We start from the raw sequence: 115,343 nt of genomic DNA on the forward strand, positions 1-115,343 counted from the left end.
AGAGGCATTAGAATTAACGAGTAACTCTCAAGGTGATCCTCAAACTGTTTATCCTCTAATTGCCGAAAATCTTGATTTATTAGAACCCCATTTTATATACATTTTACGCAAGTGGGCAAGGCAAACTTTTCCCAATATCTCTCAAAATAGAGCAACTATCATTGCCAATACATTAGTAAATTTTGCTGGGATTATTTGGGCACTACCTGAGGGAGATTCTGATGTTAACTTAGAAATTGCTTTAGCTTGCTGCGAGCTAGCTTTGGAAGTCTATTATTTAGATAAATTTCCTAAACAATGGGCAATAGTTCATAATAATCTAACTATAATTTATCAAAGTCGTTGCTATGGAGTTCCGGCTCATAATTTGATAAAATCTCTTGAACATTATCAAAAAGCTAATCTTGTATTTTCCCGCCAAAGATTTCCTAAAAAATGGACTGATTTAAGTTGATATTATGTAATACGAAATAACTTAGAGCTAGCTGATAAATATATATATAATCCTTTGATTATACAACAGTTTCAGTATCAGAAATTAAACTTGCAAGACAGACTATCCATTCTTGCGACTGCTATACATAATCTTTTTTATTTGAGTGCCAGACTCCAAAAAAGAGAAAGGGAGATTTGATGAAACCTCTCTAAAAAAGCAATTTGATTAATACATCCCTATAGCAATTCTATTCTATTTTATTTGTGTCCAAAACCTTGTCGCTTTTGGGGATGAGGGTTATAGGGTAATGTTCAATGGGCAAGAGTTTGGGAGTTTATTTCTAGTTTTTCAATTATCACAACCTATGAAGGAATTACTATAGTTAAAATTAGCTATAGATTAACTCTATTAATAATTCCCGGGGCACCAATCTCTAAATACTTTGACACATTAAAATATAACATAATTAGTAGAAACTATAAACCCTTAAAGTCCATTTCCTATCAAAATAAATGAGGCCCAGTAGTAAGGATTACTATCTTCTTGATCATTTCCAGTAATCATACTTATTTGAGCTTTGCGTAATGCTTCTGCTTTGCTTTTTCCTTCTTGTAAAACTGTGTAAAAAGTATTCATTAAATTATCCGAATCATCGTTAACTCGCCACAAAGAAGCTATTATTGTTTCTACTCCTGCATTTTGCATTTGATAACCAAAACCAATTATTTCTTCCCCATTACCCATACGCCCACTAATATTAGTTTCAGCAGCACTTAATACTACTAAATCCACATTTGGTAATGACCAATTTTCCATATTTGATAGAGTAATACGATCACCATCTCCAAACAAGATAAAAGAGTCTTCCGGTTTGCCACTTCCTTCTTTTTTTGTTAACAATGCCACAGGAGTATCTAAATGCAAAACATTGTAATCTTTAATATTATTAACTATTGCTTGTGAACTAAACTCACTATTAATAAACTGACGACTACCAGGAATTATTTCAACTAAATTTTCGACTAATTTTCCTGTTGTTGGTCTCAAAGAAACTTCGCGAGATCCGAGCCGAACCTTATATTCACCTTCTGTTAAAGCAGCTGCTAATACACGAAGTTGATTTTGAGGTTGAGTCTCAAAACTTGTCAGACTAGCTGCAATAATATTATTAATAATAAATCTTTCTACTAACCATTGTTCTCCATCATAAAGTGCAGCTAAAGGTAGATAACGTAGTTGCTTATCCGGCACATAAATAATTGTATTAATTTTAGCTTTAGTCAACTCATTTTCTATTGGTTTTATCAACCAATTATAGAGTTTTTCAGAAGATTTTTTAACATTGACAATAGGATTAGAAATTGTGCGGCGAAAATCAGCGATCGCTCGTTCAACTTCTTTCCCTTTTACCTCTACAGTTTCATGTACCGTTTTTCCATCTGCCGTAATTAATACCAATTCTAACTTATCTGGCAAAATCAAAGGATAAAATAATGCTGCTCCAGGTAACTTTTCCAATTTAAACTGCAGACTTTGAAACTGTGAAAAATTTGCCTTAAGATCATTTTGATCAATTTCCAGTTCTAAAACACTTTTGCTTTTCTGAGCCAGAATTTTTTCTTCTACACTTAGCAACTTTATTTTTTTCGCCCTTACTTCATTACCCTTCACATTTCCGAAATAATTATCTAATTCTTGCAGCCTCAGCAAATCTAAAACTTGTTGAGCTTCAAAAATACGTTCTTGTTGTAATAGTAAACCTACTAAATTACTGTAAATTTCTTTTGAATTTTCCCAGAAACCTTTCTGATATTCCTGACTCCCTATAGTCCGATAAATATTAATAGCTTGTTTATAGAAAACTACTGCCAATTCAGGTTTTTCTTGAGCCACTAATATTGTACCTAAATGTTCATAAATGCGACCAACTTTAGCAGTATTTCCAACTTCTTGATATCTAGCTAATGCTTTCTCTAAATTTTCTAAAGCTTGAGGATATTGTTTAAGCTTCAAGAAAGAATCTCCTATTCCGTGATAAGCTATAGAAACAGCATTTTTATCATTTTTATCAGGTAAATTCTTTAAAGCAAGCATATAATAATTTAGAGAAATAGAATAATCCCCAGAACTATAATAAACCTCTCCCAAACCATTCATATTATCAGCAACAACCGACTTTTCTCCTGCTGTCTGATTAATAGATAAAGATTTTAGTAAAATTTCTTTGGCTTTCTGATTTTCTCCTAAACGGTTATAAACCTTTCCCAAACCAATCATACTTTTACCTTGACCAGGGGAGTCTTCTGCTTCTTGGTAAAGTACTAAAGCCGCTTCATAAGTTGACTTTGCTTTAGTATTTTCTCCCATTTCATAATAAGTATCACCCAAATAATTTAAAGCTTTTAATTGTCCAACACCATCCCCAGCAATTTTAGTAGCTTCTAAACTTTTTTCATAAGCTTCTAAAGCCTTAGTTTCCTCTCCTTCTTTTTGATAAAGCATGCCCATGAAACCATAAATTCGTCCTACACTTATTTGGTCACCAACAGTTTTTAACATAGCAACTGCTTGCCGGAAATATTTGAGAGCTTCAGAATTTTCACCCTTTTCCCTATAGACAAAACCGATATTATTTAATAACCTGCCAATTCCAGCACTATCATTAATTTCTCGCCGTGCACTTAAAGCTTTTTGATATTTTTCCAAAGCTTTGTCATAATTACCTTGGTTGAAGTAAACTACTCCTATATTATTAAGGGTTCGGCCAAGATTTCGAGGATCGCCCACTTCTTCTCGGATAGCAAGTGCTTCTAAGTAAAATTGCAGTGCTTGGTCAAACTGTCTCTGACTTGCTTTAACTACAGCAATATTATGTAATGACTCTCCTTCCATAGAGCGATCGCTAGCCCCTTGAGAAATCTCCAAAGCTTCTTGATGTAAACTTATTGCTTGAGAAAGCTCACCTTGTTTCTGATAAACAAAACCAATAAGGTTTAGACTTTCTGCCACACTAGGACGATCATTTATCTTTCGGTGAATAGCTAAAGCTTCTTGCAAAACACCCATTGCTTCTGAATATTTTCTTTGGTTAATATATACATCCCCAATATTGTTAAGAACTTGGCCTATTCCCCCAAGGTCTCCTAATTCTTTACGAATATTTAAAACTTGTTCGTAGTTTTCCAGAGCTTCATCAAATATTCCTTTCCGAAATTGTTCTACACCTGTTTTGAACAACTTATCTCCCTTGGCCTTAGAGGCAGATGATTCCTGGGAATTTTCCGTCTCTAGGGCAGGAGTTTGGGCCAAGACATGGGGAATAATTACAATGCTAGGTATGGCCGAAATTGTCATCACCATAACAGTCAAATAGCTATAGTAAAGATATAAATTTTTCACCGTGAAAGACCTCCTTATTCAAAACAAGTGATGGGTTTGAGATAAAACAATTATTTCAAATACTATGCCCTTAAGAAAGGAGTTAAAATAAAGTAAATGCAAAAATCACCACAAATATACACTATAAATATATTTGTATATTTTTTAATTTTTTTTCTCTCCAATTTCTAACAATATATACAATCATTATCAAGAAAATGACCAGTTATGAAAATAGCAACAATAAACTTTTTGATGTGTTTCTCAATGACATACCCGATAAATTTACAGGAAAGTTAGAAGTAAAAAGTTCTCGCCAAAGTTGGACAATATTTTTGTGTATCGGTCATCTAGCTTGGGCAATAGGTGGCAAACATTATAATCGGAGATTTTACAAAATATGGCATCAATTTTGTTCAAATGTTCCTCTAGAAAAGATTAAATTAGGAAAACAAGATACTCTTTTCTGTGATTACTATCATATCATGTCTGTTTTATCGAGGCGAAAAATATTAACTATCCCTCAAATAAAAGCAGTAGTATTGGGAAACTTAGAAGAAGTTTTATTTGATATTTTACAGGAGGAATCACAAGAAAAATTAACATACGATGTATCCAATTCTGGATTCGACAAAACTTCGACCATAATTTCTTCAATTGTTAGATTAGAAACTGTTATTTCTCGAGTTAATAAGTTGTGGAAAAATTGGCAAAATTCTAATTTAGCTGCATATTCTCCTAACTTAATTCCTACAATTATCAACTATGAAAAGTTACAAAAAATAGCCAAAAATAACACTTATAAGACAATTACTAAGTTAGTTGATGGCAAAAAATCACTGCGAGAAACTGCTGTCTTGTTCAAAAAAGATGTGCGGGAGCTAACTTTGTTTTTAATTCCTTATGTTAAGAATAAATTAATTCACTTCAAAGAAGGAGCAGACAAAAAAAATCTAGAGAGAAGTACTCAAGATGTGCATAAAAAAACAATACCCAAGCAATCTCAAGCATTAATTATTTGTGTAGATGATAGTAAAGAAACTTGTTATATCTTAGAGAAAATAATTAAAAAAACGGGTTATAAATTTATGGGAATTCAAGATTCTATTAAAGCATTATTTATGATTATTGAATCTAAACCGGATCTAATTTTCTTAGATTTAATGATGCCAATTGCCAATGGTTATGAAATTTGTACTCAACTGCGAAGAGTGCCTATGTTTGAGAATACACCAATAATTATATTAACTGGGAGTGATGGAGTTGTAGACCGAGTTCGAGCGAAAATGGTAGGGGCTACAGGGTATTTGACTAAACCTATTGAACCGAAAAAAGTTTTAGCTTTAGTCAAGAATTATTTACAAAATCCTCGCTCTCCTGATACTCAAATTAAATCTGATGAATCAGATTTATAATTTAATACAATTCAACTAATAATTTTTTTAGTAATTGCTGAAAAATTAAAAAGCTTATCTAATATTTCCAAATTATAATAAAGTAATTCTGCAGAAATAGTGAAATAACAACCTTATACCAGAGTAAAAATGAACTATGTTATCTTCTCATAATTCATTTATTATTTCTGTAGTTTTGGTCTAATATGAAGCACCTTAATCGATAAAAAACAAATAAAAAAACAATGTATTTGATAAGTACATCAGACAATAAAAACACTTTCAAGAAATATATATTATAGTAATCAGATAAATTATTAAGTATATAAATTGCATCAAATTTATTTCTATTTTACTACTAACTTCTAATTCATAAAAAGAATCTGTAGCTACTTTTTATCCAATATTTATTATACTTATTATTAGACAGCAAAACATCCCAAAATAACTCAAAAAAATCATCAATTATCAGGCAGAATTATCTTATAAATTACGATTTTTATAAACCCTTCTCAATCACTATTAAAAATATAATCAATTGGAAAATTTTGAATATGAAGTGAGGATTAAACATACTTAAAAAGGTTTTTGACAAAAGAGAAATAATAGGTTAAATAAAGTAAATAATAAAAGAAAGTAGGCTATTAAATAAAAACAGGATAAATTAAAACTAATGAGCCAAATAACCACAAGGATATTTCTGAACGGCTGGCAAAAATTTCAGTTTCTTGGTCAAGTACTAAAGTTGCATAAATTTACTTATTACCTGATTATTAGTAACAATTATATCTAGTACATCCAACTTCAATACAAAAAAATTATGGTTATGGTTGGCTTTTGTTCTCCTGTGAACTTCTAACTCCTGAAAATAAAAATTTATTTATAATTATTGAAGAGGACATTATATTAATACTTCCTATAAGGCTTTAAGCAAAATAAATTCTGCTATTTTTAAATCTAGAGGAGTTGTCACCTTTAAATTAGTTTCCTCTCCCTCCAAAATTTTTACAGGTAAACCACATTTTTCAAATAAAGCAGCATCATCAGTAACTTCCCAACCTAAAATTTGCCCCTTTTTATGGCATTCTTTCAACAGCTTAACATCAAATCCTTGGGGTGTTTGAGCAGCCCATAAATTGCGACGATTTGGTGTATCCTGAATTATACCTGAAGGGTCAACAACCTTAATTGTGTCTTTAACTGGCACAGAAGCAATTATACCAGGGCATTTGAGAATCTCCACCGCACATCTGTCCAACAGTTCAGGAGTAGCTAAACACCTAGCCCCATCGTGAATTAAAACTCGTTCTGCTGCGGATGGTAAAGCCTGTAAACCATTATAAACCGACTCCTGACGAGTAGCTCCACCCTCAATTAGCTCTATGTGCTTGTCAGTAGATAAATCTGAAATATTTTTTTGAAAATCAGGAAAATCAATAGGTTGTCCAATAATACCAATCCAAGTGATATGATCAGATTTTACCGCAGCTTCAAGAGTCCAACTCAATAAAGACTTGCCCAATAGAGTTAACAAAAGCTTATTTCGGGAACCTCCCATGCGTCGCCCTATACCAGCAGCAGGAATTAATAGATTCATTTTTTCCTCAAGCAATCATATTAAACCAGATATTTAATTAGAGTTTAACAAAACTCTGACACTGAAAAATTTGCAAATTTTGGTAAATTTCCTTATTCCTCTATCTCCTTATCTCCTATTCTTACCCCCATCATTGAATTTAAATTGTATGATCATTTGAAGGAGATGGATAGTGTGAGTATAAAAGCTAACCTTAGAATAAATCATCAAATCTAGCTATGTAGTTTATCAAAACTTATGTACCTCTAAAGTCATCAAGGTTTGTTGAGAGACTGATTTGTCGAAAATATGAAAAGCATACAGTGTTTATGATTAAGGAATTTTTACTAGGGAATGCAGATATATTTTAGGTTCTGCTTGGGGAATAACAGATAAAAAAATCAACATTTTGCTCAAAAATGAAAGAGAAATACCTACTTATTCTGGTGCTTTAAAATCTCAAAGCCAAGAATTTGCTGCTCTTAAAAAGAAGTGAAAAATAATGAAAATACGATAAAAAAATATTTAATTATTGACAGAAATCAAAGCAGGTAAAAAGACGAGAAATATTTGTAGATGGATCCACTGATCATAATTTGAGAGAATTTCGATAATATTTAATGACAAAAAATAGCTGAAAAACCCGAAGTAGAATAGTGGATAAATTGTACAAAATTTTATCCCAATGCCTCAGAGTAAAACTTTATTGAAGATGTTTGGTGACCAGCCAAAAATTGCATCAGATAATTTGTTAATCTTTGCAGTTATTTGAAAATAGTTAAGTTATTTGAAGTTTTTCGCACTCTGGTCAAATATTCGACTTTCTTAAACTTTTCCAGTACAGAACTGGGCCATTGCAAATAAGCAGACTTCTATACTTGAGTTGCAAATGCTTATATTTAACTGTATTTACATATAATATTCATCATACTTTACTTAAAATTGAACTGATAATTAACTTTAACTCTTAAAAATTATGAGAATACTAGCCCTTGTCCCAGGTGGAATAGGCGACCAAATTTTATTCTTTCCTACTCTTGATGACCTTAAACAATCCTATCGTGAATCTCAAATTGACGTAATTGTAGAACCTCGTTCGAAGGGTGCATATCAAGTCTGTAAGTCAGTGCGAGATGTTCTAACCTACGACTTTAAAGATGCCAATAGTCTCGCCGACTGGGGCAACCTCTTAGGTATAATGCGCGATCGCGAATACGAAGCTGTAATTTCCCTGGGACAACGCTGGACAGTTGGCTTATTGTTATGGTTAACAGGAATTCCTAAACGGGTAGGTTATGCAGGTAATGGAGGAATATTCCTCTCAGACCCTATACCCCTGAAAACTGAACAATATGCAGCCCACATGTACCATGATTTGTTGCAAGGGATGAATATTAATACTACTTTTAAAGGAATCTCAATTAATGTGCTCAAGAAAGATATTGCTTGGGCCGAAGCTGAACAGCAAAGATTAGGAGTTGCAGAAAGTGGGTATATTTTGATTCATGGTGGTTCGAGTAAACTAGCTCAGATTAAAGGTATTGATAAAATTTACCCTACTAATTACTGGCTCGAGATTATTTCTCAACTGCAACAGAAACAACCTAACTTACCAGTAGTATTGGTTAAAGGTCCTGAAGACGGAGCTTGGAGCAGTGAAATTAGCCAATCTTCTCGAGATGTAAAAATAGTCATACCTGGGGATGTGGGTAAATTAGCTGCTTTTATTGCGGCAGCCAATTTAATGTTATGCACTGATAGTGCGCCAATGCACTTAGCAGTGGCAGTTGGGACATATACTATTGCTCTTTTTGGTCCAACAGATCCAAAAAAATTATTACCCAAGAGCGATCGGGTAATTGCAGTTAAATCTTCTACTGGGAAAATGGCAGATATCTTACCCCAGCAAGTCTTACAGAAAATTTGGGGCACAGAGGGTTAAACAAGGAAAGAGGAAATATTCTCGGCTCTGCATAGATAGGCAATGATTTTAATAATTTTGTAGAAAAGGTTTAATGCCATTATGGTGTTTCTTAAGTATGTTCTGGTCAAAAAAATGTTTCAAAACTAGTATATACCAGGGAATTATGTCGATGCCCTAAAAAATCTTGAACCTTTACTTATATCCTAATTTATACCTTTTTAACGTCAAAGCCCAAGGCCTGTCTATATTTCAATTTGTTTTCTGCCTCCCTGGTGATTTTTGTCCCATTATTCCTTATATTTTTGGGTGGGCATCCTGTCCCACTTATATTTATCTCCCTCCTCAGATATATCATATTATTGATTGCCTTTAGTCTGGAATTGATACAAAAAATTCCTCTGTCAAATCATACCCCAACATTTGAGACATGGACATTAATCTGGATTTACTAGAAATATGATGTTTATTTAACCAGTTTCTCAAAATAAAAATTTTGTGCATCAAAAATATTTCTAATGCTTCTGGGTTATATTGGATACCTTCAGTTCGATGAAATTGGTGAGGTACAAGCATTGCAGTATAGCGAGACAGCTCTCCCATTTTCCAGTTGAGCAGAAATGGCAACCAAGGATAACAACTGTCTAAACGGATAAACCATAAACGCACTTCTGGAATTTCTGAAAGTTCCCTTGGATCTTGGGGTTCTTGGTAATAGTTAATGGCAAAATTCAGCTGCTGTTCAGAAGAGGCGATCGTTCCTTCATTAAGTATTGGATAAATTACACCTTCAAATGGGGATAAATCTAAGTTATGGATCTGTTCAGTATTAACAGTGATCGTAATTGTCATTCTGGTTGTAGATAATTATAAAGTTCCTTTTGTTGTCAAAAAAATGTGGGATTCTTAAGTAAGCCACACTCTTACATAAACTGCCTAGATACAAGACAAATTATTGATGTTTATGTACAATTGCCCTGACTATTGAAAATTAAAAATTGAAACATCAACATTGAGTCAAAATTACTAACTGTTGTATAGAATTTTGAGGTTAGTTCTGTCTATATTCTGCACAACAACGGTAAAAAATTAAAGATAAATAATTTTTCAACCCAAGAGTATAATAGGATGATATCTAAAATTTTGCTGAGTGATACAATCAAGAATAATTTATAATAAATGTCTACCTTATGGTAGAACAAAAAAACAAATAGTTTTAACTGAAAAACATTTAAGCGAATTATTTTAAGATTATCTAATAATCAAAAAAATGACTTTCATTCAATAAGTGGTAAATTTGCTATAGTAAATATTTTTAACTTAGAGCTGATTGAAAAACTTAGCTGGGATTTTTATCCTGCCTAGATTTTAGTAATTTGGGGTGTACAGGACAAAAAATTGCACAAAATTTAAGGGTAGCAATAAATTTAGCTTTTTAATATCTACTTAATAAATCAGCTCTTAAAACTACCAAACCCTTAGCTTTGATCAACTCCTTGGAAATTCTTGAACCTAAACCTAAGTTAAAGTATTCCTTTAGAGGTGTTAAAAATACTCTGGGTGATGGAAAAGGCTAAAAAATTTATTTCAGCAAATTATCCTCACCTGCTTAAAAATTATTACCATTTGCAGAATAAATTTCCTTATGTCATTAGAAAATTCACAAACAAAAAACCTGGAGGCAAGTTCTGATAGCTCCTCTGAAAATGGAGTAAACAGCTATAATAGTAATTCTCTAGTAGAAACAGAAGCGGTAAATACTACTTCAAAACCTTTAGAGGAAGAACAAAACGATAACTTAGAAGTTGAACCCCAAAAAAATTCCCAAAAATTAATAGAATTTCAAGGAAGAAAAGACAAAAAAAAATATTGGGGATGGCAACTAAAGTGGTGGAGTATTGCAGCTAGCTTTGGAATTACAGCTGGTGTAGCACTTCTGTGGTTACTGGTTATCCCTGCCGAACCAAACTGCGAAAAAATTTCACCATTATCATCAGATGGCAAACGACTTTACTGCGCTAACAAAGCGGCCGAGTCACGAGATCTAGAAGAGTTAGAAAAAGCTTTCAATTTAGTAGAAAGTTGGCCAGAAGAACACCCCCTCTATCAAATGGGTCAACAAATGACAGGAGAATGGACAAAGTTAATCATCTCCATTGCTTATCAAAAGATTAGAAAAGGGAACTTACAGGGAGCTCTAAATGCAGTAGAGAAAATTCCGGAAGATAGTCCGGCTTACCCTAGGGTAGAAGAAGCAGTAACAGATTGGAAAAAACAATGGATAGAAGGTCAATCTTTCTATGACAAAGCTACAGAAGCTATAAAGGCTATGAATTGGAATAAAGCTTCAGATTATTCCTTGACCATGTCAAAGCTAGATAATGTTTACTGGCAAACTAATAAGTATAGAGAATTATTAGAGCGCATTGTATTGGAAAAAAAGGCTTGGCAAATCCTTAAAGATGCTCGTTATTTGATATACAGAGAAACAGTAGACGAATATGGAGAAGCGATCGCTTTAGCCAACAAAATAGACCCTAGTCTTTATATTCGAGCAGAAGCTGAGAAAAATATTCAACAGTGGGTTCGTACCTTAATCGAAATTGCTACTGAATATATAGAAGAAAAAGATATAGAAGGGGCCATTACAGCTATCGAATATATTCCTTCAGGGCATAAACTGAAAAAAGAAGCTAAAGACTTAATATTACTAGGCCATGCTCAAGCAGCAACTTGGAACAAATCTGAGGGAGAGTCTCAAATTGCCAATATGGTAGATCTCATAGAAGGAAAAGCTGTAGCAGCTCAGATTACTTTAGATAGCCCATATTATACACAAGCTCAGACTCAAGCTAAACAACTCCAACAATATTTAGACAACTTAACTCGTATTCAGCTAGCTAAGGCGATCGCCAGCATTGGTCAACCACCAGCATTACAATTGGCCATAGACCAAGCTCAAATGGTTGGTCTGAAACAACCAGGACGAATCCAAGCTCAAACCTTAATTGCTAAATGGCGCAAAGATATTCTCAAGATAAAAGACCGACCTTATGTAATTTTAGCTAAACAACTAGCTAAACAAGAGACTATTGATAGTTATACAAAAGCTATTAAACAAGCTAGTTATGTTGCCTTGGATCGTCCACTGAGAATAGAGGCTCAAACTCTAATAGCTGAGTGGAATAAACGAGTACAAATTATAGAAGATTCACCATTATTAGCAGAAGCTAGAGCTTTAGCAAAAGAAGGAAACCTAGGTCAAGCTATTGATGTTGCATATCAGATAGAACAGGGTCGTGCTCTATATAGGGAAGCTCAGGATGAAATTTATAAATGGACAACAGAGCTACAAATTGCCCAAGATCAACCAATTCTTGATCAAGCTTATAGCTTGGCCAAGCAAGGTAGTCTGACTGCTGCCATTAACACAGCTTATAAAATTGGCTATGGACGTACTTTGTATTATGAAGCTCAAGATGCTATATCTCGTTGGGAGTCTGAACTAGATGCGATACGGGAATCACAAAGAGCTGAGCAAGCTCGCAGAGAGCAACAATACCAACTAAGGCAGGAGCAACAATATTATTCCCCTGCTCCAAGTACCCAATATTATTCACCAGCTCCACAGAGGTCTTATTCCCCTGCCTCTAGTCCTCAATATTATTCTCCTGCCCCGAGTCCCCAATATTATTCCCCTGCTCCACAGAGGTCTTATTATTCTACCCCAGACCCATCTCCAGCTCCAGCCTCCAATAGGTCAGATGCCTATCTACTTCAAGAATAATTAACTATTAAGATTGAAGATTTAATCAAGATATTAAAGAAACTTTCAGTTTAATTTTTACTGGTTATTATAATCTTAAATATCTCAAGCAAAAACAAATTTATGAATAGTGAATCAGCATTAAAATTGCTGCTCATCGATAATGACCCTATCTTTCGGATGGGGTTAAAATTTTCCTGTGAGCAGTTTTCGGATATAGAAATAGTAGTTGAGACAGAAGTAGGCTCAAAAGCATTAAAAATTATTCACTCTTTGAACACACAAGAGAATAATTTTTTGGTAATTCTAGACATAGAAACCAATAATTTGCTTCCTCAAACTACAGAGAAAATTACAATTTCTGGAATTGACTTTTGTCAACAACTTAAAATTTCGTACCCAGAATTACCAATATTATTATTAACATATCTACAAGATAACCTATTATTGACATTAGTAAAAAATTTAGGTGTTAATGGTTATTGTCCAAAAGGAATCAGTATTTCTGAGTTAATAATTATTATTAGAAAAATAGGGTCCGGCCAATATCATTGGCAAAATATTATTGGGGTTGAAGCTATAGAAGAAAACTCTAATAAACTAGCAAATTTAAATTCAAGAGTGCAAATAAAAAAAATTTTTAATAATATTTTTGGTAACATCTGCAACTCGGGGATAAAACAAATAGATTCTGCTCTCTCAGAAGTAACATCTCAACTGAATGAAAGAGAAAAAAAATTAGATATCAACAATTTAACTTCTCTACTCAATATGGCAATAACTTCTGGGCAACGCCGAGAATTGCTAACAGCTAGATGGATACTAATTCAATTTTCAAGTCAGTCTTTTAATACTTATAATAAACAGGAGCAAATAGATTTAAATGAAGATAATTTTGACTACTCAAAAACACAAAATATTACCGATTTACAAACTAATAAGCTCATTGGTTTAGTTAACAATAATCGGGAAACTTTTCTGAATACAAATGCAGAAGTTATTTCCCAAACTTCCACTGATAAAAGCAATGTACAAACAGCAGTATTTGAAGCAACAGTAGCTAAATTAAATTCTAATTTAATCAACTTCAGTGGGTTACCTATGGAAATTGATATATTGCGAGGTTCTAAGAAAAAAGAACTAATTTATATAGCTTTATGTAAGTTTGAAGATCTTCTTGATGAACTACGTAGTGCTTCTACTCTGAAGGAAGAAATCATAAAAAAGAGATATGATATTGTACATAATTTGTGGGAATTAACGAGCCAGTTTTTTTGGGATGAATACCATAAATTAGAAATCAGTAATAGCATAGAATTAGTCAATTGTTTTTCAGAAAAAATTAGAGTAGAAGTGATGCCAGTCTTATTAAACGAGGCGGATAATGTACATAAGTTTATTCTTGATAAAATTCCTTTAGTTGAAGAATTAATAGCTTACTTATTATTTGAAGTTCCTTTGTTAGTTGATAATGTATCTTTTGCCGTAGGTACTCCTGAAGCTATGGAACGTTCTGAAGCTTTACTGCAAAATTTATTAATTTCAGTTGCTAACAGTGTTATCCAACCTTTATTAAATAATTTTGCCCATGTAGAGGAAATTAAAAAATATTTTTATGATCAACAATTATTATCCACACGAGATATTGAAAAGTTCAGAAATCGCTTATCTTGGAAATATCGCATAGAACAATATATAGAGGAACCAAAAGCAATTTTTGAGAGTAACTTTTTCTTATTTGTGTTAAATGAACGTGGCATTAAAAGAATATCTATTTATTCACCCCGTAGACATGAATTAGGAAAACTATCAGGGATTCCATTAACAGTAACATTACTTTTAGAAACTCGTGATGCAATAGCTCCTGGTATTAGAGGAACTATTTCTTTTATTGGCAGTGGAGTTGTGTATTTATTAACTCAAGTAATTGGGCGTGGTATAGGTTTAATTGGAAGAGGTATTATTCAGGGCGTGGGTAGTTCTTTTCAAGATGCTAGATTTGGTAAAAATAATAATATGGGACAAACAAGAAGAAATCATGAACAAAGCAGAAGGCAGAAAGGGAGTATCTAGGGTTATAAAGTCATGCATTTATATATTCATGTATTAATCTATGACTAAGTTTAAGCTTGAAAATTTGTTAGCCTATCAATGTTTCTTACTTGTCGACTTTTGTATGAATTTATATAACTCAGTTATGTAATATTTTTACTTAAATTGGTATGACTAATAGCTATAATATCTGCAAATTAAAATGATAATTTTTAGTAGTTAGGAAATACAGCATATCCCGTGATTCATCTGGTACAACTAACAGGGTAAATATTTGTTGCTTGTTTCAATTCCTATTGCTGATCTTCCCTATTTTCTATTCCCTAAAAATGACAAAATATAGACTCTCTCAACAACACCTAAATTTACTGACAACTTGTCCTCGCAAATTCCAATACCTCTACCTAGATAATTTAAGTGTACCGACAACACTCATAGAGCAAGAAAGAATCAATTGGGGAAGCCAGTTTCACTTATTAATGCAACAAAGAGAATTAGGATTACCAATAGAATCTTTGATAGTAGAAAATCAAGAAATGCAGCATTGTTTTGAAAATTTTTTCCAAGCTGCACCAGAAATATTAAATTTTGACACTCAAGATGGTTTAATCTTACGTCAAGCTGAGTATAATCGTAGCATTAATTTTAATGGCTATATTCTGACAGTTATTTATGATTTATTAATTACTAATTTTCAACAAGCACAAATTTTTGATTGGAAAACTTATAGCTACCCTCAAAACAAAGAAAAAATAGCTGAAAACTGGCAAACACGTCTCTATCTTTATACACTAGTGAAAACAAGTAACTATTTGCCAGAAGAAGTTTCGATGAACTATTGGTTTATCCCACCAAAAAATAAACAACTACCCTATAAATGGAAGTTTTCTTATAATCAAAAACTACATCAGAAAACTGAGCAGGATTTACAACATATATTAGATAATTTAAATGAATGGTTAAAGCATTATCAGCAAGAAGGGGTTGAATTTCCTCAGGTAGAGATTCTTGATACTTGTGATAATTGTCAATTTGCTAGAAACTGTGAACGTTTTTCAGAAGTTCAATACCAAGAGAAATCTGTTCAATCTGGAGATATTCAACCTAGTTTTATATTAAATCTAGAGAGCATTCCAGAAATATCAATTTAGTCTAAAATTATCAAAATAACTAGTTCAAATTAAGGTTACGATTAATATTATTTTGGATTATAAGTCATATTTATCTAATGCCACGGTTAAAAAGGGCTTTGGTTTACCTAGTTTCCTTTCTAGTGATTTAGCTTTATTAATTCCTGACATTACGTTTAACAGTAGGTATATCTGCTAAAGTTTGTTAACTCCTCAGTACTTACGCAAAGACAATAGGGTTGTTGGGTGTGGAAAAATTTAAAATGTTTAAAAGCTTACTCTATAAAGTTTTTAGATTTTTTTGATCTTGTAAAACACCCTTAAAGATAAACTTGTTTTGGGTTTTAGCTATTTTTTAGGCTTAATTCCCAACACATCTAATATATATACATAATAATATGACAAAAAAGCGCGACGTTCATTATAGCTTTATGTGTGCCCAGCCCTCCGTCATAAGCAAGAGGGTATATAGGACAAATACTTATCTAAGATAACAAATTAAGCAATTGAGCTGTTTATACCGATTTCTATAGAAATCAAAAATACAGAGATATTAGCTTAAAAGTAGAAGCTAGAAGCCAGAAAACTGAGGGTAGAAGTCAAGTTGAAATGACAGTGAAAACCGCTATAATTTGGACTTTTACTCTGAAACCCAATAAGTAATTTTATGGTTAATTTAGGCAAAATTATTAGTATTAAGACTATATGATAGCATATAATTATTAGTTACAAGTAACCTGAAGTAGATTTAGAAATTAATGTGGTATGACTGACGTGGTATAGCTAAAGTTATAAGTTAGGTATAGGAGCAGTCGGATAGGCAGTTTACAGAAGTTAAATTAGCACCATAGACTCAATGTAAGAGGTGTGATAATGTCCCCACTGCAAGTTAAAACTACTGTTTTTTCCCTATCTTCCAACCCATATTTCTTGTTCTATAAGAATGTTGCATCGAAAGTCCCCACTTATCCCTTGCTTCTTAAACCATCAACGTAGCTGTCTAATAACTTCGTAAACGGTTGTATAAATTAAAAACAGTTGGCTTATTAATCAGAATATCATGTCATCAAAAATACTTGTTGTAGATGATGAACCAGATTTTGAATCACTGATCATCCGTAGCTTTAGAAAGAAAATAAAACAAAAAGAGCTGGATTTTATTTTTGCCACAAATGGTATAGAAGCACTAGAAATTTTGTCAGAGGGAGTTAATATAGATATAGTATTAACTGATATTAATATGCCCTTAATGGATGGGTTAACTTTATTAGATAATCTTCGAGTTTTCTATCCTGATATTAAGGCAGTAATTGTTTCTGCTTATGATGATCTCGATAAAATTAGGTCTGCGATGAATAGAGGTGCTTTTGATTTTTTGACTAAGCCTATAGATTTTCAAGATTTAGAAATTACAATCCAAAAAACATTAGAAAATGTTCAACAGCTCAAAGAAAATAAGCGTTTAAAGCAAGAAAAACATGAGGCAGAAGCAGCTAATCGAGCAAAAAGTGTATTTCTCGCAAATATGAGCCATGAATTACGAACACCATTAAATGCTATTATTGGGTACAGTGAAATTTTACTAGAAGATGCTCATAGTTTAGGTTCTAAAGACTTTATTCACGATATTAACAATATTCATACTTCAGGAAAACATTTATTAACGATAATTAATGATATTCTCGATCTTTCAAAAATTGAGGCTGGTAAGATGGATGTTCACTGGGAAAGTGTTAATATTATGGTATTAATTGAAAATGTTTTAGCAACTATTCAACCTTTGATTGAACAAAATAATAATATATTAGAAATAATTTGTGAAGATAACCAAGAACCGATAATGGCAGATCCTAATAAAATGCGTCAGGTAATTTTAAATCTTTTGAGTAATGCAGCTAAATTTACAGAAAATGGCAAAATAATTTTGAAAGTTAAAGTTGCTAATAATGATGAAGATTTTATTTCTCAAAATAGAGACTGTAATTTTACAGATAAGGTGTTAATTCTAAGTGTTGCTGATACTGGTATAGGTATATCAGAAGAAAAAATAGATAGTTTATTTCAACCATTTACTCAAGCTGATAATTCAACAACACGAAAATATGGAGGAACAGGTTTAGGTTTAGCTATTAGTCGTCACTTCTGTAAAATGATGGGTGGGGATATTACTGTAGTTAGTGAAGTCAATAAGGGTTCAATATTTACTGTGAAATTTCCTGTTCCTCAAATAATATCTATTGATTCATAAAAAATATTAAATAAAAAATTAATATATACCTTACGATTAAGAAAAAAAATTATCTTTTTAGCTTTTACTATACATTAATGCTTTCATTTTGAAACGACTTTGTACTTTAGGATTTTTCTAAAAGTTGTTAAGTCTACTACTACCTGATACAGCTTCAAATAAGTTAAAGTTTAATTCTCCAGATGAGGTAAATTATACATATATCTATTTAATATTTTATAGGTTTAATTAGGGTTTTCTAAAAAAGTATGAAAACAGTTGATTTATTCTTATACTAATTTCATAAACTTAAGCTACACTTTTAGAAGTAACCTATTATAGAAAATGTCCCCATGTCAGGAGTAGTAAAAATTGAGATAAATGAATCGGTAGAAACTCTCAAAAAACTTTTAAAAAGTGCGAGTACAGCTCAAGAAAAGGAAAGACTTCAAACTATTTACTGGTTGAAAACTCAAACAGTAGAAACAGTAAAAGAAATTGCGATAATGTTAGGACGCAATCGAGTCACAGTACAAAAATGGTTAGGGAAATATCGTACAGGTGGACTGAATCTTTTACTAGAACCAAAGAAAAATCTAGGAGGGAGGCCAAGTTCAATTCCACCAAATGTAATCGAGAAATTAGAAGCAGAATTGCAAAACCCGGAAGGTTTCCAAAGCTATGGTGAAATTCAACAGTGGTTAACGACTTGTTTTGACATCGAGCTGTCTTATCGAACAGTTCATCAATTAGTCAGATATAAATTAAAAAGTAAATTAAAAGTTCCACGTCCAAATCACATAAAACAAAATAAAGAAGCTCAAGAAAACTTTAAAAAAAACTCTCATCTCAACTAGAAGAGAAAATTAAGTTAATTAATAAATATTCGGAAAATCAACTGCCAATTCGCTATTGGTGTCAAGACGAGACTAGAATTGGATTAAAAACTATAACAGGTAAAGTCATTACTGCTTGCGGTGTTAAGCCCATTGGTTTATATCAATGGCTATTTAAATATCTATGGCTTTATGGTTTAGTAGAACCAAAAACAGGAGATTCCTTTTTTTATGAATTTAGTCATCTAGATACTCCTTGCTTTGAAAGATTTTTAGAGCTTTTTTCTCAAACATATCCTGAAGAGATTCATATTATTCAACTAGATAACGGGCGAGGGCATCTAGGGAATGATTTATCTATCCCTGATCACATCATTTTATTATTTCAACCTCCTTATTGTCCCGAAGTTAATCCCATTGAAAGACTGTGGAAAGAGGTGAAAAAATTCTTGAAAAATCGAGTTTTCGATTCCTTAGATTTCTGACGCAGAATCCTGAGAAATATATTAACTGGATTTAGTCAAAAAGATATTGCTTCTTGTACAGGATATGATTTTATTCTTGAAGCATTATGTGTAGTCGGACTTTAGGAAATTGGTATTAATAAAAATTGATATTATCAAAAATTATTATCATTTATTCAACTAGAAGTTGAAATTATTAAAAACAACTAGACAAAAAACTATAAAAAAAGAGAAAAAGCCTTTTTTAAGAGGGTAGAAAGGTTGATTACTAAAAAAGTAAAAAAAAGTAATTGCGATTTCAGTTGTGGAAGTTTTAGAAAGGTTAGCCATTACTTTTTTTATGACTAAATCCTTTTTTGCCGCCGGTCAAATTTACCTTCAATATGGTGACGTAATCTTTCATCGCTCCTGAGCTTGTTTTTCTGTTCTTTATCAATATTTTTGGGTGCTATTCCCTAATGAACCACTGATTCTAATACCTTTGTCTTTATATAATTTTCGGTTTTCTCATGTTAGCTAAATTTGGTCTGCATTAACTAACTCTGGGTCATAACCTATGTAGTTTTTCCACTCTTCAACATCAGCCTTTAAATCTCAAGATTCGTTATAGTTATTCCAACTTATTCTATGTAAAAATATATATCCATCCATAGAACTTGCAGATACTTTGGCTCCAAATTATGTATCTTTTCCACTTTTTACTGTTACTATTTAATGTACATTAGTTTGATTTAAACTTACTATTATCTCATCTATTTGTTGTTCTTTGTTCTCTTACATCAATTTTTGTTGACGCTAAATTTCACAGAAATCCAACAATGTTTTATATTGTCTAATACTCAAACTTTTATGACAGACACCATTCTCAATTAATAGCCTTTTGGGTACTTAAGTTTTTACTTAAATATTTCAGTTTTTTTTGATGGTTTTCCCGATAGTCCTAGAAGTTCGTGGTCTTTTTTTGCCTACCTTTAGATATTTTTTTCTTGCTGTTTAACGGTGAGTAATGGGTTTTTGGTAAAACTGGCTTTTAATAGCCTTTTAAGAGAATATCTTAGATGATTTCGGTTTCAATTATGCCATGATTTAATAGATTTAAGTCCGTCGGATAGCTGGGAGTGCAGGTGGCATATTAAATTAATTTACCTTAATTTTTACACTCCTTTATCTCTTCTAATAAGGTTCTTTTTTTTTCTTCATATTACTTATTTTTCACCATATATGAATTAATTTTATTGATTAAATCTGCGCCTATTATTTTTCTAAAATAAACCAAAATTAAAGCATAAAAAGTCTCTTATTTTCTATATAATTTAAGATAAATAAACTATTGTAAACAGGGGTTTTCCTTAATTTATTATACTTTTTTACTATCCCTTATATCTAGTTTTTATTTAATAATTAACGCCCCTAACTCTATTCTAAAATTTAATCTAGGTGCTCCTAGGCATGGTATAGAAAAAGATTGCATATACATTTTCATATTTTTCCCAAGGAATTAAACTAGCCATTACTACCCAAGGATTTTCTGGGGATAATTAGGCATTGAACGGCAGTTAAAAATATTCTGCTGGAGTGTCATGTTAGCCTACTTTTCTGTACATTTTTTGTACATTATATATACCTGGTTATTAGTCTATTTTAGCTGAAAATTGGATACTATTTCTGATTAAAAATATCTAAAATTATTATTGTGTAATTTTTTGAGATTTATTCAGCAAACCCTAATTACTTTAACTAGACAGTAATATACAATTTGGTAGCATTGGTATAATTAGATAGTTAGTTAAACTCATCACTCAAAACTAAAAACTCACAAGTCAGGAGGAAAAAAAACTTAGTAATATTTGAAGGCTGGGCTGAATATGAAATATTTTTTCACACCAAATTAAGCGGATTTGATAGGATTTTATAAAATCATTTTACATATTACATATATAGTTTATTTGAAAAATATTTGTAATATTATTCTTACAATTAGTAAAACATAGTTGTTTTCATAAATTCATAAATAGTTAACAGGATATTTGATATGAATATTAATTTTTAATTGGGAAAAAAATTACTACTTGTCAAATAAATAAGAAGAAAGAGATAGTAATTAGCTCGTAGGCTGTCACAATTAAAAAAACTATAAATTTAAATTAACTCCGAAACTGGTATTATTTTGTTCCGCAATTCTCTAAAAAGCCAAACCAAAAATTAGCAATATAGGTGGAAAGTATAAAAATAAGATTGTTATAGTCGTGATAATGACTGTTGTGATCTACTTAAATTATTTGATGGTAGGTTTCGTTACTTAATTGCGTAAATAACTAAATGTTATTCCTTCTGTAATTGTGTTATTCACAGCAATAATTTTACTTTCAACTTACTTTCGGACTAATTCTATATTTATATGGTTAACTATAATGTTTATATTCTATTCATTAGTACAATAAATTGCTAAATAAAGATGTCTCAAGAAAAAAAATATTGGCAAATCCTGAGTTCCAATCATCCACCTTATTCATTTATTGAATCTTTCAAAAGCTATGTACCAGAATTATCGGGAAAATATCTAGCACAATTATTATGGCAACGTGGAATTAAAAATCCTGAAGATATAGCATCATTTTTAGATCCGAAACAATATAAACCAGCTAGTTTTTCAGCATTTGGCTCAGAAATTAATAATGCCGTAGCAAGAATTATTTCTGCTAGAAATAATCAAGAAAAAGTTGCTATCTGGGGAGATTTTGATGCAGATGGGATTACGTCAACATCTGTACTATGGGATGGATTAGGAGAATTTTTAGATAAAATAGACCAACTAACTTATTATATTCCTAATAGGTTTACAGAATCTCATGGTTTGAATTTTTCTGGAATAGAAAGGTTAGCTAAAAAAAATTATAGTTTGATAATTACCTGCGATACAGGTAGTACAAATATTGCCGAAATAGAATATGCAAATAGTTTAGGTATAGATATAATTGTTACTGATCATCATACTATTCCCACAAAACGCCCACCGTTATTTGCTATTATTAATCCTCGCTATTTTTCTCAAGATCATCCCCTATATAATTTATCTGGAGTTGGAGTAGCTTATAAGCTTATAGAGGCACTTTATTTAACTCATCCGGAAATACCTCAACTTCCCCTAACAGAATTATTAGATTTAGTAGCTATTGGTTTAATTGCAGATCTAGTTGAACTAAGAGATGACTGTCGTTATTTAGCACAAATAGGTATTGAAAAATTAAGGACACAATTACACAAAACTACCAGGCCAGGAGTTGCTAAACTTTTAGAATTGTGCCAAAAAACAGGCGATCGCCCTACAGATATTTCTTTTGGTATTGGCCCTCGAATTAATGCTGTAAGTAGAATTATGGGAGAGGCCAGTTTTTGTGTGGAACTATTGACAAGTCGTAACCCTCAACATTGTCAAAAACTAGCGTTACAAACAGAGTTGGCTAACTCTAGGCGCAAGTCTCTAGAAAAAGAAGTAGCTAAAGATATTGCCCAAAAATTGACAAAACTAGACCTTTCTACGACTCATGTCATAGTTCTGAGTGATCCTCAATGGCCTGTTGGTGTGCTAGGATTAGTGGCAGGCCAAATAGCTCAAAAGTATGGTCGTCCTACTATTTTATTTAGTGAGGAAACTGAAGTTACTAAAACTTCTGAAAAAAAATTATTAGCTCGCGGTTCTGCCCGTTCTGTTGGTAATATAAATCTTTATGAGTTGGTGAAAAATCAAGCACATTTGTTACATAATTTTGGCGGTCATCCTTTTGCTGCTGGTCTGAGTTTACCAGTAGAAAATATTTCAATATTTACAGATGCTATTAATCAGTTATTGGGAGAAATATTAGGGGTCACTTTTAACCAAACCTCAGTAATAGAAGTAGATTTAATTATCACTGTATCTGAGTTAGGTAGAGATTTATTTCAAGAACTAAAGCTTTTGGAACCCTGTGGTATGGGAAACCCGGTGCCTAAACTTTTAATTCAAAATTGTTGGTTTACTGATATTTGGCATCAGAACCAAACAGACATGGAGGGAAATAAAGTCAGATATATTAAAACAAATTTTGAAATTTGCGATAAGTCTATAGATAAAGGGTTTCCTGGTATTTGGTGGGGTCATTATAAGGAAGAAATTCCTGAAGAAATATGTGATGCTGTTCTAGAATTAGATTTCAATGCTAAAAAAAAATGTTATGAAGCTCGACTTATTGCTGTACAACCCAATTCCCAAGATAGTCAAGTCGTAGCATCGAACACCGTAAATTGGATATTAGACTGGCGCAATAATAGTCAACCTCTTTTTGAAAATAAAAACTCAAAGTTCCTAAATAAAAATTATAGTGACACGAATGAATCTAAGTTATCCCTTCGCGAAAATGAAAAAGACTTAATTGTTCTTACCCAATGTCCCACAAACTGGAATGATTTACGCATCTGGTTCCGACGAGCAATAAATCAACAAAAAAAACTAGCGATCGCTTACTCCCAACCTTTTATTACCCACCCTCTACAAATCTGGCAACAACTTCTGGGAATTGCCAAATATCTTAGCCGTACAGGTCAACCTGTAACTCCTGATCAATTGGTAAAAAAGTTAAGTATTAGTGATACTACTCTTAAATTAGGTTTAATAGCATTACAATATTTTGGATTTAATGTCAAGTATAAAGATAAATATTTTTACATTATTCAGAGTCAAAGCCAAAATCAAAAATTAGAAACTTTATCCCAAACAGTCCAAAAGTTCCTCGCAGCAGTATCAGAAGAACAATTTAGGGAAAAATACTTTTGTGAAGTGCCCCTAAAAATAATAGAAGCGATCGCAATTCAAACAATTTTAGAAGATGCTAATAGTTCTATTCCCTTCTAGTTGCTCTACAATAATTAAAGTTGTGACACAAAATCGCTACTAATTATGCTCATTTGTCCCCAATGTGAGTTGGAAAATCCTGATAATCATAGATATTGTCAAAAATGTGGTGTATCCTTAACCCACAAAAATTGTCATCAATGTGGATCGCAAGTCTCCTTGAAAGCTCTACAATGTCACAACTGTGGAGTCTATACAGGTCAAGTATGGAAGGCCATTATTTACTATCAAAAAGAAGTAGCCACTCCTAGTATACCAGAGATTAGTGTTAATAATCTCAGCCAACAAGAATTCATGACAGGAGAAAAGCCCCTAGATAATGATTCTTTAGAATCAGCAACTAAAATTATTGGAGAAGAATCTGAAAAAATTTTAGAATCCTCTCATAATTTGGACGAAAAAATTAAAATAGAAGATGATTATCAATCTAATAATACTTTTGGTACATCAGCTTCAGATATAGAAGTAGAAGAAACTCAACCGAAAGCAATAGGAAACTCAGATAATTCAGAATTAACAACTACAGATATACTTAATCTAGTGTGTGAAACAGTAAACACAGAGAATCAATTATCCTTAAACGATACAAAAATTCTCTCTACTCCTTCAATTGAAAAATACTTAGACCCTAAACAACGCTACCAAGTATTGGAAACTATACCAGTGAATAACCAAGGTCAAAGAGTAGTTGTGGAAGTATTAGACCGTTACCCACTAGAAGAAACCCCAATTCGAGCTTGGTTGAAAAATAACTCTGATAGCTTTAAACAAATAACTCCTAAAGCTATGGAAGCTTTAATTATCCCCATAATTGCCCAACCTTATATAGCTTTACAGACCCAAATACCTCAAAATTTGCCAACTATTCACGATAGCTGGCGATCGCACTCCATAGAACGTTTGCGATGTCACTCCAAAGAAATACTACTTTTGGCAGACTATAGCAGTTGGCCACGATTAGTTGATCTCTGGGGAAACCAGCAGTTGCCCCAACTACAAATTTTATCGTGGTTGGAACAAATGACCGAACTGTGGATAGCCTTAATGCCCTGGGATTGTTGTCAAAGTATACTCGAAGATGAAAATCTCCGAGTAAATCAAGTAGATAATAATTATATCAAGTTGCAAAGCTTGTACTCAAAACCTGGAGAACCTAAAACTCTAGAAGATTTAATGTTATTCTGGCAGCGGTTATTTGAGCAATCCCAACGTACAAAATTTGGTTGGATAACAGCTTTATTTCAAGATTGGCGAAATGGTGAAATACAAACTATTGAACAATTGCGATCATATATAATGAATACTCAAGATAATTTACAGTCTCAGGCACCTGCTAAATCTGCACCGACATTTTTGCAAGCAGATAATTCTGCCTCAAAAATACCAGATGATGTTGAAACTCAAGAAACTGAGCTATTGCCAACACAATTGATTAGTTTGGAAAGTTCGAGTAAAAGTGATGTAGGCAGTCAACGTGATCATAATGAAGATGCTTTTGGGATTCAAACTCAGATAGAAAGTCAGGAAACATCAATTGAAAAAATTATTCAAGCTAAAGGAATTTATATACTTTGTGATGGTATGGGAGGACACGCTGGTGGAGAAATAGCTAGTCATTTAGCAGTAGACAGTATTAAACAATATTTTCAAACAGAAAGTAGTTGGTCAGTAGGTTTGCCTTCAGAGGAAACAATTCGTGAAGCAGTTTTACAGGCGAATGAGGTAATTTACGATCTTAACCAACAAGAAGCCCGTTCTGGTAGTGGTCGAATGGGTACTACTTTAGTTATGGCAATGATTTATGATACAGAAGTAGCTGTAGCTCATGTAGGGGATAGTCGTTTGTATCGTTTTTCTCGTGAGGGAGGATTAGAGCAGATTACTCTAGACCATGAAGTAGGTCAAAGAGAAGTTAATCGCGGAGTTGAACTACAGATAGCTTATGGTCGCCCTGATGCTTATCAATTGACTCAAGCTTTAGGACCACGAAATGAAAATTTTGTGAGGCCAGATATACAGTTTTTGAATCTCAAAAATGATACTTTATTAATCTTGGCGTCTGATGGTTTAACAGATAATCAGCTTCTGGAAAACAATTGGCAAACTCACCTGAAACCACTTTTAGACAAACAAGCTAATTTGGAATTGGGTGTAAGTAAATTAATTGATTTGGCAAATCAATATAATGGTCACGATAATATTACAGCAATTGTTATTCGTGCTTTAATAAAGCCAGAAAAAGATTAAAGAAATTATGACTTAAGTAGATCGAGTAGATCGGAAGTATTCGGTAACTCCCCAAAACTTGATTAAGGGCGTTGCGCAATTACGAATGATTAGGATAATTGAGGAATTTGCGTATCTTTCAAATAGAGCAAAGTGCGCTGGTGTATTTACAATTTTTGTTAATGAGGGCCTATTTTAAAGGGTTTGGACTGTAAATATGCCTAAGCTCACTTCTATAGTAGATCAGGAAAGAAACTGCCAATTCTCAACATATCAATTGACTTGGAGTAGCATAAAGTTTTGCGATATAATATCAAATCCGTTGGTTTCGGGGTAATATAATTCCTATTGTCATTAAGGACAAACGGTTGCTCATTCCTAGAATTTCAACTTATTACTCCTCAATATGGAATTATACCAATGCTACCGGGTTTGATATAAAAAACCCACACCATCTGTCTTAAACGGTAGTATTCTTCTACTCAAGGACTTACCCAAAGGCACTATATATAGTGCATGACAATTTTGACGATATACACTGTTTTAAATGGTATTTTCTTATAGTTTATAGCCATTTTATATCATTTATTAAACACTTTTTTATTTTTATTTTTTTGTCAGTATCTGGTATAAACTGCATAATATATAATCCATAATTGTTCATTCCTTGATTAAAATATATACAATTAACTATTCCAAGACCCACTAACTTCACAGCTAATATAAAGCAAATAACTTGATGTTCATTACCACTATATTGTCATGGTATACGCTGAATATTATACCCATATTTTTTATTAATTACTGTGTCATAAAATATTAAATAAGCTGCTGTATCTGTACAAATTCTTATTGAACATTTCCCCAGTTTTTCTTGTGAATTTAAAGACTAATATCTTAAATAACGGTTTATTGTATCTATGGCTAATATTTTCCCTCTGGGTTTGCTAAGGAGCATTATTGTATAATTCTTGTGATATTTAAGTAAATATTGACGAGTTACAACAAACATTAAAATCCATGTTTTCTTGCAACTAATATAATCATGTCATTATTGTTTAATAATTAAGGATTTTTAGCAAATCCATTTAACAAATGTAACCTGATTTTAATATATATTAAAAGTAATATCTATGCGAAAAAAACTAATTATAGTATTGACAATTTCATTTTGGCAGTATACCAGATATAGCTTACCTGCGTAAGTCCTGTACTCTTGTCATCGCTGTTTTGCTGGCCTGGTGGTTACAATCATCTTATAAGCAAGGATAAAAGAATACGCGTCAGAGTTGGTGGAATCATCTGCCTATGCCTTATAAGTGTGAAGTTAACAGCGGAGCGATCGCCTATCACCAACTTCAAAATTCCTGGCATTTGGCTATTTACAACTGTCCAGACCCAAATTGATATTTTTTTTTAGCTCACGCGCATTTTAAAGTTCATTAAGAGTAAGCAGTTTCAGGATCTCAAACTTCTTTAGTTTTAATATGTACTTAGTACAAGCTCTACCCAGTTAAGCACCGTCCAAGAAGGAAATATCAGTCACTCTCTCAATGGCTCGAAATTCCATGGCGTTAAAGGAGATTTATAAACAAAGCTCTTTAAAATCATAACTATAACCGATAGGACAAAAGTTTTCTCACCCATTGACGGCCACACTCACGACACAAATAACTCTGTTTTTCCTGATAAAGGCCATTGTGCCTACTTTATGGCTTTAACAATAAGGACTATCTATTTCTCAATAAAATTATAGAATATCATTTTTTCCACGATCCAATACCCTTTTCTTTTTAAGGAAAGGTAATTAGGGCTTCCTAATTAAATCCCAAAGCATTAACTAATATTTACGAAACGCTTTTTTTTTGCATTTAAAAAGTACTTGGTATCATCTTCAAAACTTTTACATAAGTTAGAATTTTGGGCAGAATGATTGTGGAGGGCCGTAAGGGACAAATATCTCCGACTATCTCCACCTCCTATATGATTCGACCTTCCTCTGTACAGATTTTGTATGCAAAGTCTTTACCTACTCCCCTACTTTTTAATAAGAGCAAACCCTCATTAATTCTTGCTGACTATGGCAGTTTTCATTACTCAAAAATGCAGAGATATTAGCTTAAAGCCAGAAGGCAGATAGCAGAAGTTTTGTAGTACAAAAGTGAAAACTATCCTTCGTTTAACTCTCAAAGCATTGACATATTGTATCTTTAGACTTTTGAAATTAAAAATTTGCAAGCTGTCTACGAATACCCACTGTAGAAAAACTTTAGGGAATTGGGAATTAGGAATTGGAAATTGGGAGGAATTGATGTGAGAAAAGTATTTTTACTAGAGCTAATTAATGAAACTTGATATTAATCAGGTGTGAATGAGACTCACACACTAAAAAAATCGGCAAATTTTGGTCAATTTCCCTCATCTTCCCCACTCGGATACATCATTAACTTATAATACTTTGAAACAGCCATGCTAATTATTAAGTATTAATTGTTATATCAATTCATAAAAATAATGCTATACTTTCCTAAGGTTTTATTTATTAAGTAATAAGTAACCAAGAACAATGTTTTTTAGGATTTGTAGGCATAAAGTGTAAAGATATCTTATGCGGTCGAACCCTACTCCCTACTCCCTACTAATTAGATCGTGATTAGGTTAACCCTCCTAGACCCTAAAAAAAATACTCCTTTAAAAGATTGGGACTTTCAGAACGAATCAATAATTAAGGTTGGTCGCTCTACAGATAATCATATTGTTTTATCTGATAGTTTAGTTTCCCGATACCATCTAGAGCTACATAAAATATCAAAGTCCCCATCTGGAAATATTTGGCGCTTAGTAAGCCTTGGGACAAATGGAACTTTTGTCAACGGAGTTTTGATGTCTCAAGGAATTGTTTCTGATGGTTCCCTGATACAGTTAGCAAGAGGTGGCCCGACCTTCAAGTTTCATGTTCAGGCTTTACCTGCTGCAAAGATTTCCCAGGAATGTTGTCCTCGCGCTAGTGAGAACTCACCAGGGAATCTATTCTGCATCTATTGTGGTAAACCAATTCAGGTTGAAAAAATTATTCGTCAGTATCAAGTTTTACGGATATTGGGTCAAGGAGGCATGGGTACTACTTATTTAGCTTGGGATCAGGAGCCACATAATTTTCAAGGTATGGCCGTTTCCCCTGCTGCTGCTTTGGTGGTACTTAAGGAGATGAATGCTGATATGGCTCAAATTCGTAAGGCTCAAGAATTATTTGAAAGAGAAGCTAAGGCTTTGAAATTATTAAGCCATCCAGGTATTCCCAAGTTTTTCGATTTTTTTGTCGAAGAAGACAAGAAATATTTAGTAATGGAAATAATTCATGGGCAGGATTTGGAGAAACGCATTATTACTCAAGGACCGATTTTGCCGCAACAGGCTATAGGGTGGATGGTTCAGACTTGTGAAGTTCTAGAATATATTCACTCACAAGAGCCACCCCTGATTCACCGGGATATTAAACCTGCTAATCTTTTAGTGCGCCGTCGTGATAATCAGATAGTGGTTTTGGATTTTGGAGCAGTGAAAGAAATTGGAACACCTTTAGGTACCAGAATTGGAGCAGAAGGCTATAGCGCCCCCGAACAAGACCGCGGACAACCTTTGACTCAATCTGATTTGTATGCAGTGGGTGCAACTCTAATTTTTTTGCTGACAGCTAAAAGCCCAATGCATTTCTATGATAATCATGGGAATGGTTATCGTTTTTATATTGAAAACGTTCCCAATATTACACCACAACTAAGAGAGGTTATTGAAAAAGTCACACAACCATTACCTAGAGATCGCTATAAAACTGCTCCTGCGTTAGCAGAAGCATTAAATAGTTGTCTATGATACTCCCAAAGTTAACTCAAAAAGGTAAAATAAGGGTATATCAATGTCATAATTTAGTATTTTACATACCTTTTTGCAGAAAACGCTACAGGATCTGTAAGTGCCTTAAGAGGAAAAAATATGTATGTTCTCATAAATCAAGAAAAATTAATAAAACTTATAATTATATCAAGTTTTAATTAGCTAGTACTAAATCTAGTCTGGATGTGTAATTTCTCAAAAAAAATAATATCAAATCCGCTTGTTTTGGAGCTTGAGAATAAACCGGGTTCATGGGAAGTAGGCTTAGTATGGTAGAGCATTTAATATTTTCCCGGGGTTTTCTCTACTTTCTTGTACAGATACTACCGGATTTGATACAAAGTGGGAAAAATGATCAATCTTTTTGGTCAATCGAACTTGGCATCAGGAACTTCAAGGCATCTTTGAGTTCTTCACAAGGAATCTTTAGTAGTGCTTGAAACTATCTCATCATCCATTTGAAAGGAGCAATTATTATAATTCGTGCGCCGTTTAGAGTTCTTGTAATTACAATGTTACACTTGGGGCACTTAAACAATCTTGAGCAACCAAGTTTTTTTTACATGACCACGGTTGCCACAAGGGACGACAACCATAAGGAATATTTTACCTGAAAGCTATAATCTCTTTAGCTGCTTACCTTAAGCCTAATTGGGAAGGTGAGTAAATTAATCCTCTTCCCAAGCTTCTACAGCTAATAGTTCACTAATTGGATCTTTCATAGAAAAACCAAACTCTTCTAGTTCTTTTTTCCAATAAACCCATTTATCTCCAAAAAGTAGAGCTATCTTCCAGATACTATCTGTTGGCTTAATTATGTTAGATTCCCGAAGAGAATTTACCTGACGTTGGAGTTTATCCATCGGGTGTATGACCTGTTGGCTCATAATACCTCTTAATTTTTAAAATTCTGCTAAATACAGCATCTCCATTCTCACTTTTACCGATCCGTAGATTTTTTGTGGCCTTGGAGAAGGTACTTTAAATTAGTACGTTTTATAGTTTTATAATTTAACACACTTGCTTTTGGCAAGCAAGTATATGGAAAAATCAATTATAAAAAGTATATTATAAGTTTAGTTTATATAATTGAAATTTTATAAGTTTTCCTACTTGAAAAAAATGAATTAATATGATAATCTATAAGGCTATCCTGAGTTATTAAACTATCTCTGTTTATTATTATATAGATATGATAACACAAAGTAAATATTTATCAAGATTCACAGCAATTTTGATATAGTAGACCAAAAATCTTGGTCAAGCGGAAGTTGCCAAATCGAATAGGTGAATAAATCTAAAAAAAAGTAAAAATTTATGTTAAACTAGGGAAGCTTCTTTCTAAAATAATTGCTATGTAAAACCTGCTTGTCTTGAGAAAGGGACGTGAGGCTTTATCTTCATCTCGTCTCGTCTCCTAAACTTCTCTTTTCTTATGTATATCCTTAAAATTCCACTTTGGACCTAATGAGTCTTGAGAAAGCTTACTACTTTCAAATCCTCGGCAGTTTTAATGTTGTAGCAGTAGCGGTGTAGAAGTTGTATGTTTTTGTATGCATCTTCTCTATCTATAAACCTAGCAACAATATAGTCAACTTCGATTTGTACCTTTGGTCTAAAATTTCATCCGGAAGATGTGCATTAGTTTTTCTGACTTTTTAATAGATTCGCTACTATGGTTTTTATGCCGGGATATTTACCGACTTTATTACTCCAAGAAATCTAGTCACCATGATAGATTTGATTTATTACCTTCAATTTTATTGAACTGTATAATGGGTATATCCGAATGAAGGTTTAGTATATATTTACCTTTGTTTAGAATCTAGTTTCTGGTTTCTGTTGATGATTTGCCAGCTTTTGTTACATCCCCTGGAATTTTTCAGATCCAAGATCTGGGGACACTCCATAAGTCTTTATTCCATACTACTTAAGAATATGTTGGTAAGTACTGGGCTTATATACCCCTGCCTGTGCTGTTCCTTCCAAAGTGTCTGAAAATTATTTGTTATCAAAAACCCAGGATCTTAACCATTGTTTGATTAAACGTTTATATGGTGTTTTCCCAATTTTTCTTAATTGCTATATATATTTGGTATAATCACTAAAAATCAGTTAACAATCTAAGTTTTCTGAGAACAAAAGTTAGCACGGTCTCTTGGGAAGAAATAATATCAGCTCGACCTTCCATTCCTGGTTGAATCAGATATTGACTACCGCCTTTGACTAAGTAAGGTTTTTCAGGTTCTATAGTGACCTCATAATAAGCTTCTTTAAGTACTTGATGAGCGATAGCATCTGGAGAAATTGAACGTACAGTTCCTTTGAGAATACCATAATCAGGAAAAGGATAAGCTGAAACTCGAATTTGTACGGGTTGACCTATTTTTACTTTGGCAATATCTGCTGCTGTCACCCTAGCCTTAAATACTATATGCGCGTTGTTAGGGACTATCTGAGCGATCGCTGCTCCTGATTCGACAGTTTGCCCAGGATTACGCAAAGATAACTTAAATATAGTACCATTTGCAGGAGCAATGATTACACTATTATTAAGTTTAGCATTTACCTGTTCTAGTTCTCTGTTACCAGCAGTCAATTCTTTAATTAATTCGGTTCGCTTAACTATCAGGTCCCGTCTATCTTTAGCAAACTGTTGAGCAACTTTAGGCAAAGATAAGGATAGCTCTAAAATAGCTGACTCAATAGATGATTTATCTATCTTATTATTTTCTGCTATGGTAAATTGTGACTGATACTGAAAAGTTTGAGGTCTAGCAGTAGCTAAGATTTGAACCTCTAAAGCAGATATTTGTTGATTAATTTGCTCTAATTCTATGTCGCACTGTTGGATTTTTTCTTGTAGTTGAGTTTTTTGACGACTCAGAGCAGATTCATCTATGCGTGCGATCGCATCTCCTTCATGAACTACTTGGTTTTCATTTACTTCTATACTGTCAATTTTACCCTCTGTAGGTGCTTGAACAATTCTTACGTCTCCTATTGGTCGAGCAATAGCTTCTGTTCTCACAGTAGGGTTATACTTTACTAGGCTAATTAGGGCAATAGCTGCACCAAATGTACCCAATAAGAACATTCCACCTATCTTATTCCAACGACTCATAGGAGGGAGAAATTCATCACTTTCTAAGGGTTGTACTTCTGTAGAATCAAAATTATTAAACATAATTTATTTTTACTTACTAAAATAATTTTTTTGAGGCTAAATTGAGAGATGAATATTAAGTTTAGATAGTTACTTACTAGACTGACACATATTTAATATTGCGTTACGACAAATTTTTAAATACCTTTGGTAATCTAAATTTTAGGTTTAAATATACACTCTACAAGCTTGGCACTAAATTAGCTGTATTACTCCACCAGAATGTGTCATGGTCAATGAGCTTATATAAAATACAAAAAATTGTGCTAAGCTCCGAATGTCATCCGGAACCCTATAAATTTTTGGTAGCACATATTAAGACCAATTTCCATGTATTAATACTATACTTAGATAGCACTTCAGTTACTACATGATTAACACCAAGGGAATAATCTTTTTGCATGATAAACATTCTCTGATTATGTTAATTTGATAAATTTTGTACGAAAATTGCATACAACATTTTTACCCATAATACTCTTAATTCACTATTAAATTTTGATATTTACTATCGGCAATTTGGCAAAAAATAAGTAAAAAATGCTATCAAAGCCTTATATAGTAATTGTTTTATACTTAATTAATTTGTTTGCTAATTGATATTATTTATCTACGTTTCAGCCATTTTTAGCAACAGCTACTTATTTCCCTTGCCTCTATTAGCAATGACAGGAATTTTCACTATAAAAAATGTCAAAGTACTGCTATAAGTTATCTTACTTACCTATTTTTTACTTTCTAGCATAGGGAATTATTGAGCTTAGGAGTTATTTTGTAAGTGATCCGGATAAATTTAAAAATTGCAGAAATTAGGATTAAAGTTAATATTCAAAAGAAGGTGATTAATTATAGAAGTTAGAAAAATCCGGATACTGTAGGTTATTTGGGAAGTATAAACTCAACTTCCTTCAGAAGTTAAAGAAATCAGCAAAGATTACTATTATTTTATGAGAACTATTAACCATGAGGAAGCTGATCATGCAACAATCTCAAAAACAGCAACTTTTTACAGAATTAAACTTAGAAGAATCTATTATAATCAATGGTGGTTATAATGAAAATTATAAATATCATCGTAGTTTTTTAGGCTTTCAACTTTGCCCTCGCAGTAATTACAATTATAACCGTTATTCTCCTAACAATAAACGTTATAATTATAACTACTATAAGGGGAATACAAGAGGCTATTACTAATTAAAATTATTCTTATTTTACTACTGAAAACCTATTAGTTAAGGTTAATTGCTGACTACTCAATGATTACTTTTGACTCCCAGGGACATTAACAAAAATCCTGTGATAGCCTAAGTTAATTTTTAACATTCTTTTTTCACTCTTGGTATATACTAAACATAATATTGCTTAAAGTTGCTCAATCCCCAAACCTTCCTGATAGATTACTATTGCCTTTTGGCTTTTGACTTTATCATAGGGTTATATTATACCATTAAAAAAAAGAATAAAAAAAAGAATATTACGAAAAATTCTAAGTAGTTATACAAAATTAATTACACATACTTTCAAGCTAAAAAGCATATATTTCCTGTAATTTGGGAATAAATAATGGAAATTAATTTTGTATAGACAATTTTTACCTCTATGACTTTTATAGTTTATTTCTAGTATTTTTACATAATAATTATGAAAGTTTTAGCTATATAAAATCAGGAATATCTTCGTAGATATAGCAATCCTAAATAGGTTGTAAAAATATAATTGCAAAAATAATATCTCTACTTCACTAGACAAAAAAATGAAGATTATAGATAAAATAGATAATTTTATACTTTAGAAAAAAAATCCTAAAGAAACAACAATAGCTTTAGTATTAAAAATGATTTGGTGAGTAAATACTCTTATAAAAACACCAATAATTATTAAAGGTTTCTCACAGTTTATAGATCTGAAATAAAAAAAATTAGCACTTTTTATAGCCCTATAAATTTTAATAATTTAGCTATATTTTTTTAAAAAACCACATTAATTTAAGTAAAAAAAGAGGAACCAATTTCTGGGTATTGAGCAAAAAAATATTTTAGAATATCAGGCTTAAAAAACTATTTACAACAAACAATTTAATGTAGTTTTTAATTCGCATAAAAGTTATTATAATGACTATGAAAAAGATGTTTATTCATTGAAATAATTCCCCAACCAAGAATTATACTAAAAATGATTAATTTGTGAAAGCAAAAAAAGTTAGAGAGGATAAATTGGCAAAATAGCAACGAGAAATAGAAACTATAAAGCTGGCTATGTTTATGATTAAGGAATGTTATATCTTATGAAAAGACTTTTGAGTTTATGGTTGGGTACCAATAGATAAAAGAATAAAAAATCCACTCACAAATGAAAAAAAATCTACTTATTCTGGCGTCTTAAACTACCAAGCCCCATAATTTATTGATGTTAAAAAGAAGTGGAAATACTGAAAATACTATGAAAAATATTTAACTATTTACAGCAGCCAAGGCAGGGAAAAAATGAGCAATATTTGGGGATAGAAGCACTGATAATAATTTGAGATAATTTTGATAATATTTAATGACAAAAAATAGCTAAAAAAACCGAAGGATAATGGTGAATAAATTGTATAAAATTTTCTCCGAATACCCCGGAGTAAAACCCCGTTAAAAATATTTAGTCACAAGGTAAAAATTTCATCGGACAATTTAATCATCTTTGCAGTTATTTGAAAATAGTTAATTTATTTGAAGTTTTTTGCACTCTGGTCAAATATTCGACTTTCCCCAACTTTTTAAGTATTAAATTGTACCACAACCAATACACGAAATGTTATGAGTAGTTAAGATGAATCTAAATATAGAACACTCTCTAGTTTAAATTAAAATAAAAATATATTTTTAGTAAAAATTAATGGGATAAAAATGACAATAAAAAGACAAGTTATTGTTCAAAAAACATAAACAGAAGTTTTTGTACTAAAAAAATAGAGAAGGTTACTTAATAATTAAAATTACACCCAAGTATAGCATTCTTTATTCACAGTTATTATAAAACTGTATCTCATAGATTAAATGAATACTATTATCTTAATTTATAAATATTTAAAAGAAACATAAAAATAGAAAAGAAAAGCAGATAAATTTTGTAAATAAAACTCTTTATTTTAATATCAATAAATATTTAAATCTAGTCATGATATGGTCTAATTTTTGGAAATCATTATGACTGAAAATACTATAAATAAATATTGATTTTTTTTATTTATATGTTTTATTACAATAATAATTACTTAATTAAAAAATATTTGGCTAAGTATTTATCCGGATATTACTAAACACTTAGGAATAATGAATTGTAATTCCCAGTAGTCAACATAAATTATTAAAGGTTACTAATGTAGTTAATTAAGGTTAAGGATAATTTTTATGCAAGAAAGACAAGAAACAAAAAATAATCAACTTTTTACTGATTTTTCTACTGAAGAATCTGCTACTATTAATGGCGGCCATAGATATTATGGTAGTAACAGTCATCGCGGTTATTACAGTTATGGCTATCGTAATTATTATCCTCGTTATTATCGTCGATCTGTACGTTACTATTCCCATTCTTCCTACTCCTATAATCCCTACCATCACGGCTGTTACTAATTAAAAATTTTTCATAGTAGTTTTCTCCTGATTAATTGAAAAAAAGTAATTTTTTTAGTATTTTTTTATCTGCCATTTATGAGAATATAATCAGGAAAAAAATATCCGGATGCTAGAAATAAATAAAGAATAATAGATAGGAATTTATAATATATTTATAATTTTTTAACTATCTTATAAACCCAAATAAAACAGAGGATAGTCTTATGCAAAAAACTCAAAAAAGCGAACTATTTTCTAACCTTTCTTCTGAAGAATCTGGCACTATTAATGGTGGTCATTATTATAATAATAATTACGATTATAGTCGCTCTGTACGTTACTATCATCGTCCTATTAGCTACCACTATCGTAGCTATAGCTACTATTATAGTCGCCCTGTCAGTTATAGCTACGGAGGCTATTATTATTGCGACTAAAAGTTAATGTAAAAATCAAAAAAATCTCCTGAAGCTTCACCTGATAAAAAGAATAATCTATTACAAATCATCAGATAGTTTCGTAAACAAATATAACTTAAACGACCTTATTGATTAAATTATATTTAAGGAAAAAAATGATGCAAAACACTCAAAATAAAGAGCTATTTTCTGATATTTCGACTGAAAACTCTGCCACTATTAATGGTGGTCATGGTTGTGTTTGTCATAACTATAGATCCAGTCGCATTGTAAATTATGGCTATGGTCGTGGCGACTATTATTATGTTCATTATAATCGTCCTATACGTTATGGCTATCGTCCTAGTGGTTATCGCTACAGTTATGTTAACTATTCTGATAGAGGATGTTACTAAAAGCGATATTATGGTGAGATTATAACTTTAATTAGTATTTCATTAAACTCGGCACCTGTAGATTTATAGGTGTCTTTTTCTGATTTTATTGTTTGTTAATAGAAAGAATTATTTGGTATATCAAAATTAATCAGTATAGTTATTTTTAAATTAAAAATTAAGTTATTATGTTAGACATTGTACCAATACCAATATTACCAAAAGCATCTACTGAACGTAAAATAAATAACTTTAATAAATATCCAATAATTCTTCAACAAAGTGAGGAAGATTGTGGAGCTGCTTGTTTAGCTTCTATTGCTAAATATCATGGTCGTATTTTAACAATTAATCGGATTAGAGAAATAATAGGTACTAATCAACAAGGAACTACATTATTAGGTTTAAAACAAGGTGCAGATACTATCGGTTTTAATGCTAGGTCTGTGAAAGCTAATCCAGAAATTTTAAATCAAATTGACCGTGCTCCTTTACCAGCAATTATTCATTGGCAAGGTAATCATTGGGTAGTTTTATATGGCAAACAAAGTGATAAATATGTAATTGCTGATCCTGCTATTGGGATTCGTTTTTTGTCAGAAAAAGAATTAGCTGAAGCTTGGGAAGATTGGATTTGTTTATTAACAGAACCTGACCCAAAACGTTTTTTTTCTGAGGCTGATGAAAAAGTTAGCAATATTAGCAGATTACTCAGACGAGTTTGGTATTATCGCCAAATTATTGTTCAGGTATTTTTGTTGAATATTGTCTTAGGTTTACTTTCTATTGCTTCTCCTTTCTTGGTGCAAATTTTAACTGATGATGTTCTAGTTCGGGGTGATTTTCAGTTACTTACTAGTGTAGTAATTGCTGTAATTATCATGAATATTTTTAGTAGTTGTCTGGAGTTAGTTCAATCCAATATGATTTCCCATTTTGCCCAACGTTTAGAGTTAGGAATAGTAATGGAATTTTGCAGACAAATTTTACGTTTGCCATTAAATTATTATGAGACACGACGTAGTGGTGAAATTATTAGTAGACTGACAGATATTAAAGAGATTAATCAATTATTTTCTCAAGTAATTGTGAGTTTACCTAGCCAATTTTTTATTGCTTTAGTCTCTTTAATTTTTATGTGTATCTATAGTTTTTCTCTGACTATAGTTGCTATTTTTATGGCAGTAGTTATGACATTATCAACTATTGCTTTGTTACCGATATTACAGCAAAAAACTAAAAATTTATTGGCTTTAGAAGCAGAAACTCAGGGTGTCTTAGTAGAAACTTTTAAGGGGGCAATGACTCTTAAAACTACCTCTAGTTCTCCTCAGTTTTGGGAAGAATATCAAGGTAGGTTTGGCAAGTTAGCTAATTTGAGTCTTAGAACTACTCAGATTGGGATTGTAAATGATGTATTTTCAGGTTTAATTAGTAATATTGGTAATATTTTTATGTTGTGGTTTGGCAGTAATTTAGTTATCGCTGAACAATTAAGTATTGGTCAGTTATTAGCTTTTATTGCTATGAATCAATATGTATCAAGCTTGGTGAGTACATTGGTAGGATTGATGGATGAATTAACAAAAGTTCAGACTGCTACTAGGCGACTTTCAGAAGTCATTAATTATCTTCCAGAAACGGATGGAAAGCATCAAAAACCGGAGGCTAAAATTAAGGATAATGATGATATTATTTGCTCTAATATTAGCTTTCACTATGCTGGTAGAATAGATCTATTAGAAAACTTTTCTGTGAGGTTTCCTGGTAGCAAGTCTATTGCTTTAATTGGTGAATCTGGCTGCGGTAAAAGTACAATTGCTAAATTAATTGCTGGTTTATATCCAGTCAAATCTGGTAATGTTCAAATTGGCATTTATAATTTGCAGGATTTAGATATAAATTCTCTGAGAAAGCAAGTTGTATTAGTACCTCAAGATGCTCATTTTTGGAGTCGTTCAATTATTGAAAATTTTTATTTAGCAGCTCCGGGAGTAACATTTGAAAAAATTGTTAAAGCTTGTCAAATTTCTGGTGCTGATGAATTTATTAGTTGTTTGCCTAATAAATATCAAACAGTTTTAGGAGAATTTGGAGCCAATATTTCTGGGGGTCAAAGGCAGCGTTTGGCAATAGCTAGAGGTATTGTTAATGAGCCACCTGTATTAATTTTGGATGAGTCAACTTCTGGTTTAGATCCGATAGCTGAGTCTGAAGTTTTGGAGAGATTATTGTCTTATCGTCGGGGTAAAACTACTATTTTTATTAGTCATAGACCTAGGGTAATTAGTAGGGCTGATTGGATTATTTTATTAAATCGTGGCCAGCTAGAATTGCAAGGTTCTCCGGCATCTTTACGGGCAAAACATGGTAATCATTTAGATTTTTTGAATCCTTAAAACAGATAAGTAGGAGATTAAATAGGAAGGTTTTATATGACGTTCATAGGTTATAGCAAACATAAGAAGAATTCAAACTAATTATCTAATAATTATCAAAAACTTAAAAAAAGACTGTGTTAATTGCTTAAAAATTTAAGTATCACCTCAATATAGTATTACTTTTGGTTATTGCTATAAAATTGTTACAGATTTAGTCTTTTGTTGCCACCTCAAGAGTGAAGTGTTAAAATTTAGTCTGTTGTCAATAAATTCAATAATAATGACTATAGCTAATCCTATTAAAAAGGTTAACCAACTACTTCGGGAAAGAAAATTTGATGATGCTTTTAAAGAGTGCCAAAAATCTATAGAAGTAAACCCTAATTTTTCCTGGAATTATTACTATTTAGGAAAAATATTAGCTGCACAAAATAAATGGCAAGAAGCACTTATCCAATATGAAGAGGCAGTTAAAATCAATCCTAACTCTGCAACTTTTTACTATAGCTTGGCTAAAACTTTAAGACATCAAGGTCAATTAGATGAAGCAATTAAATATCTAAAAATAGCTATTTCTCTAAAAAATAATGTGATTATTTATCAACAAACTCTAGCTGAAGTTTATGAAGTTAAGTTTGATTTTGTGGGCGCATTTAAAATTTGGCAAGAAATTATTGCTATTAATTATAATCATCCTGTAGCAACAAAAAAAATTCATTGGTTACGAACAGATATTGTTAGAGATTTTGTCGAGAATGGGGATAAGTTAAATAAGGAAGGAAAAATCAAGGAGGCTGTTAATTTTTACCAGCAAGCATTAACTATAAATTCCCAACAGCCTATGCCTATTTATCGTAATTTTGGGAATAATTTAATTACTTTAGGTAAATTTGAGGAAGCAGAAACGGTATTTAAGCAATTAAAAGAAATGTATCCAGAGCTAACAGATGGTTATGAGGGTTATGCAAGGTTAACTCATAGTTTAGGGAATTGGGAGTTGGCATTAAAGCGTTGGGAAAATGCTATAGAAAAGTTTCCAGAAAATATCGGTTTTCAAACTCAGAAAGGCAATATGTTGATAAATTTGTCTCGGTTTGATGAGGCAGAATCAGTTTTTCAAAGTTTAAAAGAAAAGTTTCCTCATCAACCTCAAGGTTACGATGGTTATGCCAGATTAACTCATAGTTTTGCTGATTGGAACTTGGCTTTGAAGCGTTGGGAAAATGCTATAGAAAAGTTTCCAGAACATATCGGTTTTCAAACTCAGAAAGGCAATATATTAATAAATTTATCTCGGTTTGATGAAGCAGAATCAGTTTTTCAAAGGTTAATAGAAAAGTTTCCTCATCAACCTCAAGGTTACGATGGTTATGCCAAATTAACTTATCGTTTTGCTGATTGGAACTTGGCTTTGAAGCGTTGGGAAAATGCCATAGAAAAGTTTCCAGAAAATATCGGTTTTCAAACTCAGAAAGGCAATATGTTGATAAATTTGTCTCGGTTTGATGAAGCAGAATCAGTTTTTCAAAGGTTAATAGAAAAGTTTCCTCATCAACCTCAAGGTTACGATGGTTATGCCAGATTAACTCATAGTTTTGCTGATTGGAACTTGGCTTTGAAGCGTTGGGAAAATGCTATAGAAAAGTTTCCAGAAAATATCGGTTTTCAAACTCAGAAAGGCAATATGTTGATAAATTTGTCTCGGTTTGATGAAGCAGAATCAGTTTTTCAAAGGTTAATAGAAAAGTTTCCTCATCAACCTCAAGGTTACGATGGTTATGCCAGATTAACTCATAGTTTTGCTGATTGGAACTTGGCTTTGAAGCGTTGGGAAAATGCTATAGAAAAGTTTCCAGAAAATATCGGTTTTCAAACTCAGAAAGGCAATATGTTGATAAATTTGTCTCGGTTTGATGAAGCAGAATCAGTTTTTCAAAGGTTAATAGAAAAGTTTCCTCATCAACCTCAAGGTTACGATGGTTATGCCAGATTAACTCATAGTTTTGCTGATTGGAACTTGGCTTTGAAGCGTTGGGAAAATGCTATAGAAAAGTTTCCAGAACATATCGGTTTTCAAACTCAGAAAGGCAATATATTAATAAATTTATCTCGGTTTGATGAAGCAGAATCAGTTTTTCAAAGGTTAATAGAAAAGTTTCCTCATCAACCTCAAGGTTACGATGGTTATGCCAGATTAACTCATCGTTTTGCTGATTGGAACTTGGCTTTGAAGCGTTGGGAAAATGCCATAGAAAAGTTTCCAGAAAATATCGGTTTTCAAACTCAGAAAGGCAATATGTTGATAAATTTGTCTCGGTTTGATGAAGCAGAATCAGTTTTTCAAAGGTTAATAGAAAAGTTTCCTCATCAACCTCAAGGTTACGATGGTTATGCCAGATTAACTCATAGTTTTGCTGATTGGAACTTGGCTTTGAAGCGTTGGGAAAATGCTATAGAAAAGTTTCCAGAAAATATCGGTTTTCAAACTCAGAAAGGCAATATGTTGATAAATTTGTCTCGGTTTGATGAAGCAGAATCAGTTTTTCAAAGGTTAATAGAAAAGTTTCCTCATCAACCTCAAGGTTACGATGGTTATGCCAGATTAACTCATAGTTTTGCTGATTGGAACTTGGCTTTGAAGCGTTGGGAAAATGCTATAGAAAAGTTTCCAGAAAATATCGGTTTTCAAACTCAGAAAGGCAATATGTTGATAAATTTGTCTCGGTTTGATGAAGCAGAATCAGTTTTTCAAAGGTTAATAGAAAAGTTTCCTCATCAACCTCAAGGTTACGATGGTTATGCCAGATTAACTCATAGTTTTGCTGATTGGAACTTGGCTTTGAAGCGTTGGGAAAATGCTATAGAAAAGTTTCCAGAACATATCGGTTTTCAAACTCAGAAAGGCAATATGTTGATAAATTTGTCTCGGTTTGATGAAGCAGAATCAGTTTTTCAAAGGTTAATAGAAAAGTTTCCTCATCAACCTCAAGGTTACGATGGTTATGCCAGATTAACTCATAGTTTTGCTGATTGGAACTTGGCTTTGAAGCGTTGGGAAAATGCTATAGAAAAGTTTCCAGAAAATATCGGTTTTCAAACTCAGAAAGGCAATATGTTGATAAATTTGTCTCGGTTTGATGAAGCAGAATCAGTTTTTCAAAGGTTAATAGAAAAGTTTCCTCATCAACCTCAAGGTTACGATGGTTATGCCAGATTAACTCATAGTTTTGCTGATTGGAACTTGGCTTTGAAGCGTTGGGAAAATGCTATAGAAAAGTTTCCAGAACATATCGGTTTTCAAACTCAGAAAGGCAATATATTAATAAATTTATCTCGGTTTGATGAAGCAGAATCAGTTTTTCAAAGGTTAATAGAAAAGTTTCCTCATCAACCTCAAGGTTACGATGGTTATGCCAAATTAACTTATCGTTTTGCTGATTGGAACTTGGCTTTGAAGCGTTGGGAAAATGCCATAGAAAAGTTTCCAGAAAATATCGGTTTTCAAACTCAGAAAGGCAATATGTTGATAAATTTGTCTCGGTTTGATGAAGCAGAATCAGTTTTTCAAAGGTTAATAGAAAAGTTTCCTCATCAACCTCAAGGTTACGATGGTTATGCCAGATTAACTCATAGTTTTGCTGATTGGAACTTGGCTTTGAAGCGTTGGGAAAATGCTATAGAAAAGTTTCCAGAAAATATCGGTTTTCAAACTCAGAAAGGCAATATGTTGATAAATTTGTCTCGGTTTGATGAAGCAGAATCAGTTTTTCAAAGGTTAATAGAAAAGTTTCCTCATCAACCTCAAGGTTACGATGGTTATGCCAGATTAACTCATAGTTTTGCTGATTGGAACTTGGCTTTGAAGCGTTGGGAAAATGCTATAGAAAAGTTTCCAGAAAATATCGGTTTTCAAACTCAGAAAGGCAATATGTTGATAAATTTGTCTCGGTTTGATGAAGCAGAATCAGTTTTTCAAAGGTTAATAGAAAAGTTTCCTCATCAACCTCAAGGTTACGATGGTTATGCCAGATTAACTCATAGTTTTGCAGATTGGAACTTGGCTTTGAAGCGTTGGGAAAATGCTATAGAAAAGTTTCCAGAACATATCGGTTTTCAAACTCAGAAAGGCAATATGTTGATAAATTTGTCTCGGTTTGATGAGGCAGAATCAGTTTTTCAAAGGTTAATAGAAAAGTTTCCTCATCAACCTCAAGGTTACGAGGGTTATGCCAGATTAGCTAATCATTTGGGGAATTGGGAATTAGCTTTGAAGCGATGGGAAAATGCGATTAATCATTTGCCCCACCATTTTCATTTTTATGTACAGAAAGGGAATGTTTTAATTACTTTATTTAGGTATCAAGAAGCAGAAACTTTGTTTGAGGAACTTATCTCAAAATATCCTCATCAACATCATGGTTATGATGGTTTAGCCAGAGTATTAATGCACGCCCAAAAATGGGAATTAGCCTTAACTTGTTGGCAAACTGCTATGGATAAATTTCCAAATAATCTTGTGTTTTTAGTTGGTAAAGCTAATGCTTATATAGAACTACATAAGTTTGATTCAGCTCAGGATTTAGCAGATAGAATATTTCGCCAATATCCTAACTATTATCAACAAAAATATGGTCTCCAAAAAAATATCATATTGCGTCGTTATGCGCTTGAAAAAAGTATCGCTTCTCTAAGCAAAGTCGAAGATTATTTCAGATATTTGTTGTCTGAATCAGAGGTTTTTCCTATTGCTTATTCTTGTGATCAAATACTTTTAGAATCAATAAATAATCTTACTCAAACTATGCACCATTTTATTACCCTTGGCATTATTGGCATAGCCGTGAAAAGATTATTAGATGATTACTTTTTAGAGGTATCACCTGGAGAGATATTAGCTTGTACATTTAAAAAGTTAATTACTCAAAAATTAGGGAATGAAAATTTTGACTTACAGCAAGCAGAAATATTATGTACTGAAGGAAATTTTCGGGCTGCTATTGATATTTACCTTAATCTAGGAGATGAGATAATAGAAGAATTTATTCCTGACTATCCAGAACATATTGATAGACTATTTTATGGAATAATAGAGCATAATATAACAGCAGATTTACCAGAAAAATATGGCAGTTTATCATTAGCAAAGGAAACCCTAGAAGCAGACTTAATAAATGCTGATTTTGATGGCGATAGTATTAGTATTTACTCTCAACTGGGTTATTTATTAGTACATCTAGGTGAAACTGAGAAGGGTTTAGCGTATTTAAACAAGGGTGTAGAAATTTCTATTTATAGTCAGGATGCCTATATCAAATTGGGCTACGCTTTATTAAAAATAGGAAAAAAAGATTCGGCATTTGCTAATTATAAACAGGCGATTAAATTAAATTTTGCTTTGGCTTTATTAAGTGCGACTTTAATAGAATGGGGAATATCTAAGTCTCACCAATTAATCAATAGTGGTTGTCAAAAGTTTGAAGTCTATCAACAACTTTCAAATTTGTTGATTCAAAAAGGTTTGTCAAAAGAAGCTTTGGAAGTTGTTCATAAAGTTCAGAATAAATTTGGTGATGGACACTATGGCAAGAAAAATTTAATCCCTATTTTAGTTGCTCAAGGAAATAAGCAGGAAGCACTAAAATACTATCAACAAGTATTAATAGAAAATCCTAAATCTGCTGATAAAAATTTGAGTGTTTTGAGAAGTTGTTCCTCTTTGGAAAAGTTTGAAAATCAAACTCTGCTACAAGCAGTAATGTGCGATAGATTTAAAATTGCTTATGCTTATATTCCTAAATGTGCTTGCACTACAATAAAAACTGTCATCAAGTTCCTATCATCTGAGCTTAAGAAGGATAACTATAGAATAAATAAAAAAATTAGTACTCTTAAGTATCAAGATCCAATGGAGATACATCGATTCCAAAAAATTTACTTGATAAATATGGGAAATATAACAACTAATTATTTTAAATTTGTAGTAGTGAGAGAGCCAATTAAGCGTTTTTTATCTGCTTTTTCTAATAAAATATTATACTCTAAAGAATCATTAGAAAGAACTAAATTAACCGCCATTCAATATCTATCAATGGCTCAGTTAGGAGTTAATCCCGAAATAAATTCGATGATTGAAAACTTAGAATTATATTCAGAAATGTCTGATAATTGGCAACTTCATATCAAACCGCAGCACACTTTTATGGGCAATCAAATAAAGGGATTCGATCGTATATTTCAAGTAGAGCGTTTAGGAGAATTAGGGAAAAAATTATCAGAAATAACTGGGTTTGAAATTAACTTACCCAGACTTAATACTGGAGGTAGAAAAATATCATTAGCAGAGTTGTCAGAGAAGTCTATAAAAAAATTAATTGACTTTTATTCCAGAGATTATGAGTTACTAAAAGATTATTATTCTCCAGAGAAAATTTGGGATGAATATCAAGCATTAAAAAGATAATACTAATCAAGATAGTTGCTTATGCAAATCAAACATTTAATATGACTCAAAAGCAAATATGTTGAGAAATTTGTCTCCGTTCTATGAGGGGTAAGCTAGTTTTTTTATAGTTCCCAGAAAAATATTTCAATTAACCCAAAGTGCTCAAACTCATAGCTAGTTAACTCCTCATTTTTTCCTGATAAATTTAACTTTAGAATTCTCGAAAAATTTCCGATAAAAGTTTCCCAAATATACATATAGTTTTGACGAATCAAAAGCCAATATGTTGATAAAATTCTCTCACTTCGATAAGGAGTAATCCAGTTTTTTTATAATTCCCAAGTTACCATAAAAATATTTAAATCAACCTAAGGTGCTCAAACTTATGGCTAGTTAACTCCTGATTTTTCAGGTGTAAATTTAGCTAAATAGTTAGCATTTGCTAATTATAAATAGGTAGTTAAATTTAATTTATTTTTAGGTTTATTAAATGCGACTTTAATCAAAGAGAGAATATCTAAGTATCGCCAATTGATCAATAGTTGCATTTAAAAATTGCGAGTATATTAACAACTTTAAAACTTATTAGTTAAAAAACAAAAAAACTGTATCAAAAAAAGCTCTGCAAATTGTTCATAAAGTTAAGACTAAACTTGATTATCTATACCAAGGTAAAAATATATCCAGAATTTATCCCCCAACTACCTTATTTAATTCTTGTTCAATTCTCACTTGTTTTAATACCCTCACTAAAATCTGAGAAAAGTTGCTTTTGCTTTTCAAGAGATATATTTTCATCACTTCCTAATCTATCTAAAATATCTAATATTTCCCGTTCAAATGTCACATTAGCACGATTAGTTTTACCCCCTATATAAAGTCGCTCACTCTCTTGAAAAGCCCAAATTTGAGAGTGAGAAACATAACTCATTAATACACTCAACATTAATAAACCAAAACCTAAATAAACAATTGGAATACCAGGGTCAGCTTTAATTTGTAAGCCTGTACTACCTATAATTTTGTCAATAAATAGAGTGACACCACTCACCTCTATAAACATTCCTTCCCGCACACTAGCAACTAACTTACCAGAAGTATCATAAACTAATACATTTCCTTGTAAATCTTTGGCAAGTAAAGATACACCTTCACTTAAATCTGGTTTTATAGGAACCCAAGTACCCCAAATTTTACCCCCTCCTTCTGTATTTAATTGTGCCATTGGTAACCGAAAAACAGGACTTTTATTAACCCTAACTTTAACTGCAGCGATCGCCCAATCTGCTTGATACATTGTCACCCCATGATAACGCATAGGTTGATTAACAAATATGGTTTTCCTATCTACTTCTTCTCCACTTTTATCTAATATTGATAAGTCAGAATAAAACTGGTCAATTCCTCCAGAAGGAGTATAATCAATCCAGAAACGATTGACTCGAACTGACCAATTTTTAGGAATTTGTGACTTAGCAAAAATTCCCGCATCAATAATATTTTTTACTTGAAATGTTTCCCCACTCGGCACTATTTCTTGACCAAGAAATCCAGTCATTGAGCCGATTATTGAACCTGCTAAAATTATTAGCATACTAGCGTGAACTATTATGGGACCAACTTTGCCAATAATTCCTTTTCTTCCATAAAGTTTATCTCCTTCTTTAGAAGTTTTATAGCCCCTTTTCTGTAATATTTCTTCTAAAGAATCTAGAGAAGCTGTTTCTATTTCTGCACTTAATGCTAAGTTTTTAAATTGTTGTTTTTTATTATAAAATTTCCAGCGGTTCGCAGATTTTAGGGCTGGTAATTGTCTAGTAAATGTGCAGGCAGTTAAACTAGCTCCGAATAATATTAATATTGATAAAAACCACCAAGTCCGGTAAACATGATCTAATTCTAATAATAAAATTACTTTCCAGGTTAAAAAACCAAATAATGCTGGTTTTTCTGGATAGTTTTCTTGATAAAAAGCTATTGACTCACCTTGTTCTATAACTGTGCCTGAAATACTACAGATAGCTATTATTAAAAGTAGAGCGATCGCCAAGCGTAAATCAGCTAATAATGGCAATATTTCTCGTTTAAATATTCTTAAAGGATTTATCAGAGAATTTTTATCTGAATCTTCAACATCCATTGATTTAATTACTATTAGTTTCAATAATTTTTATTGTAGTCAATAAGTTAGGTATAACTCAACATTAAAAAAAATCGCCCGGTGGTTTAACTAAAATTTTTTATAAATTAGCACTTTATTCCTAACAACTATATCTATACTCCTTAGGCTTATTTCTACTTGCTTACTTTATGAGAGAAGTATTAATATTCCTAATATAACTTATATTAAATCCATTAATTAGGTATAAAAAAACTGATAACTAAATGCTAATAGCTGCAAACTTACACTGGTATAATCCTAGATAAAAGTGAAAATACACCAAAACCAACTAATAAAATTCCACTAGCAGGTGTAATCCAACTAGACCATTTTCTAATTTCCAAAAATTTTTTAATATTAGCTGTAAAAGCTCCTGCTAATATCAAAGGTGTGACATAACCCATAGCATAAAATAGCAAGAAAAATCCACCTAAAATTAAATCTCCAGTAGTCGAAACCCAAGCTAATAATGTCGCTAATACAGGAGTGCTACAAGGAGATGCTATTAAACCAAATGTTAAACCTAATAAATATGAACGTACTCCTTTAGGTAAATCTTGAGATATCCATCCCATACTGTCAAAAGATGGCATTGGTAATGGTAATGCTTCTAGTAAGTTAAGACCCATAAAAATAGCTATTATACTAACAACAATTGGTAATCCTACACCTACTTGACCATAGACTTTTCCCAGCAATGATGCTATAATACCTAACCCAGCTAAAGTTGTAGCTAATCCTAGAGAAAACCAAGCAGATTGAACAGTAGCTTGAATACGACTTTTAGCTTCGTATCCGCCAATATAACCAATAGTTATTGGTAGCATGGAAAGCATGCAAGGAGTAAGACTGGTCAGTAAACCAGCTACAAAGATAGTTACTAAACTTACCCAACTTAGGTGTGTTAGTTGAGTTTTTACTAAACTATTTGCATATTGGGCGGTTTCGTAAAAGAAAGTTAGGATAGTTTCCATTGTTTGGTTACCTTAATAAGAGTTGTATGGCTTTTATACTTATAGAATTTTTGATAGCTTCATTAAATAATGGTATTTTATAGCAAATTTCAACAATCAATGCTACAGCTACAAAGTTTGCTACCCTATCTCCAGGGTATTAATTTATTAGCTTGGTCATCATAGCTGAACTTTAAGTCAACTAAAAGCAAATTAGTATTATGATAATTTGCTTGAGGCGAATCCAATTGTATTATCTTGATTATGAGTGTAGGTCTGTCTTAAATGATTTATACCTTTCAAGTTTTATATATGTGGAGCCAACTTTTTTAGATTTTAGATTTTAACAGGATTTAAGGTTTACTCTGGAATTCTCTGAAATAAATTTAAATCTAGTATGTAGAATAACTTTTAAATATTAGTAAGGGGGAATTAAATTATTTTTAACAAATTAAGATCTTGAGACTTTTCCAAAAGTGTATTGACAGTAATATGACCAGTGATTATACTAACAAGAAAGTCAAAGTATAGTTATATGGCCACTGTAAAAACTGCAATATCACTACAAGAGTATCTGTTTGAACAAGCTGAAGCAATAGCAGCAGAAATGAAAATTTCTAGAAGTCGTTTAATTGCCATTGCTCTAGAAGAGTTTATCCGTAGGCATCAAAATCGAATATTGCTAGAAAAAATAAATGCTGCTTATGGAGATATTTCAGATACTGAAACATTAGCATCAAGAAGTACTATTCTTGAAAATCATAAAAGTATAATAGAGGACGAGTGTTAATTAATCAGGGCGATATATTCTGGATAGAGTTAGGAGAACCATCCGGTTCTAAGACTAGCTATAGACATCCTCATGTTGTCATCCAAAACAATGTTTTTAATTTTAGTCTAATTAATACTGTTGTTGTTTGTAGTTTAGGTTCTAATTTGAAACTTGCTGCAGTTCCTGGTAACATTGTGTTGTCACTAGGTGAGGCTAATTTACCAGATCAAAGAGTTGTAAATATATCCCAAATATTTACAGTTGAAAAAGCTAAACTAATAGATAAAATAGGTACTCTTTCACCAGAGAGAATAGAACAGATATTAAATGGAGTAGAACTTTTACTCAAACCAACAGATATGGAATCATAAATTATTTTTTTTAGCTTTTGCTAATAACTTTATTTCCTTGATTTAATTATCAGTAATATTCAGTTCATTATTTAGGTATAGTTATTGTCAATAAATTAGGGATATTTGCCAAGGTATAAAAAATTAGTTATTTATATCCCTACTACATTTATTTTTTTACCTATTTTAAAGAATGTATAGTATTTTTAACGAATATATCAGGCAAAGCAAAGATTAGGACATTTATAAATGCTTATGACAATCGCCAGGGATTGCTTCTAACTTATAAACTTACCTTAATGCCATATTCTATATCAGTATAAAATGACTGAAGTAACTTTGTATTTTCCTGCCAGTTAAGATGAGTTTTGGCAAAATTAACTGCTCCCTCACTTAACTTTTTATAATTAGAATCAACATTCAACAATTTTTTCACAGAATCAACAATATTAACTGCATCAACCACAGGTAAAACTAAAGCATCTTTGTGATTTTCCATGACCAAACCAATATTAGTAGCAGGCAAAATTACAGGTTTACCCATTGCTAAAAATTCCGGCAATTTACAAGGGAAACGATAATCATTAAATTTATCAGGTCTACCTGGTTGAATTAACACACTTGCTAAAGCTAAAATTTCTGGCATTAAACTCCGGTCTACATATCCTAATTCAATAGCATGTTGTCTTGCCCAACTATCATCATCTCCCAAAAAATTACAGAAATCTCTACCAGTTCTAATTAAAACTGCAGGTTGACCTTCTCGGTTTAATATTGCCACTGCTAAATATAAACTTCTCACCTCATAGGTATTAGCAGCATGAACATTTCCAGTGTAAGAAAAAACCAGACTATTGTCAGGGACACCAAATTTTTTAGCTATTTCTGGATTAGAATTTCTCGGATAAAAATGCTCAGTTTCTACACCAGGCCATAAAATTAAACTCGGCACATTATTGGGCACAAATTTTTTTAATTTTTCAATAATAACTGTCACTCCATCCGCACTTGCGAGAAATTCCTGATATTTTTGAGGATGAGAAAGATTATCAGGAATTTCCAGACTTCCATTAGCAGTAATAATTTCTTCAAAAGGTTTATTTAAGTATTTTTCTAAGACATGTTCCTCATTATCTTCCAAGTGAATAACTAACTTAAAGTCATAAATTTTCCGGAGTTTATAGCAGTAATTTCTAGTAACTTCCCTAGGAGTCCAAACATGAATAATATCCGGTCCTTGTTGATTTTTAAAGCATTCATTTAAGCGATAAAATTCTCCATATTCTGTCACTTGATACAAATTTGCTAAATGTTTTCCGACCATTGAAACAGTCTGTTTATTTTTAGGTACAGCTACCACACAATCAAAACCCAATTTAACCAAATTATTAGCAAAATGATGCACATGCAGCGCACTATTAGAATGGAAATCTTCGTACAGAACAAATAAAATATTTTTCATTAAAACTATATCTGGGAAAGTTAGATTTTTATTAACAGTATTTTTAAGTGATTTTATTGATAGTAATTCCTACACTTTATGAGCTACAATAATAACAATGTATAAACTTGTCATGAATGTTTTTTTGGTAATTTGTAACAGATCTTAGGTAATAGATGGATTAAATATTTATCCTTTCTATTCATAATATTTTTTTTTAAGAATAGCTAGAACCATTAATAGTAAATATTAATAAAGGGAAAATTTCGGGATCGGCAAGAGGTCAATATAAGGAATAATAAACTCTTCAATAACTGCTCTGGCTATCTCTTAATAATGAATTTTGGCATTATCCATTATCACACAAGGTTTTATCCATAGTAATAGGAATACCTCTTAAACTATAAAAGCTTTCCTAAAGAATGAAATCTACTTCAAAATTACTTCATACACTGCTACATAATTATTAACTTTATGCCAAAACTTTTTTTCTTAGATTTAAGCCACTCAATGCCGAAATATTTTGCCCTTGCCCGTTGAGTTTTTCTCCTCTAGCCCTTGTTCTTTTTTATCCCCTAGATCATGGAAAAAAGTGCCTTACTAGATTCATTCCTAATTGATCTAGAACAGAAAAACTAAATTATCTAATTCTTATCCTCTGACTATTCCCTAAAAATCTGCCCTTTTATATGGCATTTAATACTTTCTTTTAACGTATAGTTCAATTTTTTACCTCTTATTACCATTATACTTTTTCTCTCTTTAACTTCTGTGGCAGCCTCCATTAAATTACATAATTATTCATTAGTTAAATGATTATTTTTATCCATTATTTCTATTAAGATTAATAATTCTTAACTATTTAATTTAGAAGGAATACTTCCTCCTCGAGTTAAAGGTCTAATATCTCCAGTTTCTTGATATTTTTTGATTAATTTTTGAATAAAACTTTTACTAACTCCAAACCTTTGAGCTAGTTTTCTTATGGAAATTTTTTCTTTTTCCCAAATTTCGATAATTTTTTTTCTTAAGTCTATAGAATAAGGTTTCATCAATTTTATTTTAAATTTATGGCCATAAATACTATACCTCTTAGTCTACCATTAGACTCTGGGAATTACTATATCTAGTTAAATCCAGTTTGGCATTTACCACAAACAAGTAAACTGCAATCCATATATATTAAGCTTTTCTCAACTAAAATATATGATCTATAGTAATTGGATTTGGTATGATAGAGAGCGTTTATTATAGAACTGATATGGCATATTTTTCAAGTCTTATTAGCTTCTTTATTACAAGAAAATCAACTAAAACGTTGCCTTAAAAGCTTAAAGCTTTGAGGCTTTAGATAAAATTTTTCGGTCAAATAAAATACATAATTATGGAGAAAAATTAATGGATCTAGTCAAACTCCAAAAGTCATTGGACAACATCTCGTTTGGTATCTTGTTTGCCACAATGCTTATTTATTGGTTGGGTGCTGCTTTTCCTCGTATCCCCTATCTCTCAATTTTAGGTTCTACAGGAATGGCGATCGCTAATCTCTGTATTGCCACATTACTCGGAGCTCGCTGGTTAGAAGCTAGTTATTTCCCTATTAGCAATTTGTACGAATCTTTATTTTTCTTGACATGGGGAATTACCACTATTCATCTTATAGCTGAAAATATGAGTGGCGCTCGCCTGGTTGGAGTATTTACCTCTCCAATTGCTATGGGTATTTCTGCTTTTGCTGCCCTAACTTTACCCTCCAATATGCAGATATCTGAGCCCTTGGTGCCTGCTCTAAAATCTAATTGGTTGATGATGCACGTTAGTGTCATGATGTTGAGTTATGCAACCCTTATAGTAGGGGCATTATTGGCTATCGCTTTTCTTATAATAACCAGTGGCCAAAAAGTTGAACTTAGTGGTAGTTCTTTTGGCACTCGTTCTTCTAGAAATAATCATTTTGTGAAGTATCAAAAAAATTGGCAACTACAAAAAGAAAGACCATTACTGAAGGAAATCAAAAACAACTATAAACCTTTTCCCCAATCTACAAAAAATGACCATAGTCAAACTTCAGTCTTGGAAATAACCGAGGTTACTCAAAAAGTTGATCCAGAAATAATACTTTCACCAGAACGTTTAAATATTGCTCAAATCCTAGATAACATTAGCTATCGTATCATTGGTTTAGGATTCCCACTACTAACTATTGGAATTATTGCTGGAGCAGTTTGGGCAAATGAAGCTTGGGGTTCTTATTGGAGTTGGGACCCAAAAGAAACTTGGGCTTTAATTACTTGGTTAGTGTTTGCAGCTTATCTTCATGCCCGTATTACTAAAGGATGGCAAGGGCGAAAACCTGCTATTTTGGCCGCTACTGGATTTGCTGTAGTCTGGGTATGTTATTTAGGAGTAAATCTTTTAGGTAAAGGTTTACATTCTTATGGTTGGTTTTTGTGACATTCTCCCGACCCCGACTTCTGAAGGATAAAGCGCGGGCTTCCAATATCACTCTTAGACATTCCTATCCTACGCCACTGATCTAGGTAAAAATGCTCTCGACAGCCCGAAGCTTAGGTAAAAATTTAGGAAATCATAAGGACTTTATTTGTCCATACTTTTTGATCTAAGGAAATCCATAATCTAACTTTTGAAAAAAAGTCCCAAGCATTGTGCAATCTTCGAATAGTTATCTGCAACATCTCAGAGAGAAACAACCCTAGTAGTGGAAACTGCTTGTTGCCCTTGGGGAGGTTATTTTGCTGTTTGTGATATCCATAGAACAGATAATTAACCCTCATAATATACCCACACTCCAAACGACACCTGCTTATTGGGCACTTTCATGAAGCAATTTAATCCTTGAGTTCCCGAAAAGTATACTTATAAAAACTATGACAGGTTTCGAGTCATTCATTCAATAACTCGACCTATTTTTCTTAGGGATAAATTAGATAAGTGTAGTTGAGGGCTATCAGAGCTCAAGTGATACCAAAAAAACAATTACAGTAAATGCTGATTTTAGCCTCTCAACTCAGGTCAAATATGCTTAGGGGAGTCCATGTATACTGACGCCAAATGGTAGATTATGAGATGTACTCCTTATTCCCTTTTTTTTTAATTCTTACCTTATTTCACTCAAAATAAATTCTAGATAATTATTATGGAAACTGAGGTTAATCTACTAAGTAATGATGATGTTTTGTCTACAGGTGCGAGTATTTTGATGTTTCAATGTACATTTAAAGTTAGTGAATATATAACTATGATTTTAGCAAAACTAGAGTCGGAAAACCTATTTGAAGATGGGTTAGAATGTCAATTATTAAAACCTGGTTATTACTGGAGAAAAGGAAAGGTAAAACTTCGTTTAGAATTTCTGACAGAAACTTCTGATACTGTTTCAAAAAAATGGTTGTCTCGAAGTGTTGTTAGTTCTATTAGTTATCCTGAAGAAGTTGTAGAAGATGTAGGAATGTGGAGTTAAATTTCAATAGATTATCAATGTTGAGTTAGTAGTTTTTATAGTGTTGCTCAAGTTACTGGAATACAGTTTTTTTCTTCTTTTCTATTCCCTGCTTCTCAAATTACTATTCCCTATTCCTTACTCCCTAAAATAGCAATGGAAAATGAACTTAATTTTCAAAAAAAAAGTAGCTATGAACTCCTACTCTATTTGGCTTTAAATATAAAAAACTTTCAAATATCGCCTAAAATAAAATTAGAAACTGACTTACCCCAGAAAGTTAGAGACGATATCAAAACTTATTTTTGTACTTATAAGTCTGCTTGTCAATTTGCTAATCAAATATTTTTAGAAGTTTATCAACCAGGAGCGATTAAAAAGTACTGTCAACAAAGTAAAATAGGGAAAAAATTACCAACTGCTCTTTATATTCATATTTCTGCAGTTGAACAACTTCATCCCTTACTGCGACTCTACGAAAATTTAGCTCATCATTTATATTATAAAGCAGTTTCTAGAGAAAAAACTGATGCTAAAATTACCACATTAATAAAGTTTAATTTTGACAAACCAACAATTTCTTATTTACATTATCCAGATTTTGATATTGACCCTCATCCTGCCTTAAAAACTAGCATTTCCATTAATATGAATAATGGAAAAGTTGAGCATAGAAACTACAGTAATCATAAAAACCCTCCCGTTTTGCATCGGAAAGAAACTTTTGTTACTCCTAAATATCCCCAATACGAAAAATTCGCTAAGTTAACTTCTGATGAGGTTCAACTAGGACTATTAGATAATACTTGTTTAATTGGTACTCGTCAAGGATGGTTAACGCACCTCAAAAATCATGGAATAGAAATTCAAGATCATCATGTTATTCAGCATACTATTGAGATGCCAATTCCTCAAATAAAACGTCATAAAGCTGCTATAGTTCGTAAACAAATTTCTAAACCAGTACGTTTAGCTATAGAAGCAAATCTATTTACAGAAGGTAGAACTTTTTTTGACTATGGTTGTGGCTATGGTGAGGATATCAAATATATTGCTAAAAAAGGTTATTTAAGTGCGGGTTGGGACCCCTATTATTTGCCAGAAACTCCTTGTATTGCTGCTGATATTGTTAATCTTGGTTATGTAATTAATGTAATAGAATCTTTGACAGAACGTAGGGAAGCTTTGATTAAATCTTGGGGGTTAACTAAACAAATTTTAATTGTTTCTGCTATGGTGCTAATTGATGATAGTAAAACTGAGGGAAAACTTGCTTATGGAGATGGCATAATTACAGCTCGTAAGACTTTTCAAAAATATTATGAACAGGAAGAATTAAAATCTTATATTGACCAAGTGTTGAATGTAGATTCGATTCCTATTGATTTAGGAATTTTCTTTGTTTTTAAAGATGAAGCAGAAGCTCAAAATTTTCGGGCTTCTCGCTTAAAAAGTCGTTTATTAACCCCAAGAATAAGTTGCAAAAATAAGCGGTTTGAAGATTATGAAGAACAGCTTATTCCTTTAATGAATTTTATGAGCGATCGCGGTCGTCTACCATTCAGGGGAGAACTTGTGGAAGAGACAGATTTAATTGCAGAGTTTGGTACTTTTCGTCGTGCATTTCAAGTGATTATGCAAGTAACAAACTATCAAGAATGGGATGAAATAACAGATAAACGTCGTCAAGATTTGTTGGTATATATAGCCTTGACTAAGTTTGGTAATAGACCTAAGTTTTCCCAATTATCAGTAGTAGTCAGAAATGATATTAAAGCTTTATTTGGTAGTTACACTAAAGCCTGTACTTTAGGTGATTTAATGTTATTTAGTTTGGGTAATTCTGACTTGATAAGTAAATGTTGTAAAAATAGTTTTATTGGTTATAAATATACTAATTCTCTATTGGTTCATATTTCTGCTGTTCCAAAACTTGATCCCTTGCTGCGACTTTATGAAGGTTGTGCTAATCGAACAATTGGTAGGTTAAATGAGGCAACTATCGTTAAATTTTATTATAAATTACCAATAATATCTTATTTATTTTACCCCGATTTTGATACGGAAGCTCATCCAGTTTTACGTACAAGAATGAATATTGATTTGCGAGACTTGAGTGTTAGCTATGAGGATTATAAAAATGAATATAATCCACCAATTTTGCACAGAAAAGATGCTTTAGTAACTTCAGATTATCCCCACTATGAAAAGTTTACTAAACTTACATTACAAGAAGAAGATAGAGGGCTTTTAAATAATTTAAAACAAATTCAAAATAGACTGGGATGGCTAAAATGTTTAGAGGAAAATTTTGCAGAAATTAAAGGTCATCGTGTTTATTGGCGTACTAATGTTGACCCTTATCAGTTAAAAATATTAAAGTCTGCTGATGCTGCTCGGAAGCGCAGAAGAAAACAACAACTAAATCAGAAATGAAAATTTAGCAGTTGAAGATGTTTTATACCAAGCGTCAAAAAGAATGTTATAAGTAGTTTCAAACTATATATATCGAATAACTTCCTCAAATGACTGAGAGGGTTAAAGTTTGGAATTTTCAAATCTTAATATATGAATATATAACTTCTATGAAGTGTAATTAGATATAGCAATTTTTATTTCTGAGTGAGCTACAAAATTCATTTATTTTACAAGCCAAAGAGTAGCTGGGGAGATTATATGCAATGTACATTATTAATAAGCACCTAAACAAAATTGTTGACCTATTTGATGTGAGACTTGTATTATAATAGATGAAGGCTAAAAATAATTTGTAATTAATCTTGTGTACCTGCTATTTTCTGGGGGTTTTAGGGGAATTCAAAAAATAAAAACACTATACCTCACTAATTTGATAAACCTTATAAAAATTAATACTCAGCTATCACTCTATTGCTCATACAAAATCTGAAAAAATTTGTATATATTCTGAAAAAAATGCTTAGTAGTAAGTATGATAACAATAGTGAAAAAAATGCAACATTTTCTAGAGATTAGGGAGTAGGGTTTTAGAATAAACATTAATCACGCTCTTTACTAATAAATCTCTACAGAAATTACTCTTACTGACTTATTACTTAATGATTAAAATCTTGAGAGAATATTGGAGGAAATCGTTATTATATCAGGTCTCATTAATTAGCTATAATAAATTGTCTAACTTGAGTAATATTTGGGTGATTTGTATTATTCAGACCAGAAGTTTATTTCTTGATAAATTAACAATATGATAGTTTAAAATATAGAGTTTTTTTTAAATGATATATAAATTTATATTCAAGTTTTTTTTGATCAAAGAATGTTGTATTAAATACTCAAAATTTATATTGTTAACCACTATTTAATGCTTTTTCCCTTGTTTTCTATTGCCAGAGTGCCTCAAACCTATTCTCTTTTTAATAGTACTCGGTTTTTATACTCCATATAAAAACTTTACATATTAACAAGATATAAACTATAACTAAAACAAATGAACAAATTATTTGAAAGATTGAATGCCCAGGTTACAATTTTGGGAAGCATTATTGCTATTCTTTGGATTGTACAAATTATTAATGCAGAACTTTTAGGAGGAAAACTGAATTATTATGGAGGAATTCATCCTCAAAGTTCTATTGGGATTACTAATATTTTTTCTGCTCCATTTTTGCATGGTAGTTATACTCACTTAATAGCTAATATTGTACCACTAATTACTCTGGGATGGTTAATCATGTTACGGGGATTTAGTGATTTTTTCTTCGTGAGTATTGTTACTATAATTATTAGTGGTCTAGGTATTTGGTGCTTTGGTTCTCCAGATTCTATTCATATCGGTGCTAGTGGATTAATTTTTGGTTATTTTGGTTTTTTATTACTCCGAAGTATATTTGACTTTAGCATTTTATCAGTTATATTTGCCTTGACTGCTGGTTTTCTTTACAGTGGTTTAATTTGGGGTATTTTACCTTCTGATCCTAATATATCCTGGGAGGCACACTTATTTGGTTTTCTCGGTGGGATATTTGCAGCTCAAATATTAGGGAAACGCAAAAGGAATAAGTAAGCATTTAGCTATTGGTAATTAACATTTTATTCTGAACAGAACCATAAATAAAATAAGTAAACACTGATTTACTTTGAGATAACTTACCCAAAAACTGAATTGATAGACAAAATTTCCTAATAGTAAAAAAACAATATCATAGCAATAAATTAGGTTTCCTGTTTGGCTTTATAAGCACTCTTACATTATTTGGAAGTACAAGGTTATGTGATAGGTATATCAAGTTATATTTCAGTTAAAAATTTTGGGAAAAAACCTAAAAAAAATAGTAATATCTATAGTTTTGAATGGGATAGATATTCAAGATTTTACAGTTGTTACTCCAATAAATTTGCTATACCAAAACTGAAAAAATAACGAGGTTTTGTGTTTGTAATTAGTAGCATTAGAAAACAAGGAACGTAGATATTTTGGATAAGGTGGTGTCTAGTCCATAAGAATAACTTCATAATTACATCATAGAAGTTCTAAATGACCTAGAATAATTATGCAAAAGTATACAAAATTCTCACATAATTAGAATTATTCTGTTTTGAATCCCTAGAAAATTATTCTGCTGTTATAAGAAGGAGATTATGGTCAAGTTTATTTATTTCAAAATTGATAAAGGGTCAATAAGTACCTCAGAAAAATTATTTAGCTCTTTTAATTATCTGTGCTTTTTAGAAGGTAAATAATTAAGCTTATATAAATGTGTAATTAACTTTCAACGACTACTTAATTGTTGATATTTATGTGTAATTAAACATATTTTTCCCAGTTCAAAAAAAATTATCCTTTTATGTGAAGGGGAAAAAAATCTTTGATGAAGTTCTGTTCTATCAAACTCTCTAATTAAAAGTAATTATATATGAATTTACCTTCTTTTCTGTGGCTTTGGAAAATAGCAGCTTGGTCTATGGGTTTTTCCCTGTTTACCTATTCATTATTAGCTGTAAGTGGCGGCTGGATGTTTTTTGCTCGCAACAACAAACAAAAACGCCCTAAATGGTTACGACCCTTTCATTATATTATCGGAGGAGTAATGGTATTTTTAGTAGTTTTATTACTGATAATTGGCTTAGTAGGGACTCTTGGCTATTATGGTAACTTAGGTCATTCTGCTCATTTACCTGCTGGTTTAATTGTTGTGACATTGGCGTTAGTTTCTGCCTGGAGTGGAACTCAAATTAATCCCAAAAAACCTTGGGTGCGATCGCTACATATCACAACTAATATTATCCTATTATTTAGTTTCACGACAGTATCTTTGACAGGTTGGAGCGTTGTGCAGAAATATTTACCTTGAAGTAAGTTTTATACAATAGCCTTTAGAGTCTTTGGATAGCTTTGTTAAGTATGATGAGAGAAAGATATTTAATTTTTCCATATACTAAATTTCTCTGTTTAATTAATATCATGTCTGCTTAATTAGTGATTAAAAAAAGTTTTTGCTCCTAATACCTTCTTTCTAACTCCTGAGTCTTGACTCCTCTCTAATTATCTATAACTATTTATCTAGATATGATATTTCTTATCCCCTAAAAAATTGAAAATAACTATATTTAAAAAAACTACAGACTATTATCAAATTCTCTTGAATAATTATTATGTAGTTGGGGGTGGGGAGTAGGGGAAATTGAAGATTTAAGTAATTATAGAATTATAAATAGATCATTATATAATTAGGTCTTATTTCTAAATTGTGATATTTTTTTTAAATCATACTATATTAAGCGTGAATTTATTCTCTGTATAATATTCTTTTAGTATAGATGGCAGACTGTAGAGATTTTCTTGTTTTTCGATCAGGGAACGACGACACAAAGATTGTAATATGTTGAGTAAAGCTGATGGCGACGTTTCTGTAGTTTCTAAAAGTTTCGCCAAACTAATAGGTTGATTTTTTGTGGCTAAAAGTGACAGAGTGTATTTTTCTGCTTGGGAAAGGCGATCGCATTGCTGTTGTAAGTTATCTTTCAAATATTCTGGCAATAAGATGATATCACTGGGCAATAACTCAATCAAACTTTCTTCCAATTCTTGAATTTGAGTCGCTACAATTTTTAACCATAGAGGGTTGCCTTGATAGAGATGAATGAGTTTTTCTGAATGTTCAATTTTTGCCAAACCATAATTTATGAGTATTTCTTTGGCGCTTTTGATATCTAAACCAGTCAGTTGCAAAATAGGAATGATAGTTTTCTTGCTTTTGAGTTGGAGCAGTTTAATGGGTTCCCAACCTATTAATAACAGGCAACTTTGATGAGATAGTTTTTCTATCTGTTGGAAAAAGTAGTCATATTCTTCGTATCCTGGTTTGTACTTTCCAGCTAACTCCCCACTGCTGAATAGGTTATGAATGTTATCCAAGACAACTAAACAGTGATGCTTCTGTAAATATTTGATTAAGTCTAAAGGTTTATGTCTGTTTTTGAGAAAATTTTGTGGTTGAGACTGGGAGAAAAACTCAATTAAGTCAGCTTGAAATTCGGCAAAATTGGAGGTTTTTTTGAGGCTGCGCCAAATTACATAGTCAAAATTATCTTTTATTTGTTGAATGAGTTTTACCGCTAATGTAGTTTTACCGATACCACTGATACCCGTGAGTGCAATGACGGGAAAGCATTTTTCTAAAATCCAGGTTTTCAGGGTGTAGATGAAACTCACACAAAATATCGACAAAACTGGAAGTTTTTGAGTAGGCAAAACATTAATTTATAGGCAATTATAGAAAGATGTCTAACATAGATCTAGAGTTAACTAATGTTAACAACTAATTTTATTCATTTAGCGATCGAGCCAGTCACAACTACAATGGCAATAATGTTTTTGGGAAAAGCCCTAGGGGTGTGTGGCGCTGGAGTAGGTGGAGGAACCCTTGGAAATGCTCTAAGTCAAAAATTTAAAAATAAGAATAAAAAAATTGATTGGGGTAAAGCAGCTTCAAAAGGTACAACAGTGGCCACGAGCGGTATATCACTTGTTAGCAGATTAGATGGTGTTATTTCACCTCAAAACCCGCAAGACGAAAACAAGCCTAGTAAATGATTGAAAACTATTTCTCATGAAGTCTGCTGTTACTTGTATTAGTAGACTTCTTCTCTTTAGTTTTTTACTCTTTTGACTACTTGAACTATGAGACTTCCCAAAAACGTACTTCCTTTTATTGTACTTGTCCTGATCGTCTTTATTGTTTGCCTGCTTTTGGCTCTCTTGCAAGGACTAGGCTAGAGGCTCTAGAAGTTATAGGTTTGATTAAGGGATAGGGTAACCAAACAAAGACCATTACTATATCTACAATTAGATTATGTTCGGTTTGGTTTCTCTACCCAACTATGCAGCAGAGCGCGATCGCGACCCTACAATAAAGTAGTATCAGAAGCTGTAGTTTGGGTTAAGCGAATGCGCAACCCAACAAAGACAATTACTATATCTATAATTAGATTATGTTAGGTTAGGTTTCTCCATATTAACTACATCAGTAGCGATCGCAACTCTACAATAAAGTTATATCACTATCACAAATAGATTAGGGTGTGTTCATCAGATCATCCTGATTTTTCCTTTGTGATGCTGAAGCTTTTCATATTTAGCTAAAACAAACCCTACTACTATATTTATAATTAGATTATGTTAGTTTTGCTTTCTCCACCCCACCTATATCAAAAAAAGCATCACTATCACAAATATAGTAGGGTGCGTTCATCAAATTTAACGCACCATAAATTGACATTTTCCCCGGCGACTCTGGAAAACAACTGAGCCGTAGTCTGATACAGGCTGATGTTTCATCGACTGCTCTTACCTTGACCCTAGCCTTATACAGATTTTCACATCCGTCTTTTGTCGCGGACTACCCATCCCCTACTAACTATTTCCACATCCGTCTTTTGTCGCGGACTACTCATCCCCTAAACTAAATTTATATAATAAAAACATAATATATTCAAAAAAAAACACCAAAAACTCGCCCTAGAAGGACGAGATTTTAACCCCAATTTTTTGGTAATTTCAAGTTTTTTAGGAGCTTCAGAAAATGAAAAGACTAAGATCTAGCTTTTGCTAGCAACTGTGAAACTTCATTCCATCTAGGAATCTCATAACTTAGAAAATCATAAGCCATATCAGTATTAGGAAAAATAGCCCGCGCCTCCTGCAGCAAATCATCCAACAAAACCGAATTTCCAGGAGCATACCTAGGACTAAAATGAGTCATCATCAAATGCTTAACACCTGCAGCTAAAGCCACCTGTGCCGCCATAGTTGAAGTAGAATGCAATCTTTGAAAGGCCATTTCAGCATCCTGATGAGAAAAAGTAGCCTCGTGAACAAGTAAATCTGCCCCCTGTGACAATTCCACAGCCCCATCACAAAACACAGTATCAGTACAATAAACAAACTTCCGGCCGACATGGGGTGCGCCACACAAATCAGCCCCATTAATTTTCCGCCCATCAGGCAAAGTAACAAACTCACCCTGTTTCAGCTTCCTATAGATAGGGCCAGGAGGAATCCCTAAAGCCTTTGCCTTTTCCACATTAAAATGTCCTGGTCGATCCTTTTCTGTTACCCGATAACCAAAAGCAGTAACCCGATGCTTCAAATAAGCACAACTAACAACATACTCATCATCCTCATAAATCACACCAGGCTTACTCTTATGAACTTTAATTGGATAAGCTAAATGAGTTTGAGAGTATCGAAGACCAGCTTGGAGATAATCCTCTAAAGCAGGTGGACCATATAAAGTAACACTTTTAACATTTCCCCCTAAACCACAACTAGCTAACAACCCCATCAAACCAAAAACATGGTCTCCATGCATGTGGGTAATAAAAATACGACTAAGTTGACTGACTTTAAGATCACTACGGAGAAACTGATGTTGAGTTCCTTCACCACAATCAAACAACCATAACTCAGCCCTTTGAGGTAAACGTAAAGCAATACTTGAAACATTACGTGATCGCGTTGGAACACCAGAACTAGTTCCTAGAAAAGTTATCTGCAAAATCTAAAACTTCCTCAATAAAGTAATGTACTCCTACGCCAACTTTACAATATGGGGTTACCTTCTCGTTTTCTAGTCCCGGTATGCCGTCGAACTCCACGAGGTTTTAAGAATAGTGTAATTATTTTCTTCATGTTAATAAAAAATAGGGGGAATGGCCCCATACTTCCAGAATAGCTTTTCTAAAATATTTTTCATATTTAAAGTTGGATCCGCTAAATTCTTAAAATTATAATCTCCATAGCTTGAGGCCGAAGAGTATTTCAAATTATTGTATCGTACTTATTCCGGCTTTGTCTTATTGATTTGTCAAAAGGATTTTGTCAATAACTTTTTGCGTTTTTTCCCCTCCTTGGGACAGCTATCTGGAATCATTGATCTCTGAAAACTTTGTGGGGAGAAAGCCCAGACCGTAGAGTGGGGGAACCAAAAATATGGGAGCTCAACAAAACTACTTAAGTCTTCAAAAAAATATATTTTATCAATGTATTTTATCAATGCACTTTTTTCTGGAAAAAGTATATTTAATACTTATGCATAAACTATCTATTTTGTCAAGTATAATCTTAAGAAAGATACTTATAAAAGAGAACTTTTTCTGCAGGTTAGTGGAGAGATCAAAGCCTTTAATAATAGAGTTGTTGGGAATTAAGCAAAAAAAATGGCTCAAATCCAAAAAAAGTTCAGGCGTAAGGGTGCTTTGCAGTATTTTAATCATGAAAAGCTTACTATATAAGGTTTTCATGATTTTAAAATTTCCCACACCTAAAAACTCTAATATTTTGAGTGACAACTACATTAATTCTCTCAAATTTGACACCCTCCCGACACTACTTTAGGGGCATACCTGGAGGGGTGACAGGTAAGACTAAAAAACTCACATAACATAGTTTACAGCTTTTATACATCTCTGATAATTGAGCCCTTTTTAAGACCAATTGGCCATCAATTCCTCTGCTTCTCCTGCAAACATGAACAAGAAATTTAACCAAGATTGACCTCTATTTCCTGTATAAAAATGGCTATGTCGTCGATATTTTCTTCCTTTTTCAGTTGGACAGTTTATATAATTTGCTACTCCTTTGTATAGAACGACAACAGCTCTCAAGTTTTATATATTTTGGCATTTGATTAGCCAGAGTTTCTCAACGTATCCATCGGTGTTCTTGAATTATAGTAATCAAAACTTTCAACATTAACCAAACATTGAATTTTAATTGACTTTTTAAATGTTTATGGTACAAGAAAGGTAATTTATTCATTTTTATTAAATTAGCCTTATTGACAATATCTAAGTTCATCTTTTTTGTTCATGTTTTGGTTAATCCCTAATACTGAAGGCTTTTTGACTTTTTTTTCACCCCCCAGAGGGCATAGTAAATATTCCCTATAATGACTAATACTGACTTTAGTCCTCGTACACCCCCCTCCTTTGATCTACTCTCTTGTGGTATTACAGTCGCTCCACATATTCATACCAATCGTATTTTAGAACAATATCTATACTTATGTTAATACCACAAGTCCAAGACAGTGGAAACTACTTTAGGGTAGTTCCATTGGCTTATAATTTATAGGTGATTTTTCTAGTATGTATACATAATTAGAACAACATTTAGAGCGGGGCAAATATCGGTCAATTTTGATTAACCTAAAACCATACCAATTTACTTTAGTACTACTCTTAAAAACTGATAAAACGTCTTGTTTTTTACATAAGGTAAACATAGCTGAAACTTGAGCAGATCCTACTTGTTTTTATTTCTCATACTAAGCTTAAGTTTTAGCAGCTCAAGCTTTATTGGAGATAACTCATTAGCAAAGCTTTGTCTGAGCAAAAATAAGCTAAAGTTCTTTACAATAACTTGTCCTGTTCTAGATTGACATTTTCCCTGGGAGTTAGGTGCAGGGGGAGTTATAACGAACCGAAGCCCGATGTAGGTTAACATTCCTTATACTGCTGCAATGAAAGTCGCAAGTAGGAAATTTTACCCCAGTCTTCTGCTAGCTTCCACTTCCAGTTTTTTTTTCAGACTGCCTGCCCGTAATTAATTAATCAATATAATCATGACATTGTTGTATTTAAAAAAAACAACTAAAAATTCTCCTGATGGACGATGTTCGATTAAAATACAAATTTTGTAACATGTTTTTCGAGCATTTATGGCTTACTATTTACTGCTTACTGATTAAATATATATATTCTGAGGATTATCTATTTATATTAAAACCAGCATTTTGATTGGTTTTCCCTTATGACGTGCCCTTACAGGAGATTAAGAGTCTTCAACCAACATTGAGATCAAATCAAAACATTAAACAAACATGAGTTCTGGATTACTATTTACTTTTTTTGTTACTCGTACTACTAAACTTTTAAAAGCCTATTGGTGGACATCTATTTTAGCATGGGTACTAATGATTACCCCTGCCCAAGGCTCCCTAATATTGCGAATTGCCATAATGGAAGGAGTTAAAGAAGTTAAAATAGGGAGTTCCACAAACGCAATAGTTAGAGATGGTTCCGGTAGGGAAATTGGGGAACTACAACCAACTAAAGGTTTTCTAGCAGAACTTCAATCAGGAAAAGTAGCTTTAGCCAACTGGATATCCGGTCAAATGTGGATCGAACCCAAAGCAGAAGGTTATGTATGGATAGGCGATCGCTGGTATCGAGGTCGCACCCATATTATTCCCCACAAAGGAGGTATCACTGCTATTAATTATGTCAACTTTGAAGAATATCTCTATAGTGTCATTGGAGCGGAAATGAATAGTAACTGGCCACAAGAAGCCCTCAAAGCTCAAGCTGTTGCTGCCAGGTCTTACGCTCTGAAGAAACGTCAAGAAAATAGTAACAATTTTTATGACCTAGGCGATAACCAATTCTGGCAAGTCTATCAAGGAATTAAAACAGAATCTCCAGGAACTTATGCTGCTGTTGATGCCACCCAAGGCCAAGTGCTTACTTACAATGGTGAAATTATTTTAGCTTTATTTCATTCATCCTCTGGAGGGCACACAGAAAATGTAGAAGATATTTGGTCAAACCCACTGCCCTACCTCCGAGCTGTTCCTGACTTTGATCAAGATGCCCCAGTTTATGAATGGACTAAATCATTCTCTCAAGCAGAACTAAGGCAACGAATCTCAGGAGTTGGAAATATTATTTCCATGACACCCCAGACTACTACTCCTCACGGTAGTGTTATTTCTATTAAAGTTTTAGGTGATGCAGGGGTTAAAACTCTTAAAGGCACAGATATTACAGCAGCTCTAGGTTTAAAAAGTACCAGATTTACTGTTAGTGGCAAAAAAACTGTTGCTCAACAAATTCCTACCAGTTTTCAAATTACTGGAAAAGGCTTTGGTCACGCTGTAGGAATGAGTCAATGGGGAGCCTACAGTTTAGCCAGGAATGGATATAACTACTACCAAATTTTATTGTACTATTACCAAGGGGTAACTTTAGCAAAAATTGACGTTCGATAAGATACTCCTCGCCAACTTTACGATATTTGGTGTAGGGTTGTTTCATCGTCCCGGCATATTATCAGACTTAACAAAACTCTAATAACGGAAGGCTCTAGTACCCTGTTTTTTGATATTTATTGCTCCATTTACATCTCAGTTTATTAATATGCTGTAATAGAGGCAAGAATTAATTTTATTTTTAAGTTGTTTCTTTACTTTTTCAGCAGATAAACTCTGGCCATTTCCGGCAAAAGCTTTTGTAGCAGTTTAACAGGAGAACTATTGAGACAGATCGTACTTAAAGCGTGCTTTTCACCAATTCCCCAAAGCGCTGTTCCAATCTCTCGGCATTGAATGACCATAGTGTAGACCTTTGAAATACTTCAAACCTCCTAAGTTTTGATCAACATGACTACCACAATTAGAACAATCTTGGCTAGTGCTTTGGGGACTCATGAGCTTTCGCCTTTTTATCCAGCACTTTCGACTTTGAAGTCAATACCCACTATGAAAAAGCAAATTATGATTTTAGTAAAAAAAACATTAATTTTGACTATATTCTCAAAATTTATTATATTATTAATCTTTTGAACTTGAAAGATACCTTTCTACTTATTTCTTTTTGCTTATTTCTTCTTCATTGGTAATAGTTTTTGTCATAAATATTAATCAATTATTTGGTATTACCAATATTATATTGATAAATAATTAGGCCTATTTCATTGACTTGATAACTGCTATATAAGATTTAGAGTTTCACATATTAATTAAATAGATTATAAATAAATTAAGCAGTCTCAAACCCAAGGTTCTATTAGGCATAAAAAACCTGATAGATAATAAAAGGCCGGCTAATTGCTAGAAAATTATATCAGCCCTCACATCTCTTAAAAATTATCTTAGAAATAGTTCCATATTTTTATATAACAAATGCAAAAGTGGGAATATCTATTAGCAGAAGCAAGCCCTTATCCTTTTGGAGATAAGCTGATTAGTATATATATAAATGGTCAAGAATGGCGAGAATGGAAAAATCAAACATTATACGAATTCGTTAATTATTTGGGTGATCAAGGATGGGAATTAGTCACTTTTAGTCATAACTCAAAATCTGATAATAATTACCTCATATTTAAACGCCCGAAAATTACAATGTAAATTATGAATGCTTCACAACTTTTACTAATATTTTAAACATCTGATTGATTCAATCTTTTTTGCCATTCAGCATCAATTTTATCTGTCTGTTCAGCTTCCTGTTCTAGGATATTCTTTTCCGTTGTATAGGCCAAATCTTGATTACTAATAATTGTTTCTTTTGCAAATTCTCTAGCATAATCAATTTTCCGAATTAACAGATTACTAGCTTGGTTTAAAGCAATAGTTCTGTTTTTTCTTTGTTGATTTCTTTTCTCAACTTTACCATTACGCCATTGTACCCAAAAATAACGAATGAATGGTAATACTAGAAAACTAATACCATAAGCTAGTAGCACAGGATAAATAACTTCAACAAAATTAATAATCCACCCAATCTGCTCTATCATTCTATCATCTTCTAACAATGAACCTAAAACTAAAGCACCAATAAAATTAACAGCACCTAATCCAATTGCCAACATAATTTGATTAGAATTGGCTTTACTAAAACGCAATTTTTTTTCTATTAAATAAGTAGAAACAGGTTCAAAATGCCATTGTTTTGCTGTTGTTTGTAAATCAGGAAAATGATAAACAATTTGACCATCAGGACTAACTTCTGGTCGACCATTAAAACGAATTAATACTGGTAAAATATACTCTTCATATTCTACAGCATATTCTTTCCCTAAATCATCTAAATAAGGAGCAATTTGTTCGGCAACTACTGCACCTTGATTATTTTTAATTACAGTAGCGATCGCCTGCCAACGTTGCTCATCTAAATTGTAATTAGGGTTCCCGTCTCCAAAGAGAAAAGAAAATATAGCCTCCAAAAAATTCATTTCATTTTCTTTTTTTGGAATAAAAGATTTATTTGTTTTTCTTTGATTTTTACGTTGATATCTATAGGGTTGATCGTAGTATCCCCAATCAAACAACCACAACCAATAAGGATTAAATCCAAACCGCGGAAAAAATCCCATACTAGCGCCCGAATTATTTTCCCCTTCACATGAGTCATTTTGTTCACTACTAGAGTTAATTGAAATAACAATGATGGCAATAGCAACCATTATAATTATTATAGAAAGTATCAATAAAAATCCGAAAGAAACTCTAATTAAATAAAACAATATTCGCCAAACTTTTTCCCACCATTCTCTCAATCTTAAGCGCCAGAATTTATTGCGTAAAATACTTCTAAAATTATTGGGAAATAAATAAGCAATTTCTCCTGATTCTGATACTTGTAAATGACCACCAGCATCTGTAGCTAAAGCTAATAATGCTTGTTCTGCGACTTTAATATCTAATCCAGCTTGAGCTGCTACATCCCCTAAAGTAACACGGTAGTCCAGATTCTCCACAGCTGTCATTATTGCAGGATTTGGAGTCATAACATTACCTCAAACTTAATTGACCTATTTTAAATTATAAGTAAATATGTCAAAGTATCCAATATTCATCTGGATATTGTCTACAATATGATCAATTGTAAGTGGATTGAGTTTTCTATAAAATAGTAATGGAGATTCGCCCGCAGCTAATTTATAGTCGAAAAGTTGGTTATGGGTTATTTTTATTTTTTTTATACAAACCTTTGTTTATATCTACTTACTTACTTGAATGAGACTATAAACTTAAGTCCCTAAATAGGCTAATATACTACTATAAAAAAAATGTCAAAATTGCTCACAAAATATTTTCATCTTGTACACATATATCACATATTTGCATAGCATTACATAGTATTATAAAACTTATATGAGTGATACTTAGCAAACAAATAATTTCAGTATTTGATAATATATAAAACCTATTTAATTTTCAATATTTTTCTATATTTATCACATGACATTTTGCCAAAAATATAATTTTTTTTTAATTATAAGAAAATCAAGCATAACCTTAATTGGTAATTTTTATGTATATATAATAATTATAATTTTATTTTGAATGCATCCAGAAAAATTGGGGATTCAAACTATACACTCAAAAATAATTTTTGACTTTTGACCTAACTCACTTCAAGCAATTGAAGAAGAATAAAAGTCAAGAGCAAATATTGAATCTGATCTTATTCCCTATTCCTTCCTTGAATAAATGCTTATATCTCTTCGCATTAATAACTTTGCCCTCATAGACCATCTCGAACTAAAATTAGGTTCCGGTCTAAATGTCTTCACAGGTGAAACAGGTGCCGGAAAGTCCATTATCTTAGATGCTCTTAATGCTGCCCTAGGTGCTAAGATAGACCGTCGTATTATCAGAACAGGAACTAGACGAGCTATTTTAGAAGCAACCTTTAAAATTAATCCAGATCTAGCTGAATGGTTAAGAGGTCAAGAAATAGATCCGGTAGATGATACATTAGTAATTTGTAGTCGCGAAATTATTGTAACTCAAGACTCCCTGCGCACAAGGTCTCGTGTAAATGGGGTTCTAGTTAACCGGAAAATAATAGACCAACTTCGCGATCGCTTAGTAGAGATTACAGCTCAAGGCCAGACTTTACAATTGGGAAATACTAATCTGCAAAGAGAATGGCTTGATTTATATGGTGGTTATTCCCTACTCAAATGTCGAGAAGCCGTAAATATTAGCTATCAAAAAGCTCAAAAAACCAAAGTAGCGTTAGAAAACCGTCGCCAGTCAGAGCAGCAACGTTTACAAAGAATAGACTTATTAGAATACCAGGTACAAGAATTAGATAAAGCTAATCTTACTGAGCCTCAAGAATTAGAGCAACTAATACAAGAAAGTCAACGCCTTAGTCATGTAGTTGAACTGCAACATCAAAGTTATCAAATATATCAAGCTTTATATCAAAATGAAGGTGATAATTCAGCAGCAGCAGATCTTTTAGGAAAAGCAGAAACAATATTAAATGATATGGTAAACTACGACTGCACATTACAATCAATATCAGAAATGATTAGTGAAGCTCTAGCTCAAGTTGTTGAAGCTAGCCGACAAATTAGCAGTTATGGTGAGCAATTAGAAGCAGATCCTCAAAGATTACAGGATGTAGAAGAAAGAATTCAAGAACTTAAACAAATTTGTCGTAAGTATGGACCCACTCTAGAAGAAGGCATTAATTATTATCACAGAATACAAGCAGAACTTAAAGAACTACTTGAAGGAGGAGAGTCCCTTGAAGCACTAGAAAAAGTATATCAAGAAGATCAGATTGAATTACAAAATAAATGTCACGAACTTAGTTTGCAACGCCATAGTGCTGCTGCTAAATTGGAAACACATTTGGTAGAAGAATTAAAGCCCCTTGCTATGGAGAAAGTGAAATTTAAGGTACAAATTACTTCTATTACTCCGACAATTACAGGTGCTGACCACCTTACATTTTGTTTTAGTTCTAATCCTGGTGAACCACTACAACCTCTAAATTTAACTGCTTCTGGAGGAGAAATGAGTCGGTTTTTATTAGCACTGAAAGCTTGTTTTTCTCAAATTGAAGCATCAGATACTCTAGTTTTTGATGAAATAGATGTAGGAGTTTCAGGAAGAGTAGCAGGAGCTATTTCAGAAAAGTTACACCAACTTAGTCGCCAACATCAAGTTCTATGTGTAACTCACCAACCTATAGTTGCTGCAATGGCAGACCATCATTTTAATGTTAGCAAGCAAGTAATTCAGCAAGTAGCTAATGTTGATTCAAATGATCACAATTCTGAGGAGAGAACAATAGTTAGAGTGAAAAGCCTGGATAATTATCAACGACGAGAAGAGCTCGCACAATTAGCTAGTGGTAGATCAGTTCAAGAAGCTATTGCTTTTGCAGAATCTCTTTTAACTCAAGCCGCAACTAAACGCGAGAAAAATTCGATTACTCCTATTTCTAGTTCCAGTTTTGGAGGTGAATAGTAAATCTTTGACATCCTACTGATATTGCCCTTAAGTGACAAAACATAATCCCTGAACCTCACGGTGAGGGACACTCCTCTGAAGGAGGCTAATGGTTTATGTTTTATCGCACAAAAAACCAAGACTAAACCTATTTGTAATTTAATCGTCACTCCACAGACTAATACTGCTACTCCCTTCCTGCTAGAAAATTACCTATTATTTAACATATGTTATTACATAATAGGTAATAAGGGATGAATCATGATTAAATCTTTAGGGAATAAAACTTTTAGGTTAGGCGATCGCTAATTAAATTTAGAATTGTGGCCATAATTGTACTACAAGTGTCAACAAGAATATTTAAGGAAAAGATTCTTGGCAATTCAATACTTGTATGAAGGAAAAACTAGAACAGAAGTATCAGATTTATTAGATTGTCATTATCAAACTTTATCTACTTGAATAGATTAATTTTTAGAAGGAGGATTAAAGAATTTAGTAGCACCAATCACTCACCAAGTATCATTAAGATTAAAGATAGAGCAGAAACAGGAATTAAAAAGAATGATACTGGAAGAATTGCCTAGAGATTATGGGGTAGATAGAAACAAATGGAGCTGGTAAAATTATTAGTAATGTTATTTAATTAAGATAGGGAGTAAAACTGAAAATAATGAGAATATATGAAGTTTTAAATGCATTAAATTTATCAGTCAAAAAGCCCATATAAATTATGCTAATGCCAGCCAAGAACAGCAAAAAACATTTATTTTAAGTCTAAAAAAAATTGGCATCTAAAAAAGAGAAAGAAAAAATAGTATTTTTTGATGAATTTGTTGTTTATGAGCGCTCAAGTATTTTTTACAGATGGGCAGAAAAAAAATACAGCTCCCGAAGTACCCAGTAATGAGAAGGGAGGTAAAAATAAATTGAATGGAATGATTTCAGTTGATGCCTTTACAGCTCAAGAGTATTTAAAATTCAAAGAAAAATCTAAAACAGAGGAAGTTTCGGATGACTTTTTACAATTAACTCAAGATTTTTTAACAGAAGGATTTGATAAATTGACTATTATTTTAGCTCTGGACTAGACAGATAAAAATAAAATGAAATTTTAATTGAAATTTCATCTCATTAATGCTCAAATATTCAGATAAAATTGTTGTAGATTTTATTCATACTCCAACATATTCTCCTAATTTTAATTGAGTTGAATATATTATTCATCTTTTAAGACTTAAACTGTTAAATCACTTTTCCTGGGATGTAAATATTCAACAAGTTTAAGGGTATATTAGAAAAAATTTTCCAATTTAATCAACTTCAGACAACTGAACAAGTCCAAAATCTAACTCGGTATATTTGTACTTTAGCGTAGCTAGATTAAAGTAGAAATAAGTACCAATAATTGTTCTGGTAAATATTCTTTTTGGGGTTTGTATTATAGTTTTTGCCATAATTGAGTATCTAAGATCGCGATCGCTAGATTGAACCATTCTATCAGATAAAGGTTTTATCGTTTTGCTGCTCTAATTAGCTTTTGTAATGTTTATACTACATGATAGGTAATCTTCTAGCGGGAAAGGAGTAGTGCGGATATTACTGGTTATTTTGGGAATAATGATTAGGGATTGAGTAAAAATATATCAAAAATAACCTCTAAATCTTATATATTAATGGTTTAACCTCTAACAAACAAGTTAGTTAAGTCAGATATTTAAGGTTTTACCCATTTTTAGCTTATTACCGTATTTTTCTTTTCCCTTTTAGATTAACTTCTATTGATTTATGCCCTCTAAAAATTGGTAATTTACCTTGAAAAAGCAAAAAAAACCTTAATAGATGAAATAAATTATTCTTCATTAAGAACAAAAAAATTAAATCTAAGTATCTATAGATACTTTTGTTGCCATTAATGAGAAAGTAGGGTAGAAGCCCATTATTTTGATAAATACATAAGAATAAGTTATGAAAACTGAACCAATGAAAATTACTTGTTATGTTAAACTATAGTATAGTTTTTTATAGAAGCTTTAAAAGCCTTAAGTTCTTAATATTAATTAACAAATGGAGTGAAAATTATATAAAAATCTTAATTTTGCAGACAAAAAATAGCATCCAATGTCAATACTTATATCAATTAATTAAAACGTTATGACATCTACATCTTCAAATCAAATAGCAAAAGAAGATAAAATTCCAATAGAAGTGAAAGTAGTTGTAGAGGGTAGTAGCCATGATGTTTCTCTCCCTCAAGATAATTCTGGTTATAAAAATTCTCAAATTAATAGCAGTAATGGAGATAATTCTCAAAGTAAATCAACAGTTAACGAAAATAGTGCATTAGTTCATTCTGGTTCTGGGGCTAATTTTTCAGAATTTCTGGCTCCTTTAACAAAAGATACTTTTGTTGGAGTTGTTAAAGATGTTGAAGAAAAACTAAAGACAGTGAATCAAACCCTTGGGATGCTCAATAATTTGTTAGAAGCTCAAGGATTTGATGCTATTCTCCATGAAATGTTACGTTCAATTACTCTCAAAACAGGAGAATTATTGAATGCAGACCGAACAACAATTTGGTTATTAGATGAAGAAAAGAATGAACTTTGGTCAACAGTTGCTCAAGGAGCTAATGGAAAACCATTAGAGTTAAGAATTCCAGCCAATGAGGGAATAGCTGGCGAATCAGCTCAAGCAAAAAAAGTCATTAACATACCTTATGATTTTTATGATGATCCCCGTTCAGCGAGTGCGAAAAAACTCGACAAACAAAACGGATATCGAACTTACACTATGGTAGTACTGCCATTATTAAAAGAAGAAACTGGAGATTTAATTGCAGTTGTTCAACTTCTAAATAAGTTAAAACAAGATGTAGAAAAATATGAACTCTTAGAAGACAAAATAGATGTCAATGGATTTACCGAAGAAGATGAAAGAGTATTTAATGAATTTGCTCCTTCTATTAGTCTCATACTAGAATCTTCTAAATCATTTTATGCAGCCACCCAAAGACAAAGGGCAGCAGAAGCTTTAATGAAAGCTGTAGACTCCCTTAGCAAAAGTAGCCTAGACTTAGAAGATACCCTAGACAAAGTCATGTATCAGGCCCGGGAACTGATGAATGCAGATCGTAGTACCATCTGGCTTATAGATAACGATAAAAATCAACTCTGGACAAAAATCTTAATTGATGGTAAGCGAACCGAAATCCGAATAGATAAAAACCAAGGTTTCGTTGGTATGGTTGCCACGTCTGGTGAAACACTACTAATTCCTTTTGATGTTTATAAAGATTCTCGTTCAGTTACAGCCAAAGAAACAGACGAAAAAACAGGTTATCGTACCTGCAGTCTATTGTGTATGCCTGTTTTTAATGATAATAATGAACTAATTGGTGTGACTCAGTTGGTTAATAAAAAGAAACAAGGAGAGTATCCAGCTTATAACCCCGCTAATTGGCCTAATGCACCAGAACAATGGAAAGCTAGTTTTAATCGTGATGATTTAGAGTTTATGAAGGCTTTTAATATTCAAGCAGGGGTAGCTCTTCAAAACGCGAAATTATTTGATACAGTCAAACAAGAACAACAAAGGCAAAAGGATATTTTGCGCAGTCTGTCCAATGGAGTAATATCTACTGACAAAAAAGGTCAAGTCATTGCTACAAATGAAAGCGCTAGAGATTTACTAGGTATTAGTTATACAGATATACTAGAAGGTAAATCTGTAAAAGATTTGGTTCGCCTTAAAGAAGGTGAATTTTCTAAATGGTTAGATGTAGCACTTTCCCCTAATGAGAGTAAAGAGTACCAGCAGTATTACCCAGATCAAACTTTATTGCCTCAAGGAGATTTACCTCCTCAAAGTATTAATTTGTCAATTAACTCAATGATTGATGTTTTGGAACCGGAGAGGGTGAATGGTGTGTTGATAGTGATGGAAGATATAACAGGAGAAAAGCAAGTTAAAAATTTGATGTATCGTTACATGACACCAAAAGTCGCAGAACAATTATTAGCAAGTGGTGACACTGGTTTAGGAGGTAAACTTCAACAGGTTTCTGTACTTTTCAGTGATATTCGTAGTTACACTACTTTGACAGAAAACATGAGTGCTGAACAAGTGGTCAGTTTGTTAAATGAATATTTTGAAGAAATGGTAGATGTTGTTTTCAAATACAAAGGCACTCTTGATAAATATATAGGAGATGCGATAATGGCAGTCTTTGGATCTCCAGCTCCGTTAGAAGATCATCCTTTATATGCCATGCAAACTGCTGTAGAAATGCGCCAACGCTTGCAGCTGTTTAATAAAGATCGTCTAGCTAAGGATAAAAAGGCCATCAGTATTGGTATAGGGATTCACTCAGACGAAGTAGTTAGTGGTAATATTGGCTCTAGTAAACGTATGGAGCTAACTTCTATTGGAGATGGTGTTAACCTGGCCTCTCGCCTTGAAGGTACAAGTAAACAGTATGGTACAGATTTGATTATTAGTGATAATACTTATCAACCTTACAAAGAATTGCTTTGGGTTCGGGAGCTAGACTTAATTACTGTGAAGGGAAAAAGTAAACCTGTCAAAATATATGAACTTTTGGGCTTTAAGGAAGGTGATCTCAAACAAGAATTGACTGACAAACAACATCAGATTGTTGGTCACTATCATCAAGGACGGGAGTATTATTTGAGGCCATCCAAAGAGAAAAACTTAACAGATAATTCTATTAAAGAAGCTTTTGCACTTGCTGAAGCTGAATTTAGAGAAGTTCTGAATATTGACCCAAAGAATAAAGCAGCCAAGTTACACGTTGGTCGTTGTCAGCTATTTCAGGCCGAACTTCCTTCAAAAGATTGGGATGGGGTCTGGCAATTAACTGAAAAGTAAAAATTTCCCTCTCAAAAAAATGTTACTTCTCATATTTTGAAACAAATTAGCACTAGTTATGAATAATTTAAATTCCCATTACTCAGATACTGACTGGATAGAGAAAGTTCATCAATTGTTGCTTGAGATTGCTCGTGCTTCTGTTTCAGATCAACCATTACTACCAGAAAATGTTGCTGAAAGAGCTCTACCACTGGCCAATAAAGCTAAAAGTATCCAAGAAAAAGCTGATAGTCTAATTATTCCTTCAGATTCCCTAGAATGGGTGGGAAAGGTACGTCAACTTTTGTTGGATTTATCTCGTGCTTCCTTAGCAGATATACCAAGACTACCTGTAGATATTGCGGAAAGCTCTTTGACTCTGGCAAAAACAGCTAAAGAGATTAAAGACAAAGTTGCTGACAAAAATCGTAGTTGTCAATAATTCAAATAATGGTGAACTTAAAGACAGCATCTATATCAAATTTGTACTACGGTTGATAATTTTAAGTTTTTTAGAAATTTCCTAAATATGGAATCATATACTCAACCTGCCAGTTACTGAGATGATCAACCTCTTGAATGGATTATTTTATGAACGACAATGTCTGTATGAACATTAGTATTATTTTTATTAGTCATTATTTATTATTTTAAGAGTAAGATTAACTTCATTTCTCAAACTTCTTATGAATTATCTGGCTATGAATGATTTCTAACTAAATTTCTAAGAACTTTACTTAAAATTTCTATAATATTTTGTCAATACTCCTTTTCTTTATAAGGTTAATAATTAAACTACAATCATGTATTTATCCATAAATATCAAGTAAATTGATGTAGAAATTTGATAATTTTTTTAATCCCAAAAAATTTATAAAATATTTTGTTTAAATCATGGTAAATATAGTGGAATTACTACCTTATAAAAGAAATCAAAAATATTGACAAGCTTATATATATTGGAATGATTTAGATATTGATATCATATCTCTCTGAATACCCACAATAAAAATTGTTGAAGTCCTGAATAAAAAATTCAATAAATGGAAAGTATAGAGAATATTAAAGAGTAATGTAAAAATAGCTTTAACAATTTTTATATTTATTTATTACCTATATAACCTAAGTAAGTAGGTTTAATAATCAATGCAATAGCAAGAAAAACTTAAAACACTGAAAACTTTTTGAGGAGTTTCTTTTATACTCTTTTTCATATTTTTTATTTTAATCTTTATTCATGCTGACCTACTTAGAATTTGCTGATTAACTCTAAAAAACTTACATAGTCATAATTTAAGGCATTTATAATCATAAATTGTACCTGATTTTCAGCTACAATAGATAAAAAACTAAGTCTCTATACTGCACTCACCATGTACAAAAAAGTAGGCCAGCGTGAAACTCTACCAGAAAATTTTGAACTACCGTTTAATGACAAATTACCCCCAGAAAATCCTTGGTTAGTGATGGCTAGTTTAATTTAATGGTCGGAATTTGGAGATAAATATGCAGTTAATTTCTCTATAGGGCGTTGCATATTTGTAGGATGAATGATAAGTCGAGAGATAGGGAATAAAAGGGAAAAAGTATAAAATCTCCAGAGTGCTAATCCCAACATATTCGTAAAAATGCTAAGAAACGCGAGAAGCAAAATCACATTTGTGTCAATACTCTTAAAAGAGGCTTTTTCTCTTTTTTGTACTTTTTTGCAGAAAAAACTGTTCTGGCGGTGTGTTCAATCATTTCAAATTATAGTTAAATAAAAGATAATAATAAAAAGTTATTTTGAGTTTTTTATTGAATAAAAAATCAACTATTTTCAGGTTGATGCAGTTAGATAATGCAAACGTCATCAATCATTACCCAAGTATTAGTTTATGGAGCTTATATATCAGCACAAGTGTTATGAAAAAGCTATCCAGCTAGGGGTAAAACGACGATTGAGCAACGAAAAGATGCAGTCTAACATGGTAGCATGGGAACAATAAAGAAACTCCCTATTGTAGAGATGAAAACTTGAGGCGGTTCTGGCAAGCTGGATGAACATAAATGTAAACGTAAAAGTAATTGCTATTGATGCCTTAACTTTAGTATAGTTTGATTTGTTATCAAGCTTATAATATTTCCAGACGTTAGCAAGGGTGAGTACCGAAGTGTTGGCGGAGCAAGTCTGATAGCTGTATTGCTCTGAGATAAATCCTTACGAATAAATTGAATGAAACTTTGAGTTGTCAATAATAAATTTATTTAGTCCGGGTGAGCGAGTTGCACCTCAGAAAGTGCCAACCTTTCAGAATCAGCGTTCGTATCATTTTTTTTCTAAATGATAAAAAAAAGAGAGCAAATAGCCAATTAATTCAAAGGATAGGCGATCGCAAACATTCAGAATACAAATGCCCACCCCTTATTTAAACTTGGTCTTAGCTGTTATTTCTATTGCGAAAGCCCCAAGCCATTTCCAAAAGTTTAGCCCAATGCTTCTGTAACTTTTTAGGAGTACATTTGATAGCAGTAGCAATCGCTTTTTCATCTTCACCTTTTCGCTTAAGTTGTAAAATTTGCTGCTCCTCAGTTGAAAGTGTAACTAAGAAAGCATCCCATTGCTCAGTAGTCATACCTAATTTTTGGTCGATATCAGCACCTAACCACTGATGCACTAGCTGCCAATTTTGAGAACGAGCAAACTTTTCCACATGATACTTAAAACGCTGCTGTAAATAATCCCGTTGGCGAGAAGTTATACCCAACTTTTGATCAATATCAGATGCTTGATAATCTTGTAGTCTTAAGCGCAGATAATCAATACATTGCTCTTGACCAGCCGCGCTCAAGTAATTAATCAATTCAGAAACCACGCGATCGCGTAATACAGCTTCAGCGGGGTCAACAGTTTCAGAAACCATTTGTTCTCTAACTTGTTGTACTGCATAAGAACGACTAAAACTTTCTGCCTCTTCACCTTTGGGAGACTCAACCGCCATTTCAATATCAAGAGCAGTTTCAGGAGGTTGACCTTTTGCAAAACCCTGCGCTCTGAGCACAATTAATCTCTGACGATTTCTACCAGGCAAACCGATTTGACGTTTAGCATACTGCTCAGTAAACGCCATATACTCTGCCAATTCTAACTTAAATTTAGGAGTATAATCTTGCTCTAGAACGTGTTCTCTGCGGAAAGCTCGTAGAGACTCAATATAAAACCCTTGTAAAAAATCCTCAATTAGGTTATAGCGACCTTGGAAATTTAACTGTGTTGCCAAAGAAGCAATATGACGATAAACTATAGAAGCTAACAGAGAGTGTAATTCTACTCGACCTTGTTTAGAACCGAGTTTGTAATATTGTAAGCACTTTTGCCAGCGATGACGGGCTAAACTAAGTTGCCAAGAACGAACTTCACCAGAATTTTGAATCCGATGACTTTTAAAGCAAACTCGTTCTACTTCTTTAGCTATACGTAAAGCAACAGTTTCAGCCTTTGCCGGTTTAGTTTTGGCAGCGCCTTGCAATTCTTTTAAGACTACAGCAGCTAAAGTTTCAACATCCATTGCGAGTAAATTATTTGCTGTAGTTTGATCTTCAACTTGGATATTACTAACTTCTAGAGCAGTAGTAGAGTTGTTGGTTAGGGAGTTAAAAGAGTAAGTAGTCTTAAGAGTCATTTTATTTTATCTTTTGAAAAAGCAACCTAAGTTTACAAAATAGTAGAGTTTTTGATATTGATTGAAATCTATGTGATTTGTTCCTTGCCTCTACATTTATAACTATAGGAAAGCTCACCCAACTATTTCCAAAGGAAAGTTCCACTTTTATAATGTGGTTTTATTACTCATAATGAATTCTTGAAGTTCACGATCAGAAATATATTTTCCGGATTCATGTCAAAAGCCTGTGAAAGGTTTATATAGATTGAAAATAAAAGCTTTATTCATCAAACCGAGTCAATTAGAGCAACTGTGACAATTATTCAATTGACAGTAACACCTGTGTATCTGTTAGAGAGGTGGCATATATAACGCTATGGATAAGTCAGAAATCAGAAGTTAGAAGTAATTTATGACTGAGTTTCAACACTTAGCAATATTAGACCACTCCAGAAATACCAATTTTAGAACAGCGGAGTAAAGGCCTGATTACCTTTTCTGGAGATATCTATTAAGATGCTATGGAACGATAGTGCTACAACTAAGTGCTTCATTAAACTATTGTAAAACATTATTGGTTATGATCTTTGTAACATTTACTTCCTCTTTCTACGTAAGATTTGGTAGTAATATCTCTACAGGCATTCACGGGTCTTGCCTCAGATTAGTAGGAAAAACAATAGTCAGGGCAGTAAACCCGGTTTTTTGTTAGGTTTTGTAATACTAATTATTATACAATATTTTTGAAACTTAAGTCATACTTAAATTATTGAGTAATTAACATAGGCATAACAACCTTTTGGATAATTATTGACCAGGAGTATCTCAATTATTCTTGTGTTATATAGGCATTGTATAGAACGTTCCTAGTCTTCCACTATTGGGGCTAGGAGTGAGTCCCCTTACTCAAATTGCAAGTAAAAAACTTTTTGAGAAATGCTATAAGCCCTCAAAAAGCAAATACAGTATCTGATCGTACATCATAAGTACAAGTTGTGAATAGTAAAACTCTTATGGTGTAGGAACATTGCCTACTAAATGTTAACCCTTCCAGCAGTGAGAATTGCTGTATTAACTAATCAGAGATATTACAGCCTCAACTCCAAGACCTTGACGAATCAGATTTGGCTGATGGCCAGTTAAGTCAAGGATAGTTGATACTTGATATATTGAGTCAGAACCATCATCTACAATTATATCCACAAGATTTTCTAGACAATCAAACAACTCTGCTTTACCCGTGACTACTTCTACCTTTATTGGAGCTATTCCTTCTGCATCACTGGTAATGTTAGCTGATGTGGAAATAATAGGATTGTCTAAGGCCTTTAATAAGGTCAAGCAAACTTGATTATTAGGAACCCGAATACCGGTTGTTTTACGTTTTGGACTCATAACCAGACGTGGGACTAACTTGGTTGCAGGCAGCACAAATGTGTAAGGGCCAGGAATTAGACGTTTAATAATCCGGTAGGCTGAGTCATTCACCACAGCATAATTGGCAATGTTGGACAAAGAGGAACAGAGGAATGTCAGAGGCTTATCATTAGACAATTGCTTAATTTGTCTAACTTTTTCTACAGCAGATTTAACATAGAGGTCACAACCTATTGCGTAAACAGTATCTGTGGGATAAAGCATTACTGCCCCATCTTTAAGATCATTGATAATTTTTTCTACACGTCTATTTTGGGGAGTATCAGGATGAAGTTCGTAAAAAGTTGCCATTTTTTTTAGCCAAAAGTTATTTCAGTTATCAGTTATCAGTACCAACCATTAAAACCTTATGCTTGAAATACTGAATCGAATATTTTCTTCATCCCCTTAAAAAAGGCAGAGACCTTATTTTTTAATCAAAAGTTAAAAGTTAAAAGTTAAAAGTTAAAAGTTAAATTGAAACTATTATCTTTGGGTAGTCCTAAAATATTAAGGATAAAGGCTCTCCTTATTATAAGAAGATTCTAGTATTTTTTTGCCTCCTAATTCAGTAGGAGTTACTCATAACTGATAACTAAGTTCCCTAATTTATGAACAAAATAGCTTATTTTGAATGTCCCACTGGTATTGCAGGCGATATGTGTCTGGGTGCTTTAGTCCATGTTGGTGTTCCTCTAAACTATCTAATAGAAAAACTAAATCTGTTGGGTATTTCTCAAGAATATCAGTTAAGTGCTGAGAAAGTCCATCGTAATGGTTTAGTTGCTACAAAATTTCATGTTAGACTTATTCATGCAAATCCTGAAGACGGGGAACCTCTGACTTTTGATCATCACCATGACCATCATCACACTCATAATTTAGAAAATAAATCTAGCACAAAAAAACATCATCATACTCATCACCGCCATTTGCCAGAAATTGAAGCATTAATCAAAAAAGCAGGGTTGCCCCAACGTGCTGAAGATTGGAGTTTAAAAGTGTTTCGTAAGTTAGCAGAAGCAGAGGGGGCTGTACATGGTATTGCCCCAAAGCAAGTACATTTTCACGAAGTGGGGGCAACTGATGCAATTATTGATATTGTAGGAACTTGTTTGGGGTTAGATTGGTTGGACATTGACTTACTGTATTGTTCACCTCTGCCTATTGGTGGAGGAACTGTTAAAGCAGCTCATGGTCGATTACCTGTACCTGTACCAGCAGTGCTCAAACTTTGGGAGTTGCATAATGTTCCGATTTATAGTAATGGTTTGGAAAAAGAATTGTGTACTCCTACAGGTAGCGCGATCGCTTGTACTTTTGCTAGTAGTTTTGGTCCACCACCGCCAATGTTTTTGGAACGAGTAGGTTTGGGAGCAGGTTCCCAGAATTTAGCTATTCCTAATATTCTTCGCTTATGGATCGGTGAAGGAAAAGCTAGTACTCAAAATTTTCAAATTACAAAATCTGATGCTCCCACTTCTCAAGATATTCACCTAGAAACTGTGTCAGTGTTGGAAACTCAAATAGATGATTGTTCTCCTCAAACTATCGCTTATACTTTTGATGCTCTGTTTGCTGCGGGAGCCTTGGATGTTTTTAGTCAGCCTGTAACTATGAAGAAATCTCGTTTGGGAGTTTTACTAACTGTTATTTGTACACCAGAAAAGTTGTCTGCTTGTGAAGAAGTAATATTTCAAGAGACTACGACTTTGGGTATTCGTTGCTCTATTCAACAACGGAGTATTTTGAAGCGAGAAATTCATCAGGTGCAAACAGAATATGGAGCCATCCGACTAAAAGTAGCAAAGAAGGGGGAGAAAATTGTGAATGTACAACCGGAATATGAAGATTGTGCTGCATTAGCTAGACAGGAAAATATGCCTTTGATAGAAGTACATAAAATGGTATTGCAGAGTTGGCAATTGCACTACTCAGAAGGTTTGAAATAAAATCCACCTGAGACCCTAGGGTTCCAGGTTAGAAGTAATAGTTAATCCCTGATTAGGTTTGAGGATTTATAAATTTCTGCGCCCTGTTTACATAGTCTTATACCAATTTAATTGATAATATCTAAAGTCCATATTTCTGTAGATATAGTGATGTTTACAATAGTGTCAACTACAAAAATTACTATTTATACACAACTAGTACACAATTAGTCTGACTACAAAATAATATTTATGAATCTAAATAAGTATTTAGGTTCATATTTTTAATTGTATCACATTTTAAGCAATTTTTGTGATTATTTTTGATATTTATAAGGCAAAAAAATATAGTTTAATTGCTATTTTTAGGTGAATTAAATAGCAGAATATTTTTTTTTAATGTATATCAATAAGAAAAATATTTAATGATTTTTTTAATGATTATTTGACTAATAACAAAAAAAATAATCTGACAAATAATTGAAAAAAAAGTATGATATTTTCATGCTATTTTTCTTGTATTAAAAATTAATTTTTAAGTCAATATAATAATCTTTAAACTATTTATTTTTATCCCTGAGTATTCGACTCCTAAATCAATAGTGTTTAAATCTTCATTGCCAGCTAAGGTTGATTTTCTTAGTCTTAAATATAAGTTTTGATGCTATTAGTAACATATTTTATTTTAAATTACTGTTATGCTGAAAACATATTTTGAGATGTCTAATAGGTTTTCCTAGCCCTAGTATTTTGAGGTATTTACATATTAAAAATTCACTCAAAATAAAATAAATTATGAAGAGAATATCACTATTTAAATTTAGTGACTATACTAAAAATATATTTGTAGACGTAGAAGAGGTTTTCCTAACCCTAGTATTTTTAGGCATTTACATACTAGAACAAAAATTATTCACTTAAAATAGAATAAATCATGAACATAATTATTGCTATATTGGGTATTAGTACACTCTTACTCTCTTTTACCCATGTTGCGAAAGCACAATTAAATAGTCTTCCTCCTGAAGCAACTGTATCCGGAGACTCTCTAAAAACAGTAGAAGGTAGATCAATTACTAATGATAATTATCGCAGATATATTGATGAATCAGAATCTAATGGAATTAAACCCTATGAACTGCGTCGTCAACAGGAAGATATAGAAGTTATACCAGGGGTATCTATTCCTAAAAAACAGGATAAACCTAAATTAGGAAGTCCTTTCGAAGAAAGTGCTGTAGACGGGGAAAAATCTGTAAAAGGATTCAAATTGAAATTAGGAATTTAGAAGTTGTTGATGCCTACAAAGTTTGGGAAATACCTTGGAAATTATAGATTTCAGAAAAAATGGCATATCTATTGAGGGGCTAATAATAATCAGTTCCTCATTTTTGATTAGATTGAAATAATAATAAATATAGCGTTGTACTCTCAAGTCTTTAAATCTTAAGGCTCACAGTGCAATTATTAAAAGGTATAATCTTTGATTTGAGCCATCATTGCAGGATTATCTCAAGAAAAAGGTACTTATTTAAGCTTACCATTTTCATTAATCTCAGACTCATTCCCTCTGCAACTTCTTGCTTACTATTCAGCAAGTACACAAAATTAATTACACACTTTTTCAGCCCTGAATACTTTATGCTGCAGGTGAAAAAATAAGTGTAATGGTGCTTAAGCGAAGCAATTCATTAAACACTGGCCGTTTGTAGCCAATCAAATATTTGGTCTAATTGTTTCAATGTTACGAGACCATATTGCCAAAGTATCATGGGCAATTGATTACAGCCTTCTTCCTGATGCCGTAAAGCAGTAGCGATCGCAGACTCTGAGATGGACAGCTCCCACTTCAAAAAATTGATTAATTGGGCTTGTTTTTTAGACATAATTAAAAGTTGTTTTCAGTAGTACCTTAAAAAAATCTCAAATAAATATTATTTTCTTATAACTACATCTAGTATGAATAGTATAAATTACTATTCAGTAAGTCTTAGTAACTAAGATCTTTGATTCCTATGAGATATTTCAGTTATTTTCAATGATTCAAATCACAATTTTATTGTATAGAAAACTCAATTCTCGTAGTGTTGAGTGTCAATTTTCTATTAATTTTTTTGACTCAACCTTGAAACATTTGAATATTTCAGGGTTGTTATTAATTTAATGATTTAGCAGAGGTATAGATAGAGCATAGGCTTTTTGATAAGTAGTTAATATATTTTTTTCATGTTTCAAATCTCAATTTATTAACTTTAAAACAATCAACTTTAGTTTTTCTAGGCTGTCGCTGTAACAGTAGATAAGATACTGTTAGCTTAGTTTTTCCTCTAGAAGACTAACGGATAACTGATAAGTTAAGTAACTGAATTAAAGTTCCGTGGTAACTTTTAGTAGGGTGATGGTTGAGGAATTTTATAAGTTTATTACAGGAAACTATAATTACATCACCCTTAGCTATACTACCCTTATAAGCAGCAACACTTTTGATTACTAAATTTATACTAGACTAATACAGTAAATATTTACAGATAGAGACATTTAATAAATTGGGAATCAAAATCTGTTTGGGAGCTACTTTCTGGATCTAGAAAGATGGTTTAATTCTGACTCCGCACAACTGAATGCTTGATCAAGGATAACACGAGCTTTTTGTGCTTTATCTCTTGCTTCCCTGTAACGTAAATTAGCTACAGCAAAAGTTTTTAGTATCTTAAAACCATCCCTAAGGTTAGCAATTTCCTCAACTGTTACAGTTTCATCTGTAAATAGTACCTCAATTGCAGACAGAATCTTTAATGCTTCTTCTCGAGATTCTACAACTTTAATCTTAAGTGCAGCAAAATCACTAAGCGTCTGTACTGCTTGAGCAACAGCATCTTCCTCCTCAGAAATAATCTCTTTGGTTACTTCTTTTGATTCTTTGACCTCAATAAACTGTTCCGGACTAAATCCATTTTCTAACTCTGTTGGTATTTCACCAGAGTCCATCATTTCTACAAGCTTATCCATAGCTTTTTGACGGGCCCTGTCTGAATCTTTACCCCTAACAGTTATGATTGTATCTGGATTTTGAGCCAAGGTATAACTAACCATAATCTGACTAAATGTAAACGTAATGGTATAAACATAATTAATATACAGCAAAATTAATTAGGGTTTACCGAAAAAGTATTTTTATGGAGTAGCCAATAGGGAATAATAGGAAAAACAGGAACCATAAAACATACAGTTCAGTTAAATATTATTCTGGATAGTATAATACAAATATAATCAATATAACCAAAAAATTCATTAGGGTTTGCTGAATCAGTGTTTTTACGGAGTTATACGAATCTTAGGGGAATATGGCTCAGTTAAATATTCTTTTTGAGAGTATAACCTACAGAATAGATATATACCAATAATTTATGGCTTGCTCAAAAAGTATTTTTAGGTAGCACAGGATAGGAGGTCAGACTAGAAACAAATATTCTAGAACAACACGGTTGAGTTAAGGTTTTTTTTGGCGCTTGTATGTCACTGAAAAGCTTACAGCTTATGTTGGATAAACGATATACAAGTTTTAATAGTATAACTTTTATAACACAGATACCATACTTGTTAAATATATACCTCATGGTCGGATTAAGTTTTGTATCTAATACTTCCATGCCATAATATTTTTGCTCTGATCTGAATTGTATTAGGTTAATTATTCAGTTAATTAGGAGGTAGGAGCAAGAGTTGTCTGTTCCTGAACTCTACTATGGTTGCTCAAAAATTCTAGTTTGTGTTATGTGGGTTTTAAAGGCTCAAAAGCTGATACTTGGTTTGTTGATCAAAATTACAACTAATGTCAGTAAATATCTTAAGGGCTTCGAGGACTGCCTACAATTAATAATATCACCCTACAAACAAGCACGAGGATATTAAAGTCAAGCTTTTCTACAACTAATACTTTTGATTTGAACTGATGCTTATTTGTAGGGTGTTAATTACTGAATGATTGAAGTTTCTCCTAGGTTCAGTGTTCTTTCTTTGCCTATGGTCTTTAGTTGTACTATATTAATGACTGAGTTTGCTTTTAGATATAAATTTTCACATGAGAGAAAAATTAGTTAACTGGTTAGATACATTTTTGGTAATAGATGTATTTTTAGTGATCATTGCTTTTGCTTGGTTCGCGATCGCTGTTATTGGTCGTTATTCTGGGGTGTCTTTAGGTCTTGACCTTTGGCATAGACTGTGGGAACCAGTTTTTACTCCGGCTATTGGAATTTTAATGGGGGGTGCTATTCTTAGTGGTATAATTAAACAAGTTACTAAACGCTTCAATTTGTAAGCATTTTACTCCTCCCCTGTGGAGATTTTTTATCATTTTGATGAATAATTTTTGGTAGGGCAAGGGTCCTGAACAGGCTTTCTTGCTCAATTATTGAGTATAAGCTTTTAATACTCAGCTAATTTCAGGTTTATGAGGTACCTTTACCGGGGGAAGATGCCCCCACGATATGGTTTTTACTAAATACAGCTATACATGGTTGCTCCGAAGTTAGCTGTGACTATTTAACAGAAGATGATGTGAGGCGATCGCTAAATTTATGATAATTTTTGGCTTGACTTTCTTCTGAGTTCTTATTTTTGCCTGGTCAGTAACAGAGCTAGATACTCCCAAGTTCCCTGGTCCTAAGTCCTATAGCGGTTTTCATCTGGATAGACTACAGTGGGAACTTTTCCATTTTTGTGATGCCAGGTCCCTACAAGGTTTTGGTTATGGGGATGTAGTTGATTAATTTGAAAGGTGTTGTTAGTCCCTTCCTGGGAGTGGTTAGGGGGGGCTTCTCCCTTTTGACTTATATTTTTTGACTTTTGGCTTGGAAATTTTCCTAAAAAGTACTATAATATTATTTCAGGTTTGCTGCCAATTTAATTTAATACTATGACTGAACCCTTTGAAGAAAATAATTCATCGGAGCCTGAGTTTCCGGATGACCCATTCCCAAGTGTCCACTATCTCCCTGGGGCTGACTACTCTAACCCTGAGGTTACAGACCCGATGATACAAGGTGCCTGGGGTGAGGTTCGTGACGAGTTGGCTGATTTTATCTTGGCCCCGGAGTTCGATGACTATATTAAAACGGCTTTTGGTGAAACTGTGGACCCGGAGCTGGCAAAGGAGCAGATAAAGGATGTTTTGACTGGGGAAAATTTGCCCGAGGTTATTATGTTGCCGGCGGCGGATATGGAGCCGGCGGTGGGTGCCTATGATCCTTTGACTGGTTCAATTTATTTGGCTGATTCTTTATTGCCTGATACTGATGGGGTTTTGGTGGATGTGCTGTTGGAGGAGTTGGGGCATTTTTTGGACTCTCAGTTGTCTGAGTCGGACTCCCCTGGAGATGAGGGTGAGTTATTGGCTGCTTTGGTGAGGGGTGAGGAGTTGACTCAGTTTCAGGTGATGATGCTTCGGGGTCAGGATGATCGGGTAGATATTTGGGTCGGGGGTGTTGAGGTTGAGGTTGAGGCTAGTGAAAAGGTTGATTTTGAGAAGGCTCGTAATTTTAAGGTGGGAGACATAGCTAGGTCAGTAGCAGTAGGAGATTTTAATGGAGATGGCATTCCTGATCTGGCTGTGGCGAACTTTTCTTCAGACAACGTATCAGTGTTATCAGGAAAAGGTGACGGTAGTTTTGGTTCAGCTACTAATTTTCCGGTGGGAGACGGACCTATCTCAGTAGCAGTAGGAGATTTTAATGGAGATGGCATTCCTGATCTGGCTGTGGCGAACCTCTGGTCAGACAACGTATCAGTGTTATCAGGAAAAGGTGACGGTAGTTTTGGTTCAGCTACTAATTTTCCGGTGGGAGACGGACCTATCTCAGTAGCAGTAGGAGATTTTAATGGAGATGGCATTCCTGATCTGGCTGTGGCGAACGACGGGTCAGACAACGTATCAGTGTTATCAGGAAAAGGTGACGGTAGTTTTGGTTCAGCTACTAGTTTTCCGGTGGGAGACGGACCATTCTCAGTAGCAGTAGGAGATTTTAATGGAGATGGCATTCCTGATCTGGCTGTGGCGAACAGGTTTGTGGCGAACCTCTGGTCAGACAACGTATCAGTGTTATCAGGAAAAGGTGACGGTAGTTTTGGTTCAGCTACTAGTTTTCCGGTGGGAAACGGACCTTGGTCAGTAGCAGCAGAAGATTTAAATGGAGACGGCATTCCTGATCTGGCTGTGGCGAACTTTTCTTCAGACAACGTATCAGTGTTATCAGGAAAAGGTGACGGTAGTTTTGGTTCAGCTACTAATTTTCCGGTGGGAGACCGACCTTGGTCAGTAGCAGCAGAAGATTTAAATGGAGATGGCATTCCTGATCTGGCTGTGGCGAACATCGGTTCAGACAACGTATCAGTGTTATCAGGAAAAGGTGACGGTAGTTTTGGTTCAGCTACTAATTTTCCGGTGGGAGACGGACCTATATCAGTAGCAGCAGAAGATTTAAATGGAGACGGCATTCCTGATCTGGCTGTGGCGAACTTCAATTCACACAACGTATCCATCCTCATCAACAAAACCCCCATAACCATCATCCCCAACATCACCATCTCCGACACCAAGCTCACCGAAGGCAACACAAATAAAACCGCCAAATTCACGGTCACCCTAGACAACCCCACAACCACCACAGTCAAAGTCAACTACACCACAGCCAACCAAACCGCAAAAGTCAACCAAGACTACAAACTCACCAAAGGTACCCTGACCTTCCAACCAGGAGAAACGAACAAAAACATCACAGTTCCCATCTTGGGAGATAACCGAGACGAACCCCAGGAAAAATTCCGAGTCGCTCTGAGCAGCCCCCAAAATGCCAACATCAAAGATGGGGAAGCTACAGGTACCATCGTTGATAACGACCCAGTTCCCCAAATATCCATCGGCGATGCCAAAGTTACCGAAGGAAACCGAGGTCAGAAAAACATAGAATTTGAAGTCAAATTAAACAACCCCAGCGGGAAAACAGTGAGAGTAAATTATGGAACCCAAGAGGGCAGCGCCAAGTCAGGAAAAGATTTTCGAAATAAAAGGGGAGTCCTGACATTCCAACCAGGGCAGACCAAAAAAATAGTGAACATTCCCATTTTGGGAGATCGGGTTGATGAAAATAACGAGGAGTTTCAAGTCAAACTCAGCCGTGCCAGAAATGGAAAATTGTCAGATAAAACAGCAGTCGGCAGAATTATTGATAACGACGAAACATTACCCCAAATATCCATCAGGGATGCCAAAGTCACGGAAGGAAACAGGGGTAAGAAACAGATGAAGTTTGAAGTCGAGCTCAACAACCCGAGCACGAAAACAGTGAGGGTAAATTACGCCACAGTAGATGGCAGCGCCAAGTCAGGAAAAGATTTTCAAAATAAAAGGGGAGTGGTGACATTCCAACCAGGGCAGAGGAAAAAGATAGTGAATATTCCCATTGTGGGAGATCGGGTTGATGAAAATAACGAGCAGTTTCAAGTCAAACTCAGCCGTGCCAGAAATGGTAAGTTGTCAGATAAAACAGCCGTCGGCAGAATTATTGATAACGACGAAACCCAAATATCCATCAGGGATGCCAAAATTACTGAAGGACAACAGGGAGAGAAAAACATGAAGTTTGAGGTCAAGTTAGATAATAGTAGCAGTGAAGTAGTGAAAGTTAATTATGAGACCGTTGACGGTAGCGCGAAGTCAGGAAAAGATTATCTGAAGAAAAAGGGAGTCCTGAAATTCCAACCAGGGGAGACCAAAAAGACAGTAAATGTTAGTATTTTGGGAGATACTGTTGATGAAAAGGATGAGAAATTTCAAGTGAAACTCAGCGGCGCTAAAAATGGTAAGTTATCAGATGCCAAAGCAGTCGGTATTATTCAAAACAACTCAGCGCCAGAGGATATTAAAAACCCTGTAGATCTAGGAATTCTGTCTTCAGAACAAACTTCCAGGGTTGATGATATTGGGTTTGCAACTGGACCGGTCGACCGTAATACAGAAGATTATTTCTCTTTTGAGGTAGAAAAAGAAGGTTTAGTCAGTGTTTTTGTAGATAGTTTTGTGCAGGATCTGGGAATTAAATTGTATGATAAAGATGGGAGTCTACTTAACCAGTCAAATAAGGAGGGTTTTGCAACAGAGAAAATTCAAGTTATTCTAGATCCTGGTGTTTATTATTTGAAAGTTTTCCCAGTCGGAAGCGGTCGGACTGATTATAATTTGAGTATTAATATTATTAATTAGGTGTTAGGTTTTAGGTATTAGGTTTTCGGTTTTCGGTTTTCGGGGAAAAGAGAATTTAATAAAATTTGCATAATTAAATAGATTTGATATTAGCTATTATAAATAGTTAATAATTTCAGAGCTTAAGAAAAATAGTATTATTGACCATGAACAAATCAGTTGAAACAGAAAAGTTTAACCCGTGGAATTATAAACCTTGGTGGTGCCAACCTTGGTCAATACTTTTGACAGGAATTACTATTATTAGTAGTAGTTGGTTAATATTTAGAACCATTTGGTTAACAGTAATTATTTCTATTCCTATATTGACTTGGATGGGATTTTTCCTAATAGTTTGGCCGAAGTTAATGGCAGAGTCAAAAATCTCAAATAAAGTTTAATTGTGATTTCAAAATCACCTTTTCTGGTTGGGGAGTATTCTGAGAAACCGGGCTCATAAATAGAACCAAAAAATTGTAGGGACGTTACATAGAACATCCCTACTCATAGAAAATCTACTGTGGTCTACCGTGGAGGAAAACCCGTCAAAATTTAACTGTCATATTATTTAATCTCAGGGGCACGGGTCGGCAACTCAGACACATCTGTTAACGCCACTTTTTCAGGCCCCATCAACACAGGCACAGAATCTCGTAACCGCGCTGTTAACTGTACAGTCGTCGCATCATATATCTGAGTCACAATTTTAGGATACAAGCCTATACCAATTATTGGCACTAACAAACAACCAATAATAAACACTTCCCGGGGTTCCGCGTCCTTGAGAACCTCGTGTTCAACCAACTTCTTATTCTCAGGACCATATAAAATCTCCCGCAACATTGACAACAGATAAATAGGAGTCAAAATTACCCCAACTGCAGACAAGAAAATCACTAAAACCTTAAAAGTTGAACTATAAGCATCACTGGTAGCAAAACCAATAAACACCATAACCTCAGCCACAAACCCACTCATTCCGGGCAAAGCCAAAGAAGCCATAGAACAAGTCGTCCACATAGCGAACACCTTTTTCATCTTCTGACCGACACCACCCATTTCATCCAAAATCAAAGTATGAGTCCGGTCATAAGTAGCTCCCACCAAAAAGAACAAACTCGCCCCTATCAAACCATGGGAAATCATTTGCAGCACAGCTCCACTCAAACCAATATCAGTAAAAGAAGCCATACCTATTAACACAAACCCCATGTGAGAAATAGAAGAGTAGGCAATTTTCCGCTTCAGGTTTCGTTGAGCAAAAGACGTCAAAGCAGCATAAACAATATTTACAACCCCCAAAATTACCAACACCGGAGCAAAGACCGCATGAGCATCAGGTAACATTCCCGCATTCATCCGCAGTAAAGCATAACCACCCATTTTCAGCAAAATTCCAGCCAGCAACATATGAGCAGGTGCCGTTGCCTCCCCGTGGGCATCAGGTAACCAGGTGTGTAGTGGGAAAATAGGCAACTTCACAGCATAAGCAATTAAGAAAGCTGCATATAACAACAGTTGCAAATTGAAAGCATAATCTTTGAGAGCGATCGTCCTCATATCAAAACTAACAGTATCCCCATAGAAGGCCATTGTTAAAGCCGCAATCAAAATAAACAATGAGCCACCCGCTGTGTAGAGGATAAACTTAGTTGCCGCATATAGCCGGCGTTTACCACCCCAGATGGAAAGAATTAGGTAAACAGGCACTAATTCTAATTCCCAAACCAGGAAAAATAGCAACATATCTTGTACAGCAAATACAGCAATTTGACCGCCGTACATTGCCAACATCAAAAAGTAAAATAGCTTCGGCTTAAAACTTACAGGCCATGCTGCCATAATTGCTAGAGTCGTGATAAAGCCAGTTAGGATAATTAATGGCATAGATAAACCATCCGCCCCCACTGACCAATTTAAATCTAGCTGAGGTACCCAAGGGTAACTTTCTACCAGTTGAAGTTCAGGGTTATTAACATCATATCCTGTGCAGAAAGCAGCAATAATAATAGCAAAATCAATTAATCCAACTATTAAGGAGTACCATCGCACCGTTTTGCCGTCTTTATCAGGAATGATCGGAAGTAGCAAAGATGCAACTATTGGAAATAGGATAATTGTAGTTAGCCAAGGAAAATTAGTCATCATAAATGTTAAATCACTATTAAATCAATTCAAAAATATCCTAGAATAAATAATGAGGGTAGTTGTCCTATTTCTAATGCTATTACAGCATATTCAGTTATTATGAGGTACAGCTACGCGGGCAAGATGCCTGCACTACATTATTTTCACCAAATATAGCTATGGATCATAAATCAGAAATTAGCTGTAAATTTACTCTTGCTATCTTAATAGGAAATCATTTTCAAGATATCAGAAATAGTTTCCAACTTAAAATTTCAAATAATTTCTTTAAATTACTTTATTGTCAAAATTTTGACTTGAGAATTTTAAACTTTGACTTATGTGCAATAGTATTAGTTCCTGAGTATCACCTATGACTCAGAGGTCAGATAAAATCTCCTTATTTTGGGAAATAGGAAGATAAAAAATATTTTTTCAAACCTCTCTCCTAGAGGTAGAGAGGTTTTCAAGGGCTTATTCCAGAAAAAGGAAAATTGGGTAAAGGGAAAAAGACGTAATAGTTTTCCAATAGCTGCTAAAATATTATCATCAGTCTTAGTAAAGAATTCAAGTATTGTAGGGGTTGTTTGAGCCAAACCCTACAATATTGAATTGTAGCGACACTACTAAATTTGAAATGTTCCCTATAAACAGGAAATTAACAAAAAAAGTATTCCACCAAATATCACTAGGAAAACTACTAGTCAATGATAATTAACTAGGCACCAGAGAAAACAACGAAGCCCAAAACTGCCACAAATACAATTAAGGCATAAAACTGAGCTCGACCATTTTCTAAATACTTCAAACCTTCCCCACTCAATAGGGTAATAAAGCCTGTCAAGTTAACAGCTCCATCAACTATCTTGTAGTCCACTTCCAAAACTTGCCGTGCTAGACGACGACTACCTTTAACAAATAGAAAATCGTTGATATTATCTAGATACCATTTGTTGAGGGAAAAGTTGTAGAGAGATGGGATTTTTTTAGCGATCGCATCTGGGTCAATTTTATGACTCAAATACATAAGTGAAGCAAAGGTAATACCAATTAAAGCAATACCAACAGAGTTACCCGCCATAATCAAAAATTCATTAAGCTCAAACTCTGCCAACTCCTCCAGGACTTGTGCCAAAGACTCTCCAGGAGCATAAATAAACTGTTCAAAATAATTAGCAAAAGGTGTTCCCAATAAACCAATAACCATCGAAGGAATTGCCAAAACCATTAATGGTAGAGTCATGCTCACAGGAGACTCATGGGGAGAGTGGCTATGATCATGGTCGTGGTCATGGCTATCATGGCCATTTTCCAACTCTTTGGGAGCTATAGCCCCAGGGCTAAGTTCCATCAGGGGTGCAGCATTTGCCAGCAATAATTGATCCTTAATTTTTGTGTTATTACCCCTAAATTCTCCTTCAAAAGTAGAGAAATACATACGGAACATATAAAAAGCAGTCATGCCAGCAGTTGCCCAACCAATGAACCATAAAGCTGGGTTTGCTCCAAAGGCACTGCCTAAAATTTCATCTTTTGACCAAAAACCTGCAAAGGGAGGGATACCACAAATTGCCACAGTACCAATTAAAAAGCAAGTAGAGGTAATAGGCATATATTTCCTGAGTCCACCCATTAACCGCATATCTTGAGCCAAAACTGGATTATGGCCAACCACTGCCTCCATTCCATGAATTACAGAACCAGAACAGAGGAACAGCATAGCTTTGAAATAAGCATGGGTCATTAGGTGAAATAGTCCAGCGCTATAAGCACCCACACCCATTGCCATTACCATGTAGCCCAACTGGGAAATAGTCGAATAGGCCAGACCTTTTTTAATATCATTTTGAGTAATAGCGATCGTTGCCCCCAGAAAAGCTGTAAAGGCTCCCGTCCAAGCGATAATATCCATTACCACTGGCAGATGTTCAAATACTGGATACATCCGGGCAATTAGGAATACTCCAGCAGCTACCATCGTTGCTGCGTGGATCAGGGCAGAAATTGGAGTCGGGCCTTCCATTGCGTCGGGCAACCAAACATGCAGTGGGAATTGGGCTGACTTAGCTACAGGTCCTAGGAAAACTAAGACACCGAAAAGGGTAGCTAAACCAATGCTTAGGGCTCCTGTTTCTACTAGTTGCTCCAAGCGAAGACCCATAGCCTCAAATTCAAAGGTACCAGTGGCCCAGTAAATTCCTAGCATTCCCAGGAGTAAACCAAAGTCACCGACACGGTTGACAACAAAAGCTTTTTGACAGGCTTCTGCTGCTGCTTTACGGTCGTACCAGAAACCAATTAGTAGGTATGAGGATACACCAACAAGTTCCCAGAAAATATAAATTTGGACTAGGTTTGGAGAAATTACTAGACCTAACATTGAGGAGCTAAATAAGCTCAAGTAAGCGTAAAAGCGTACATATCCAGGATCGTGAGCCATGTAGCCATCTGTGTAGACCATTACCAAGAAGGCAACGGTAGTGACTATGACTAACATGAGGGCAGTCAAGTGATCGATGGTGTAGCCCATACTGAGCTTGAAGTCACCTGCTGCTGCCCACTCAAACATTTGGGTATAGATTTCATGGCCATTTATTTGGCTCCAGAGCAATGCAAAGGATAAAACCATTGCAGTTCCCAACAGAGAGACAATAAATATTGCGGCTCCCTGTCGTAAATTACTTGTGGCTCGGCTATAGGAAATTAGGCCAAAGCCAACTAAGGTTGCTCCCAGTAGCGGCAGTACTGGAATTAGCCAGGCATATTGATAAAGTGTTTCCATAACTTATGGTTACTTTACATTTCTTTACTAAGTGGGCAAAACTAATAAGCATTCTTACATAACACTTACTTGATTATTGATGTCAAAGACAGATTTTTTAAAAGTTTATTAAACTTAAAGAAATAAAACTTAAAATTTAAAAGTCAATAGATTGAGGAGGTTTTTTTTGGTCTATCATAGTTGTTAATTTTTGTCAAACAAAGCTTTTATAGTTAAATTGTAGGGCAGTAGCATATTTAGGGTTAAATTATTTAAGAAAATATCTACAAAATAAGTCTTAAGATCTACTGCAAATATCTACTCTGAAGTCTAAGTTTCATTAGGTTATGGCTCATCATAGAGATTATTAATTTTAAAATGGGGAGATCTGTGGCTAACTTACCTAAAGCCAAGATTTAATATTTTATTTACAGATATTTTCTCAGAGATGACTTTGATATGTGCCCAAAAATTTAGCCTTATTGCTCAAAAGTTTTAGATGCAGATGGGTGGAAGTTTAATAATCATCGCCTAACTATATAAACCCAGTAGTTAAGTTGTTAGAATTAATTAACGTTAACTTTTAATTCAAAATGCTCCTGATGTTAACTCACTCACTGATTAACAGTTCCTAATCAACAGAGAAATATACTAACTAAAAAAAATAATTAGCTTTCATGGCATTTAAATCTTTGTCCCTAAACCTGGGTAGAATATTTAGTAAGCTTTCTTTAAAAACTATTTTAATAGTACCCTATGTTATCCAAATTCTTGGTGCTTTTGGAGCATTAGGATATATAGCTTTTCTGAATGGGCAACAAACCGTTGATGATTTGGGCAAAAAGCTAACTAACAAAATTAGCGATCGCATTCAACAGCACGTTTTGGGATATTTAAATCAATCTCATCAAGTTCTGAGGATCACTAATGATGCTATAGAAAGTGCAAACTTAGACATCTATAATTTTGTCGCACTCAGGCGATACTTTTGGGAAGTCGTAAAAGAAAAAGATTTACAGGATTATTTATTCTTTGGCAACGAAGAAGGAGAATTTATTGGCGTCGAACATTTCGCAGAAGGAGAAATTTACCTAAAAAGTTGTAAAATCCCTACCCAAAGCCTTTGCGAAACTTATCTGCTTAATAATCAAGGTAACATTAGCCAATATTTAAACAGCAAAGAGTACGACCCCCGGGATACTCCCTGGTATTTAGTAGCAAAAAAATTAGGCGAGCCCACCTGGAGTCCAATTTTGTCCTCATTTTCTGGTCAAAATAGCTCCCTCGACATCTTCGCAGTTCAACCTATTTTTGACTCAACAGAGAATTTATTAGGAGTTCTCTCAAACAAAACCACCCTGGTCAAACTCACAAATTTCCTCAAAAACTTATACATTAGTCCCAACGGTCAAAGTTTCATTATCGAACGATCGGGAAACTTAATTGCTTCTTCCGAGGTTATGGAGCCTTTTGTAATTAAAGGAACTCAGGAAAATCGAAAAATAGAACGCCTACCCGCCACTGCTAGTGAGAATAAGATAGTAAGCATGACGACAAAACATCTACAACAAAAGTTTAGTAGTTTTGCCGAAATTACTCACACTCACGAAATGAATTTTCCTATTGAAGAAGAATGGTACTATGCTAGTGTTATACCAGTAATAGACGGACGAGGTATTAATTGGCTAGCAGTAGTAGTTATTCCTGAAGATGACTTCATGGAAAAAGTCAATATGAACATTCGTACTACTATTCTATTAAGTTTTGCTGCCTTGACAATAACCGTATTATTAGGAATAGTCACCACTAACTGGATAACCAAGCCTATCTTACAACTTAATTCTGCTGCCAAAGAAATTTCTCAAGGAAAATGGGAAACCCAACTCAAAATTTATCGCGAAGATGAATTAGGGGAACTGGCCAACTCCTTTGATCAGATGGCAAGCCAGCTCAAGAAATCCTTTGAAACCCTAGAAGCCCAAAATAAACAACTCACAGAACTAGATCGCCTTAAAGATGAATTTCTTGCCAATACCTCCCACGAACTCCGCACCCCACTAAATGGTATTATCGGTATTGGAGAATTTCTACTAGAAGAAAACACTAAAAATTTAAACTCTATAACTACCTCTAACTTAGCCATAATAGTTTCTAGTGCTCGTCGTCTCTCCAACCTCGTCAACGATATTCTCGACTTTTCTAAAATTAGATACCACAAATTAGAATTACAAGTCAGAGCCATTGATGTTAGGATAGTCGTTGAATCAGTTATCACCCTAAATAGAGTATTAGTTGGCAAAAACAAAAATCTGCAATTAACAAATGCTATACCGACAGACTTACCCCCCGTTTTAGCTGATGAAAACCGTCTACAACAGATACTCTATAATTTAATTGCCAATGCTATCAAATTCACTGAATCTGGGAAAGTCGAAATCTCTGCTTCCCTCTACTCCCCTAAAGAAGATCAAGATGAAGCCACTGAAATTATTATCATGGTATCTGATACTGGTATCGGTATTCCCCCTGATCAACTAGATCGTATCTTTGAATCTTTTGAACAAGGAGAAGGTTCAATTATAAGAAAATACGGCGGTACAGGTTTAGGTTTGGCTGTCACCAAAGAATTAGTAGAACTCCAAGGCGGTCGTATTTGGGTTGAGTCTGAAGTTGGTGTAGGTTCCCGGTTTAACGTGACCTTACCCATATCTAATCAACTCGTACCTAATTCCTCTTTAAATTTTCCTAGTCCTACTGTTAATAATATTCACTATCTGATCAAGAACATAGAAACAACTATCAGGAGTAAACCCCTAGGAAGTAAAATACCTAATGGTGATTTCCACGTTTTAGTTGTTGATGATGAACCGATAAATATTCAAGTTTTAAACAATTACCTCAAAGCCAATAATTATCAAGTTACCCAGGCATTAAGTGGAAAAGAAGCTTTGGCGGCTTTGGAGAATAATCATAATTTTGACTTAATTTTGCTAGATGTAATGATGCCAAATATGTCTGGTTATGAGGTATGCTCTCAAATTAGAGAAAAATATCCGGCCCAAAGTTTACCTGTGTTAATGTTAACAGCTAAAAATCAAATTGCTGATTTAGTTATGGGTTTCCAATTTGGTGCTAATGATTATTTAACTAAACCTTTTGCTAAAGATGAGTTATTAACCCGGATTCAAACTCATATTAAATTATCAAAAATCACTAAAGCTTACGAGCGTTTTGTTCCCCACGAATATGTTGAGTTACTCTCAAAAGAAAGCATTATTAATGTTAAACTAGGGGATCGAGTTAGTACTAAAATGGCAATTTTCTTTTCTGATATTCGCTCTTTTACGACTATATCTGAGCAGATGACTTCTCAAGAAACTTTTGCTTTTGTGAATGGTTATTTAAAGGAGGTTTGTCCAGAAATTCGCGATCGCAACGGTTTGATTATTAAATTTCTGGGAGATGGTATTATGGCAGTATTTCCAGATGGAGCTGATGATGCATTGGAGGCAGCTATTGCTCAACTCAAAAGATTACAGGAATATAATCAGGTTCTATTATCTACAGGTTGGATGCCTATAAAAATTGGAATTGGTATTCATTGGGGTCACATTATGGTAGGCATAGTTGGAGAAAAGGGTCGGATGTCAGGAGATGCATTTTCTAATAATGTGAATTTGACATCTCGTTTGGAAGGTTTGACTAAGTTTTATGGTGTTTCTTTATTAATTTCTGAGTCAGCTTTTAACTATTTAAAAAATCCGCAGAAATATCAAATTAGGTTTTTAGACCGGGCATCTGTTAAGGGTATAGATGAACCGATTAATGTTTATGAAGTTCTTGATGGTGAAGTTGATGAGATACGAGAGTTAAAATTACAAACTCAGGTAGATTTTGCATTAGGTTTGGAGTCTTATCGTGTAGGAGAGTTAGTTGATGCTAAAGATTATTTTGAGAAAGTATTAGCCGTTAATTATTCAGATAAAACAGCTCAACTTTATCTGGAAAGAATTGATGATTTGATGGTAACTGGTGTGCCCAAAAATTGGAATGGGGTTTGGGCATTTACTCAGAAGTAATGTTAAATTATAGAAATTAAACTATAAGGTTCTTAATCTGGAAAACACTAGGCAATATGCTTATAGTACAAAGATTTTATTATTAATTAATAATTAATTACTACCTCTCCTTATTATCCTTAATTGTATTCTAAAAGATAGTTTTTAGGTTCGTTATCCTATTATTCTCTACAAATCAAAATAGTGTATAATTTAAGATTAGTGCGTAAGTTTTGTAAAAAAACAGAAAAATTGGATATTATTCAGGATTACTTTCCGTGGCAAAAAAATCTCTCAAGCAATTAAATAAGAAAACCAACTTTTTAGAAGAAATACCTTTAACATACTTCTTAGTTATTCCTTTCCTCTTGCAGCTTTTGATTGTAGTCGGATTAACGGGATGGTTATCTTTTCGCAATGGACAGAAAGCTATCAATGCCCTAGCTAGTAAATTGCGTAAACAAGTTGCTATTCATATCGTTCGAGAAGTAGATAACTATTTACAAATCCCTCATCAGATTAATCAATTAACTGCTTATGCTATTAACGAAGATAATCTGAGCATATTTCCAGTCCGAGGTCAAGGTCTTTTTTGGCTACAAATGAATTTGTTTAAGTCAATTCAATGGATTTATTGTGGTAGTCCTGAAAAAGGTGAATATATGGGAGTAACAAGACTACCTCAAAAAAGTGAATATATGGGAGAACAAAGGTTAGGAAAAAATGATATGTTGTGGCTGGCTTTTAGTAATGAATTAACTAATTTTTTCCGTTATGAATATGCTCTAGATAGCCAAGGTAATATGACAAATTTAGTTATACAAGGCTCTAAAAAATTTGATTCTCGAAATCGTCCCTGGTATCAAGCAGGTGAATCTGCAGGTAAAGCGACATGGAGTGAAATTTACAAAGACTTTGCCACTGGAAAGCTTACAATTACTGCTACTTTGCCAGTATATGATCGCGAAAACAATCTCAAAGTAATATGTGGTGTTGATATTTTCTTCTCTGAAGAACTAAGTCTATTTCTCAAAACTATAGAAATTGGTGATACTGGAGAAGCTTTTATTTTAAATAACAAAGGTATTCTCATAGCAAGTTCTGTAGTAGAAGACAAAGATAAATTAGGCTTTCAAAAAGCCATAGATAGTAATAATCAACTAATAAAATCAGCAACACAATATTTGATAGAACAATACAAAAACCTCAGTCAAATTGAGACGACAAAAAAACTTAATTTTATTCAAGATGGTGAAAAAATATTTATGCAAGTTTCACCTTATAAGGATAAACATGGTCTTCATTGGTTGACAGTAGTAGTCATCCCAGAAAATGAATTTATGGCACAAATAAACGAAAATACTAAATCAACTATTCGATTATGTATTTTAGCTTTGGCAATAGCTTCAGGTTTAGGGCTATTAATAGTGAATTGGATCACTAAATCAATTAAAAAATTATCAACAGCAGCTTACGCAATTTCTCATGGAGAAATTAATCAAAATGTATCAATTCAAGGATTCAAAGAGTTGGTGATTTTAGCTGAATCTTTTAATAAAATGACAAAAGAGTTAGCAGAATCATTTAATCATCTAGAAAGAAAAAATCAAGAGTTGCAACACTTAGACCAACTTAAAGATGAATTTTTAGCCAATACATCCCATGAACTGCGTACACCTCTAAATGGAATAATTGGCATAGCAGAATCCATGATGGATGGTGCTACCGGTAATATCTCCGAATTGCAAAACAAGAATCTATCAATGATTGTTGTTAGTGGACATCGTTTAGCCAACTTGGTCAATGATATTCTTGATTTTTCCAAACTACGTCACCACAGCATCAAACTAAAAATGTCTTCAGTAGGAATGCGAGAAGTTACTGAAGTAGTTCTCACCTTTTCTCGGATTATTTTAAAGGAGAAAGATGTACAGCTTATTAATGCTATTTCATCAGATTTACCACCTGTGGAAGCAGATGAAAATCGCATTCAGCAAATTATGCATAATTTGGTGGGAAATGCTATCAAATTTACGGAGGTCGGTGTAATAACGATTTCAGCAGAATTAATTGACCTTAAGAACAATCCAAAAATGGCAATTACTGTCTCTGACACTGGTATTGGTATCCCTGAAGATAAACATGAGGCAATTTTTGCATCTTTTGAACAAGGAGATGGATCTACAGAACGTCGATATGGTGGAACGGGTTTAGGTTTGCCAATAACCAAACAATTAGTTGAATTACACGGTGGTACTATTTCGGTAAAATCTAATCCTGGTGTTGGTTCAGAGTTTACTTTTACTCTGAATATTTCTAAAGAACCTGTGCATTCTTTCTCCCTTAAAAATGTTAATAATCTTATTGAAGGAGTAGAAACATCCGTAGATATTAACAAAAATGAAAATCATCTAATCCCGAATAATGGTAATTTCCATATTTTAGTTGTTGATGATGAACCGATAAATATTCAAGTTTTAAACAATTACCTCAAAGCCAATAATTATCAAGTTACCCAAGCATTAAGTGGAAAAGAAGCTTTGGCGGCTTTGGAGAATAATCATAATTTTGACTTAATTTTGCTAGATATAATGATGCCAAATATGACTGGTTATGAGGTATGCTCTCAAATTAGAGAAAAATATCCGGCCCAAAGTTTACCTGTGTTAATGTTAACAGCTAAAAATCAAATTGCTGATTTAGTTATGGGTTTCCAATTTGGTGCTAATGATTATTTAACTAAACCTTTTGCTAAAGATGAGTTATTAACCCGGATTCAAACTCATATTAAATTATCAAAAATCACTAAAGCTTACGAGCGTTTTGTTCCCCACGAATATGTTGAGTTACTCTCAAAAGAAAGCATTATTAATGTTAAACTAGGGGATCGAGTTAGTACTGAAATGGCAATTTTCTTTTCTGATATTCGCTCTTTTACGACTATATCTGAGCAGATGACTTCTCAAGAAACTTTTGCTTTTGTCAATGGTTATTTAAAGGAGGTTTGTCCAGAAATTCGCGATCGCAACGGTTTGATTATTAAATTTCTGGGAGATGGTATTATGGCAGTATTTCCAGATGGAGCTGATGATGCATTGGAGGCAGCTATTGCTCAACTCAAAAGATTACAGGAATATAATCAGTTTCTATTATCTACAGGTTGGATGCCTATAAAAATTGGAATTGGTATTCATTGGGGTCACATTATGGTAGGCATAGTTGGAGAAAAGGGTCGGATGTCAGGAGATGCATTTTCTAATAATGTGAATTTGACAGCTCGTTTGGAAGGTTTGACTAAGTTTTATGGTGTTTCTTTATTAATTTCTGAGTCAGCTTTTAACTATTTAAAAAATCCGCAGAAATATCAAATTAGGTTTTTAGACCGGGCATCTGTTAAGGGTATAGATGAACCGATTAATGTTTATGAAGTTCTTGATGGTGAAGTTGATGAGATACGAGAGTTAAAATTACAAACTCAGGTAGATTTTGCATTAGGTTTGGAGTCTTATCGTGTAGGAGAGTTAGTTGATGCTAAAGATTATTTTGAGAAAGTATTAGCCGTTAATTCTTCAGATAAAACAGCTCAACTTTATCTGGAAAGAATTGATGATTTAATGGTAACTGGTGTACCCAAAAATTGGAATGGGGTTTGGGCATTTACTCAGAAGTAATGGTATGATTTATCTTGGCACTAAAGCTTGGTCGAGAATTGCTTGGGAAATAGGCACTAAATCAGGAAACACGAAACAAATCCTTGAAATGCAATGGAAGAGTTCTTATTTAATTAAGCAATAAAAGAGTTTTTTTTACAGAAGAAAGATGAGTCAGATACATCTACATCAAATTTAAATATATTAAAAGTATATTGTCGGAATTGATAGAAAAGCTAAACAGCAGAATAAAACCTTATAAAAATATATTGAGATACTAATCAACTCCATCAGAAATTTTCAACTTACTGAACTATTAAAAACTCAAGTTTTAATGAAAATTGATACTATATGCGATAAAAATTTTTCTGTAATTAGGATAACTATTCCCCCTCAAACAAGTGTTTCTTTTATAGGTGAGAAAGTTTTTGTTAGAGAAAACTCCTCAAGGGTAGAAGTTGAAGGACCGAAATTACTTGCCGTTAGTGAATATTTTGTAAAATCACTAAAAAAAACTGCTCAAGCGTAGAAGTTGAAAGACAGAAATTACTTACTGTTGGTAAATACTTTCCCAAATTAACTCTTAAAGTATAGATGCTTTGTAAAAGAGTAGGGTGAGCGATCGCCCACCCTGATCTAGCAACTTACCTACTTAGCCACAACAACTGGCGTTTCCAAAATATCCTCAGTGTTAGGCATCTCGTCCAAACTGACCACTCGACCTTCGTCCTCAAAACCAGCAATTTGATCGAAATTCAAATACCGATACAAATCACCCGCAAAGGGATCTACTTTCTCCTTCATAATATCCAAATACTCATCCACACTAGGTATTCGCCCTAACAGCGCACACACCGCCGCTAATTCTGCAGAACCCAAATACACACGAGCACCTTTACCCATACGGTTATTAAAATTCCTGGTCGAAGTCGAAAACACTGTCACCCCGTTTTTAACCCGTGCCTGATTTCCCATACACAAAGAACATCCTGGCATTTCCATCCGCGCACCAGCAGCAGCAAAGACACCGTATATTCCTTCCTCCCGTAACTGTTTCTCATCCATGCGAGTAGGTGGACATATCCACAATACACCCTTAACTCGTCCTGCACCTTCCAATACTTTCGCAGCAGCGCGATAGTGACCAATATTTGTCATGCAAGAACCGATAAATACTTCATCAATTTTATCCCCCGCACATTCGGACATCAATTTAATATTATCGGGGTCATTGGGTGCCGCCACAATAGGTTCCTTGATCTCATTCAAATCTACTTCAATAATTTCTGCATACTCCGCATTCGCATCTGCTGACATCAACTTTGGATTTGCCAACCATTGCTCCATCTTAGAAACCCGACGCATAATTGTTCGTGTATCCTGATAACCCCGTGCTACCATATTCTTTAACAAAGTAACATTAGAACGCAAATACTCAGAAATTGTCTCCGCACCCAACTTAATTGTGGAACCAGCACAGGAACGTTCCGCCGTCGCATCCGTTAATTCAAATGCCTGCTCAACCTTCAAATATGGCAAACCTTCCATTTCCATAATTCGTCCGGAAAAGACATTTTTCTTGTTCTCCAGAGCTACAGTCAACAACCCTTTTTGAATCGCTACATAGGGAATAGCATTCACAATATCTCGTAGTGTTACCCCTGGTTGTAACTCACCCTTAAATCTCACCAAAACAGATTCTGGCATATCCAATGGCATCAAACCTAGAGCGGCTGCAAATGCTACCAAACCAGAACCCGCAGGGAAAGAAATTCCCAGAGGAAAACGGGTATGAGAATCACCTCCTGTTCCCACTGTATCCGGTAACAACATTCGGTTTAACCAAGAATGAATAATTCCATCTCCAGGACGCAACGCTACCCCACCCCGAGCAGAAAAGAAATCTGGTAATTCTTTATGAGTGTTAATATCAACTGGTTTGGGATAGGCAGCAGTATGACAAAAACTCTGCATAACTAAATCAGCGCTGAAACCAAGGCAAGCAAGTTCTTTCATTTCGTCCCTGGTCATTGGTCCTGTAGTATCCTGAGAACCCACTGTTGTCATCAATGGCTCGCAAGCAGTACCGGGTCGAATGCCTGCTAAACCACAAGCTTTACCTACCATTTTCTGTGCCAAGGTGAAACCTTTACCTGTGTCTGTTGGTAGTTGGGGACGAGTAAATACAGAACTGGTTTCTAACCCTAGAATATTACGAGTTTTGTCAGTCAGAGTACGCCCAATTAATAGAGGTATCCGCCCTCCGGCTCTAACTTCGTCTAACATAGTTTCTGGTTTTAGGGTAAAGGTGGAAATTATTTCTCCTGCTTCGTTGATAATTTCTCCTTTGTAGGGATAGATAGTTATGACCATGCCTGTCTCCATTTTTGTGACATCGCATTCGATCGGTAGTGCGCCGGAGTCTTCTGCAGTGTTGAAGAAAATAGGAGCAATTTTACCTCCCAGAATATAACCACCAGAACGTTTATTGGGAATGAAAGGAATATCTTCCCCAATATGCCACAGCATGGAGTTACAGGCAGATTTACGGGATGAACCTGTACCCACAATATCTCCAACATAAGCTACTGGATGACCTTTTTGCTTTAATTGCGCAATTGTCTTTAACCCTTCTGGCATTTTTGACTCTAGCATTGCTAATGCGTGAAGAGGAATGTCGGGACGAGTCGTGGCGTGGGGAGCTGGTGAGAGATCGTCGGTGTTAGTTTCACCTGGGACTTTGAAGACGGTAACTGTTATCGCTTCTGGAAGTTGGGGCCGAGTCGTAAACCATTCTGCTGCTGCCCAAGAGTCTACTACTTTTTTGGCATAGGGGTTGGTTTCTCCTAATTTGATCACGTCATTGAAAGCGTCATATACTAGCAGAATTTTACTTAGGGCAGTAGCTGCTGTGCTGGCCAATTCAGAATTTTCCGATTTGAGTATGTCAATTAGAGATTGGACATTATAACCACCAACCATTGTTCCTAATAGTTCCACTGCATAGGTGGGGGTGATAAGAGGGGTGGTTATTTCTCCTTTAGCAATACCTGTGAGAAATCCTGCTTTGACATAGGCTGCTTCATCTACTCCTGGTGGTACACGCAAGCGTAGTAATGTCATTAACTTCTCTTCTGTTCCTATCGGTGGACTTTTCAGTAGTTCACATAGGTCTGATGTTTGTTCAGCATCTAGTGGTAAAGGTGGGATACCTAGGGTTGCTCGTTGTTGGATCTGATTGTTATAATTTTCTAACATTGTTATAGTGTCCTTCTACTTAACTCAACATTAATTTTACAGTTTTGATATTAATTTGAACTAGATTTTGATATAATATAAAAGTATGGAGTTTCTAAATCAAGGTATGGGAATAAAAATTGAATAATTTGAAATGTTTGTTATTTAATAATTGAGCAATGACCAAAAATACAAGTCCTATCCACCTATCATCAACCCCCACGGAATACTATATTTTTTTTACTTTTGTCTTTCAAAAAGATACGATTAACTATAATAATTGTATCTCAAGATTGAAAGATTGAAGCTGCTATAATGCAGGAGGAAAGAGGTACTTAATATTTATTTTACAGTAGTTGGAGCTATTTTCAAGAAGGTATGTGATCTTACTAAAGATTGAGGATGAATATATAAATTCTCAAACTAACTACAATTACTAGATATTTATAAATTATAGTTAAGATAAATACTAGTTAATATAGTGTTGTTGCATTATTACTTATCTATTCTAATTAGGACTTGCTCAATACATTTTATGGGTCAGGGTGGAAACTATTGAGAGAGAAAATATTGAAGTGGAGAGGCGCTGATAAATTGAAATTACAAAAGATATTGAAGTGGAGAGGCGCTGATAAATTGAAATTACAAAAGATATAGTCGGAAGTATTTCAATTTTTTGCCCTTAATAGCTCAAAATCATCAATTTTTTCGGTGGAACAACAAGCTTGTAGATTTTGTGCACAAAAACAAGTTATATCCTTTATTGGTAAATGGTTTGAGTTTTTTCAGCTAACCCTAATTATTTGAGCTCACAATAATGTAAAGAATATAGTTTGTATGCTTGCATAGATGTGTAATTAATTCTGTACCACTACTTACAAAATTAATTACATAAGTACAATAAGCCGATCTCTTATCCCCCACTAGCAATTTTGAATGATTGGGTATTGAAAGTTTCTGCACTTACTGAAGTATTACTTCCTGCTTGAAGAGGTACTCTCACCCTCAACTCCTCCTTCAGTCTTTGCTATCTGTCATCTGCTTCCCCAGCCAGAAAATAGTTGTCGACCCTCTGGCATTATCTCCGGTCACGGTACTCCTATGGGCCATAAAACATAAAATTAAACGTTGCTAATGCATGGCTATGATTAATATTTTTGGTAATTGCTAAACTATGGAATAACAAGTATTTCAGATTGTTAATTTTTTCTTTTCAGAACCTTTTGAGCTACCTTGAAAATTACATTAAGAACCTCTGACATATCGAAGCTAAGGGTTATTCCTCTAGTTTTTGCCGGGGCAATTAGAGGTTCTAACATTTGCCACTAGTAAGATGTTAGGTCTGTGCAAAAAAAAACTAGTATTTTTGATGATATATATTACACTCTATAGTTATGTTATAATAATATATATCTCTACATTGATCTTGTATAATTTTTTAGATATTCAAAATATTAATAAGATTTTAGTAAGCCATGGAAAAGATACAAAAAAAATCTGAAGAACTATGGGAAATTTTTACTAAGTTAATTCCAGCAGCAATATTGATTAGTCGTGCAGTTGATGGTATAATTATCTTCCACAATGAATTTTTGGGAGTAATTTTTGGCCTTTCTAATTATAACTTTATCGGTTTTCCAACATCTAATTTTTACTTTAGCCCTCAAGAATATGAGTTTTTGTTAGCAAACTTCTATGGAGAAGTTATGCTGCCGAATTCCAAAAAAAAACAGACATTTGATTGCGAGGTATACTTAAAAAAAATAGATGGCACACCATTTTGGGCTAAAGTATCAATGTCTTATATCAAATTCAATGGCGAAACTGCAATACTTTCTGTCTTGTCACCTTCGTTGGAAGATACACTTATTCAAAGATCACTGCAAAAAAAAGCTTTAATTTTTGAGTATCTCTACGATGGAGTAATTCTGACAGATACTCAGGGTAATATCGTTGACTGGAACTCAGCAGCAACCCGAATGTTTGGTTATAGTAAAACTGAGGTATTAGGGAAGAGTCCAGCTATTTTACACAAACCAGAAATAGCATCTGTGTTAACAAAGGAAATCATAGAAAGGATCAAAGTCAATGATAAGTGGATAGGAGAAATTAATTTTATTCGCAAAGATGGCAGTGAGGGTATATGTGAAACAACAGTTGTACCAATATTAGATCAACAGAATCAAATGGTTGGAAGTATAGGAGTTAATAGAGATATAACTCAACAAAAACGAGCGCAAGAGTTTGCACTCCAACAGGCAGAGGCAGCACTCAAAGAAAGTGAAGAACGTTACCACCGTTTGGTCAAGAACTCACCAGAAGCGATCGCTGTCAACTACATGGAAAAAATTGTCTATATAAATGCTGCTGGAGCTAAATTATTTGGGGCAAATTGCCCAGACGAAATCATTGGTCAATTACTTCGGAAATTCATTCCTTCAGAGCTTATAGAAACAGAAAAACAGCGACTGCAACAAGTTCAAGAACAAGGCATGGAAACACATTTACAAGAAGAAAAGTTGATTAAACTAAATGGAGAAATCATAGATGTAGAAATACTGGGAATACCTTATACTTATGATGGGAAAGCAGCAACACAGATAATTCTTAAAGATATCACCCACCGCAAAAAAACACAGGCTAAACTTGTTTATGATGCACTTCATGATACACTCACAGGTTTACCAAACCGAGCATTGTTTTTTGAACGATTAAAATTAGCATTATGTCGGTCTAGAAAACAACCAAACTATCAATTTAATGTGCTTTTTCTAGATTTAGATCGCTTTAAAGTTATTAATGATAGTTTAGGACATACTATTGGAGATAGGCTATTAATAGCGATCAGTAAGCGGCTACAAAACTGTATCAAAGCTTCAGATACTCTGGCCAGATTAGGAGGAGACGAATTCACGATCTTACTAGAGTCTCCATCTAATTTGCAAGATGCTACTAAAGTAGCTGGGAGAATTCATCAAGAACTTGTTAGACCAATTTACTTGGAAGGAAATGAAATATTTACTACAGCAAGTATTGGTATTGTTACTAACCGCAGAAATTTTATTGAGGATATTGATGAAAATCATCCCCTTATTTGTCCTATTTACAACAAGCCGGAAGATTTGCTGCGAGATGCAGACATTGCTATGTATCGAGCTAAGACTTTAGGGAAAGCAAGGCATGAGGTGTTTGATTTGACAATGCACAGGGAAGCTATCTCTTTATTACAACTGGAAAACGATCTACGACGGGCAATAGAAATAATTAAACAAAATCCGGTAAATTCTCAATTTATCTTAAATTACCAACCAATTATCTGTTTAAATACAGGTATAATTACTGGTTTTGAATCTTTGCTACGTTGGGCTCATCCTACCAGAGGCTTGATTTATCCAGGACAATTTATCCCTCTAGCAGAAGAAACAGGTTTAATTGTACCTTTAGGAATGTGGATATTGCGATCTGTTTGTCATCAGTTAACTACTTGGCAGCAAGAATGTAGTACTAAATATGATTCTGGTTGCTGTATGTATTCTAGTTGTCAATTTCCTACTGATAATTTTACCGTGAGTGTCAATCTTTCTAGTAAGCATCTTTCACAACCAAATTTATTGGAAGAAATTAACACAATTTTGGAAGAAACAAATTGTCAACCTAGTTATTTGGAACTGGAAATAACTGAAACTTTAATTATGGAAAATGTTAGTTTAGCAACTCAAATTTTGAATAAACTGAAAAATAAAAATATTAAATTATTAATTGATGATTTTGGTACAGGTTATTCATCATTAAGTTATCTACATCAATTCCCTATTGATAGTATTAAAATTGATAGGTCTTTTGTGAGTAGATTAGACTCGGATACAAGTGGTCAAACTTGTAAAATTGTGGGTGCTATTATTGGATTAGCTAATAATTTAGGTTTAGAAATAATTGCAGAAGGAATAGAAACTCGAACTCAAATGCAAAAACTTAAGAAACTTCAATGTAACAAAGGACAAGGATATTTATTCTCAAAACCATTGGAAGGTGAGGATGCAACTAAACTACTTCGTAATTTTAAGTTTCAAGTGTAATGTGTTTAAACTTTCAGGAAAGAAGAAGTAAGCATAAACTATACAGACAACATTCCTAAAGAAATGGAATAGGTAAATATAGCACGACACGCAGCTTAAAAATTAAAGTTCAAAAGTAATTATTTACTAAGTTTGAGTAATTAGAATGTCTGTGCTTTTTGCTTATACTATTATAATTGATGATTTATGTATTATTAAATATTTATAATTCGGGGTTCCTCAATATAAAAGCATCGACATAAAAATAAAAATTTTAGTCTTTTTATAGCTTTAAAAAAACACCTATTTTTTCATCATTTAATATCATTATACCAAAGACTTTAATGATCATCACTCACCCAAACATAATATTAAGGGTAGCTCTCCTACTTTAAAAAAAGACTTAGAGAACTCACCCTATAATTACACTACAGCTAACACACTTGTGCTACAATAAATCAACGCTGAGACGGTAGTTTGTGCGACTGCTGCCTTGGGGATATACCCGCAGAAAATAAGTGTCTGGGTCTAATATGGTACTAATACTTTCTGGCTTAACACCCTTATTTTTCGACTGGTTAATCAATTCTTGCTCACTACCATATAGATCAACATCAGCATTTTTTAACAGATCATCAAGAACCAACACAAAAGTACCTTCTTTATCTGTTTGGAAACGGAAATAGTCATTTGTATCCCGCTTTATTCCCTCAGTAAAACCAATTGTGTCACTCACAACCTGTTCCCCTGTGAGTATGTCTAAGTTGATCGCTGTCTCAAAACTATCTCCTGGTTGGTCTCCACCCCGATCATTATCTTTAATAAGACCAACTCCACGTTTATCTCTCAGTTTAGCATTTTTAGGTCTGCTAAGGTTGACTCTAAATTTCTCGTCGTCTTCGTTGAGAGTATCCCCCAGGATGGGAACTGTTATAGTCTTTTTCTTCTGGTTAGGTTTGAAAATGAGTTTGCCCTTGGTTTGTTGGTAGTCGGAACCTTTTTTGGCAGTCATGTCCGCGGTGGCGTAATTAACTTCAACTCTTTTCTTGACTTTGGTGTTGAGGGTGACATCGAATTTTAGTTGTTTTTTGCCCTGGTCCCCTTCAGTTATTTGAGCGTCGCCAATAGATAGCAGGGGCTGATTTTTATCGTCGTTGCGGATGGTGGCAATGCCGCGTTTATCTTTGATTTTCCCATTTTTGGGTTTGCTGAGGTTGAGCTGAAATTTTTCGTTTTTTTCGACTATAGTGTCGCCGAAGATAGGAACATTGATTTTCTTTTGGGTTTGACCAGGTTTGAATGTGAGAGTACCAGTGGTTTTCCGGTAATCTTTTCCGGCTTTGGCGCTACTATTAGCAGTTGCGTAGTTGACTTTGACTGTTTTATTGCTTGCGTCGTCGAGAGTGACAGTGAATTTAGCATTTTTCCTGCCTTTGTTGCCTTCAGTTATTCTGGTGTCAGAGATGGTAATGTTGGGGTCGGCGACTGCAATTTTGCTGGTATTAGTTAAGATGGAGATGGTATCAGCTTCACTGTTTGTTACAGCAATATCTTTTTTGCCATCATTATTAAAGTCTTCTACTACAACGATATTGGGCCCTTCTCCCACCCCAAAATTAATCGCAGGCTCGAAAAGTCCTTTCCCTTTTCCCAGTAATACGGAGATATTATCAGACCCTCTGTTTATGACAACAAGATCAAGTTGGCGATCGCCATTCAAATCTTCAATGGCAACATGTTCTGGTAGAGAACCTACTGGAAGGTTCGTGGGAAAAGCAAAAAATCCATTTCCTATACCCAACATTACCGAAACACCATCTGGATCTAATGTGGGTAAGACAAGATCGAGTTTCCCATCTCGGTTCAAGTCCTTCCCTGTTATACCATAAACTTTTCCTCCTGCCGGAAAACTAGTAGGCAAGCCAAAAGTACCATCTCCATTTCCTGGCAGGACAGCAACGGTAGCAGAGTCAACATTACTTACCATAATATCCGGGTTGCGGTCTCCATTGATATCTTTAATAACTACGCCCTCAGGCTTAGAGCCTCCTGTTGTAAAATTCGTAGCGCTCATAAAAGTACCATCCCCATTGCCCAACAATACAGAGACATCGTTAGAGTAATAATTAGG

General features: G+C 33.6%; 66 protein-coding genes and 1 pseudogene (2 of these 67 running past the window's edge). 42 read left to right on the top strand and 25 right to left on the bottom strand.

The features are described 5' to 3' along the window. A protein-coding gene (locus tag TERY_RS02865) for a hypothetical protein (protein WP_155994271.1) crosses the window boundary here: on the top strand, positions 1–454 show its 3' portion. 95 nt of this gene lie to the left of the window's left edge; 454 of the gene's 549 nt are visible here — the last part of the coding sequence; the start codon falls outside the window, past its left edge; the stop codon is at positions 452–454. Positions 455–922: 468 nt separating this feature from the next. Here the strand turns inward: TERY_RS02865 and TERY_RS24680 are convergent, their stop codons facing one another. After that, positions 923–3,835 carry a CHAT domain-containing protein gene (locus TERY_RS24680; protein WP_155994273.1) on the bottom strand — a complete coding sequence of 971 codons (2,913 nt, stop codon included), beginning with the start codon at positions 3,833–3,835 and terminating at the stop codon, positions 923–925. Between the two features lie 197 nt (positions 3,836–4,032). Here TERY_RS24680 and TERY_RS02875 point away from each other — a divergent pair, with 197 nt between their 5' ends. After that, a complete protein-coding gene (locus tag TERY_RS02875) occupies positions 4,033–5,229 on the top strand; it encodes a response regulator (protein WP_011610446.1) in 1,197 nt (398 codons plus the stop codon). Between the two features lie 895 nt (positions 5,230–6,124). Here the strand turns inward: TERY_RS02875 and ispD are convergent. Beyond that, complete coding sequence (gene ispD / locus TERY_RS02880; RefSeq protein WP_011610447.1) at positions 6,125–6,805, bottom strand: 2-C-methyl-D-erythritol 4-phosphate cytidylyltransferase; 681 nt, start codon at positions 6,803–6,805, stop codon at positions 6,125–6,127. 955 nt (positions 6,806–7,760) lie between these two features. Here ispD and TERY_RS02885 point away from each other — a divergent pair. Next, positions 7,761–8,726, top strand: a complete 966-nt coding sequence (locus tag TERY_RS02885) for a glycosyltransferase family 9 protein (protein WP_011610448.1) — start codon at positions 7,761–7,763, stop codon at positions 8,724–8,726. Positions 8,727–9,077: 351 nt separating this feature from the next. Here TERY_RS02885 and TERY_RS02890 read toward each other — a convergent pair whose 3' ends face one another. After that, positions 9,078–9,557 carry a CRR6 family NdhI maturation factor gene (locus tag TERY_RS02890; RefSeq protein WP_011610449.1) on the bottom strand — a complete coding sequence of 160 codons (480 nt, stop codon included), beginning with the start codon at positions 9,555–9,557 and terminating at the stop codon, positions 9,078–9,080. A 793-nt stretch (positions 9,558–10,350) separates the two neighbouring features. Between TERY_RS02890 and TERY_RS02895 the strand changes: the two genes are divergently transcribed. The 8 genes from TERY_RS02895 to TERY_RS02925 all read left to right on the top strand — a co-directional run bounded on the left by TERY_RS02895 (position 10,351) and on the right by TERY_RS02925 (position 26,315). Then, positions 10,351–12,492 (top strand): hypothetical protein, encoded by a 2,142-nt coding sequence (locus TERY_RS02895; RefSeq protein WP_011610450.1) that lies wholly within the window; start codon positions 10,351–10,353, stop codon positions 12,490–12,492. A 102-nt stretch (positions 12,493–12,594) separates the two neighbouring features. Continuing rightward, on the top strand, positions 12,595–14,544 hold the full coding sequence (locus TERY_RS02900) for a DUF3685 domain-containing protein (RefSeq protein WP_011610451.1): 1,950 nt from the start codon (positions 12,595–12,597) through the stop codon (positions 14,542–14,544). Positions 14,545–14,852: 308 nt separating this feature from the next. Continuing rightward, positions 14,853–15,674 carry a PD-(D/E)XK nuclease family protein gene (locus TERY_RS02905; protein ID WP_011610452.1) on the top strand — a complete coding sequence of 274 codons (822 nt, stop codon included), beginning with the start codon at positions 14,853–14,855 and terminating at the stop codon, positions 15,672–15,674. A 1,039-nt stretch (positions 15,675–16,713) separates the two neighbouring features. Next, positions 16,714–17,901: an ATP-binding protein gene (locus TERY_RS02910; protein WP_011610453.1), complete on the top strand. Its 1,188-nt coding sequence runs from the start codon at positions 16,714–16,716 to the stop codon at positions 17,899–17,901. A gap of 332 nt (positions 17,902–18,233) precedes the next feature. Beyond that, on the top strand, positions 18,234–18,737 hold the full coding sequence (locus tag TERY_RS02915; protein WP_011609939.1) for a helix-turn-helix domain-containing protein: 504 nt from the start codon (positions 18,234–18,236) through the stop codon (positions 18,735–18,737). 8 nt (positions 18,738–18,745) lie between these two features. Next, positions 18,746–19,201 carry an IS630 family transposase gene (locus TERY_RS26995; RefSeq protein WP_081432519.1) on the top strand — a complete coding sequence of 152 codons (456 nt, stop codon included), beginning with the start codon at positions 18,746–18,748 and terminating at the stop codon, positions 19,199–19,201. 2,434 nt (positions 19,202–21,635) lie between these two features. Next, positions 21,636–24,068: a single-stranded-DNA-specific exonuclease RecJ gene (gene recJ / locus TERY_RS02920; protein ID WP_011610454.1), complete on the top strand. Its 2,433-nt coding sequence runs from the start codon at positions 21,636–21,638 to the stop codon at positions 24,066–24,068. 45 nt (positions 24,069–24,113) lie between these two features. Then, complete coding sequence (locus TERY_RS02925) at positions 24,114–26,315, top strand: serine/threonine phosphatase (protein WP_011610455.1); 2,202 nt, start codon at positions 24,114–24,116, stop codon at positions 26,313–26,315. Positions 26,316–27,796: 1,481 nt separating this feature from the next. Here the strand turns inward: TERY_RS02925 and TERY_RS36055 are convergent. Then, positions 27,797–28,032 (bottom strand): annotated as a pseudogene (locus TERY_RS36055) (IS1 family transposase); the annotation flags it as partial. 911 nt (positions 28,033–28,943) lie between these two features. Between TERY_RS36055 and TERY_RS02930 the strand changes: the two are divergent. After that, positions 28,944–30,167, top strand: coding sequence for a protein kinase domain-containing protein (locus tag TERY_RS02930; RefSeq protein ID WP_011610456.1), 1,224 nt, complete (start codon positions 28,944–28,946; stop codon positions 30,165–30,167). 689 nt (positions 30,168–30,856) lie between these two features. On the opposite strand, the gene TERY_RS02935 is transcribed toward TERY_RS02930, so the two are convergent. From TERY_RS02935 to TERY_RS02940, 3 genes are all read right to left on the bottom strand, one after another. Further along, positions 30,857–31,075 (bottom strand): DUF4327 family protein, encoded by a 219-nt coding sequence (locus TERY_RS02935; RefSeq protein ID WP_011610457.1) that lies wholly within the window; start codon positions 31,073–31,075, stop codon positions 30,857–30,859. A 577-nt stretch (positions 31,076–31,652) separates the two neighbouring features. Continuing rightward, positions 31,653–31,790 (bottom strand): hypothetical protein, encoded by a 138-nt coding sequence (locus TERY_RS32195; RefSeq protein WP_155994638.1) that lies wholly within the window; start codon positions 31,788–31,790, stop codon positions 31,653–31,655. 502 nt (positions 31,791–32,292) lie between these two features. Next, positions 32,293–33,375 carry an HlyD family efflux transporter periplasmic adaptor subunit gene (locus TERY_RS02940; RefSeq protein ID WP_011610458.1) on the bottom strand — a complete coding sequence of 361 codons (1,083 nt, stop codon included), beginning with the start codon at positions 33,373–33,375 and terminating at the stop codon, positions 32,293–32,295. 957 nt (positions 33,376–34,332) lie between these two features. On the opposite strand from TERY_RS02940, the gene TERY_RS02945 reads away from it, so the two are divergent. The 6 genes from TERY_RS02945 (at position 34,333) to TERY_RS02960 (ending at position 46,587) form a co-directional block, all read left to right on the top strand. After that, positions 34,333–34,548, top strand: coding sequence for a hypothetical protein (locus TERY_RS02945; protein ID WP_044136335.1), 216 nt, complete (start codon positions 34,333–34,335; stop codon positions 34,546–34,548). 2,198 nt (positions 34,549–36,746) lie between these two features. Continuing rightward, positions 36,747–36,971, top strand: coding sequence for a hypothetical protein (locus TERY_RS32200; RefSeq protein ID WP_155994275.1), 225 nt, complete (start codon positions 36,747–36,749; stop codon positions 36,969–36,971). Between the two features lie 206 nt (positions 36,972–37,177). Beyond that, complete coding sequence (locus TERY_RS32205) at positions 37,178–37,390, top strand: hypothetical protein (RefSeq protein ID WP_155994277.1); 213 nt, start codon at positions 37,178–37,180, stop codon at positions 37,388–37,390. 137 nt (positions 37,391–37,527) lie between these two features. Next, complete coding sequence (locus TERY_RS02950) at positions 37,528–37,767, top strand: hypothetical protein (protein WP_011610459.1); 240 nt, start codon at positions 37,528–37,530, stop codon at positions 37,765–37,767. Positions 37,768–37,934: 167 nt separating this feature from the next. Then, on the top strand, positions 37,935–40,145 hold the full coding sequence (locus tag TERY_RS02955; protein WP_011610460.1) for a cysteine peptidase family C39 domain-containing protein: 2,211 nt from the start codon (positions 37,935–37,937) through the stop codon (positions 40,143–40,145). Between the two features lie 262 nt (positions 40,146–40,407). Further along, on the top strand, positions 40,408–46,587 hold the full coding sequence (locus TERY_RS02960; RefSeq protein ID WP_011610461.1) for a tetratricopeptide repeat protein: 6,180 nt from the start codon (positions 40,408–40,410) through the stop codon (positions 46,585–46,587). Between the two features lie 703 nt (positions 46,588–47,290). Here TERY_RS02960 and TERY_RS02965 read toward each other — a convergent pair. Both TERY_RS02965 and TERY_RS02970 read right to left on the bottom strand, forming a co-directional pair. Next, the gene (locus tag TERY_RS02965) at positions 47,291–48,709 is read right to left on the bottom strand and encodes a cytochrome c biogenesis protein (protein WP_011610462.1); all 1,419 of its coding nucleotides are present in this window, start codon (positions 48,707–48,709) and stop codon (positions 47,291–47,293) included. Between the two features lie 263 nt (positions 48,710–48,972). After that, positions 48,973–49,704, bottom strand: a complete 732-nt coding sequence (locus tag TERY_RS02970) for a cytochrome c biogenesis protein CcdA (protein WP_011610463.1) — start codon at positions 49,702–49,704, stop codon at positions 48,973–48,975. A gap of 514 nt (positions 49,705–50,218) precedes the next feature. Here TERY_RS02970 and TERY_RS02975 point away from each other — a divergent pair. Continuing rightward, positions 50,219–50,473, top strand: coding sequence for a hypothetical protein (locus TERY_RS02975; protein WP_011610464.1), 255 nt, complete (start codon positions 50,219–50,221; stop codon positions 50,471–50,473). Beyond that, positions 50,467–50,826, top strand: a complete 360-nt coding sequence (locus TERY_RS02980) for a type II toxin-antitoxin system PemK/MazF family toxin (RefSeq protein ID WP_011610465.1) — start codon at positions 50,467–50,469, stop codon at positions 50,824–50,826. Before TERY_RS02975 ends, TERY_RS02980 begins: the two co-directional genes overlap by 7 nt. 262 nt (positions 50,827–51,088) lie before the next feature. On the opposite strand, the gene TERY_RS02985 is transcribed toward TERY_RS02980, so the two are convergent. Beyond that, the gene (locus TERY_RS02985; RefSeq protein WP_011610466.1) at positions 51,089–52,267 is read right to left on the bottom strand and encodes a glycosyltransferase; all 1,179 of its coding nucleotides are present in this window, start codon (positions 52,265–52,267) and stop codon (positions 51,089–51,091) included. An 833-nt stretch (positions 52,268–53,100) separates the two neighbouring features. Further along, positions 53,101–53,298 carry a helix-turn-helix domain-containing protein gene (locus TERY_RS29750; protein WP_081432388.1) on the bottom strand — a complete coding sequence of 66 codons (198 nt, stop codon included), beginning with the start codon at positions 53,296–53,298 and terminating at the stop codon, positions 53,101–53,103. Positions 53,299–53,644: 346 nt separating this feature from the next. Here TERY_RS29750 and ccsB point away from each other — a divergent pair, with 346 nt between their 5' ends. The 5 genes from ccsB to TERY_RS03020 all read left to right on the top strand — a co-directional run bounded on the left by ccsB (position 53,645) and on the right by TERY_RS03020 (position 61,036). After that, positions 53,645–54,700 carry a c-type cytochrome biogenesis protein CcsB gene (gene ccsB, locus TERY_RS02995; RefSeq protein WP_011610468.1) on the top strand — a complete coding sequence of 352 codons (1,056 nt, stop codon included), beginning with the start codon at positions 53,645–53,647 and terminating at the stop codon, positions 54,698–54,700. A 703-nt stretch (positions 54,701–55,403) separates the two neighbouring features. Next, positions 55,404–55,727 (top strand): KGK domain-containing protein, encoded by a 324-nt coding sequence (locus TERY_RS03005; RefSeq protein ID WP_011610469.1) that lies wholly within the window; start codon positions 55,404–55,406, stop codon positions 55,725–55,727. 135 nt (positions 55,728–55,862) lie between these two features. Next, positions 55,863–58,142 (top strand): DNA phosphorothioation-associated putative methyltransferase, encoded by a 2,280-nt coding sequence (locus TERY_RS03010; protein ID WP_011610470.1) that lies wholly within the window; start codon positions 55,863–55,865, stop codon positions 58,140–58,142. A 1,030-nt stretch (positions 58,143–59,172) separates the two neighbouring features. Then, positions 59,173–59,748: a rhomboid family intramembrane serine protease gene (locus TERY_RS03015; protein WP_011610471.1), complete on the top strand. Its 576-nt coding sequence runs from the start codon at positions 59,173–59,175 to the stop codon at positions 59,746–59,748. A gap of 850 nt (positions 59,749–60,598) precedes the next feature. Beyond that, a complete protein-coding gene (locus TERY_RS03020) occupies positions 60,599–61,036 on the top strand; it encodes a DUF4079 family protein (protein ID WP_011610472.1) in 438 nt (145 codons plus the stop codon). A 413-nt stretch (positions 61,037–61,449) separates the two neighbouring features. Here the strand turns inward: TERY_RS03020 and TERY_RS03025 are convergent, their stop codons facing one another. Continuing rightward, on the bottom strand, positions 61,450–62,436 hold the full coding sequence (locus tag TERY_RS03025; protein WP_047155664.1) for an NB-ARC domain-containing protein: 987 nt from the start codon (positions 62,434–62,436) through the stop codon (positions 61,450–61,452). A gap of 57 nt (positions 62,437–62,493) precedes the next feature. On the opposite strand from TERY_RS03025, the gene TERY_RS03030 reads away from it, so the two are divergent. Continuing rightward, complete coding sequence (locus TERY_RS03030) at positions 62,494–62,778, top strand: hypothetical protein (protein WP_011610474.1); 285 nt, start codon at positions 62,494–62,496, stop codon at positions 62,776–62,778. A gap of 997 nt (positions 62,779–63,775) precedes the next feature. Here TERY_RS03030 and TERY_RS03035 read toward each other — a convergent pair. Beyond that, on the bottom strand, positions 63,776–64,741 hold the full coding sequence (locus TERY_RS03035) for a ribonuclease Z (RefSeq protein ID WP_011610475.1): 966 nt from the start codon (positions 64,739–64,741) through the stop codon (positions 63,776–63,778). A 928-nt stretch (positions 64,742–65,669) separates the two neighbouring features. Continuing rightward, positions 65,670–65,849 carry a hypothetical protein gene (locus TERY_RS34390; RefSeq protein WP_044136342.1) on the bottom strand — a complete coding sequence of 60 codons (180 nt, stop codon included), beginning with the start codon at positions 65,847–65,849 and terminating at the stop codon, positions 65,670–65,672. Between the two features lie 1,217 nt (positions 65,850–67,066). Here TERY_RS34390 and TERY_RS03050 point away from each other — a divergent pair. Continuing rightward, positions 67,067–68,233, top strand: a complete 1,167-nt coding sequence (locus TERY_RS03050) for a SpoIID/LytB domain-containing protein (protein ID WP_011610476.1) — start codon at positions 67,067–67,069, stop codon at positions 68,231–68,233. Between the two features lie 194 nt (positions 68,234–68,427). Here TERY_RS03050 and TERY_RS32210 read toward each other — a convergent pair whose 3' ends face one another. Then, positions 68,428–68,577, bottom strand: coding sequence for a hypothetical protein (locus TERY_RS32210; RefSeq protein WP_155994279.1), 150 nt, complete (start codon positions 68,575–68,577; stop codon positions 68,428–68,430). Positions 68,578–69,145: 568 nt separating this feature from the next. On the opposite strand from TERY_RS32210, the gene TERY_RS03055 reads away from it, so the two are divergent. Continuing rightward, a complete protein-coding gene (locus TERY_RS03055; protein ID WP_044136344.1) occupies positions 69,146–69,373 on the top strand; it encodes a hypothetical protein in 228 nt (75 codons plus the stop codon). A gap of 32 nt (positions 69,374–69,405) precedes the next feature. Here the strand turns inward: TERY_RS03055 and TERY_RS03060 are convergent, their stop codons facing one another. Next, positions 69,406–70,755 carry a hypothetical protein gene (locus TERY_RS03060; protein WP_011610477.1) on the bottom strand — a complete coding sequence of 450 codons (1,350 nt, stop codon included), beginning with the start codon at positions 70,753–70,755 and terminating at the stop codon, positions 69,406–69,408. A gap of 706 nt (positions 70,756–71,461) precedes the next feature. Between TERY_RS03060 and recN the strand changes: the two genes are divergently transcribed. From recN to TERY_RS03070, 3 genes are all read left to right on the top strand, one after another. Beyond that, entirely contained in the window at positions 71,462–73,240 is a 1,779-nt protein-coding gene (gene recN, locus TERY_RS03065; protein WP_011610478.1) for a DNA repair protein RecN, read from the top strand. A gap of 315 nt (positions 73,241–73,555) precedes the next feature. Further along, positions 73,556–73,684 (top strand): helix-turn-helix domain-containing protein, encoded by a 129-nt coding sequence (locus TERY_RS34395; protein ID WP_196797207.1) that lies wholly within the window; start codon positions 73,556–73,558, stop codon positions 73,682–73,684. Between the two features lie 380 nt (positions 73,685–74,064). After that, positions 74,065–74,313, top strand: a complete 249-nt coding sequence (locus TERY_RS03070; RefSeq protein WP_155994280.1) for a hypothetical protein — start codon at positions 74,065–74,067, stop codon at positions 74,311–74,313. Between the two features lie 222 nt (positions 74,314–74,535). On the opposite strand, the gene TERY_RS34400 is transcribed toward TERY_RS03070, so the two are convergent. Beyond that, the gene (locus tag TERY_RS34400; RefSeq protein WP_196797208.1) at positions 74,536–74,718 is read right to left on the bottom strand and encodes a hypothetical protein; all 183 of its coding nucleotides are present in this window, start codon (positions 74,716–74,718) and stop codon (positions 74,536–74,538) included. A gap of 658 nt (positions 74,719–75,376) precedes the next feature. On the opposite strand from TERY_RS34400, the gene TERY_RS03075 reads away from it, so the two are divergent. Together TERY_RS03075 and TERY_RS03080 are read left to right on the top strand one after the other, a co-directional pair. Then, positions 75,377–78,112 carry a GAF domain-containing protein gene (locus TERY_RS03075; RefSeq protein ID WP_011610480.1) on the top strand — a complete coding sequence of 912 codons (2,736 nt, stop codon included), beginning with the start codon at positions 75,377–75,379 and terminating at the stop codon, positions 78,110–78,112. Positions 78,113–78,170: 58 nt separating this feature from the next. Next, entirely contained in the window at positions 78,171–78,536 is a 366-nt protein-coding gene (locus TERY_RS03080) for a hypothetical protein (RefSeq protein ID WP_011610481.1), read from the top strand. A gap of 1,978 nt (positions 78,537–80,514) precedes the next feature. On the opposite strand, the gene TERY_RS03085 is transcribed toward TERY_RS03080, so the two are convergent. Both TERY_RS03085 and TERY_RS03090 read right to left on the bottom strand, forming a co-directional pair. Next, positions 80,515–81,756, bottom strand: coding sequence for a HetZ-related protein (locus TERY_RS03085; RefSeq protein ID WP_011610482.1), 1,242 nt, complete (start codon positions 81,754–81,756; stop codon positions 80,515–80,517). Between the two features lie 1,053 nt (positions 81,757–82,809). After that, the gene (locus TERY_RS03090; RefSeq protein ID WP_011610483.1) at positions 82,810–83,466 is read right to left on the bottom strand and encodes an L-threonylcarbamoyladenylate synthase; all 657 of its coding nucleotides are present in this window, start codon (positions 83,464–83,466) and stop codon (positions 82,810–82,812) included. Between the two features lie 299 nt (positions 83,467–83,765). Between TERY_RS03090 and larC the strand changes: the two genes are divergently transcribed. Beyond that, positions 83,766–85,106 carry a nickel pincer cofactor biosynthesis protein LarC gene (larC, locus tag TERY_RS03095; protein ID WP_011610484.1) on the top strand — a complete coding sequence of 447 codons (1,341 nt, stop codon included), beginning with the start codon at positions 83,766–83,768 and terminating at the stop codon, positions 85,104–85,106. A 913-nt stretch (positions 85,107–86,019) separates the two neighbouring features. Beyond that, the gene (locus TERY_RS03100; protein ID WP_011610485.1) at positions 86,020–86,373 is read left to right on the top strand and encodes a hypothetical protein; all 354 of its coding nucleotides are present in this window, start codon (positions 86,020–86,022) and stop codon (positions 86,371–86,373) included. 403 nt (positions 86,374–86,776) lie between these two features. Here TERY_RS03100 and TERY_RS03105 read toward each other — a convergent pair whose 3' ends face one another. Together TERY_RS03105 and TERY_RS03110 are read right to left on the bottom strand one after the other, a co-directional pair. Then, positions 86,777–86,971, bottom strand: a complete 195-nt coding sequence (locus TERY_RS03105; protein ID WP_011610486.1) for a DUF2949 domain-containing protein — start codon at positions 86,969–86,971, stop codon at positions 86,777–86,779. A gap of 685 nt (positions 86,972–87,656) precedes the next feature. Continuing rightward, complete coding sequence (locus tag TERY_RS03110; RefSeq protein WP_011610487.1) at positions 87,657–88,178, bottom strand: hypothetical protein; 522 nt, start codon at positions 88,176–88,178, stop codon at positions 87,657–87,659. Positions 88,179–89,166: 988 nt separating this feature from the next. On the opposite strand from TERY_RS03110, the gene TERY_RS03115 reads away from it, so the two are divergent. From TERY_RS03115 to TERY_RS03125, 3 genes are all read left to right on the top strand, one after another. Further along, the gene (locus TERY_RS03115; RefSeq protein ID WP_011610488.1) at positions 89,167–89,406 is read left to right on the top strand and encodes a hypothetical protein; all 240 of its coding nucleotides are present in this window, start codon (positions 89,167–89,169) and stop codon (positions 89,404–89,406) included. A 597-nt stretch (positions 89,407–90,003) separates the two neighbouring features. Further along, positions 90,004–93,345 carry a Calx-beta domain-containing protein gene (locus TERY_RS24685; RefSeq protein WP_011610489.1) on the top strand — a complete coding sequence of 1,114 codons (3,342 nt, stop codon included), beginning with the start codon at positions 90,004–90,006 and terminating at the stop codon, positions 93,343–93,345. A gap of 146 nt (positions 93,346–93,491) precedes the next feature. Further along, positions 93,492–93,725, top strand: a complete 234-nt coding sequence (locus TERY_RS03125; protein WP_011610490.1) for a DUF6737 family protein — start codon at positions 93,492–93,494, stop codon at positions 93,723–93,725. A gap of 163 nt (positions 93,726–93,888) precedes the next feature. On the opposite strand, the gene TERY_RS03130 is transcribed toward TERY_RS03125, so the two are convergent. Both TERY_RS03130 and TERY_RS03140 read right to left on the bottom strand, forming a co-directional pair. Further along, positions 93,889–95,469: an NAD(P)H-quinone oxidoreductase subunit 4 gene (locus tag TERY_RS03130; protein ID WP_196797287.1), complete on the bottom strand. Its 1,581-nt coding sequence runs from the start codon at positions 95,467–95,469 to the stop codon at positions 93,889–93,891. Between the two features lie 700 nt (positions 95,470–96,169). Next, positions 96,170–98,233, bottom strand: a complete 2,064-nt coding sequence (locus TERY_RS03140; RefSeq protein ID WP_011610492.1) for an NAD(P)H-quinone oxidoreductase subunit 5 — start codon at positions 98,231–98,233, stop codon at positions 96,170–96,172. A 656-nt stretch (positions 98,234–98,889) separates the two neighbouring features. Here TERY_RS03140 and TERY_RS03145 point away from each other — a divergent pair. The 3 genes from TERY_RS03145 to TERY_RS03155 all read left to right on the top strand — a co-directional run bounded on the left by TERY_RS03145 (position 98,890) and on the right by TERY_RS03155 (position 106,449). Then, positions 98,890–102,291 (top strand): response regulator, encoded by a 3,402-nt coding sequence (locus TERY_RS03145; protein WP_011610493.1) that lies wholly within the window; start codon positions 98,890–98,892, stop codon positions 102,289–102,291. A gap of 257 nt (positions 102,292–102,548) precedes the next feature. Continuing rightward, positions 102,549–105,941: a response regulator gene (locus TERY_RS03150; protein ID WP_011610494.1), complete on the top strand. Its 3,393-nt coding sequence runs from the start codon at positions 102,549–102,551 to the stop codon at positions 105,939–105,941. Positions 105,942–106,254: 313 nt separating this feature from the next. Further along, positions 106,255–106,449, top strand: coding sequence for a hypothetical protein (locus TERY_RS03155; RefSeq protein WP_011610495.1), 195 nt, complete (start codon positions 106,255–106,257; stop codon positions 106,447–106,449). 119 nt (positions 106,450–106,568) lie between these two features. Here TERY_RS03155 and acnB read toward each other — a convergent pair whose 3' ends face one another. Next, complete coding sequence (gene acnB, locus TERY_RS03160) at positions 106,569–109,178, bottom strand: bifunctional aconitate hydratase 2/2-methylisocitrate dehydratase (protein WP_011610496.1); 2,610 nt, start codon at positions 109,176–109,178, stop codon at positions 106,569–106,571. A gap of 1,454 nt (positions 109,179–110,632) precedes the next feature. On the opposite strand from acnB, the gene TERY_RS03165 reads away from it, so the two are divergent. After that, on the top strand, positions 110,633–113,233 hold the full coding sequence (locus TERY_RS03165; RefSeq protein WP_011610497.1) for an EAL domain-containing protein: 2,601 nt from the start codon (positions 110,633–110,635) through the stop codon (positions 113,231–113,233). 427 nt (positions 113,234–113,660) lie between these two features. Here TERY_RS03165 and TERY_RS24690 read toward each other — a convergent pair whose 3' ends face one another. Next, positions 113,661–115,343: the 3' portion of an FG-GAP-like repeat-containing protein gene (locus TERY_RS24690; RefSeq protein WP_011610498.1), read on the bottom strand. 993 nt of this gene lie beyond the right edge of the window; the window shows 1,683 of its 2,676 coding nt (coding positions 994–2,676); its start codon lies off the right edge, out of view — the gene reads right to left on this strand; it ends in the stop codon at positions 113,661–113,663.

It is taken from the genome of Trichodesmium erythraeum IMS101, from assembly GCF_000014265.1.
Lineage (GTDB): Bacteria > Cyanobacteriota > Cyanobacteriia > Cyanobacteriales > Microcoleaceae > Trichodesmium > Trichodesmium erythraeum.

What these genes read in the sequence shown, in the direction of transcription:
- TERY_RS02875 (WP_011610446.1), top strand. Translation starts at nt 4,033, where the DNA reads ATGACCAGTTATGAAAATAGCAACAATAAACTTTTTGATGTGTTTCTC.
- ispD (WP_011610447.1), bottom strand. Translation starts at nt 6,805, where the DNA reads ATGAATCTATTAATTCCTGCTGCTGGTATAGGGCGACGCATGGGAGGT.
- TERY_RS02885 (WP_011610448.1), top strand. Translation starts at nt 7,761, where the DNA reads ATGAGAATACTAGCCCTTGTCCCAGGTGGAATAGGCGACCAAATTTTA.
- TERY_RS02890 (WP_011610449.1), bottom strand. Translation starts at nt 9,557, where the DNA reads ATGACAATTACGATCACTGTTAATACTGAACAGATCCATAACTTAGAT.
- TERY_RS02895 (WP_011610450.1), top strand. Translation starts at nt 10,351, where the DNA reads ATGTCATTAGAAAATTCACAAACAAAAAACCTGGAGGCAAGTTCTGAT.
- TERY_RS02900 (WP_011610451.1), top strand. Translation starts at nt 12,595, where the DNA reads ATGAATAGTGAATCAGCATTAAAATTGCTGCTCATCGATAATGACCCT.
- TERY_RS02905 (WP_011610452.1), top strand. Translation starts at nt 14,853, where the DNA reads ATGACAAAATATAGACTCTCTCAACAACACCTAAATTTACTGACAACT.
- TERY_RS02910 (WP_011610453.1), top strand. Translation starts at nt 16,714, where the DNA reads ATGTCATCAAAAATACTTGTTGTAGATGATGAACCAGATTTTGAATCA.
- TERY_RS02915 (WP_011609939.1), top strand. Translation starts at nt 18,234, where the DNA reads ATGTCAGGAGTAGTAAAAATTGAGATAAATGAATCGGTAGAAACTCTC.
- recJ (WP_011610454.1), top strand. Translation starts at nt 21,636, where the DNA reads ATGTCTCAAGAAAAAAAATATTGGCAAATCCTGAGTTCCAATCATCCA.
- TERY_RS02925 (WP_011610455.1), top strand. Translation starts at nt 24,114, where the DNA reads ATGCTCATTTGTCCCCAATGTGAGTTGGAAAATCCTGATAATCATAGA.
- TERY_RS02935 (WP_011610457.1), bottom strand. Translation starts at nt 31,075, where the DNA reads ATGAGCCAACAGGTCATACACCCGATGGATAAACTCCAACGTCAGGTA.
- TERY_RS02940 (WP_011610458.1), bottom strand. Translation starts at nt 33,375, where the DNA reads ATGTTTAATAATTTTGATTCTACAGAAGTACAACCCTTAGAAAGTGAT.
- TERY_RS02945 (WP_044136335.1), top strand. Translation starts at nt 34,333, where the DNA reads ATGCAACAATCTCAAAAACAGCAACTTTTTACAGAATTAAACTTAGAA.
- TERY_RS32200 (WP_155994275.1), top strand. Translation starts at nt 36,747, where the DNA reads ATGCAAGAAAGACAAGAAACAAAAAATAATCAACTTTTTACTGATTTT.
- TERY_RS32205 (WP_155994277.1), top strand. Translation starts at nt 37,178, where the DNA reads ATGCAAAAAACTCAAAAAAGCGAACTATTTTCTAACCTTTCTTCTGAA.
- TERY_RS02950 (WP_011610459.1), top strand. Translation starts at nt 37,528, where the DNA reads ATGATGCAAAACACTCAAAATAAAGAGCTATTTTCTGATATTTCGACT.
- TERY_RS02955 (WP_011610460.1), top strand. Translation starts at nt 37,935, where the DNA reads ATGTTAGACATTGTACCAATACCAATATTACCAAAAGCATCTACTGAA.
- TERY_RS02960 (WP_011610461.1), top strand. Translation starts at nt 40,408, where the DNA reads ATGACTATAGCTAATCCTATTAAAAAGGTTAACCAACTACTTCGGGAA.
- TERY_RS02965 (WP_011610462.1), bottom strand. Translation starts at nt 48,709, where the DNA reads ATGGATGTTGAAGATTCAGATAAAAATTCTCTGATAAATCCTTTAAGA.
- TERY_RS02970 (WP_011610463.1), bottom strand. Translation starts at nt 49,704, where the DNA reads ATGGAAACTATCCTAACTTTCTTTTACGAAACCGCCCAATATGCAAAT.
- TERY_RS02975 (WP_011610464.1), top strand. Translation starts at nt 50,219, where the DNA reads ATGGCCACTGTAAAAACTGCAATATCACTACAAGAGTATCTGTTTGAA.
- TERY_RS02985 (WP_011610466.1), bottom strand. Translation starts at nt 52,267, where the DNA reads ATGAAAAATATTTTATTTGTTCTGTACGAAGATTTCCATTCTAATAGT.
- TERY_RS29750 (WP_081432388.1), bottom strand. Translation starts at nt 53,298, where the DNA reads ATGAAACCTTATTCTATAGACTTAAGAAAAAAAATTATCGAAATTTGG.
- ccsB (WP_011610468.1), top strand. Translation starts at nt 53,645, where the DNA reads ATGGATCTAGTCAAACTCCAAAAGTCATTGGACAACATCTCGTTTGGT.
- TERY_RS03005 (WP_011610469.1), top strand. Translation starts at nt 55,404, where the DNA reads ATGGAAACTGAGGTTAATCTACTAAGTAATGATGATGTTTTGTCTACA.
- TERY_RS03010 (WP_011610470.1), top strand. Translation starts at nt 55,863, where the DNA reads ATGGAAAATGAACTTAATTTTCAAAAAAAAAGTAGCTATGAACTCCTA.
- TERY_RS03015 (WP_011610471.1), top strand. Translation starts at nt 59,173, where the DNA reads ATGAACAAATTATTTGAAAGATTGAATGCCCAGGTTACAATTTTGGGA.
- TERY_RS03020 (WP_011610472.1), top strand. Translation starts at nt 60,599, where the DNA reads ATGAATTTACCTTCTTTTCTGTGGCTTTGGAAAATAGCAGCTTGGTCT.
- TERY_RS03030 (WP_011610474.1), top strand. Translation starts at nt 62,494, where the DNA reads ATGTTAACAACTAATTTTATTCATTTAGCGATCGAGCCAGTCACAACT.
- TERY_RS03050 (WP_011610476.1), top strand. Translation starts at nt 67,067, where the DNA reads ATGAGTTCTGGATTACTATTTACTTTTTTTGTTACTCGTACTACTAAA.
- TERY_RS32210 (WP_155994279.1), bottom strand. Translation starts at nt 68,577, where the DNA reads ATGGTCATTCAATGCCGAGAGATTGGAACAGCGCTTTGGGGAATTGGT.
- TERY_RS03055 (WP_044136344.1), top strand. Translation starts at nt 69,146, where the DNA reads ATGCAAAAGTGGGAATATCTATTAGCAGAAGCAAGCCCTTATCCTTTT.
- TERY_RS03060 (WP_011610477.1), bottom strand. Translation starts at nt 70,755, where the DNA reads ATGACTCCAAATCCTGCAATAATGACAGCTGTGGAGAATCTGGACTAC.
- recN (WP_011610478.1), top strand. Translation starts at nt 71,462, where the DNA reads ATGCTTATATCTCTTCGCATTAATAACTTTGCCCTCATAGACCATCTC.
- TERY_RS03070 (WP_155994280.1), top strand. Translation starts at nt 74,065, where the DNA reads ATGAGCGCTCAAGTATTTTTTACAGATGGGCAGAAAAAAAATACAGCT.
- TERY_RS34400 (WP_196797208.1), bottom strand. Translation starts at nt 74,718, where the DNA reads ATGGTTCAATCTAGCGATCGCGATCTTAGATACTCAATTATGGCAAAA.
- TERY_RS03075 (WP_011610480.1), top strand. Translation starts at nt 75,377, where the DNA reads ATGACATCTACATCTTCAAATCAAATAGCAAAAGAAGATAAAATTCCA.
- TERY_RS03080 (WP_011610481.1), top strand. Translation starts at nt 78,171, where the DNA reads ATGAATAATTTAAATTCCCATTACTCAGATACTGACTGGATAGAGAAA.
- TERY_RS03085 (WP_011610482.1), bottom strand. Translation starts at nt 81,756, where the DNA reads ATGACTCTTAAGACTACTTACTCTTTTAACTCCCTAACCAACAACTCT.
- TERY_RS03090 (WP_011610483.1), bottom strand. Translation starts at nt 83,466, where the DNA reads ATGGCAACTTTTTACGAACTTCATCCTGATACTCCCCAAAATAGACGT.
- larC (WP_011610484.1), top strand. Translation starts at nt 83,766, where the DNA reads ATGAACAAAATAGCTTATTTTGAATGTCCCACTGGTATTGCAGGCGAT.
- TERY_RS03100 (WP_011610485.1), top strand. Translation starts at nt 86,020, where the DNA reads ATGAACATAATTATTGCTATATTGGGTATTAGTACACTCTTACTCTCT.
- TERY_RS03105 (WP_011610486.1), bottom strand. Translation starts at nt 86,971, where the DNA reads ATGTCTAAAAAACAAGCCCAATTAATCAATTTTTTGAAGTGGGAGCTG.
- TERY_RS03110 (WP_011610487.1), bottom strand. Translation starts at nt 88,178, where the DNA reads ATGGTTAGTTATACCTTGGCTCAAAATCCAGATACAATCATAACTGTT.
- TERY_RS03115 (WP_011610488.1), top strand. Translation starts at nt 89,167, where the DNA reads ATGAGAGAAAAATTAGTTAACTGGTTAGATACATTTTTGGTAATAGAT.
- TERY_RS24685 (WP_011610489.1), top strand. Translation starts at nt 90,004, where the DNA reads ATGACTGAACCCTTTGAAGAAAATAATTCATCGGAGCCTGAGTTTCCG.
- TERY_RS03125 (WP_011610490.1), top strand. Translation starts at nt 93,492, where the DNA reads ATGAACAAATCAGTTGAAACAGAAAAGTTTAACCCGTGGAATTATAAA.
- TERY_RS03130 (WP_196797287.1), bottom strand. Translation starts at nt 95,469, where the DNA reads ATGACTAATTTTCCTTGGCTAACTACAATTATCCTATTTCCAATAGTT.
- TERY_RS03140 (WP_011610492.1), bottom strand. Translation starts at nt 98,233, where the DNA reads ATGGAAACACTTTATCAATATGCCTGGCTAATTCCAGTACTGCCGCTA.
- TERY_RS03145 (WP_011610493.1), top strand. Translation starts at nt 98,890, where the DNA reads ATGGCATTTAAATCTTTGTCCCTAAACCTGGGTAGAATATTTAGTAAG.
- TERY_RS03155 (WP_011610495.1), top strand. Translation starts at nt 106,255, where the DNA reads ATGAAAATTGATACTATATGCGATAAAAATTTTTCTGTAATTAGGATA.
- acnB (WP_011610496.1), bottom strand. Translation starts at nt 109,178, where the DNA reads ATGTTAGAAAATTATAACAATCAGATCCAACAACGAGCAACCCTAGGT.
- TERY_RS03165 (WP_011610497.1), top strand. Translation starts at nt 110,633, where the DNA reads ATGGAAAAGATACAAAAAAAATCTGAAGAACTATGGGAAATTTTTACT.